The 114723-nt window shown below is 71.9% G+C and carries 102 protein-coding genes and 1 pseudogene (1 of these 103 running past the window's edge); 67 read left to right on the plus strand and 36 right to left on the minus strand.

Translation table 11 applies throughout. The features are described 5' to 3' along the window. Positions 1-87: 87 nt before the first annotated feature. The 3 genes from FB157_RS04390 to FB157_RS04400 all read right to left on the minus strand — a co-directional run bounded on the left by FB157_RS04390 (position 88) and on the right by FB157_RS04400 (position 2496). Complete coding sequence (locus FB157_RS04390) at positions 88-1080, minus strand: aldo/keto reductase (RefSeq protein WP_145876128.1); 993 nt, start codon at positions 1078-1080, stop codon at positions 88-90. Positions 1081-1130: 50 nt separating this feature from the next. Then, the gene (locus FB157_RS04395) at positions 1131-1724 is read right to left on the minus strand and encodes a Uma2 family endonuclease (protein ID WP_145876130.1); all 594 of its coding nucleotides are present in this window, start codon (positions 1722-1724) and stop codon (positions 1131-1133) included. 88 nt (positions 1725-1812) lie between these two features. After that, positions 1813-2496 carry an SGNH/GDSL hydrolase family protein gene (locus tag FB157_RS04400; protein ID WP_145876132.1) on the minus strand — a complete coding sequence of 228 codons (684 nt, stop codon included), beginning with the start codon at positions 2494-2496 and terminating at the stop codon, positions 1813-1815. A gap of 89 nt (positions 2497-2585) precedes the next feature. Here FB157_RS04400 and FB157_RS04405 point away from each other — a divergent pair, with 89 nt between their 5' ends. The 3 genes and pseudogenes from FB157_RS04405 to FB157_RS49590 form a co-directional block, all read left to right on the plus strand. Then, on the plus strand, positions 2586-3575 hold the full coding sequence (locus FB157_RS04405) for a WD40 repeat domain-containing protein (protein WP_145876134.1): 990 nt from the start codon (positions 2586-2588) through the stop codon (positions 3573-3575). A 149-nt stretch (positions 3576-3724) separates the two neighbouring features. After that, complete coding sequence (locus FB157_RS04410) at positions 3725-3904, plus strand: hypothetical protein (protein ID WP_145876135.1); 180 nt, start codon at positions 3725-3727, stop codon at positions 3902-3904. Between the two features lie 1120 nt (positions 3905-5024). Beyond that, positions 5025-5862 (plus strand): annotated as a pseudogene (locus FB157_RS49590) (sensor histidine kinase); the annotation flags it as partial. 219 nt (positions 5863-6081) lie between these two features. Here the strand turns inward: FB157_RS49590 and serC are convergent. After that, positions 6082-7200 carry a phosphoserine transaminase gene (gene serC, locus FB157_RS04420; protein WP_145876137.1) on the minus strand — a complete coding sequence of 373 codons (1119 nt, stop codon included), beginning with the start codon at positions 7198-7200 and terminating at the stop codon, positions 6082-6084. A gap of 156 nt (positions 7201-7356) precedes the next feature. Between serC and FB157_RS04425 the strand changes: the two genes are divergently transcribed. The 6 genes from FB157_RS04425 to FB157_RS04445 all read left to right on the plus strand — a co-directional run bounded on the left by FB157_RS04425 (position 7357) and on the right by FB157_RS04445 (position 15512). After that, the gene (locus tag FB157_RS04425) at positions 7357-10185 is read left to right on the plus strand and encodes an FAD-binding and (Fe-S)-binding domain-containing protein (protein ID WP_145876139.1); all 2829 of its coding nucleotides are present in this window, start codon (positions 7357-7359) and stop codon (positions 10183-10185) included. Then, positions 10182-10958 carry a metallophosphoesterase gene (locus FB157_RS04430; RefSeq protein WP_145876141.1) on the plus strand — a complete coding sequence of 259 codons (777 nt, stop codon included), beginning with the start codon at positions 10182-10184 and terminating at the stop codon, positions 10956-10958. The genes FB157_RS04425 and FB157_RS04430 overlap by 4 nt, the downstream gene beginning before the upstream one ends. 53 nt (positions 10959-11011) lie before the next feature. Beyond that, positions 11012-12136 carry a peptidoglycan bridge formation glycyltransferase FemA/FemB family protein gene (locus FB157_RS04435; RefSeq protein WP_145876143.1) on the plus strand — a complete coding sequence of 375 codons (1125 nt, stop codon included), beginning with the start codon at positions 11012-11014 and terminating at the stop codon, positions 12134-12136. A gap of 123 nt (positions 12137-12259) precedes the next feature. Further along, positions 12260-12391, plus strand: a complete 132-nt coding sequence (locus FB157_RS48210) for a hypothetical protein (protein ID WP_261386163.1) — start codon at positions 12260-12262, stop codon at positions 12389-12391. A gap of 97 nt (positions 12392-12488) precedes the next feature. Next, positions 12489-14444, plus strand: a complete 1956-nt coding sequence (locus tag FB157_RS04440; RefSeq protein WP_261386164.1) for an ABC transporter ATP-binding protein — start codon at positions 12489-12491, stop codon at positions 14442-14444. A gap of 129 nt (positions 14445-14573) precedes the next feature. Beyond that, the gene (locus FB157_RS04445) at positions 14574-15512 is read left to right on the plus strand and encodes a DMT family transporter (protein WP_145876145.1); all 939 of its coding nucleotides are present in this window, start codon (positions 14574-14576) and stop codon (positions 15510-15512) included. A 103-nt stretch (positions 15513-15615) separates the two neighbouring features. Here FB157_RS04445 and FB157_RS04450 read toward each other — a convergent pair whose 3' ends face one another. After that, complete coding sequence (locus tag FB157_RS04450) at positions 15616-16359, minus strand: class I SAM-dependent methyltransferase (RefSeq protein ID WP_145876146.1); 744 nt, start codon at positions 16357-16359, stop codon at positions 15616-15618. Between the two features lie 919 nt (positions 16360-17278). Between FB157_RS04450 and FB157_RS04455 the strand changes: the two genes are divergently transcribed. The 9 genes from FB157_RS04455 to FB157_RS04495 all read left to right on the plus strand — a co-directional run bounded on the left by FB157_RS04455 (position 17279) and on the right by FB157_RS04495 (position 28573). Further along, entirely contained in the window at positions 17279-18073 is a 795-nt protein-coding gene (locus tag FB157_RS04455) for a TIGR03084 family metal-binding protein (protein WP_145876781.1), read from the plus strand. After that, the gene (locus FB157_RS04460; protein WP_145876148.1) at positions 18070-19746 is read left to right on the plus strand and encodes an acyclic terpene utilization AtuA family protein; all 1677 of its coding nucleotides are present in this window, start codon (positions 18070-18072) and stop codon (positions 19744-19746) included. The genes FB157_RS04455 and FB157_RS04460 overlap by 4 nt, the downstream gene beginning before the upstream one ends. After that, complete coding sequence (locus FB157_RS04465) at positions 19743-21341, plus strand: acyl-CoA carboxylase subunit beta (protein WP_145876150.1); 1599 nt, start codon at positions 19743-19745, stop codon at positions 21339-21341. The genes FB157_RS04460 and FB157_RS04465 overlap by 4 nt, the downstream gene beginning before the upstream one ends. A gap of 5 nt (positions 21342-21346) precedes the next feature. Next, the gene (locus FB157_RS04470; protein WP_145876152.1) at positions 21347-23194 is read left to right on the plus strand and encodes a biotin carboxylase N-terminal domain-containing protein; all 1848 of its coding nucleotides are present in this window, start codon (positions 21347-21349) and stop codon (positions 23192-23194) included. Between the two features lie 7 nt (positions 23195-23201). After that, positions 23202-24392 (plus strand): acyl-CoA dehydrogenase family protein, encoded by a 1191-nt coding sequence (locus FB157_RS04475; protein WP_145876154.1) that lies wholly within the window; start codon positions 23202-23204, stop codon positions 24390-24392. Positions 24393-24423: 31 nt separating this feature from the next. Next, positions 24424-25992: a 4-coumarate--CoA ligase family protein gene (locus FB157_RS04480; RefSeq protein WP_145876156.1), complete on the plus strand. Its 1569-nt coding sequence runs from the start codon at positions 24424-24426 to the stop codon at positions 25990-25992. Further along, positions 25989-26726 (plus strand): enoyl-CoA hydratase family protein, encoded by a 738-nt coding sequence (locus tag FB157_RS04485; RefSeq protein WP_145876158.1) that lies wholly within the window; start codon positions 25989-25991, stop codon positions 26724-26726. Before FB157_RS04480 ends, FB157_RS04485 begins: the two co-directional genes overlap by 4 nt. After that, a complete protein-coding gene (locus tag FB157_RS04490; protein WP_145876160.1) occupies positions 26714-27319 on the plus strand; it encodes a TetR/AcrR family transcriptional regulator in 606 nt (201 codons plus the stop codon). The genes FB157_RS04485 and FB157_RS04490 overlap by 13 nt, the downstream gene beginning before the upstream one ends. A 222-nt stretch (positions 27320-27541) precedes the next feature. Next, positions 27542-28573 (plus strand): isopenicillin N synthase family oxygenase, encoded by a 1032-nt coding sequence (locus FB157_RS04495; RefSeq protein WP_145876161.1) that lies wholly within the window; start codon positions 27542-27544, stop codon positions 28571-28573. A gap of 106 nt (positions 28574-28679) precedes the next feature. On the opposite strand, the gene FB157_RS04500 is transcribed toward FB157_RS04495, so the two are convergent. Continuing rightward, positions 28680-29780, minus strand: coding sequence for a citrate synthase 2 (locus FB157_RS04500; RefSeq protein WP_145876164.1), 1101 nt, complete (start codon positions 29778-29780; stop codon positions 28680-28682). A gap of 168 nt (positions 29781-29948) precedes the next feature. Between FB157_RS04500 and pdxH the strand changes: the two genes are divergently transcribed. Continuing rightward, the gene (gene pdxH / locus FB157_RS04505; RefSeq protein ID WP_145876165.1) at positions 29949-30635 is read left to right on the plus strand and encodes a pyridoxamine 5'-phosphate oxidase; all 687 of its coding nucleotides are present in this window, start codon (positions 29949-29951) and stop codon (positions 30633-30635) included. A 274-nt stretch (positions 30636-30909) separates the two neighbouring features. Here pdxH and iscB read toward each other — a convergent pair whose 3' ends face one another. Further along, positions 30910-32541, minus strand: coding sequence for an RNA-guided endonuclease IscB (gene iscB, locus FB157_RS04515; protein WP_145876167.1), 1632 nt, complete (start codon positions 32539-32541; stop codon positions 30910-30912). Between the two features lie 270 nt (positions 32542-32811). On the opposite strand from iscB, the gene FB157_RS04520 reads away from it, so the two are divergent. Both FB157_RS04520 and FB157_RS04525 read left to right on the plus strand, forming a co-directional pair. Next, positions 32812-33273: a GNAT family N-acetyltransferase gene (locus FB157_RS04520; protein ID WP_261386165.1), complete on the plus strand. Its 462-nt coding sequence runs from the start codon at positions 32812-32814 to the stop codon at positions 33271-33273. Between the two features lie 112 nt (positions 33274-33385). Next, complete coding sequence (locus FB157_RS04525) at positions 33386-34840, plus strand: PAS domain-containing protein (RefSeq protein WP_145876171.1); 1455 nt, start codon at positions 33386-33388, stop codon at positions 34838-34840. A gap of 33 nt (positions 34841-34873) precedes the next feature. Here FB157_RS04525 and FB157_RS04530 read toward each other — a convergent pair whose 3' ends face one another. After that, positions 34874-35629 carry an SIS domain-containing protein gene (locus FB157_RS04530; protein WP_145876173.1) on the minus strand — a complete coding sequence of 252 codons (756 nt, stop codon included), beginning with the start codon at positions 35627-35629 and terminating at the stop codon, positions 34874-34876. Between the two features lie 224 nt (positions 35630-35853). On the opposite strand from FB157_RS04530, the gene FB157_RS04535 reads away from it, so the two are divergent. Both FB157_RS04535 and FB157_RS04540 read left to right on the plus strand, forming a co-directional pair. Continuing rightward, on the plus strand, positions 35854-36546 hold the full coding sequence (locus tag FB157_RS04535) for a metal-dependent transcriptional regulator (protein ID WP_145876175.1): 693 nt from the start codon (positions 35854-35856) through the stop codon (positions 36544-36546). A 310-nt stretch (positions 36547-36856) separates the two neighbouring features. Continuing rightward, complete coding sequence (locus FB157_RS04540) at positions 36857-37717, plus strand: alpha/beta fold hydrolase (protein ID WP_145876177.1); 861 nt, start codon at positions 36857-36859, stop codon at positions 37715-37717. A gap of 138 nt (positions 37718-37855) precedes the next feature. On the opposite strand, the gene FB157_RS04545 is transcribed toward FB157_RS04540, so the two are convergent. The 3 genes from FB157_RS04545 to FB157_RS04555 form a co-directional block, all read right to left on the minus strand. After that, positions 37856-39484: a transporter gene (locus FB157_RS04545; protein ID WP_145876179.1), complete on the minus strand. Its 1629-nt coding sequence runs from the start codon at positions 39482-39484 to the stop codon at positions 37856-37858. Then, positions 39481-40257, minus strand: coding sequence for an ABC transporter ATP-binding protein (locus FB157_RS04550; RefSeq protein ID WP_145876181.1), 777 nt, complete (start codon positions 40255-40257; stop codon positions 39481-39483). The genes FB157_RS04545 and FB157_RS04550 overlap by 4 nt, the downstream gene beginning before the upstream one ends. Before the next feature lie 79 nt (positions 40258-40336). Next, complete coding sequence (locus tag FB157_RS04555) at positions 40337-40990, minus strand: bifunctional DNA primase/polymerase (protein WP_145876183.1); 654 nt, start codon at positions 40988-40990, stop codon at positions 40337-40339. A 276-nt stretch (positions 40991-41266) separates the two neighbouring features. Between FB157_RS04555 and FB157_RS04560 the strand changes: the two genes are divergently transcribed. Further along, positions 41267-42652 (plus strand): transcriptional regulator, encoded by a 1386-nt coding sequence (locus FB157_RS04560; protein WP_145876185.1) that lies wholly within the window; start codon positions 41267-41269, stop codon positions 42650-42652. A 201-nt stretch (positions 42653-42853) separates the two neighbouring features. After that, complete coding sequence (locus FB157_RS04565; protein ID WP_145876186.1) at positions 42854-44566, plus strand: hypothetical protein; 1713 nt, start codon at positions 42854-42856, stop codon at positions 44564-44566. 36 nt (positions 44567-44602) lie between these two features. Here FB157_RS04565 and FB157_RS04570 read toward each other — a convergent pair whose 3' ends face one another. Further along, positions 44603-45931 carry an ABC transporter substrate-binding protein gene (locus FB157_RS04570; protein ID WP_145876188.1) on the minus strand — a complete coding sequence of 443 codons (1329 nt, stop codon included), beginning with the start codon at positions 45929-45931 and terminating at the stop codon, positions 44603-44605. A 117-nt stretch (positions 45932-46048) separates the two neighbouring features. Here FB157_RS04570 and FB157_RS04575 point away from each other — a divergent pair, with 117 nt between their 5' ends. The 3 genes from FB157_RS04575 (at position 46049) to FB157_RS04590 (ending at position 48657) form a co-directional block, all read left to right on the plus strand. After that, positions 46049-46549, plus strand: a complete 501-nt coding sequence (locus tag FB157_RS04575) for an SCO4402 family protein (RefSeq protein WP_145876190.1) — start codon at positions 46049-46051, stop codon at positions 46547-46549. Positions 46550-46657: 108 nt separating this feature from the next. Further along, positions 46658-47539, plus strand: coding sequence for a formyltetrahydrofolate deformylase (gene purU, locus FB157_RS04580; protein WP_145876192.1), 882 nt, complete (start codon positions 46658-46660; stop codon positions 47537-47539). Positions 47540-47877: 338 nt separating this feature from the next. Then, the gene (locus FB157_RS04590; RefSeq protein ID WP_145876194.1) at positions 47878-48657 is read left to right on the plus strand and encodes an SDR family NAD(P)-dependent oxidoreductase; all 780 of its coding nucleotides are present in this window, start codon (positions 47878-47880) and stop codon (positions 48655-48657) included. A gap of 146 nt (positions 48658-48803) precedes the next feature. Here FB157_RS04590 and FB157_RS04595 read toward each other — a convergent pair whose 3' ends face one another. Further along, a complete protein-coding gene (locus FB157_RS04595; RefSeq protein WP_398946167.1) occupies positions 48804-50216 on the minus strand; it encodes a zf-HC2 domain-containing protein in 1413 nt (470 codons plus the stop codon). Continuing rightward, the gene (locus tag FB157_RS04600) at positions 50213-50794 is read right to left on the minus strand and encodes an RNA polymerase sigma factor (RefSeq protein WP_145876197.1); all 582 of its coding nucleotides are present in this window, start codon (positions 50792-50794) and stop codon (positions 50213-50215) included. The genes FB157_RS04595 and FB157_RS04600 overlap by 4 nt, the downstream gene beginning before the upstream one ends. A 334-nt stretch (positions 50795-51128) precedes the next feature. On the opposite strand from FB157_RS04600, the gene FB157_RS04605 reads away from it, so the two are divergent. After that, positions 51129-51509, plus strand: coding sequence for an STAS domain-containing protein (locus FB157_RS04605; protein ID WP_145876200.1), 381 nt, complete (start codon positions 51129-51131; stop codon positions 51507-51509). Positions 51510-51655: 146 nt separating this feature from the next. Continuing rightward, positions 51656-52168, plus strand: a complete 513-nt coding sequence (locus FB157_RS04610; protein ID WP_145876202.1) for an EF-hand domain-containing protein — start codon at positions 51656-51658, stop codon at positions 52166-52168. Here the strand turns inward: FB157_RS04610 and FB157_RS04615 are convergent. Next, entirely contained in the window at positions 52152-53675 is a 1524-nt protein-coding gene (locus FB157_RS04615) for a class I adenylate-forming enzyme family protein (RefSeq protein ID WP_145876204.1), read from the minus strand. The two genes, FB157_RS04610 and FB157_RS04615, sit on opposite strands and share 17 nt — an antisense overlap. A 37-nt stretch (positions 53676-53712) precedes the next feature. Here FB157_RS04615 and FB157_RS04620 point away from each other — a divergent pair, with 37 nt between their 5' ends. The 4 genes from FB157_RS04620 to FB157_RS04635 all read left to right on the plus strand — a co-directional run bounded on the left by FB157_RS04620 (position 53713) and on the right by FB157_RS04635 (position 57914). Then, positions 53713-54957: an amidohydrolase family protein gene (locus FB157_RS04620; RefSeq protein WP_398946170.1), complete on the plus strand. Its 1245-nt coding sequence runs from the start codon at positions 53713-53715 to the stop codon at positions 54955-54957. Then, on the plus strand, positions 54957-56090 hold the full coding sequence (locus tag FB157_RS04625) for an acyl-CoA dehydrogenase family protein (protein ID WP_145876206.1): 1134 nt from the start codon (positions 54957-54959) through the stop codon (positions 56088-56090). The genes FB157_RS04620 and FB157_RS04625 overlap by 1 nt, the downstream gene beginning before the upstream one ends. 2 nt (positions 56091-56092) lie before the next feature. After that, positions 56093-56965, plus strand: coding sequence for an acyl-CoA dehydrogenase family protein (locus FB157_RS04630; RefSeq protein ID WP_145876208.1), 873 nt, complete (start codon positions 56093-56095; stop codon positions 56963-56965). Positions 56966-57449: 484 nt separating this feature from the next. Continuing rightward, positions 57450-57914 carry an ATP-binding protein gene (locus FB157_RS04635; RefSeq protein ID WP_145876785.1) on the plus strand — a complete coding sequence of 155 codons (465 nt, stop codon included), beginning with the start codon at positions 57450-57452 and terminating at the stop codon, positions 57912-57914. 234 nt (positions 57915-58148) lie between these two features. Here the strand turns inward: FB157_RS04635 and FB157_RS04640 are convergent, their stop codons facing one another. Continuing rightward, a complete protein-coding gene (locus tag FB157_RS04640; protein WP_145876210.1) occupies positions 58149-59075 on the minus strand; it encodes a cyclase family protein in 927 nt (308 codons plus the stop codon). Between the two features lie 86 nt (positions 59076-59161). Here FB157_RS04640 and FB157_RS04645 point away from each other — a divergent pair, with 86 nt between their 5' ends. The 4 genes from FB157_RS04645 (at position 59162) to FB157_RS04660 (ending at position 63651) form a co-directional block, all read left to right on the plus strand. Next, entirely contained in the window at positions 59162-60076 is a 915-nt protein-coding gene (locus FB157_RS04645) for an SDR family oxidoreductase (protein ID WP_145876212.1), read from the plus strand. 42 nt (positions 60077-60118) lie between these two features. Further along, positions 60119-61267, plus strand: coding sequence for an acyl-CoA dehydrogenase family protein (locus FB157_RS04650; RefSeq protein WP_145876214.1), 1149 nt, complete (start codon positions 60119-60121; stop codon positions 61265-61267). Continuing rightward, positions 61267-62316: a Zn-dependent alcohol dehydrogenase gene (locus FB157_RS04655; RefSeq protein WP_145876216.1), complete on the plus strand. Its 1050-nt coding sequence runs from the start codon at positions 61267-61269 to the stop codon at positions 62314-62316. The genes FB157_RS04650 and FB157_RS04655 overlap by 1 nt, the downstream gene beginning before the upstream one ends. A gap of 111 nt (positions 62317-62427) precedes the next feature. Further along, a complete protein-coding gene (locus FB157_RS04660) occupies positions 62428-63651 on the plus strand; it encodes an MFS transporter (protein WP_145876218.1) in 1224 nt (407 codons plus the stop codon). 40 nt (positions 63652-63691) lie between these two features. Here FB157_RS04660 and FB157_RS04665 read toward each other — a convergent pair whose 3' ends face one another. Continuing rightward, a complete protein-coding gene (locus tag FB157_RS04665; RefSeq protein ID WP_261386167.1) occupies positions 63692-64777 on the minus strand; it encodes a GlxA family transcriptional regulator in 1086 nt (361 codons plus the stop codon). Positions 64778-64848: 71 nt separating this feature from the next. Here FB157_RS04665 and FB157_RS04670 point away from each other — a divergent pair, with 71 nt between their 5' ends. Next, a complete protein-coding gene (locus FB157_RS04670; RefSeq protein ID WP_145876220.1) occupies positions 64849-66150 on the plus strand; it encodes an MFS transporter in 1302 nt (433 codons plus the stop codon). Positions 66151-66185: 35 nt separating this feature from the next. Beyond that, positions 66186-66419 (plus strand): hypothetical protein, encoded by a 234-nt coding sequence (locus FB157_RS04675; protein ID WP_145876221.1) that lies wholly within the window; start codon positions 66186-66188, stop codon positions 66417-66419. Positions 66420-66425: 6 nt separating this feature from the next. Here FB157_RS04675 and FB157_RS04680 read toward each other — a convergent pair whose 3' ends face one another. Next, positions 66426-67040, minus strand: a complete 615-nt coding sequence (locus FB157_RS04680) for a flavin reductase family protein (RefSeq protein ID WP_145876789.1) — start codon at positions 67038-67040, stop codon at positions 66426-66428. A gap of 80 nt (positions 67041-67120) precedes the next feature. On the opposite strand from FB157_RS04680, the gene FB157_RS04685 reads away from it, so the two are divergent. Further along, complete coding sequence (locus FB157_RS04685) at positions 67121-68047, plus strand: hypothetical protein (protein WP_145876223.1); 927 nt, start codon at positions 67121-67123, stop codon at positions 68045-68047. A 3-nt stretch (positions 68048-68050) separates the two neighbouring features. On the opposite strand, the gene FB157_RS04690 is transcribed toward FB157_RS04685, so the two are convergent. The 4 genes from FB157_RS04690 to FB157_RS04705 all read right to left on the minus strand — a co-directional run bounded on the left by FB157_RS04690 (position 68051) and on the right by FB157_RS04705 (position 72676). Then, a complete protein-coding gene (locus FB157_RS04690; RefSeq protein WP_145876225.1) occupies positions 68051-68845 on the minus strand; it encodes an enoyl-CoA hydratase/isomerase family protein in 795 nt (264 codons plus the stop codon). After that, the gene (locus FB157_RS04695) at positions 68836-71055 is read right to left on the minus strand and encodes an acetate--CoA ligase family protein (RefSeq protein WP_145876227.1); all 2220 of its coding nucleotides are present in this window, start codon (positions 71053-71055) and stop codon (positions 68836-68838) included. Before FB157_RS04695 ends, FB157_RS04690 begins: the two co-directional genes overlap by 10 nt. Positions 71056-71150: 95 nt before the next feature. Then, positions 71151-72338, minus strand: coding sequence for an NAD(P)/FAD-dependent oxidoreductase (locus tag FB157_RS04700; protein ID WP_145876230.1), 1188 nt, complete (start codon positions 72336-72338; stop codon positions 71151-71153). 149 nt (positions 72339-72487) lie between these two features. Beyond that, entirely contained in the window at positions 72488-72676 is a 189-nt protein-coding gene (locus tag FB157_RS04705) for a hypothetical protein (protein ID WP_145876232.1), read from the minus strand. Here FB157_RS04705 and FB157_RS04710 point away from each other — a divergent pair. The 3 genes from FB157_RS04710 to FB157_RS04720 are packed head-to-tail and all read left to right on the plus strand — an operon-like array spanning position 72675 to position 74420. Continuing rightward, entirely contained in the window at positions 72675-73121 is a 447-nt protein-coding gene (locus FB157_RS04710; RefSeq protein WP_145876234.1) for a DoxX family membrane protein, read from the plus strand. The genes FB157_RS04705 and FB157_RS04710 overlap by 2 nt on opposite strands. Then, positions 73121-73510, plus strand: coding sequence for a Zn-ribbon domain-containing OB-fold protein (locus FB157_RS04715; RefSeq protein ID WP_145876237.1), 390 nt, complete (start codon positions 73121-73123; stop codon positions 73508-73510). The genes FB157_RS04710 and FB157_RS04715 overlap by 1 nt, the downstream gene beginning before the upstream one ends. A gap of 16 nt (positions 73511-73526) precedes the next feature. Next, positions 73527-74420 (plus strand): GNAT family N-acetyltransferase, encoded by an 894-nt coding sequence (locus FB157_RS04720; protein ID WP_145876239.1) that lies wholly within the window; start codon positions 73527-73529, stop codon positions 74418-74420. Between the two features lie 97 nt (positions 74421-74517). Here FB157_RS04720 and FB157_RS04725 read toward each other — a convergent pair whose 3' ends face one another. Next, positions 74518-75195, minus strand: a complete 678-nt coding sequence (locus FB157_RS04725; RefSeq protein ID WP_145876241.1) for a pyridoxal 5'-phosphate synthase — start codon at positions 75193-75195, stop codon at positions 74518-74520. A 121-nt stretch (positions 75196-75316) separates the two neighbouring features. On the opposite strand from FB157_RS04725, the gene FB157_RS04730 reads away from it, so the two are divergent. Then, positions 75317-76315, plus strand: a complete 999-nt coding sequence (locus FB157_RS04730) for a CorA family divalent cation transporter (RefSeq protein WP_261386169.1) — start codon at positions 75317-75319, stop codon at positions 76313-76315. 9 nt (positions 76316-76324) lie between these two features. Here FB157_RS04730 and FB157_RS04735 read toward each other — a convergent pair whose 3' ends face one another. Beyond that, positions 76325-77491 carry a thiolase C-terminal domain-containing protein gene (locus tag FB157_RS04735; RefSeq protein ID WP_145876243.1) on the minus strand — a complete coding sequence of 389 codons (1167 nt, stop codon included), beginning with the start codon at positions 77489-77491 and terminating at the stop codon, positions 76325-76327. A gap of 118 nt (positions 77492-77609) precedes the next feature. Here FB157_RS04735 and FB157_RS04740 point away from each other — a divergent pair, with 118 nt between their 5' ends. Continuing rightward, the gene (locus FB157_RS04740) at positions 77610-78794 is read left to right on the plus strand and encodes an acyl-CoA dehydrogenase family protein (RefSeq protein ID WP_145876245.1); all 1185 of its coding nucleotides are present in this window, start codon (positions 77610-77612) and stop codon (positions 78792-78794) included. Further along, positions 78794-79270: a nitroreductase family deazaflavin-dependent oxidoreductase gene (locus FB157_RS04745; RefSeq protein WP_145876246.1), complete on the plus strand. Its 477-nt coding sequence runs from the start codon at positions 78794-78796 to the stop codon at positions 79268-79270. Before FB157_RS04740 ends, FB157_RS04745 begins: the two co-directional genes overlap by 1 nt. Positions 79271-79273: 3 nt before the next feature. On the opposite strand, the gene FB157_RS04750 is transcribed toward FB157_RS04745, so the two are convergent. Continuing rightward, positions 79274-79894, minus strand: coding sequence for a LysE family translocator (locus FB157_RS04750; protein WP_145876248.1), 621 nt, complete (start codon positions 79892-79894; stop codon positions 79274-79276). Between the two features lie 82 nt (positions 79895-79976). Between FB157_RS04750 and FB157_RS04755 the strand changes: the two genes are divergently transcribed. Both FB157_RS04755 and FB157_RS04760 read left to right on the plus strand, forming a co-directional pair. Next, positions 79977-80438 (plus strand): Lrp/AsnC family transcriptional regulator, encoded by a 462-nt coding sequence (locus FB157_RS04755; RefSeq protein ID WP_145876249.1) that lies wholly within the window; start codon positions 79977-79979, stop codon positions 80436-80438. A gap of 315 nt (positions 80439-80753) precedes the next feature. Next, positions 80754-83249, plus strand: a complete 2496-nt coding sequence (locus FB157_RS04760; protein WP_145876251.1) for a hypothetical protein — start codon at positions 80754-80756, stop codon at positions 83247-83249. A gap of 47 nt (positions 83250-83296) precedes the next feature. Here FB157_RS04760 and FB157_RS04765 read toward each other — a convergent pair whose 3' ends face one another. After that, positions 83297-83932 (minus strand): TetR family transcriptional regulator, encoded by a 636-nt coding sequence (locus FB157_RS04765; protein ID WP_145876793.1) that lies wholly within the window; start codon positions 83930-83932, stop codon positions 83297-83299. A 134-nt stretch (positions 83933-84066) separates the two neighbouring features. Here FB157_RS04765 and FB157_RS04770 point away from each other — a divergent pair, with 134 nt between their 5' ends. The 3 genes from FB157_RS04770 to FB157_RS04785 all read left to right on the plus strand — a co-directional run bounded on the left by FB157_RS04770 (position 84067) and on the right by FB157_RS04785 (position 87963). Next, positions 84067-84789, plus strand: coding sequence for a VOC family protein (locus FB157_RS04770; protein ID WP_186581344.1), 723 nt, complete (start codon positions 84067-84069; stop codon positions 84787-84789). A gap of 190 nt (positions 84790-84979) precedes the next feature. Beyond that, positions 84980-87322 carry a serine/threonine-protein kinase gene (locus FB157_RS04780; protein WP_145876253.1) on the plus strand — a complete coding sequence of 781 codons (2343 nt, stop codon included), beginning with the start codon at positions 84980-84982 and terminating at the stop codon, positions 87320-87322. Between the two features lie 131 nt (positions 87323-87453). Beyond that, positions 87454-87963, plus strand: coding sequence for a hypothetical protein (locus FB157_RS04785; RefSeq protein ID WP_145876255.1), 510 nt, complete (start codon positions 87454-87456; stop codon positions 87961-87963). A gap of 4 nt (positions 87964-87967) precedes the next feature. Here FB157_RS04785 and FB157_RS04790 read toward each other — a convergent pair whose 3' ends face one another. From FB157_RS04790 to FB157_RS04800, 3 genes are read right to left on the minus strand one after another with little or no spacing between them, the layout of a single operon-like run. Then, positions 87968-88744 (minus strand): enoyl-CoA hydratase/isomerase family protein, encoded by a 777-nt coding sequence (locus FB157_RS04790; RefSeq protein WP_145876257.1) that lies wholly within the window; start codon positions 88742-88744, stop codon positions 87968-87970. Further along, positions 88741-89148, minus strand: a complete 408-nt coding sequence (locus tag FB157_RS04795; protein WP_145876259.1) for a Zn-ribbon domain-containing OB-fold protein — start codon at positions 89146-89148, stop codon at positions 88741-88743. Before FB157_RS04795 ends, FB157_RS04790 begins: the two co-directional genes overlap by 4 nt. Positions 89149-89155: 7 nt before the next feature. Beyond that, a complete protein-coding gene (locus tag FB157_RS04800; RefSeq protein WP_145876261.1) occupies positions 89156-90310 on the minus strand; it encodes a lipid-transfer protein in 1155 nt (384 codons plus the stop codon). A gap of 87 nt (positions 90311-90397) precedes the next feature. Between FB157_RS04800 and FB157_RS04805 the strand changes: the two genes are divergently transcribed. Next, a complete protein-coding gene (locus tag FB157_RS04805; protein WP_145876263.1) occupies positions 90398-91990 on the plus strand; it encodes a FadD3 family acyl-CoA ligase in 1593 nt (530 codons plus the stop codon). An 89-nt stretch (positions 91991-92079) separates the two neighbouring features. On the opposite strand, the gene FB157_RS47120 is transcribed toward FB157_RS04805, so the two are convergent. Continuing rightward, positions 92080-92247 carry a hypothetical protein gene (locus tag FB157_RS47120; protein ID WP_186581345.1) on the minus strand — a complete coding sequence of 56 codons (168 nt, stop codon included), beginning with the start codon at positions 92245-92247 and terminating at the stop codon, positions 92080-92082. A gap of 203 nt (positions 92248-92450) precedes the next feature. Then, positions 92451-95417 carry a BTAD domain-containing putative transcriptional regulator gene (locus FB157_RS04810; RefSeq protein WP_145876265.1) on the minus strand — a complete coding sequence of 989 codons (2967 nt, stop codon included), beginning with the start codon at positions 95415-95417 and terminating at the stop codon, positions 92451-92453. Between the two features lie 189 nt (positions 95418-95606). Here FB157_RS04810 and FB157_RS04815 point away from each other — a divergent pair, with 189 nt between their 5' ends. The 6 genes from FB157_RS04815 to FB157_RS04840 all read left to right on the plus strand — a co-directional run bounded on the left by FB157_RS04815 (position 95607) and on the right by FB157_RS04840 (position 102954). Next, positions 95607-96857, plus strand: a complete 1251-nt coding sequence (locus FB157_RS04815) for an amidohydrolase family protein (protein WP_145876267.1) — start codon at positions 95607-95609, stop codon at positions 96855-96857. Then, positions 96854-97777 carry an LLM class F420-dependent oxidoreductase gene (locus FB157_RS04820; protein WP_145876269.1) on the plus strand — a complete coding sequence of 308 codons (924 nt, stop codon included), beginning with the start codon at positions 96854-96856 and terminating at the stop codon, positions 97775-97777. The genes FB157_RS04815 and FB157_RS04820 overlap by 4 nt, the downstream gene beginning before the upstream one ends. A gap of 9 nt (positions 97778-97786) precedes the next feature. Continuing rightward, entirely contained in the window at positions 97787-98557 is a 771-nt protein-coding gene (locus FB157_RS04825; protein ID WP_145876271.1) for an SDR family NAD(P)-dependent oxidoreductase, read from the plus strand. Positions 98558-98643: 86 nt separating this feature from the next. After that, on the plus strand, positions 98644-99762 hold the full coding sequence (locus tag FB157_RS04830; protein WP_145876273.1) for an LLM class flavin-dependent oxidoreductase: 1119 nt from the start codon (positions 98644-98646) through the stop codon (positions 99760-99762). Positions 99763-99775: 13 nt separating this feature from the next. Continuing rightward, positions 99776-101506 carry an amidohydrolase family protein gene (locus tag FB157_RS04835; protein WP_145876275.1) on the plus strand — a complete coding sequence of 577 codons (1731 nt, stop codon included), beginning with the start codon at positions 99776-99778 and terminating at the stop codon, positions 101504-101506. Continuing rightward, positions 101503-102954: an aldehyde dehydrogenase family protein gene (locus FB157_RS04840; RefSeq protein WP_145876276.1), complete on the plus strand. Its 1452-nt coding sequence runs from the start codon at positions 101503-101505 to the stop codon at positions 102952-102954. Before FB157_RS04835 ends, FB157_RS04840 begins: the two co-directional genes overlap by 4 nt. A gap of 6 nt (positions 102955-102960) precedes the next feature. On the opposite strand, the gene FB157_RS04845 is transcribed toward FB157_RS04840, so the two are convergent. After that, entirely contained in the window at positions 102961-103359 is a 399-nt protein-coding gene (locus FB157_RS04845) for a nitroreductase family deazaflavin-dependent oxidoreductase (protein WP_145876278.1), read from the minus strand. A gap of 168 nt (positions 103360-103527) precedes the next feature. Between FB157_RS04845 and FB157_RS04850 the strand changes: the two genes are divergently transcribed. The 4 genes from FB157_RS04850 to FB157_RS04865 are packed head-to-tail and all read left to right on the plus strand — an operon-like array spanning position 103528 to position 106423. Further along, entirely contained in the window at positions 103528-103902 is a 375-nt protein-coding gene (locus FB157_RS04850) for a hypothetical protein (protein WP_145876280.1), read from the plus strand. Positions 103903-103912: 10 nt separating this feature from the next. Then, positions 103913-105490 carry a peptidoglycan-binding protein gene (locus FB157_RS04855; protein WP_145876282.1) on the plus strand — a complete coding sequence of 526 codons (1578 nt, stop codon included), beginning with the start codon at positions 103913-103915 and terminating at the stop codon, positions 105488-105490. An 11-nt stretch (positions 105491-105501) separates the two neighbouring features. Beyond that, the gene (locus FB157_RS04860) at positions 105502-105993 is read left to right on the plus strand and encodes a protease inhibitor I42 family protein (protein WP_145876284.1); all 492 of its coding nucleotides are present in this window, start codon (positions 105502-105504) and stop codon (positions 105991-105993) included. Positions 105994-106024: 31 nt separating this feature from the next. Further along, positions 106025-106423, plus strand: a complete 399-nt coding sequence (locus FB157_RS04865; protein ID WP_145876286.1) for a hypothetical protein — start codon at positions 106025-106027, stop codon at positions 106421-106423. Here FB157_RS04865 and FB157_RS04870 read toward each other — a convergent pair. Together FB157_RS04870 and FB157_RS04875 are read right to left on the minus strand one after the other, a co-directional pair. Then, entirely contained in the window at positions 106420-107724 is a 1305-nt protein-coding gene (locus FB157_RS04870; protein WP_145876288.1) for a carotenoid oxygenase family protein, read from the minus strand. The two genes, FB157_RS04865 and FB157_RS04870, sit on opposite strands and share 4 nt — an antisense overlap. Further along, positions 107721-108281, minus strand: coding sequence for a hypothetical protein (locus FB157_RS04875; RefSeq protein ID WP_145876290.1), 561 nt, complete (start codon positions 108279-108281; stop codon positions 107721-107723). Before FB157_RS04875 ends, FB157_RS04870 begins: the two co-directional genes overlap by 4 nt. Positions 108282-108400: 119 nt before the next feature. Here FB157_RS04875 and FB157_RS04880 point away from each other — a divergent pair, with 119 nt between their 5' ends. Beyond that, the gene (locus FB157_RS04880; RefSeq protein ID WP_145876291.1) at positions 108401-108913 is read left to right on the plus strand and encodes a PadR family transcriptional regulator; all 513 of its coding nucleotides are present in this window, start codon (positions 108401-108403) and stop codon (positions 108911-108913) included. Here the strand turns inward: FB157_RS04880 and FB157_RS04885 are convergent. Then, on the minus strand, positions 108906-110294 hold the full coding sequence (locus FB157_RS04885) for a CehA/McbA family metallohydrolase (RefSeq protein ID WP_145876293.1): 1389 nt from the start codon (positions 110292-110294) through the stop codon (positions 108906-108908). The two genes, FB157_RS04880 and FB157_RS04885, sit on opposite strands and share 8 nt — an antisense overlap. A gap of 182 nt (positions 110295-110476) precedes the next feature. Here FB157_RS04885 and FB157_RS04890 point away from each other — a divergent pair, with 182 nt between their 5' ends. The 3 genes from FB157_RS04890 to FB157_RS04900 are packed head-to-tail and all read left to right on the plus strand — an operon-like array spanning position 110477 to position 114587. After that, entirely contained in the window at positions 110477-111331 is an 855-nt protein-coding gene (locus FB157_RS04890; protein ID WP_145876295.1) for an LLM class F420-dependent oxidoreductase, read from the plus strand. A gap of 40 nt (positions 111332-111371) precedes the next feature. Further along, complete coding sequence (locus FB157_RS04895; RefSeq protein ID WP_145876297.1) at positions 111372-113957, plus strand: bifunctional FO biosynthesis protein CofGH; 2586 nt, start codon at positions 111372-111374, stop codon at positions 113955-113957. Between the two features lie 60 nt (positions 113958-114017). Then, positions 114018-114587, plus strand: coding sequence for a hypothetical protein (locus FB157_RS04900; protein ID WP_145876299.1), 570 nt, complete (start codon positions 114018-114020; stop codon positions 114585-114587). Between the two features lie 19 nt (positions 114588-114606). Here the strand turns inward: FB157_RS04900 and FB157_RS04905 are convergent, their stop codons facing one another. Then, positions 114607-114723, minus strand: partial view of a DUF2165 domain-containing protein gene (locus FB157_RS04905; protein ID WP_145876301.1) — the end only. 393 nt of this gene lie beyond the right edge of the window; the window shows 117 of its 510 coding nt (coding positions 394-510); its start codon lies beyond the right edge, outside the window; it ends in the stop codon at positions 114607-114609.

The following is a 114723-nucleotide window of genomic DNA, read 5'->3' on the forward strand; positions in this document are numbered from 1 at the left end:
TGTTCGTGGTGGTTGCCGTGTCGGCGGCGGTCGGAAAGTAGACCGCCGCCGCTCTGCCGTACCGCCGGCTGCGGCGTACGGCCACGGCTACCAGGCGAAGGCCTCCGGGGACGGACCCGGACCCGGGAAGATCTCGTCCAGGCCCGTCAGCAGTTCCTCGCTCAGCTCCAGCTCCACGGCCCTCAGGGCCGACTCCAGCTGCTGCGGCGTGCGCGGGCCGACGATCGGTCCGGTCACACCGGGGCGGGTGAGCAGCCAGGCCAGGGCGGCCTCGCCGGGCTCCGCACCGTGCTTCTCGAGCAGGTCCTCGTACGACTGGATCTGCGCGCGGATGGCAGTGTTGGCGAGCGCGTCGGCCGCCCGGCCGGAGGCACGGCGTCCGCCCTGCGCCTCCTTCTTGATCACACCGCCGAGCAGACCGCCGTGCAGCGGCGACCACGGGATGACCCCGAGCCCGTACTCCTGCGCGGCCGGGATGACCTCCATCTCGGCGCGCCGCTCGGCGAGGTTGTACAGGCACTGCTCGCTGACCAGCCCGATGGTGCCGCCGCGCCGGGCGGCGATCTCGTTGGCCTGGGCGATCTTGTAGCCGGGGAAGTTGGAGGAGCCGACGTACAGGATCTTGCCCTGCTGCACGAGCACGTCGATCGCCTGCCAGATCTCCTCGAAGGGGGTCCGGCGGTCGATGTGGTGGAACTGGTAGACGTCGATGTGGTCGGTCTGCAGCCGCTTCAGACTGGCGTCCACGGCCCGTCGGATGTTGAGCGCGGACAGTTTGTCGTGGTTCGGCCAGGAGTCCCCGTCGGCGGCCATTTTGCCGTACACCTTGGTGGCCAGCACGACCTTGTCACGCCGGTCCCCGCCCTTGGCGAACCAGTTGCCGATGATCTCCTCGGTACGGCCCTTGTTCTCGCCCCAGCCGTACACGTTGGCGGTGTCGAAGAAGTTGATGCCCGCGTCCAGCGCCGCGTCCATGATCGCGTGACTGTCGGCTTCGTCGGTCTGCGGGCCGAAGTTCATGGTGCCGAGGACGAGTCGGCTGACCTTGAGTCCCGTGCGTCCTAGCTGCGTGTACTTCATGGACAACCAGCCAACGGCTTGGAGTGCGCTCTATGCAAGCGACTTGGGGGCTAGTCGCGGGGGAAGTCGTCGGTCTTGAGGACGAGGTCGACCTCCGTGCCGGTCAGGTCGATGTCGGTGCCGAAGTCCACCCACGTCCTCATGGCGTAGTCGCCGTCCTTGGGGTGGGTGTATGCGTAGCACCGCCCTTGGTAGGGATCGGCGATGACGTAGACGGGAACCTCGGCCATTGCATAGGCAATCTTCTTCGGGCCGTAGTCGTTGGCGGCCGTGCCTTCTGAGATGACCTCGGCGACGAACTCGACGTCCTGGTACCGCCAGCGGCCTTCTTCGTCCTTCTTCGCCGAGTCCCTGAGCATGGCGATGTCCGGGCAGAAGCCGTTCTCGTGGCCAGGGAAGTCGATGCGGACGTCCGAGAAGACCCTTGCCTCCCTCCCGAACCTGACCCTGATGGCCTGTGCGATCTCGAAGATGATCTCCCAATGGGTGCTGCGCTGCGGCGTCATATGGACGTTGCCCCCGACGATCTCGACCCTGAATCCTTCGGGGACGGGCATCCGCTCAAGGCGCTCGAACAACTCGTCCAAACGCTTGGTGTTGGCGTCGGCGTCGGCCATCTCGATCCTGTCCTCCAGGACGGTCATCGTGGCGCTCCTCCCCTGCCGCCCCACGGACAGGTGCAGCCGCGCACTTCAACGATACGCACGGTGACCAGGAGACGCCGGAACTCGGTCAATCCGTTCCGGCCGCGTACGCCTGTCCGATTCCCCACGCCTCCCACATCGCCGCGGCGAACGCCCCCGCGATCCGGTGCTCCCCGCTCGCGTTGGGATGCGTCCCGTCGTAGGTGTCGGCCTGGATGTCGTACGACTCCGGAGGCGAGGCCAGCAGGATCGGCGAGCGGGGCTCGTCCAGGTCGGCGACCGCCTTGGCGAGCAGCACGTTGAACCGGTCCACCTGCTCGGCGAAGGGCGCGTCCGCCGCGGCCCGGATGTTCGGGATCACCGGCAGCAGCACCATGCGGATGCGCGGGCGGGCCGCACGGGCGCCCGCGACGAAGGCCCGTACGTTCTCCGCCGTCTGCTCGGCGTTCGTGTAGAAGCCCAGGTCGATCAGTCCGAGGGAGACCAGCAGCACGTCGGGCCGGTGCTCCCGCACCGTCTCCCCGATCAGCGGGGCCATGTGCATCCAGCCCTCGCCCCAGCCGGCCAGATGGGTGCGGGGGAAGTCGGGTTCGGCGTAGGCGTGCGACGTCGGCGCGTCGGCCCTCTTGTCGTACAGCTCCTCGCGCGGGCCGACGAAGGTGAACGGTCCGCCGTACGACTCGCACAGGTGTCGCCACAGCCGGTAGCGCCACGTGTGCTCGCCCGCGCTCCCGATCGTCATGGAGTCGCCCACGGGCATGAACCTAAGCATCCGCTCATAATGGACGATCACGGCAGCGTGTGGGGTGTGAGGCCCACCACGCCCCCTGAACCCCCGGAGGGGATGGCAGGCTTGGTGTCATGCGCCGACCGTTCGCCCTGCTCGCCGGGGTCCTGCTCGCGGGTGCCTGCGCGCTGCCCGCCTCCGCCGCCGAAGGTGACAGTACCGGTGATCAGGGGTTCACCATCAAGGACCCACGGATCACCGAGTCCAGCGGCCTGGCCGCCTCTCACCTGCACCCCGGCATCTACTGGACGCACAACGACAGCGACGACGGGCCGTACATCTACGCCGTCGACAGCGCGACCGGGAAGACCGTCGCCACGGTGACCCTGCGCGGCATCGGCTCCCCGCGCGATGTCGAGGCCATCTCCATCGGGCCGGACAACCAGATCTACGTCGGCGACATCGGCGACAACCTCGACGGCAAGTGGCCGTACGTCTGGATCTACCGGCTGCCCGAGCCGAAGGTGCTCAAGGACCAGACGGTCCGGGCCACGCAGTACGTCGTGAAGTACTCCGACGGGGCGAGGAACGCCGAGTCGCTGATCGTGCACCCCAGGACCGGGCGGGTCTACATCATCGACAAGAAGGAGGACGGCGGGCATCTCTACGAAGGGCCCGCGCAGCTCTCCACCACCGGCGCGAACATCTTCAAGCCCGTCGCCGCGATCGACCTGTGGGCCACCGATGCCGCCTTCTCCCCGAACGGCCGACAGCTCGCGGTCCGGGGATACTTCGGCGGCATCTACTACGACTGGAACGGCGGGAAGATCGAGCGGGGGGGACGGCTGGACGTCCCCCTGCAGGGGCAGGGGGAGTCCGTCTCGTACTCCGCCGACGGCACCAGGCTGATGTACGGCAGCGAGGGGGCCGACAGTTCGGTGGAGGCGCAGGACGCGCCGGCCGGCGCGGCGAGCAAGAAGCCGTCCGGCAACGGGAGTTCCGCCTCCGACGGAGCGGGCGGGACCGGCGCGGGCAACAGCGGGAGCGTCAAGGTCGGCGCCGTCGTCGTGGTCGTGGGCGCGGCCGCCCTGTTCGGGCTGCGGCGGCTGCGGCGCAGGCGCTGAACCCTCGATATGCGTTCCCACCTGCACGGGAACACCCTGTTCCCGGCAGGGAACACCCTCCCGCCTCGGCACACTGAGAGGGCCGTACGCCGGCTCCGGTGCTCTCGTTCGTCGCGATACGGAGTGCCGCCGTATCCAGGAGGGCTCAAGTGAATCGATCACTGCTGACCATGCGCTCGGCGCTGATTCTGTTGCTGGGTGTTCTCGTCGGCGTGGGAGCGGGGGTGCTGACCGCCTGCGCCGACGGTCACGGCGGAGCGAAACCGGTCATGGTGGGCGCGACCGCTTTCGCGGCCGCCGTCGCGTTCTTCAACTCCATCATCGATTAGGCGTATTGGCCGGTCAGGCGCACTGACCGAGACCGGTTGCCGTCGTTGACATGACGTGAGGGCCAGGTGGCCCGTCGCTTTCCTGGGGATACATCCCGGATGCATCCGGGGAGAGGAGACGTTGGTGGGGGACGATGACCGCGATGAAGGGGCCTTCGACGACGCGGCCTTCGGCGATGCGGCCTTCGGTGACACGGAGGGCTTCAAGCCGCTGTCGGGAGAGCTGCGTCCTGAAGTGCGTGAGCTGGCCGAGGCGTTGCGCCGCCTGCTGAAGGGTTCGGGGAAGTCGCAGCGGCAGTTCGCGGTCTATCACCACATCGGCGTCTCCACGGTCTCGCGTTATCTGAGCGGGGAGCGCATCCCGGACAAGCACTTTCTCGACGGGTTGATGAAGTCGGCCTGCAAGGCTCACGGCAAGGAGATCAGCGAGGGGCTGCAGGGCCTGATGTACCGGCTGCACCGGGACGCGTTGCTGGCCGAGGACCCGGCCCGGTACCGGGAGCAGATGGCCAGCGACCGGCTGGAGGACGCCGTGCTGCGCGAGGAGGAGGCGCAGCTGGAGATCCGGGAGCTGAGGAAGTCCGCGAAGGGGCAGAAGCAGCAGCTGTGGGCACTGGAGTCCCAGCTCCGTCAGCTGGAGGCGGCGGAGCGGCAGGAGCGGGGATCCTTACGGGCGGACCTGGAACGGCACCGGATGCGCAAGGAGGAGCTGGAGGAGGCGTGCGCACGGCTGCGGGACAAGGTCGCTCGTCTGGAGAGGGCGCTCGAGGAGGCGGAACGGGAACGGGACGCCGCGCGGACACGTTGCCGGGAGCTGGAAGCCGAACTGGCCGTGGCACAGGAGGCCGCCGAGCGGGCGGAGCTGGAGCGGCAGGCGAGGGAGGAGCGGCTGCGCCTGGCCAAGGCCGCCGAGGTGGCCGAGCACCGTCTGGCGGACCTGGAGCGCGTCCATCTGGAAGCCGAGCAGGTACGCCTGGCGGCCGCCCGGGAGGCCGCGACCCAGTTGGAGGTGGCCAAGACCCAGGCCGACGAGCTGCTTCAGGAGGCGACGCTCAGAGCCACGAAGGTCCGGCCTTCGGTGCTCAGGAGATCAGCGGCGCTGCGCCAGTTGAGAGAAGCCGCGCAGCGGATGGCCGAGGTCCGGCTGCCCGAGCTGGCCGAGCAGCTGTCGCAGGAGCACCCGCAGGATGTGGACATCGTGGTGCGGCCCATCGGCATCCACAGCCTGGACGACATCGGGCAGACGGCCCAGGCACTCGACACCGTCCACCGCGCCTACGTACAACTGGCCGTCGACCAGGCCCTCCTGCGGAGCAACGTCAGCGCGATGTTCGTCAACCTCTCGCGTCGCTCCCAGGGGCTGATCCTGCGCCAGTTGTCCCTGATCTCCGACCTGGAGGAGTCCGAGACGGACCCGGACCGGCTGTCGTCGTTGTTCAGCCTGGACCACCTCGCCACCCGGATGCGCCGCAACTGCGAGAACCTCCTCGTTCTCGCCGGTGAGGAGCCGGGGCGCAGCTGGACCCGGCCGGTCCCGGTGGTCGACGTGCTCCGCGCCGCCGCGTCCGAGGTGGAGCAGTACGAGCGCATCGAGCTGACCGCCGTGCCCGCCGTCGAGATCCCCGGCCGTCTGGTGACCGACCTCGTTCACCTGCTCGCCGAGCTGCTGGAGAACGCGACGTCCTTCTCCGCGCCGCAGGCCAGGGTCAAGGTCACCGGTCACGCGCTGCCCGACGGCCGGCTGCTCATCGAGATCCACGACACCGGTATCGGTCTCTCCCACGAGGAACTCGCCGAGGTCAACGAGCTGCTCGCCTCGCCGCCCACCCTGGACGTGTCGGTCGCCCGTCGCATGGGTCTGTTCGTGGTCGGACGGCTGTCCCAGCGCCACGGTGTCCGTGTCCAGCTGCGCCCGTCCGGCACCGGTGGTACGACCGCGCTGGTCATGCTGCCCCTCGGTGCCATCGAGAACGGCGGCGAGTCCGTCAGCTCCCAGTGGGAGCCCAGCTACCTCGACAACGGAGTCGCCCTGCCGCCCACGGCCCACCTGTTCACCATCTGCGACTCCGGCCGTCTGTCCATCGAGCGTCCGCACGCGTAGGCGGCGGTGCCCGGCATACGGCGAGGGGCGCCCCGGCAGACCCGGGGCGCCCCTCGTGACGTACGCAGGAGGAAGGTCAGAGCTTCTCGATCACGTAGTCGATGCACTTCGTCAGCGCCTCGACGTCCGCCGGGTCGATCGCCGGGAACATCGCGATGCGCAGCTGGTTGCGGCCGAGCTTGCGGTACGGCTCGGTGTCCACGATGCCGTTGGCGCGCAGCACCTTGGCGACGGCGGCCGCGTCGATCTCGTCGGAGAAGTCGATCGTGCCGATGACCTGCGAGCGCTTGGCCGGGTCCGTGACGAACGGAGTGGCGTACTTGGACTCCTCGGCCCAGGTGTAGAGGCGGGTCGAGGAGTCCTTCGTACGGGCCGTGGAGAAGGCCAGACCGCCCTGGCCGTTGAGCCACTCCAGCTGCTGGCCCAGCAGGAACAGGGTGGCGAGGGCCGGGGTGTTGTACGTCTGGTTCTTGCGGGAGTTGTCGATCGCCGTGGGGAGCGAGAAGAACTCCGGGACGTGGCGGCCGGAGGCGTGGACGCGCTCGGCGCGCTCGATCGCGGCCGGGGAGAAGACGCCGATCCACAGCCCGCCGTCGGAGGCGAAGGACTTCTGCGGGGCGAAGTAGTAGACGTCCGTCTCGGTGATGTCGACCGGGAGGCCGCCGGCGCCGGAGGTGGCGTCCACGAGGACGAGCGCGCCCTCGTCGGCGCCGGCCACGCGCTTGATCGGCATGGCGACACCGGTGGAGGTCTCGTTGTGGGTGAAGGCGTACACGTCGACACCCGCCTCGGCCTGCGCCTCGGGGTGGGTGCCCGGGTCGGCGGCGATGACGGTGGGCTCGGCCAGCCAGGGGGCGAGCTTGGCGGCCTTGGCGAACTTCGAGGAGAACTCACCGAAGTTGAGGTGCTGGGACTTGTTCTCGATCAGTCCGTGGGTGGCGATGTCCCAGAAGGCGGTGGACCCGCCGTTGCCGAGGACGACCTCGTACCCCTCGGGGAGGGAGAACAGGGAGCTGATGCCTTCGCGGACCTGGCCCACCAGGTTCTTGACCGGGGCCTGGCGGTGGGAGGTGCCGAGCAGAGAGCTTCCGGTGGCGGCGAGTGCCTCGAGGGCCTCGGTACGCACCTTGGAGGGGCCCGCGCCGAATCGTCCGTCGGCGGGCTTGATGTCAGCGGGAATCTGGATGTCGGCCACGAGTCGGAGGGTATCGCCCAGACGAAACGGGACGGAACCGTGTCCGTCCGATGAGACAAGATCGCTGAACTGTGGACTTGTGAGGTTGTACGACGAAACCTGCGGGGCTGTGGAAAAGTTACGGTGACTGTGCGTGATCGGATGCATCCTGGACGCATGACGGATCTTTCGGGCCTGGAGGCGGAACTGCGCGGGGTCGTCCGGGGCGAGGTCGGCTTCGATGTCACCGCCCGGGCGCTCATGACCATGGACGCGTCCAACTACCGGCGGGTCCCGGCGGGGGTGGTGGCCCCGCGGGACGCCGAGGACGTGGCGGCGGTGCTGGAGGTGTGCCGGGTACGCGGAGTGCCGGTGGTGGCGCGCGGCGGGGGCACCTCGATCGCGGGGCAGGCGACCGGTACGGGCGTGGTGCTGGACTTCACCCGGCACATGAACGGCCTGCTGGAGCTGGACCCGGCCACCCGCACGGCCGTCGTCCAGCCGGGTCTGGTCCTCGACCGCCTCCAGGAGGCCGCGGCCCCGCACGGCCTGCGCTTCGGCCCCGACCCGTCCACCCACGGCCGCTGCACGCTCGGCGGAATGATCGGCAACAACTCCTGCGGCTCCCACTCGGTCGCCTGGGGGACGACGGCGGACAGCGTCCGGGAGCTGTCCGTCATCACCGCGCGCGGCGAGCGGCTGCGGCCGGGCCAGGACTGGGCCGGAGCGCCGGACGGACTGCGCGCCCTGGTGGAGGGCGACCTGGCCCGTCTGCGCACCGGCTTCCCCGACCTGCCCCGCCGTATCTCCGGATACGCCCTGGACGCCCTGCTCCCCGAGAAGGGCGCCGACGTCGCCCGCTCCTTCTGCGGCTCCGAGGGCACCCTCGGCATCCTCACCGAGGCGGTCGTATCTCTGGTGGAGGCCCCACGGGCACGGGCCCTCGCGGTGCTGGCGTACGGCGACGAGTCCGGCGCCGCAGAGGCCGCCGCCGGACTCCTGCCTCTCGGACCGCTCACGGTGGAGGGCATGGCGGCCGACCTGGTCCGCTCGCCGGCCGGGCTGCCCGGGGGCGGCGCCTGGCTCTTCGTGGAGACCGGCGGGCGGACACCGGCCGAGGCGCGTGTGCGTGCGGAGGCGATCGTCCGCGCGGCCGACGTCGTCGACTCCCTGGTGGTCACGGACCCGGCGGCCCAGCGCACCCTGTGGCGCATCCGCGAGGACGCTTCGGGCACGGCGACCCGCATGCCCGACGGCAGCGAGGCCTGGCCCGGCTGGGAGGACTGCGCGGTGCCCCCCGCCCGGCTCGGCCCCTACCTCAGGGACTTCCGGGCCCTGCTCACCGACCACGGCCTGCGCGGCACTCCCTACGGCCACTTCGGCGACGGCTGCATCCACGTCCGCATCGACTTCGACCTGCTCACCGAGGCGGGCGTCGGCCGCTTCCGGCGCTTCTCCGAGGAACTGGCCGACCTGGTCGTCGCCCACGGCGGCTCGCTGTCCGGGGAGCACGGCGACGGCCAGGCCCGCGCGGAGCTGCTGCCGCGGATGTACGGCGAGGAGACGGTGCGGCTCTTCGAGCGGGCCAAGGCGGTCTGGGACCCCGACGACCTCCTCAACCCCGGCATGCTGGTCCGCCCGGCCCCGCTCGACACCAACCTCCGCTTCTCCGTCCTGCCCCGCCGCCCGGTGGACGTGGCCTTCGGCTACCCGGCCGACGGCGGCGACTTCGGCGCGGCCGTCCGCCGCTGCGTCGGCGTCGCCAAGTGCCGTACGACCACGGCCGCCGGGCCCGCCGTGATGTGCCCCTCCTTCCGGGCGACCGGCGAGGAGGAGCACTCCACCCGCGGGCGGGCCCGGCTGCTGCACGAGATGCTCGCGGGTGAAGTGGTCACGACGGGCTGGCGCTCCACAGAGGTCCGGGACGCCCTGGACCTGTGCCTGTCCTGCAAGGGCTGCCGCTCGGACTGCCCGGTGGGCGTCGACATGGCCACCTACAAGGCCGAGTTCCTGCACCACCACTACGAGGGCCGCCGCCGCCCCGCCGCCCACCACACGATGGGACGGCTGCCGCTGTGGCTGCGCTGGGTGGCACGGACGCGCACGGCCCCACTGCTCAACACACTCGCGTCCGTACGTCTGCCGGCCCGGGCAGGCAAACGCCTGGGCGGAATCGCACCGGAACGGCAGATCCCGAGGATCGCCCGGGAGCCGTTCACCCGCTGGTGGCGACGGCGGAAGCGGCGCACCACGGGGGACCTGGTCGTCCTGTGGCCGGACACCTTCACCGAGCACCTCTCGCCCTCGGTCGGCCAGGCGGCCGTCCGGGTGCTGGAGGCCGCCGGCCTCAGGGTGGTCCTGCCGCCGTCGCGCCCGCTCGGCGGCGCGGTCTGCTGCGGCCTGACCTACCTCTCCACCGGCCAGCTCGACCGGGCCCGCGCGGTGCTGCGCCGCACCCTGGACCTGATGGAACCGGTGCTGCGCCGGGGCACCCCGGTCGTCGTCCTCGAACCGAGCTGCGCGGCCGCCCTCCGCGGCGACCTGCCGGAACTCCTGCACGACGACCCGCGAGCGCCCCGGCTGGCCTCGTCGGTCCTCACCTTCGCCGAGGCACTCGAACGGCACGCCCCCGACTGGACCCCGCCCGCCGTCGACCGCCCGGTCGCCGGCCAGACCCACTGCCACCAGCACGCGGTCCTCGGCGACACCGCCGACCGCGGCCTGCGCGCGTCCGCCGGCCTGACCGGCGAGCTGAGCGGCGGCTGCTGCGGACTCGCGGGCAACTTCGGCTTCGAGAAAGGACACTTCGAAGTGTCGAAGGCGTGCGCGGAGGAGCAGCTGCTGCCCTCGGTACGGGAGGCGCCGCAGGGCGCGGTGATCCTGGCGGACGGCTTCTCGTGCCGCACCCAGCTGGAGCAGCTGGCGGGGGTGCGGGGGCGGCACATGGCGGAGGTGCTGGCGGAGGGCCTGGAGAAGAAGGAGAAGGAAACGGGGGCCGGGAAGTGACCGGGGAATACGACCGGCTGGCGGTCCTCTCGGACATCCACGGGGTACTCCCCGCCCTGGAGGCGGTCCTGGCAGAGCCCGAAGTGGCCGCCGCCGACCGCATCGTCCTCACCGGGGACATCACGGCGGGCCCCCAGCCGGCCGAGGTGCTGGACCTGCTGCGGTCGCTGGGTGAGCGGGTGCTGTGGGTCGGCGGGAACGCGGACCGGGAGCTGGTGGAGTACCGGCGGGGCGAGCGCACGGAGATTCCGGACCCCATCGGCCCCTTCGCGGCGCGGGCGCTGCGTGAGGACCAGGTGGACTTCCTGGCCGCGCTGCCCGGAACCCTCACCCTGCGCGTCCGCGGTCTGGGCAAGGTGCTGTTCTGCCATGCCACCCCGCGCGACGACGAGGAGGTGGTGCTGGTGGACTCCCGCCTCGAGCGCTGGGCCGAGGTCTTCTTGGGCCTCGACCCGGGCATCGGCACGGTCGTCTGCGGTCACACCCACATGCCGTACGTCCGCCTGGCCCACGGTCGTCTGGTGGTCAACCCGGGCAGCATCGGCATGCCGTACGGCCGTCCGGGCGCCCACTGGTGCCTCCTGGGCCCCGGCGCCGATCTGCGCATGACGCCGTACGACATACCGGGGGCGGTGGCCAGGCTCACCGCCGAATGTGCGTACCCGGGGATCGCCGGCTGGGCCGACTTCTACCTGAACTCCCGGGTGACGGACTCGGAGGCGCTGACCGCGTTCGGGCCGAGGGACGGCAGGGAAGCCTCCGGGATTTCGTAGCGGCGGATTCGTAGGCTGGCGGAACCGAGCGACCCCGAAGGAGCCGAGTCCGCATGACATCCCTCCGCCTTCAGGCCATCAGCCGCGCCGAGCACCTGTCCTTCGTGGCCTCCCTGCCGTCGGTCAGCCACATGCAGCTCCCGTCCTGGGCCGATGTGAAGCCCGACTGGCAGGCGGAGAGCCTGGGGTGGTTCGACGGGGACGGGCGGCTGGTGGGTGCCGGGCTGGTGCTGTTGCGGCCGTTGCCGAAGGTGAAGCGGTATCTGGCGTACCTGCCCGAAGGGCCTGTCATCGACTGGCACGTGCCCGACCTGGAGCGCTGGCTGGAGCCGATGCTGGCCCACCTCAAGAGGCGCGGCGCCTTCTCCGTGAAGATGGGGCCGCCCGTGGTCGTGCGGCGGTGGAGTCCCGAGGCGGTCAAGGCCGCGATCGCCGACCCGGGCGCGCACCGGCTGCGGGACACGGAGCCGACGTCGACCGAGCCGCGTGCCGAGGAGCTGGCGGAGCGGCTGCGGCGTATGGGCTGGCGGCAGGCCGAGGCGGGCGGCGAGGACGGGTTCGCCGCCGGGCAGCCCCGGTACGTGTGCCAAGTGCCCTACGCCGGACGCTCGTTGGAGGACGTCCGGAGCGGGCTCAACCAGCAGTGGCGGCGCAACATCAAGAAGGCCGAGAAGGCCGGCGTGCAGGTCGTGCGCGGGGGATACGAGGACCTGCCGGTCTTCTACGGCCTCTACACGGAGACCGCCGAGCGCGACCGGTTCATCCCACGCCCGTTGCCGTACTTCCAGCGCATGTGGACGGCGCTCGCCGCCGAACACCCCGACCGGATGCGGCTGTACCTCGCGCGCCACGAGGGTGAGGTGCTCGCCGCGGCCACCATGCTGATCGTCGGCGGCCACGTCTGGTACTCCTACGGTGCCTCCACCAGCCGCAGGCGCGAGGTCCAGCCCAACAACGCCATGCAGTGGCGGATGATGGCCGACGCCCACGAACTCGGTGCCCACGTATACGACTTCAGGGGCATCACCGACACCCTGGAGGAGTCCGACCACCTGCTCGGACTGCTCCGCTTCAAGGTGGGCGCGGGCGGCGAGGCGGTGGAGTACGTGGGGGAGTGGGACTTCCCCCTCAACCGGCTGCTGCACAAGGCGCTCGGCGTCTACCTGTCCCGGCGCTGAAGCCCCCTAAGCAACTCCCAGGTATTCCAAGGGGAATCACAGAGCACCTGTGTAGCTTCTTCGGTGTCGGGAGCCGGACGCGGAATTCCCGGACCACCGAACTGCGAAACACTAGGAGTCGAAATGAGCTTCAAGAAGCTTGCCCCGCTGCCCCCGAAGCCCAAGTCGAAGCAGCTCCCGCCGCCGCCGAAGCCGAAGCCCAGGAAGCACGCGCACAAGCCGCTGCCCAAGCCGCTGCCCGGCCAGGACCACTGATCCTCCTCGTCCGGCGCTGAAACGAAAGGGGCCGATGGTGCACCGTCGGCCCCTTTCGTCTGTTCATTCGGGAAGGTGATCCAGAAGGGAATTCGTGATGGATGACGAGGGTGAGGAATTCGAGTACGGCACCCCGGCCATTCCCGCTCGCACAGCGTTCCGCCGTTTCTGGCCGCTGACCGAGGGACTCAGGAAATGGCTGCTGCTCGTCTGGGTGTGCACGGTGCTCGCCGCGCTCGCCGAGACCGAGGCCATCCTGCTCTTCGGCGACCTCACCGACCACGCCCTGCAGAAGGGCTCGCTGGCCGCGTTCTGGAGTCCGGCCGTCAAGTGGCTGGGCGTCGCCGTGGTCGGCGCACTGATCGCCTACACGGGCAACTCCCTTGCCGCGTGGGCGACCGAGCGCTTCGTGATGCGGCTGCGCGAGCACGTCTTCGACCATGTCCAGCAGCTGCCCCCGCACTTCTTCCAGCGCCACCGCCAGGGCGATCTGCTCTCCCGCCTGACCAGTGACGTCGAGGCCATCGAGACGATGGTCGTGTCCGGCCTGGTCGGCGCCGCCTCGGCCGCCTTCTCCGCCCTCTTCTACGCGGCCGCCGCGTTCTGGCTGCGCTGGGACCTGGCCGCCGCCACCTTCGTCCTCGCGCCCCTGTTCTGGCTGGCCGCCCGCCGCTTCTCCGGCTCCATCAAGGACGTCTCCCGCGAGGGCCGGGTCGCCGACGGCGCGATCACCTCGGTCGTCGAGGAGTCCCTCGGCAACATCGTGCTCACCCAGGCCTACGACCGCCGGGACGCCGAACGCCGGCGGCTGGGCGAGGAGGCGAACGCCTGGTTCCGTGCCTCGGTCCGTTCGACCCGGCTGGGCGAGGCCTACGAGCAGCTCGTCCAGGTCATCGAGACGGTCTGTGTGCTGGCCGTGATCGGCATCGGCGCCTGGGAGATCTCCACCGGCCGGATGACCCTCGGCCAGCTCCTCGCCTTCGCCGCGTTCCTCGGCTACCTGTACCCGCCCGTACGGGGCCTGGCCCAGCTCGGGCTCACGGTCACCGCGGCCACGGCGGGCGCCGAGCGGCTGATCGAGATCCTGGACGTGCGGCCCTCGGTCACCGACCCCCGGCGGGGCACGGAGACCGGACGCCCGGACGGCACGATCGAGGTCCGCGACGTCTCCTTCCGCTACCCGGGCGCCGACCGCACGGCCCTCGAAGGCCTGTCCTTCACGGCCGGCCCCGGCGAACTGGTGATCGTCACCGGCCCGAGCGGCGCCGGAAAGTCCACGGTCTCCAAGCTCCTGCTCCGCTTCTACGACCCGGACGCCGGCGAGGTCCTGCTGGACGGCGTCCCCCTGCGCGACTTCCCGCTGGCCCGCCTGCGCGAGTACGTCACCCTCCTCCCGCAGGAGACCCTGGTGCTGCACGACACGGTCCGAGCCAACATCGCCTGCGGTCGGCCCGGCGCCAGTGACCAGGCCATCGAGGAGGCGGCGCGGGCGGCCGACGCACACGACTTCATCGTCCGGCTCCCCGACGGCTACGACACCAGGGTCGACCCCAACTCGGCCCGGCTGTCCGGCGGCCAGCTCCAGCGCCTGGCCATCGCCCGCGCGATCCTGCGCGACGCCCCGGTCCTGGTCCTGGACGAGCCGACCACCGGTCTGGACGCGATGGCCGCCCGCCGGGTGGTCAAGCCGCTGCGCCGCCTGATGGCCGGCCGCACGACGATCATGATCACCCACGACCTCAACCTCGCCCCCGACGCCGACCGCATCCTCGTCGTGGACCGCGGCCGCATCGTCGAGACGGGCCGCCACGAGGAACTGCTCGCACGGGGCGGGGCCTACGCGCGGCTGCACCGCTCGCAGAACAACGCGGTGACGGACACGGCCGAGCTGCGACTGCCGCTGTTCGAGGAGGCACAGCCGCCCGCTTCGGCGCCGGTGCACGAGTATGCGCCGGTCCAGCAGTACGGCTACGGCTACGGCTACGACCCGTACCCCGCCCAAGCCGCACCATGGCCCCAGCCTGCGCATGAGGACCCCTGGTCCGGCATCTGACCCCCACGCATCTCAGCATCCAGGACAGCTACATAAAGGGTTCACACTCCTGACGAGGTCTATTACCCTGGACTCGGTAGTACATCGAGATGAACAAGATCTGATCCGAGCCAGCCCCCAGGACCGCCCGTGAGCACCCCCAGCGCCACCGCACCCTCGACGCAGCACGCGCCCGCACCCTCAGGTGGCGCCCCGGGCCGTCTCGGCTCGCTCGGACCCGTCGGGCTGGTGCTGGCCGGCGGGATCTCGGTCCAGTTCGGCGGTGCGCTCGCGGTGACCCTGATGCCGAGGGCCGGCGCACTCGGCGTCGTCACCCTGCGGCTTCTCGCGGCGGCCGTGGTCCTCCTGGTGGTCTGCCGGCCCCGGCTGCGCGGCCACTCGCGCACCGACTGGGGCACGGTGGTCGTCTTCGGCATCACCATGGGCGCGATGAACGGCCTCTTCTACGAGGCGGTCGCCCGCATCCCGCTGGGCCCCGCGGTCACCCTCGAAGTCCTCGGCCCGCTGGCCCTGTCCGTCCTCGCGTCCCGCCGTGCGATCAACGCGGTGTGGGCGGGCCTCGCCCTGGCCGGCGTCTTCCTGCTCGGCGGCGGAGGCTTCAGCGACCTCGACCCCACCGGTGTCGCCTTCGCCCTGGGCGCCGGCGCCATGTGGGCGGCGTACATCGTCTTCAGCGCCCGTACGGGCCGCCGCTTCCCGCAGGCGGACGGACTGGCCCTCGCGATGGCCGTGGCGGCCGTGCTCTTCCTGCCCCTGGGCATCGCCGAGGCGGGCACCCGCCTCCTCGACCCCACCACCGTCGCTCTCGGCTCGGCGGTCGCGCTGCTCTCCTCGGTGCTGCCCTACACCCTCGAACTCCTGGCCCTGCGCCGCCTGCCCGCCTCCACCTTCGCCATCCTGATGAGCCTGGAACCGGCCATCGCGGCGACGGCCGGCTTCCTGATCCTCGGCCAGGCCCTGTCCGCCGCGGAGGCCGCCGCGATCGCCCTGGTCATCGCGGCGAGCATCGGCGCGGTGCGGACTCAGGTGGGCCGGGGGAAGGTCCGGGCACAGACGCCGGAGGCCTGACGCACACTCCGCGGCCGGGGTCGTCCGCCCGGCCGCTCCCGGGTCGGGGTCAGTCGCGCGCTCCCGCGCCGGGCTCGGTCACCCGGCTTGTGCGGCACCGCGCTCAGTCGTCCGCCTTCTCCCACACCGACACGTGCTGCCGGCTCTCGCTCGTGAACGGCTCCCTGCTCCAGCCGTCCCAGCGCTCGCGCAGCCGCAGCCCCGCGAGCCGGGCCATCAGATCCAGCTCCGCCGGCCACACGTACCGGAACGGGACGGACAGGTACGTGGCGTCGCCGTCCACCACCCGCACATGGTGCGAGCTCATCGACTGCGTCGCCACGTCGTACAGGTCGAAGCCCAGCCGCCCGTCCTCCACCCGGAACGGCACCGCGTTCTGCCCGGGCGGCAGCCGGCGCAGATCGGGCACCATGACCTCGACGACGAAGCGGCCGCCGGGCCCGAGATGGTGCGCGGCATTGCGGAAGCAGTCCACCTGGGCGTCCTGTGTCGTCAGGTTCATGATCGTGTTGAAGACCAGGTAGGCGACGGAGAAGTCACCGTCCACCCGCGTCGTCGCGAAGTCCCCGATCGTCACCCCGATCGCTTCACCGCCCGGCTTGCCCCGCAGCCGCTCCACCATCGCCCGGGACAGGTCGATGCCGTGCACCTCGACCCCGCGCCGCGCCAGCGGCAGCGCGATGCGTCCGGTGCCGATGCCGAGTTCCAGGGCCCGGCCGCCCCCACCCGTCAGCTCCGCCAGGAAGTCGACGGCCGGGTCCACGACCTCCGGCTCGAACATCTCCCCCGACGACTCGTCGTACCGCGCCGCGACTGCTTCTCCGAAGTAACCGTCTTCATCAAGCACCGGCCGACGGTACTGCGGCAACGGCCCGCCGTGCCCGTGGTTTTTCCGGGGCGGCCGGAAGGCCATGGAACTGAGCACACCTGATCATCCGTCAAGGGACGCGCACAAAGGGTTCAATCTCCAAGCCGACTTCGAGAACCCCGACCACGCCGCACAGCGAAACCCACGCAGACTGGGTATCGAATGACCTCCTCCATCGACGACCCCATCCGACTCTGCCCGCCGCCGACTTCGCCCCCCTCCGTCGACTGGGCGGCGGTAGAGGCCCGACTCGGCATGCCGCTCCCCGCGGACTACAAGCGACGACCCCCGGCTGGTCCGGTACGGCGAGTGGGCCGAGTCGTCCGAGCAGCTGCCTCGGGACCGTTGCCGCGGCGGGCCCCGGGCCCTCCTCGACCTCGACACCGACCGGGAGGTGGCCGCGCACGAGGCCGCCCGGCGATGGGACGACTGGGCGAGCTACGCGGTCGGCCACCCCCCGGCGCTGCCCCCCGGCCCCTACCTCGACCGGGCCTACCTCGATCCGCTCGGCTACCCAGAGCGGCGTGCCCGGGCCGAGTACGCCTCCCAGCCGCTGATCCGGGCCATCCTCGAGGACCCGGAGCTGGCGGATCGCTTCCCGTACGACCCGATCCGCCACTTCGGCCCCGACCGGGAGGTGTACTCGGCTGACGGCGGAGCGGACGTGCTGCCCACCCCCGCCCTGCTCACGCTGGACGGCCGGTGGGTCGAGTGCGGCGGACCGGACTACCGCCGGGAGTTCAACGCCTACCCCGACGCCCGAGACGATGGTGGTCAGGGTGCTGTACCGCTCGTAACCACCCGGAGGCACCCCGCGCGAGTTGACGGGCCGAGCCGCGGAAGCAAATTAATGCAAGCACGCTTGATTGTTTCTCGTGCCGCTGCCATGCTCCCTGCCATGGCCGACCCGACGCCCGTCATCGACGACCTGCGTGCCGAAAGCGACGAACTCGACTTGCTGGTAGCTGAGTTGAGTACCGAGCAGTGGGGGCTTCCGACTCCCGCGCCCGGCTGGACCGTCGCCCACCAGATCGCTCACCTCGCCTGGACCGACCGCTCGGCGCTGCTGGCCGTCACCGACGCCGACGCCTTCCAGGCGCTGGTCGAGAAGGCGCTCACCCGTCCCGGTTCGTTCGTCGACGAGGGAGCGGAGGAGGGCGCCCGGCTCCCGGTCGCGGAGCTGCTGTCGACGTGGCGCGCGGGACGCACCGCCCTGGACACGGCTCTCCGCGAGGCGCCGGCCGGCGGCCGTTTCCCCTGGTACGGCCCACCCATGTCGGCCGCCTCCATGGCCACCGCCCGGCTCATGGAGACCTGGGCCCACGCACTGGACGTCGCCGACGCCCTGGGTGTGGTGCGCCACCCCTCCGACCGGCTCCGGCATGTGGCCCGGCTCGGGGTGCGGACCCGCGACTTCGCCTTCGGGGTGCACGGACTGACTCCGCCGGCCGAGGAGTTCCGTGTCGAACTGACCGCGCCCTCCGGCGCCCTGTGGACGTACGGCCCCGAAGGCGCCCCGCAACGCGTCACCGGCCCCGTCCTCGACTTCTGCCTCCTGGTCACCCAGCGCGCGAACCGCGCCGACCTCGCTCTCCACGCAGAGGGTCCGGACGCCGACCGCTGGCTCGGCATCGCGCAGGCCTTCGCGGGCCCGCCCGGCACCGGCCGCCCGCCCAAGGAGGACGGCCGGTGAACCCGTTGCGCATCGGCAACTTCTCCGGCTTCTACGGCGACCGCGCGGACGCCCTGCGCGAGATGCTCACCGGCGGCGAGGTCGACGTCCTCACCGGCGACTATCTCGCCGAGCTGACCATGCTGATCCTCGGCCGGCACCGGCTGAAGGACCCGGCCGCCGGATACGCACGCACCTTCCTGCGGCAACTGGAGGACTGCCTCGGCCTCGCCCACGAGCGCGGGGTGCGGATCGTCACCAACGCGGGCGGTCTGAATCCGGCCGGACTCGCTGCCGCCGTGACGCAGTTGGCGGACCGGCTCGGCATTCCGGTGCGGGTCGCCCACGTCGAGGGTGACGACCTGACCGCCGGGTATCCGGGCGCCCTCGCCGCCCATGCCTACCTCGGCGGGTTCGGGATCGCCGAGTGCCTGCGGGCCGGTGCCGACGTCGTGATCACCGGCCGGGTGACCGACGCGGCGCTCGTCACCGGGCCCGCCGCCGCCCACTTCGGCTGGCAGCCCACGGAGTACGACCGCCTCGCCGGGGCCGTCGTCGCCGGGCATGTGCTGGAGTGCGGGACACAGGCGACCGGCGGGAACTACTCCTTCTTCCGCGAGGGTGACGTACGCCGTCCCGGCTTCCCGCTCGCCGAGATCCACGCGGACGGCAGCAGTGTCATCACCAAGCACCCCGGCACCGGCGGCTTCGTCGACGTCGGCACGGTCACCGCGCAGCTGCTCTACGAGACCGGTGGCGCCCGGTACCTCGGCCCCGACGTCACCGCCCGGCTGGACACCGTACGGCTCAGCCAGGAGGGACCGGACCGGGTACGGATCGAGGGCGTGCACGGGGAGGCGCCCCCGCCGACGCTCAAGGCCGGGCTCAACCGGCTCGGCGGCTTCCGCAACGAGGTCGTCTTCGTACTCACCGGGCTCGACATCGAGGCCAAGGCGGATCTCGTGCGGGAGCAGCTGGGCGACGCGCTCGCCAAGTCGCCGCCCACGGAGGTTCGTTGGGATCTCGTCCGCACCGACCGGGCCGACGCGGACACCGAGGAGACGGCCAGCGCACTGCTGCGGCTCGTCGTACGGGACCCGGACCAGCAGGTCGTCGGGCGTGCGCTGAGCGGAGCCGCCATCGAGCTGGCACTGGCCAGCTACCCCGGGTTCCATGTGCTGGCGCCACCCGGAAAGGGCGCACCTTATGGGGTCTTCGAGGATGTGTACGTCCCCCATGAGGCCGTCGATCATGTGGCGGTTCTCCATGACGGGCGCCGGGTGAGTGTGGCACCGGCCCAGGACACCCTCGTACCCGGCGAAGCCCCCCAGCCACCGCTGCCCGAGCCCCTTCCACCGGGTCCTGTCCGCCGCGCTCCTCTCGGCCTCGTCGCCGGTGCCCGCAGCGGGGACAAGGGCGGGAACGCCAACGTGGGGGTGTGGGCAAGGTCGGGGGAGGCCTGGCGGTGGCTCGTCCACGAGCTGACCGTGGACAGGTTCCGGCAGCTGATCCCCGAGAGCCGGGAGCTGCCCGTCACCCGGCACGTGCTCCCGAACCTGCGCGCCCTCAACTTCGTCGTGACCGGCATCCTCGGTGCCGGCGTCGCCGCCCAGCACCGCTTCGACCCGCAGGCCAAGGCCCTCGGCGAATGGCTGCGCTCCCGCCACCTGGACATCCCGGAGGCCCTGTTGTGACCGTTCTCGAGACGGCCCTGGACACCCAGCACCCCGACTACCGGGCCAACCGCGAGGCCATGCTCGAAAGGCTCGCCGGCCTGGAGGCCGAGCACGCCAAGGCGCTCGCGGGCGGCGGTGAGAAGTACGTCCAGCGGCACCGGAAGCGGGGCAAGCTGCTCGCCCGCGAACGCATCGAGCTGCTCCTCGACCCGGACACCCCGTTCCTGGAACTGTCCCCGCTGGCCGCCTGGGGCAGCGACTACACGGTCGGCGCCTCCCTGGTCACCGGAATCGGCGTGGTCGAGGGCGTGGAGTGCCTGATCACCGCCAACGACCCGACCGTGCGCGGCGGTGCCAGCAACCCGTGGAGCCTGAAGAAGGCCCTGCGCGCCAACGACATCGCGCTCGCCAACCGGCTGCCCTGCATCAGCCTGGTGGAGTCCGGGGGAGCCGATCTGCCGTCCCAGAAGGAGATCTTCATTCCGGGCGGCGCCGTCTTCCGGGACCTCACCCGGCTGTCCGCCGCCGGCATCCCGACCGTTGCCGTCGTCTTCGGCAACTCCACCGCCGGCGGGGCGTACGTGCCCGGCATGTCCGACCACGTGATCATGGTCAAGGAGCGCGCGAAGGTGTTCCTCGGCGGGCCCCCGCTGGTGAAGATGGCGACCGGCGAGGAGAGCGACGACGAGTCGCTCGGCGGTGCCGAGATGCACGCGCGCGTGTCGGGCCTCGCCGACTACTTCGCCGTGGACGAGCAGGACGCCCTGCGCCAGGCCCGCCGGGTCGTCGCCCGCCTCAACCACCGCAAGGCGCACGGCGATCCGGGCCCGGCGGCCCCGCCCAAGTACGACGAGGACGAACTGCTCGGCATCGTCCCCGGCGACCTGAAGGTCCCCTTCGACCCGCGCGAGGTCATCGCCCGTCTGGTCGACGCCTCCGACTTCGACGAGTTCAAGCCGCTGTACGGGACGAGCCTCGCGACCGGCTGGGCAAGCCTGCACGGCTATCCGGTCGGCATCCTGGCGAACGCCCAGGGCGTCCTGTTCAGCGCGGAGTCGCAGAAGGCCGCCCAGTTCATCCAGCTCGCCAATCAGCGCGACATCCCGCTCCTGTTCCTCCACAACACCACCGGCTACATGGTCGGCAGGGAGTACGAACAGGGCGGGATCATCAAGCACGGCGCGATGATGATCAACGCGGTCAGCAACAGCAGGGTCCCGCATCTGTCGGTGCTGATGGGCGCGTCGTACGGCGCCGGCCACTACGGCATGTGCGGGCGGGCCTACGACCCCCGCTTCCTGTTCGCCTGGCCCAGCGCCAAGTCGGCCGTCATGGGCCCGCAACAGCTCGCGGGCGTGCTCTCGATCGTCGCCCGGCAGTCGGCGGCGGCGAAGGGGCAGCCGTACGACGAGGACGCGGACGCGGCCCTGCGCTCCATGGTGGAGCAGCAGATCGAGTCCGAGTCGCTGCCGATGTTCCTGTCCGGGCGGTTGTACGACGACGGCGTCATCGACCCGCGCGACACCCGCACCGTCCTCGGCCTGTGCCTGTCCGCGATCCACACCGCCCCCTACGAGGGCGCGCGCGGCGGCTTCGGCGTCTTCCGGATGTGAGGCTCATGATTTCGACTCTGCTGGTCGCCAACCGGGGCGAGATCGCCTGCCGGATCTTCCGCACCTGCGGTGAGCTGGGAATCCGGACGGTCGCCGTGCACTCGGACGCCGACGAGAACGCGCTCCACGCGCGCGTGGCCGACACGGCGGTACGGCTGCCGGGGGCGACGCCCGCCGAGACGTATCTGCGCGGCGACCTGATCGTGAAGGCGGCGCTCGCCGCCGGCGCGGACGCCGTGCACCCCGGGTACGGCTTCCTCTCCGAGAACCCCGAGTTCGCCCGCGCCGTCCTCGACGCCGGCCTGGTCTGGATCGGGCCGCCGCCGGAGGCGATCGAGGCGATGGCGTCCAAGACGCGCGCCAAGGAGCTGATGGGGATCGCGCCCCTGGGCGAGGTCACCGAGGCCGACCTGCCGGTGCTCGTGAAGGCGGCCGCCGGTGGCGGCGGGCGCGGGATGCGGATCGTGCGCCGCCTGGAGGAGCTGCCGTCCGCGCTGGAGGGCGCGCGCGCCGAGGCCGCGAGCGCCTTCGGCGACGGCGAGGTCTTCGTCGAGCCGTACATCGAGGACGGCCGCCACGTCGAGGTGCAGATCCTCGCCGACACCCACGGCACCGTCTGGACGCTCGGCACCCGTGACTGCTCCCTGCAGCGCCGCCACCAGAAGGTGATCGAGGAGGCTCCGGCACCGGACCTGACCTCCCGGCTCACCGAGGAGCTGTACGCGCTGGCCGTGCGCGCCGCCCGGTCCGTGTCCTACACGGGCGCCGGCACGGTCGAGTTCCTGGTCGCCGACGGCAGGGCCCACTTCCTGGAGATGAACACCCGCCTCCAGGTCGAACACCCCGTCACGGAAGCGGTCTTCGGCATCGACCTGGTCGCCGAACAGCTCCGCGTCGCCGAGGGCCACCCGCTCCCCGCCGAACCGCCCCGCGCACAGGGCCACGCCGTCGAAGCCCGCCTGTACGCCGAGGACCCCGCCCGCGACTGGGCCCCGCAGACCGGCACCCTGCACCGCCTCGCCGTACCCGCAGGCGTCCGCCTCGACACGGGCTACACCGACGGCGACACCATCGGCGTCCACTACGACCCGATGCTCGCCAAGGTCGTCGCGCACGCCCCCACGCGCGCGGAGGCGATCCGCAGGCTCGCGGGCGCGCTGGAGCGGGCGGAGCTCCACGGCCCGGTCACCAACAGGGACCTGCTGGTGCGTTCCCTGCGCCACCCCGAGTTCGTGAACGCCCGTATGGACACCGGCTTCTACGACCGCCACCTCACCGGCCTGACCGAGCCCGCACCCGCCCCGTACGCCCCCCTGGCCGCCGCCCTCGCCGACGCCCACGGCCGCTCCCGCTTCGGCGGCTGGCGCAACGTGGCGTCCCAGCCGCAGATCAAGCGGTACGAGATGGCGGGCGAGGAGCACGAGGTCCGCTACCGGCACACCAGGGACGGCCTCGCGGCCGAAGGGGTGCGGGTCGTGCACGCCGACGCGCGCAGAGTCGTACTCGAAGCGGACGGCGTGCGGCGCAAGTTCGACGTCACACGCTACGGCGACCAGGTGTACGTCAACGGATCCCGCCTCACCGCCCTGCCCCGCTTCCCCGATCCCACCGCCCAGCTCGCCCCCGGCTCCCTGCTGGCTCCGATGCCCGGCACGGTCGTGCGCATCGCCGAGGGCCTGGCGCAGGGCGCGGCCGTGCAGGCGGGCCGGCCCCTGATCTGGCTGGAGGCGATGAAGATGCAGCACCAGATCGCCGCGCCCGTCACCGGAACGCTCAGCGCCCTGCACGTCAGGGCCGGCCAGCAGGTGGAGCCGGGCATGTTGCTCGCCGTCGTACAGGAAACCTCTTCTTAGGAGCCCCATGACTCCCGTCATCGAGTCCGAAGAGCACAAGGCCCTCCGGTCCGCCGTCGCCGCCCTCGGCAGGCGTTACGGCCGCGACTACCTCACCCGCACCGTCGCCGAGGGCAAGCCCCTCACCGAACTCTGGTCCGAGGCCGGCAAGCTCGGCTACCTCGGCGTCAACCTCCCGGAGGAGCACGGCGGCGGGGGCGGCGGCATCACGGAACTCTCCATCGTCCTGGAAGAGCTTGGCGCTGCGGGTTCCCCGCTGCTCATGCTCGTGGTCTCACCCGCCATCTGCGGCACGGTGATCTCCCGCTTCGGCACGGAGGAACAGAAGCGCACCTGGCTGCCCGGACTCGCCGACGGCACCCGCCTCATGGCCTTCGGCATCACCGAGCCCGACGCCGGCTCGAACAGCCACCGCATCACGACCACGGCCCGCCGGGACGGCACCGACTGGCTCCTCAGCGGCCGCAAGGTCTTCATCTCCGGTGTCGACATGGCGGACGCCGTCCTGATCGTCGGCCGCACCGAGGACGCCCGCACCGGAAGCCTCAAGCCCTGCCTGTTCATCGTCCCGACGGACGCCGAGGGCTTCCAGAAGCACCCCATCGACATGGAGCTCGCCGCCGCCGAGAAGCAGTTCGAGCTGGTCCTGGACGACGTAAGGCTCCCCGCCGACGCGCTCGTCGGTGGGGGCACCTCCCACGCTTTCGGCAGTGGGGGAGAGGACGCCGGCCTGCTGCAGCTGTTCGCCGGACTCAACCCCGAGCGCATCATGACCGCCGCCTTCGCGATCGGCATGGGCCGCTACGCCCTCTCCAAGGCGATCGAGTACGCCCGCGACCGTACGGTCTGGAAGGCCCCCATCGGCGCCCACCAGGCGATCGCCCACCCCCTGGCGCAGGCGCACATCGACCTGGAACTGGCCCGGCTGATGATGCAGAAGGCGGCCCATCTGTACGACGCCGGCGACGACATCGGCGCGGGTGAGGCCGCCAACATGGCCAAGTACGCGGCCGGGGAGGCCTGCGTGAAGGCCGTCGACCAGGCCGTGCACACCCTCGGCGGCAACGGCCTCACGCGCGAATTCGGACTCGCCTCGTTGATAACTGCCGCACGCGTGGCTCGTATTGCTCCGGTGAGCCGGGAGATGATTCTCAACTACGTCTCCCACCAGACCCTGGGCCTGCCCAAGTCGTACTAGGCCGCAGCCGCAGCAGCCGCTTGGAGGAACCGTGTTCCGCAGCGAGTACGCAGACGTTCCGCCCGTAGAACTCCCCATCCACGAGGCCGTCCTGGGCCGCGCCGCCGAATTCGGCGACCAGCCGGCCCTCATCGACGGCACGGACGGCACCACCCTCACGTACGAGCAAGTGGACCGGTTCCACCGGCGGCTGGCCGCCGCGCTCGCCGACGCCGGCGTACGCAAGGGCGACGTCCTCGCCCTGCACAGCCCCAACACGATCGCCTTCCCGACCGCCTTCTACGGGGCCACCCGCGCGGGCGCCTCCGTCACCACCGTGCACCCGCTGGCCACACCCGAGGAGTTCGCCAAACAGCTCGACGACAGCGGCGCCCGGTGGATCGTCACCGTCTCCCCGCTGCTGGAGTCCGCCCGCCGGGCCGCCGAACTCGCGGGCGGCGTACGGGAGATATTCGTGTGCGACAACGCACCCGGACACCGCTCGCTGATCGACATGCTCGCCTCCACCGCACCCGAACCGGAGATCGACTTCGACCCGGCCGAGGACGTCGCCGCGCTGCCGTACTCCTCCGGCACCACCGGCGTCCCCAAGGGCGTCATGCTCACCCACCGGCAGATCGCCACCAACCTCGCCCAGCTGGAACCCCCCGTCCCGGCCGGACCCGGCGACCGCATCCTCGCCGTGCTGCCGTTCTTCCACATCTACGGCCTCACCGCCCTGATGAACGCCCCCCTGCGCAAGGGCGCCACGGTCGTCGTCCTGCCCCGCTTCGACCTCGAGACCTTCCTCGCCGCCATCGAGAACCACCGCATCACCGGCCTGTACGTGGCCCCGCCGATCGTCCTCGCCCTCGCCAAGCACCCGGCGGTCGCCCGCTACGACCTCTCGTCCCTGAAGTACGTCATCAGCGCCGCCGCCCCGCTGGACGCCGCCCTCGCCGCCGCCTGCGCCGAACGCCTCGGCCTGCCCCCGATCGGCCAGGCCTACGGCATGACCGAGCTGTCGCCCGGCACCCACGTCGTCCCGCTCGACGCCCTGCACCACGCGCCCCCCGGCACGGTCGGCAAGCTCATCGCCGGCACCGGGATGCGGATCGTCTCCCTGGACGACCCCGCCAAGGACCTCGCCGCCGGCGAGCCCGGCGAGATCCTCATCCGCGGCCCCCAGGTGATGAAGGGCTACCTCGGCCGCCCCGACGCCACCGCCGACATGATCGACGCCGACGGCTGGCTGCACACCGGGGACATCGGGCACGTCGACGACGACGGCTGGCTCTTCGTCGTCGACCGCGTCAAGGAACTCATCAAGTACAAGGGCTTCCAGGTGGCCCCGGCCGAACTGGAGGCCCTCCTGCTCACCCACCCCGGCATCGCCGACGCCGCCGTCGTCGGCGGCCACAACGAGGACGGCAACGAGATCCCGCACGCCTTCGTCGTCCGCCAGCCCACCGCCGCCGACCTCAGCGAGAACGACATCATGCTCTACGTCGCCGAACGCGTCGCCCCCTACAAACGCGTCCGCCGCATCACCTTCGTCGACACCGTCCCCCGCGCGGCCACCGGGAAGATCCTGCGCCGCCAGCTCAGGGAGCACACGTGAGCGCACTCGTCGGACGCACACGCGCGCGCGGCGTCGAAACCCTCAGCCTGGACTCCACCGGCACCCGCAACGCCCTCTCGGCCGCCCTCGTCGGCGAACTCGCCGAGGCCCTGACCGGCTGCGGCAAGGACCCGGACGTCCGCGCGGTCGTCCTCACCCACACCGGCACCACCTTCTGCGCCGGCGCCGACCTGCGCGACCCACCCGACCCGGACGCCTTCGTGGGCCTGCTCCGGCAGATCGTGGAACTGCCCAGACCCGTGCTCGCCCGGATCACCGGACACGTCCGCGCGGGCGGCCTCGGCCTCCTCGCCGCCTGCGACATCGCCGCCGCCTCCACCGCGGCCACCTTCGCCTTCACCGAGGTCCGCATCGGCGTCGCCCCCGCGGTGATCTCCCTCCCGGTGATCCCACGGACCGACCCCCGCGCCCTCGCCCGCTACTACCTCACCGGCGAACGCTTCGCCCCCGCCGAGGCCGTACGCCTGGGCCTGCTCACCACCGCAGCCGACGACGTCGACGAAGCCCTGGCCCCCGTCCTCGACGGCCTGCGCCGCTCCTCCCCGCAGGCACTGGCCGAGACGAAACAGCTGCTCACGGCTAGGGTGCTGGAGACGTTCGACCGGGACGCGGCCCAGCTGACCGCGCTCTCGGCCCGGCTGTTCTCCACCCCCCACGCCCGGGAGGGGATGACGGCCTTCCTGGAAAGACGGGATGCGGCATGGGTGGTGTGAGTACGGCGGAACGCGACCGCGTACCCAAGCAGGACCGCAGCCGGGCCACCCGGCAGCGGCTCCTGGAGGCCGCCGTGGCCTGCCTGGCCGAGCACGGCTGGGCAGGCTCCACCGTCTCCGTCGTAGCCGAACGCGCCGGCGTCTCGCGGGGCGCCGCCCAGCACCACTTCCCGACCCGCGAGGACCTGTTCACGGCCGCCGTCGAGTACGTGGCCGAAGAACGCTCCACCGCCCTGCGCGCGCTCTTCCCGGACGGCGCCGCAGACCGCCGCGCCGTCGTCTTCGCCCTCGTCGACCTCTACACCGGCCCCCTCTTCCGCGCCGCCCTCCACCTGTGGGTCGCCGCCTCCGACGAGGAGCAGCTGCGCCCGCGCGTGACCGAACTCGAGGCCCGCGTGGGCCGCGAGACCCACCGCATCGCCGTCGACCTGCTCGGCGCCGACGAGTCCCGCCCCGGCGTCCGGGAGACCGTCCAGGGCCTGCTCGACATGGCCCGCGGCCTGGGCCTCGCCAACCTCCTCACCGACGACACCGCCCGCCGCGAGCGCGTGCTTGCCCAGTGGGCGCTGCTGCTGGAGGAATCACTGGGCTGAGGCGACACCGGGCCGGCGGGGTAGTTGCGGGAGCGCGTTACCCTTGGGCCCATGCCTCCGATGCTCGTTCGCCGCCGCCACGTGGACTACGTGCGCGTCACGAGCATGGGCTGTCGGCCTTCCGCCTGACCCAGCCCCCTTATTTCTTTCTTTTGCGGCATTCCGGGCGCCGCCCCATCCTCGGTGGCCTGCCCGTGGCCCACACACCCTGTGGACGCTCCCATGACGACGCACTCCGCGACGACCCCGTCGTACGACCAGCTCCCGATCATCGACCTGTCCGCCGCCGACCGCGGCCCCCAGGCCCGTGCCCTGCTCCACGCCCAGCTGCACAGCGCCGCCCACGACGTCGGCTTCTTCCAGCTCGTCGGACACGGTGTGACCCCGGCCGAGACCGACGCCCTGCTCGCCGCCATGCGCGCCTTCTTCGACCTCCCCGAGGCCGACCGGCTCGCCCTCGACAACGTCAACTCCCCGCACTTCCGCGGCTACACCCGCACCGGCGACGAGCGCACCGGCGGCGCCCGCGACTGGCGCGACCAGCTCGACATAGGCGCCGAACGCCCCGCCCACGTCCCCGGACCCGGCGAGCCCCCCTACTGGTGGCTGCAGGGCCCCAACCAGTGGCCGGCCGCCCTCCCCGCACTGCGCACGGCGGCCCTGCACTGGATCGACAAGCTGAGCGCAGTGGCCCAGCGCCTCCTGCACGAGCTCCTCACCGCCATCGGCGCCCCCGCCGACTTCTACGACCCGATCTTCGGCGACCACGCCCACCCGCACCTCAAGCTCGTCCGCTACCCCGGCAGCGCGGGCGACGGCACCGACCAGGGCGTCGGCGCCCACAAGGACTACGGCTTCCTCACCCTGCTCCTGCAGGACACGGTCGGCGGCCTCCAGGTCCACCGCGAGGACGGGCTCTTCCACGACGTGCCCCCGCTCGAGGGCGCCTTCGTCGTCAACCTCGGCGAACTCCTGGAGGTGGCCACCAACGGCTACCTGATCGCCACCAACCACCGGGTGATCAGCCCGCCCGGAGCGACGGAACGCTTCTCGGTCCCGTTCTTCTACAACCCCCGCCTGGACGCCAGGGTCGAGCCCCTGCCCTTCCCGCACGCGTCGACGGCCCCCGGCATCACCACCGACCCGGCCAACCCCCTGTTCGCCGAGTACGGCTACAACGAACTGAAGGGCAAACTCCGGGCCCACCCACTGGTGGCGGAACGGCACCACGGGGACTTGCTGACACCCGCGTGATCAACTCCGCAGGGGTGCGGGGCTGTAGTCGATATGCGGCTCCGCCGCGTGGGCGCGGCAAGCCACAGCGGACCTGCAGCCGCCCACGCGACCCCGAACACCTCTCTCAGTGGGCGATGTCCGCGTACCCCTCGATCTCCTGCGGGCTGCGCGCCGCGGGGCCGACGTACCGGGCGGACGGCCGTACGAGCCGGCCGGTCCGCTTCTGCTCCAGGATGTGCGCCGACCAGCCGGCGGTCCGCGCGCACGTGAACATCGACGTGAACATGTGCGCCGGCACCTCCGCGAAGTCCAGCATGATCGCGGCCCAGAACTCGACGTTGGTGGCCAGCACCCGGTCCGGCCTGCGGTTGTGCAGCTCCTCCAGGGCCGCCTTCTCCAGCGCCTCCGCGATCTCGAAGCGCGGCGCGCCCAGCTCCTTGGCGGTACGGCGCAGCACGCGCGCGCGGGGGTCCTCGGCCCGGTACACCCGGTGGCCGAAGCCCATCAGCCGCTCTCCGCGGTCCAGGGCCTGCTTGACGTACGCCTCGGCGTCACCCGTCCGCTCGATCTCCTCGATCATGCCGAGCACTCGGGAGGGGGCGCCGCCGTGCAGCGGTCCGGACATGGCGCCGACCGCCCCCGAGAGGGCCGCGGCGACGTCCGCGCCGGTCGAGGCGATGACGCGCGCGGTGAAGGTGGAGGCGTTCATGCCGTGTTCGGCGGCGGACGTCCAGTAGGCGTCGACGGCCGCGACGTGCTTGGGGTCCGGCTCACCGCGCCAGCGGATCATGAAGCGCTCCACGACCGAGTGAGCCTTGTCGATCTCTCGCTGCGGCACCATCGGCAGGCCCTGCCCGCGCGCGGACTGGGCGACGTACGACAGCGCCATGACGGCGGCGCGCGCGAGGTCGTCGCGGGCCCGGTCGGCGTCGATGTCGAGGAGGGGTTTCAGGCCCCAGACCGGGGCGAGCATGGCCAGCGCGGACTGGACGTCCACCCGGATGTCACCGGAGTGGACCGGGATCGGGAACGGTTCGGCGGGCGGCAGCCCCGGATTGAAGGCGCCGTCGACCAGCAGCCCCCACACGTTCCCGAAGGAGACGTGCCCGACCAGGTCCTCGATGTCGACGCCGCGGTAGCGCAGGGCGCCGCCCTCCTTGTCGGGTTCGGCGATCTCCGTCTCGAACGCGACGACTCCTTCGAGCCCGGGTACGAAATCGGACATCAGGCGGCTCCTCGTGAAAGTGTCGGCGGCGGTCACCCCGGTGATGCCCCGATCAGCCGGTGGTCACCCAAACCGCAAGGGGAACAAGCACGATAACCCCGAGTGCCATAGTTGGGGAGGCCACGCGACACTGAGTGCCACGCGCGTTCGATACGGCAGGATGACCGCGTGACCGACAGCGACTTCAGCCCCGACCCCCTCGTCGATCCCGCCGCCATGCGCAAGCAGTACCAGGCCGCCGGCCTCGACGAGAAGGATCTCGCCGCGCACCCCATGGACCAGTTCTCCCGCTGGTTCGAGGACGCCGCCCGGGCCGCCCTGCACGGGACGCTGTACGAGCCCAACGCGATGGTCGTCTCCACCGCGGACGCGGCGGGCCGGCCCAGCTCCCGCACGGTCCTGATGAAGCACTACGACACCGACGGCTTCGTCTTCTACACGAACTACGACTCCCGCAAGGCCCGGGAGCTGGCCGGCAACCCGTACATCTCGTTGCTCTTTCCGTGGCATGCGATCGCCCGCCAGGTGATCGTCACGGGTGTCGCGCGCCGCACGGGCCGGGACGAGACCGCGGCGTACTTCCGCTCCCGCCCGCACGGCTCGCAGCTGGGTGCCTGGGCCAGTGCGCAGTCCTCGGTGCTCTCGTCCCGGGACGAGCTGGATGCCACGTACGAGGAGCTGGACGCGCGCTACCCGGAGGGGGAGCAGGTGCCGGTTCCGCCGCACTGGGGCGGGTTCCGGATCGCGCCGGAGACGGTCGAGTTCTGGCAGGGGCGCGAGAGCCGGCTGCACGACCGGCTGCGGTATGTGGCCCAGCCGGACGGGGCGTGGGACGTGGAGCGGCTCAGCCCCTGAAGGCGCTGGCCCTCCCTGAAAGGCAGACGACCCGCGAGCTCGGTCCCTCCGCCTGATCGGCGGGGGAGCCGGCCGGACGTACCGGCGAGCTCGCGGGTCGGGTGACTGCGTTGGATTAGGCCGGCTGCGTGTTTCTCACACGCTGGTCCGGCACCGCACATCGTGTGGGGGCGGGCCGCTAGCCCGCAGCCACCTCGCGCGTCCGGGTTTCACTCATTTACCCGATCACCTCCTCTCTGCTTGCTTGGCAGCCTAAGCAGTAGCCAAGAAGGGCTCAACTGTTTTTCGGAGATGCTGATGGAACGGCTTCCGGACGGAAGCTGTAGCCGTACCCGTCGCCCCGCTGCAGCAGCCGTAGATTCCAGTGAGAGAGGTTGATCCGGCCGATCGAGGTAGTGAGGCTGTGCTGGCCTCTGGCTCGGACGGAGATACGGCCGGTCCAAGTACCTGCCCACTTGCCGGAGGGCATGACAGCGCGTACCAGGTCACCGGTGACGTACCCGAAGTGCTGCTTCTTACGGGCCCGCCGCAGCCGGGGGAATCCATACCGATCCGGCGTGGTGCGGGCGTATGAGCCGCGACCAGTGGCTTTGACGATCAGTACCCGATCAGGGAAACGAGCGATCGCGTCCCCGCTCTCGTGATCAATGTGGCCGACGGACAGGGCGTCCAGGGTGTGCGTCTTGGCGAGGCCCATGGCGTCGCGGTTGGTCTTGGTGAGAAGGCCTGGCCAGGCGTGTACGGGCCTCTCGAGCGTCTCCAGCGCCTCCGTGAGCTGCCACTGGATCGCATTCATGGCAGCGGCGTCGCGGAGCGGGGCTTTGGTCTGTTCGAGGATCCGGGCCAGGAGGTCGGGCCGGTGGGCGAGGAAGGACTCGATGGACCGGCTGCCCTTGGCTTTGTTGCACGGGATGCAGGAGAGGACGAGGTTCGAGATGCGGCTGGATCCTTGTCGGCTGCGAGGACGTACGTGCTCGATGTTCAGGGGTACGCCAGTAGCCCCGCAGTAGGCGCAGGCACCGCCCCACCTGGCGTGCAGGTAGGAGCGTGTAGTGGTTCCTGCCAGGAGGCCTTGCGCGTACTCCGCACCGTAGAGCGGTTTGCCCGCACTCATGGAGTGGGTGTCGAAGGCCGTGCGTTCCAGATGGATGTCGGTGACGGGCGCGTAGCGGCACAGGCGGTTGGCGAGGGAGAAGGTGGTGTCGACGCGGTGGCGTAGCGAGGGTGGGAGCCATCCTTCGGGGCGGACTCTGTTCTGCGAGCGTGGGGTTCGGTAACGGCAGTTGGCCGAACGTCGCCTGTTCCGGTAGCCCGCGCGCTGTCGCATGCAGCTCTGGATCTGCGCGCCTCGGTGGTGGAGTTCGACCGAGATGAGTCCGCGTCGGACGGTGACGGTGGTGCCGTCTTCGGTGGTCTCCTTCTTTTCGTCGGTGAGGACGAGTCCGGTGCCCTTGGAGCCGGGGTCGATGCGTAGTTGGACGCCGTCGACTTCCGAGTCGGCCAGCGTTCGGTCCTTCAGGCGGATGGTGAAGGGCACCTGGCGTGCGACTGCGGCTCGCCCCTTGCTGAGGAGTTCTCGGGCTCGTGCGGGATGACAGGGCATGAGTGGGTGCCCGTCCTTGGAGAGGACGAAGACCCTGCTTGCTCCGGTGGGAGCGTCACCGCTCCCGTTCTCTTCCGCCTGCGCTGCCTGGGCAGCGCGCTTGGCGTGACGCCGACGGGTTCTGGTGCCGTGCCCGTCGGTCTCCCCTCGCCCATGTTCCCTGCCGGTGCCCCGCGCGGTGGCGGGGTGTCCGTGAGCCGTTTCGTCCCTGCTCCCGGGGGTGTCTGCTCTCACGGATTCCAGAGCAGGCTGCTGAGGAAGCACAGCCTGGTGGGTCTGCTCGCCTGCAGGAAACGTAGTCATCGGGGTCACCTCCCTGATCCGTTGATCGTGATGACTAGGGCTGGTCACATGACAGCGTTGCGGCTGGGGAGCCGGTGACCTCCTTTCCGAATTGCGACTGACGCTAGTGAACGGGGATCGAGCGGCTGAGATGATCAGCCGTACGTCGCTCGGATTTGCGAATCTGTCGGATTTCCCGAACGCGTAAGCGGTGACAGTGGTACTGGCTCGCCCGGCCGGCGTTCTCTTATGCAGTTGACCCGGTGCGGGTACGGCCGGTTGGCTGACCGTGTGACCGATCTTCGAATCGAAGCCGTGGACAGCGACGCCCAGCTCGAACAATGGCGCCACGTCCACAACGTCATCGTGCCGCCCGCCGCGATGTCCCTGGAGGACGCCCGGGTGCGCCGTGAGCGGTACCGGCTGGAGAACGCGTATCTGGGTGACGTGCTCGTGGGGTGTTCCACGGTGCGGCCGCCGGCCGGGGAGGAGGGCGTCGCGACGGTCATCGCGCGCGTGCTGCCCGAGTTCCGGCGGCGTGGTTTCGGCACGGCGCTGTACGAGAGCGGGCTCGCCCGCGCGCGTGTGCTGGGTGCGGGGGCGGTCGAGACATGCGTGCTGGCCGTGAACGCGGACGGGCTGCGGTTCGCCGAGCGGTGCGGGTTCGTGGAGATCGACCGGTACGTGCTGGACGGGGAGACCGACGAGTGGGTCGATCTGCGGCTGGAGCCGCAGTCCGGTGCCGGGCATTGATTCCGTCAATCTGCGGGAACAGGATGTGGGCTGTGTCACGTTCCAGTTGAATGAAGGCCAGTGAGCGAACCGAGCGCCGCAGATGCGCCGACGCAGCCTCCAGGGGGTCCAGGTGAGTGCTTCCCGGCGGAGTGGGACCACCGACGAGCTGGGGCCGGACGAGCCCGAGCGGGACGGTCCACACAGCCATGACGGGCCGGGCGGGCCCGACGGGCCGGAGGACACCGGGGGTTCCGATCTGCTCGCCGCGCTGCTGGACGGCATGGACGCGGCGCTGTGCGCCTTCGACGCGGACGGGGTCGTCACGCACTGGAACCGGGAGGCCGAGCGGATTCTGGGCTGGACCGCGGCGGAGGCGGTCGGGCGGCACGGGTTCGCCGGATGGGCGGTGCGCAGCGCGGACGCCGAGGACGTGCAGGCGCGGCTGATGTCGGCCATGCACGCGCCCGGCCGGCAGGTTCATGAGTTCGCTCTGGTCACGAAGGACGGCGGGCGGGTTCTCGTGCGGACCCAGTCCGCTGCGGTGCGGGGGCCGGACGGGAAGCCGGCGGGTCTGTACTGCGCGTTCAGCGAGGTGCACGCGCAGATCGATCTGGAGCGGTCCATCGCGTTGAGCGAGGCGCTGTTCGAGGACGCGTCCTGGGGTGTTGTGCTCGTCGACGCCGATCTGCGTCCCGCTGTCGTCAACGCGCACGCGGCTCGCGCGCTCGGCACCGGGCGTACGTCCGCGCTCGGGCGGCCGCTCGGCGAGTTGCTGGCGCAGGGCGTGGAGGAGCTGGAGAGTGCGCTGACCCATGTGCTGGCCGAAGGCGCGCCGCCCGCGCCCGCCGAGATGTGGGTGACCGTGCGGGTGCCCGAGGGCGAGAAGCGGCGCTGCTGGCGCAGTGGGTTCCTGCGGTTGGCCTCGCCGCTCGCGGAGGAGCCCGTGCCGCTCGGGGTCGGCTGGCTGTTCCAGGACGTGACGGAGGCCAAGCAGGGCGAGCAGGAGGGGGCCCTGCTGCGGTTCCGTACCAACCAGCTGCACCGGGCGGCCCGGGCCGCCGCCGAGTGCGAGGACCCGGCGGAGGCGGCCACCGTCCATCTCGATTTCGCGCTCGCCGGTTTCGCCGACCATGCCCTGCTCGACCGTGTGGCGGGCGCTCCGCGGGCGGAGGGGGACGAGGCGGTTCCGGTCCGGCTGGTGCGGCTCGCCGCCACGCCCGCGGGTGCGCCGGGGCCGAGTCTGCTCTCGGGGGCGGCCGGGCTGCCACTGCGGTACGAGGAGGGGCATCCGGCGCTGACCTGTGTCGAGCGGGCCGGGTCCGTGCGTGCGGATGCCGGGTCGATTCCGGCCGAGCGGGCGCGTGAGTGGGCGCTGGCCCGGCAGTGGCCCGAGGACGCGGTGCACGCGCTGTGCGTGGTGCTGCGCAGCCGGGGGCGGACGCTGGGTGTGGTCACGTTCCTGCGCGGGGCCGGCCGCAGCCGATTCGAGCGTGCGGACGCGGCCTACGCGGAGGACGTGGCCGTACGGGTCGCGGCGGCGCTGGACCTGGCGGAGGCGGTGCGGGAGAAACCGGCGGAGCAGTAGCCGGTGCCCGGTGCCGACGCGGGCGGCCCGTGCTCAGTGCCGGTAGAAGATCCGGTCGCCGTACTCGGTCATGACGCGCCGGTTCCAGTCGTGGCCGCCGTCGACGTTGCCGGAGCGCAGCAGCGGGGGTTCGATGCCGCGGTCGGCGAGGGTGGCGGCCGTGGTGGCCATCGTGGCCTGCATGAGGGCGGCGGTGACCACGGTGGAGGCCGGGGCGAACGGGGCCGGGATGGTGTCGAGGGTCAGTTCGGCGTCGCCGACGGCGATCTTCGAGTCGAGGACGATGTCGCAGTGGTCCTTCAGGAAAGTGCCGGAGCTGTGCCGGGACTCGGTCTGCGCGGCGTAGGCCACGGAGGTGACGCCGATGACCCGTACGCCGAGGGCGCGGGCGCCCTGCGCCATCTCGACGGGCAGGGCGTTGCGGCCGGACAGGGAGATGATCACGAGGGCGTCGCCGGCGCGGAGCGGGGAGGAGTCCAGGACGGCACTCGCGAGTCCGTCGACGCGTTCCAGGGCGGAGCCGAGGGTGGCCGGGGTGACGTCGACGCCGACGACTCCGGGGACGGCGAGCAGGTTCATCAGGGCGAGTCCGCCGGCACGGTATACGACGTCCTGGGCGGCCAGCGAGGAGTGTCCGGCGCCGAAGGCGAACAGGCGGCCGCCGGCGGCGACGGTGTCGGCGAGCAGGGTGCCGGCCGCGGTGATCGCCTCGGCCTCCTCCTCCCGGACCCGTTGCAGCAGGCCGATGGCGGCGTCGAAGAACAGGTCGGCAGGTGTGCCGTCGCTCATGCGGTGCCCCTTCGCAAGCGTCTGTGTCGCGGATCACCGTGCGGTCTGGACCAGTGCGGTGTCAATACGGGGGTGCTCGGACGGGCCATGCGCCGGGGCAGTCTTCACCGGGCGGTTTCCGCGGTGCGGCACGGTTGTCGGTGGTATCCGGCAGAATTGAATCCAGGGCCAGCGCACGCGCCGGAGAGCGGCGAGCTTCCGGCAGAGGTAATCGAGGGGCACGTATGTCCGGACTGATCGACACCACGGAGATGTATCTCCGCACCATCCTCGAACTCGAAGAGGAAGGCGTCGTCCCCATGCGCGCCCGCATCGCGGAGCGGCTGGACCAGAGCGGGCCGACGGTGAGCCAGACGGTGGCGCGAATGGAGCGCGACGGCCTGGTCTCGGTGGCCAGCGACCGGCACCTGGAGCTGACCGACGAGGGCCGCAGACTGGCCACGCGTGTGATGCGCAAGCACCGCCTCGCGGAGTGTCTGCTGGTCGATGTCATCGGCCTGGAGTGGGAGCAGGTGCACGCGGAGGCCTGTCGCTGGGAGCACGTGATGAGCGAGGCCGTGGAGCGCCGGGTGCTGGAGCTGCTGCGGCACCCGACCGAGTCGCCGTACGGCAACCCGATCCCGGGCCTGGAGGAGCTGGGCGAGAAGGACGGGGCCGACCCGTTCCTGGACGAGGGCATGGTGTCGCTGGCCGATCTGGACCCGGGCGGCGACGGCAAGACGGTCGTCGTGCGCCGTATCGGCGAGCCGATCCAGACCGACGCCCAGCTGATGTACACGCTGCGCCGTGCGGGCGTGCAGCCCGGTTCGGTGGTGAGCGTGACGGAGTCGCCCGGCGGTGTGCTGGTGGGCAGCGGCGGTGAGGCGGCCGAGCTGGAGGCGGACGTCGCCTCGCATGTGTTCGTGGCCAAGCGCTGAGCATGAGAGGGCCCCGGCGCCGTGTGGCGCCGGGGCCTGTCCTCCCCTGTGCTGACCCGGAGCCCCGAGCTCTCAGGGTCAACCCCCTCGGACCGTTTTTCCCCGAGCGGTCCGCCTCCCGCCAGAAAGATCCCCTCGGCGGCGGCGATCATTCACCGAAGGGTGTCACTCGAATGAGGGGTGTTGTCCGCAGAGGCAGTATTTTCGAATAGGCATTCGATAGTCTGCGGCGGCAGTACGAGCGACAGTACGACTGCGACAACGGCAGTACACCGGTACGAGGCAGGCGGAGCTGGGGGGTGCCAGGCCGATGGCACGGCGTATCGATGTGGCGGGTGCGGGCGGGGTGCGCCTGGCCGCGTGGGAGTTCGCGGACCCGCCCAAACCGGGGGCGGAGCCCGGGGCTCCGGGGGTGCTGTTACTCCACGGCCTGATGGGCCGTGCCTCGCACTGGGCGTCCACCGCCCGCTGGCTCGCCGAGCGCCACCGCGCCGTCGCGCTCGACCAGCGCGGCCACGGCCGGAGCGACAAGCTCCCGCAGGCCGCGTACACCCGGGACGCCTACGTCGAGGACGCCGAGGCCGCCCTCGAACAGCTCGGTCTCGCCCCCGCCGTCCTCATCGGCCACGCCATGGGCGCCCTGACCGCGTGGCAGCTCGCCGCGAAACGCCCCGACCTGGTGTGCGGCCTGATCATCTGCGACATGCGGGCCTCCGCGCTCGGCTCGGCCTCACAGCGCGAATGGGCCGACTGGTTCCGGTCCTGGCCCGTCCCCTTCGCCACGCTCGCCGACGTCCGCAAGTGGTTCGGCGAGGACGATCCCTGGGTGGAGCGCCCCCAGCCCGCCCGCGGCGCCTTCTACGCCGAGGTCATGCACGAGTCCGCCGACGGCTGGCGGCCCGTCTTCGAGCCGGAGCAGATGCTCGCGACCCGGGAGAGCTGGGTGTACGACGCGCACTGGGAGGAGCTGGCCCAGGTCGAGTGTCCCGCGCTGGTCGTCCGTGGCCTGGACGGTGAGTTGGGGCGGGCCGAGGCGCAGGAGATGGTGCGGGTTCTTCCGCGCGGGGAGTATGCGGAGGTGGCCGACGCCGGGCACCTCGTCCACTATGACCAGCCGGTGGCTTGGCGGTTGGCTGTCGAGCCGTTTCTCGAGGCTGTGCTGGCGGGTTGAGCGCCTTCGCGTCCGCGTGGTTCTGCGCGGTGGCGGGTGCGGGTCCGATGTGGCTTGCCGCGCCCCGCGGCGGAGCCGCACATCGGCACGGTCCCGCGCCCCTCAGGGGGGTGCAGGGGCCCCTCGTCGCAAGTTCCGTCAGCCTCTGCTCACCGCGGCCAGGATCTCCGGTAGGCGGGTCGCGGTTCGGGGGGCCGCCAGGCGTAGGCCCAGCAGGGTCAGCAGTGCACCGTAGCCCGCCCCCGCCGGCAGCAGCACCCAGCTCCACGCCTCCCCGCCGGCGCTCACGTTCAGCCAGATCGTCAGGGTGATCACGGGGGAGCAGAGCAGGGCCGCTGCGACCATGCCGCCGAAGATCGAGATCCAGGCCAGGCCGGCCTGGCCCGGGGCCACGTTCTTGTGGCCCTCCTGGGGGATGGAGTACGGGAAGCGGGCCGAGGTCCAGGCGCCGGTCGCCAGCATCGCGCCGAGCAGCGCGAGGGAGAGTCCCAGCGTCTCGGGGAGCCGGTCCCAGGCGTCCAGCAGAGCAGTGGTCAGGACGGTCACGAGGGTGGCGTACGGCAGGGTGACCACCAGCAGGGCCAGCGCCCGCCCGCGCAGCTCGGCGTGCGCGTCCTTCGTCGAGGAGATGGTCAGGGCCACCATCCAGAACGCGGAGGTGTCCTGCCCGAACTGGTTGTACATCTGGATGCCGAGCATTCCGGCGGCGAAGCACGCGAAGTAGACCGACCCGGTGCCCTGCACCGCGTTGAACACCGGCACGATCAGCCCGATGGCCAGCGAGGTCACCCATGCGGCCTTGGTCTTCGGGTCGCGCCAGATGTAGCGCAGGGCGCGCTCCATGACCGTGCCCGTGCGTCCGTCGGGCAGCAGCCGCCGAAGCCCCGCCGAGGAGGCGCGGTCCGGCGCCCCGGCGTCGGGAGCCTGCAGGGTGGACCCTCCCCCAGGCTTCCGGCTTCGCTCAAGCAGGGGGGACCCCCATGGCGAGGTCATCAGCCGGGTCAGACTTCGCGCCCAGACGGCGACCAGCAGAACCAGCCCGGCGACCGACAGAGCGAGTTGGGCGAGGGCCGTGCCGTACGATCCCTCGCTCGCCGACCGCACCGCCCCGACGGCCGAGGCGGGCGGCACCCAGGACAGCACGTCCGCCGCCGGCTGCAGCTGTCCGAGACCTGCCGAACCGAGCTGCTGCGCACCGAAGTTGACCAGCTGTGCCCCGACGGCGATCACCAGACCGCTCAGCACGGCCAGATCGCGCCCTTTCCTGCTGGTCAGCAGCCGTACGTTGGCTGAGGCGACGGCGCGCGCGAGCGCCACGCAGACCAGCAGCGCGAGAACCACGGCGACGACAGAGACGGCGTACCCCGCTGCCCCGTGCGCCACCGACAGCACGCATCCCACCAGCACCAGCAGCGTGAACAGCGGCCCGACACCGACCAGCGAGGCGGCCAGCAGGGCCCGGACCAGCGGCCGGGGGCGCAGCGGCAGCATCACCAGCCGGGTGGGATCCAGCGTCTCGTCACCGCTGGGGAAGAACAGCGGCATCACCGCCCAGCCGAGCGCCAGCACGGCCGTACCGGGGACGGCGACCGCCTCGGCGTGCGCATGCCCGCGCAGCGCGACCAGGCCGAGCAGTTGCAGCAGTGCGAACAGCAGGGCGACGACGGCCGAGGCGACGAACGCGGCCCGCCGGCCCGCCGACTGCCTCAGTCCGCCTCGCAGCAGCGACAGCTTCAGTTGTACGACGGTGGAGGTCAGGCTCGTCATCGGGCCGCCCCGCCGCCCAGCCAGTCCAGATCGGTGGCGGTGTCCCGGCCGTGCGCCCCCACCAGCTCCAGGAAGGCCGCCTGCAGGGTGGGATGCTCCCCGCGGACCTCGGCCGGCGTGCCGGTCGCCCGGATGCGGCCCGCCGCCATGACGGCCACCCAGTCGCACAGCGACTCGACCAGCTCCATCACGTGCGAGGAGAACACGACGGTGGCGCCGGAGGCGGTGTAGCGCTCCAGCACGCCCCGGATCGTCTGTGCGGACACCGGGTCGACGCCCTCGAAGGGTTCGTCGAGGAACAGCACGTCGGGGTTGTGGAGGAGCGCGGCCGCGAGCCCGATCTTCTTGCGCATGCCGGTCGAGTAGTCCACGACGAGCTTGTGCTGCGCACCGGCCAGGTCGAGCACGTCCAGCAGCTGTGCGGCCCGTTTGTCGACCTCGGCGCCGGGCAGCCCCCGCAGCCGCCCGGAGTACCCCAGCAGCTCCCGTCCCGACAGCCGCTCGAACAACCGCAGCCCCTCGGGCAGCACCCCGATCCGTGCCTTCACGGCCACCGGGTCCCGCCACACGTCGCGCCCGACGACCTCGACGGACCCGTGGTCGGGCCGGAGCAGCCCGGTCACCATCGACAACGTGGTGGTCTTCCCGGCCCCGTTGGGACCGACCAGTCCGATGAACTTCCCGGAGGGAAGATCGAGGTCGATCCCGCCCACGGCGACCTGCTGCCCGAACCGCTTCCAGAGCCCTCGCACACGAACCGCAGCCTCTGCCATGCCAGAACCCTACGGTGGGCAATTGCCTTCAGGGGCGCCGGACCGTGCCCGGTATGCGGCTCCGCCGCGTGGGCGCACGTCAGCGATCCCGGCCGCACGCGTAGGCCAGCGGCGAGATCAGCTCCTCCGCGTCCGGCAGCCATCGGTTCGCCGGCGTGGGCCGGCAAACCCACTGCACGGCGCCACGCGAGCCGAAACGGGTCGGCGGAGCGGCCACGTAACTCCCCTCGCCGAGCGGCATGAGGTCCAGCGAGGCCAGCGACCACCCCAGCTTCCGCACCAGGTCGGGAATCTTCACCGAGCCCCCCGGCAGCACGAAGAACTGAACGCGGCGGTCGGGGGTGAGCGTCACCGGGCCCAGGGTCAGCTCCATCCGCTCCATGCGGGCCAGCGCCAGGAACCCCGCGCTCTCCGGCACGGACAACGCGTCGAACGTACGCCCCGTGGGCAGCAGGATCGACGCCGTCGGCAGCTTCTGCCACATCCGGCGCGCGACGGTCGCACTGCCGGTCGCCTGCGTCGCCCAGTCGGGGCGCGTGGGGTGCGCACCCGGCGCGGGGCAGGAAGCATCGCCGCACGAGCAGCGCTGCGCCCCGTCGACGGCTTCCAGCCAGGCGCCCGGGAACAGGTCCCAGTGGCGTTCCTCGGCGTAGCGTACGGCGGTTTCCAGCAGCGATTCCCCGCGCTGCTGCGGAATCTGAGCGGCTTGCGTGCCGGCGATCGTCTCTTCCACGTTTCACTCAACTCCCGCACTCACCTGGAGTTACGGCCGACGCGTGGGCAGGGGAGGAGCATCGACGCCGCGGCCGGGGCGCACGGGTGCACGAATGGGGGCGCGCGGGAGGAAGCGGGGCGTGGGATGGGTAGCCAGGGGTGGGGTTGGCACCAGCCTTTACCCCGGCAAACCGCACATGTCACGCATTGACGGTATGTCAGCTGGGCAGTGATCTTCAGGACCGGATCCTTCCGGCCGGATCTTCACGCTCCAGGGGTTCGCAGGGGGTAGCACATGGCCGCAAGGCCTCTCGTTGCGAGGCAGCCGAACGAACGGCTGCAGGCACTCATCCAGGAAGCGGGGTGCTCGAACGCCGGGCTGGCCCGGCGGGTCAACATGTGCGGCGCCGAGCACGGTCTCGACCTGCGCTACGACAAGACGTCCGTGGCCCGCTGGCTGCGTGGCCAGCAGCCGCGCGGCCGGGCCCCGGCGATCATCGCGGAGGCGCTCGGGCGCAAGCTCGGCCGTACGGTCACGATCGACGAGATCGGCATGGCCAACGGCAAGAACCTCGCCTCGGGGGTCGGCCTCCAGTTCTCGCCGACGGTACTGGGGGCCATCGAGCAGGTCTGCGAGCTGTGGCGCAGCGACGTGGGGCGGCGGGACTTCCTGTCCGGCTCCTCCGTCGCCGCCTCCGCGCTGGTCGAGCCCAGCCGCGACTGGCTGATCTCCATGCCGGACGCCCAGGTGGCCCGGCAGGCGGGCCCGCGGGTGGGCCAGGCCGACGTGGCCGCCGTACGGTCCATGACCCAGGCACTGGTGGACCTCGACCACCAGTACGGCAGCGGTCATGTGCGTCCGGTGGTCGTGCACTACCTCAACAGCGTCGTCTCCGGGCTGCTCGCGGGGTCGTACCGCGAGGCGGTCGGCCGCGACCTCTTCGCGACCGTCGCCCGGCTGACCGAGCTGGCGGGGTACATGGCGGTGGACACCGGGCAGCCGGGCCTGGCCCAGCGGTACTACATCCAGTCGCTGCGTCTGGCGCAGGCGGCCGGCGACCGCGGCTACGGCGGTTACATCCTGGCCGCCTCCATGAGCCACCTCGCCGCGCAGCTCGGCAACCCGCGCGAGATCGCCCAGCTGGCGCGGGCCGCGCAGGAAGGGGCGCGCGGACGGGTCACCCCGCGCGCGGAGGCGATGTTCCACGCGGCCGAGGCCCGCGGGCACGCCCTGCTCGGTGACGTCCGGGCCGCGCAGGCCGCCTCCGGGCGGGCGGTCTCGGCGATGGAACAGGCGGACGCGGCCTCCGGGGACGACCCGGTGTGGATCGCGCACTTCGACGAGGCCTATCTGGCCGACGAGCTGGCGCACTGCCACCGCGACCTGGGACAGGCCGAGGCGGCGGCGCGATACGCCGAGCGGTCGCTGGCCGGACACCCCGAGACCCGGGCCCGGCGCCGCGCCATCGGCTATGTGCTCCTCGCCACGGCCCAGGTGCAGCAGCGCGAGATCGAGCAGGCCTGCAGCACCGGTATGAAGGCGGTGGAACTGCTGGAGACACTCCGGTCAAACCGGGGCGCCGAGTATCTGGAGGACCTCCAGCAGCGCCTGGAGCCCTTCCGGGACGAAGCGGTCGTGCGGGAGTTCGGGGCCCGTCTCGACCTCCAGCAGGCCGCCTGAACAGCGGCCCCGCGGTGGTGTGAACGCACGGGAAACGGCATCAGGGCCCAGAACGGTTGCCATATGCAGCGCACCGCGGGGCTGTTCTGTTACTGGTGTCACAAGGAAGAAGATCGCTCCCTGAGCTGCGTGGCACCCGGCTCGGGGGACCCGGTAGCGTGAGCCGACGATTCCGAAGGTCCCCCATTCGTAGGAGTCCCGGTGACGCAGAGTGGACAGGGCGAGGAGCCCTCGGCGCGACCCGCGCACGAAGGCATCGTGCTGCCCTCCGACGGAGGCGAGCCCCTGCTACCGGGCATGGCAAGCGCCCCCACCCCCGCCCCCGCGGCCCCGACCGGCGGCCAGGCCTGGGGCGGTGCGTGGGGCCCCGGCGCCCAGCAGGCACCCCAGCCGGACCAGGGCTGGCCCCCGGCGGCCGCCCAGCAGTGGGGCACTCCGGACCAGCAGCAGCCCGCGGGCAACGGCCCCGGCCCGCTGCCTCCCGAGGGCGCACCGGCTCCGTCGTACGGCGACCAGGCCTACGGCTCCGTCGGCCAGGCCCCGGCCTATGGCTCCGCGGGGCAGGCGCAGGCCTACGGCGGTGACCAGCAGCCCCGGTACGGCGGCGGTCAGCAGCAGTACGGCGCCGGGCAGCAGCCCCAGTACGGCGGCCCGCAGTCCCAGGGCGCGGGCCGGCCTGCCGCCTACGGCACCGCGGACCCGTACCAGCAGCAGTACCCGGCCTCGGCGCCCCTGCCGCCCGCCGACGCGTACGCGGCGCACGGTGCGGCGGGCCAGGGCGCGGCCCTGCCGCCCGCCGTACCGGAGGCATACCCGGCCGCGTCCCTGCCGCCGGCGGCCGACGGCGCGACCCAGTACATACCGCCGGTCCCGGCGGCCCCGGTCGACGAGGGCGCGACCCAGCTCATACCGCCGGTCCCGGCGGCCCCGGTCGACGAGGGCGCCACTCAGCTCATACCGCCGGTGGCGGCCGGCGCGCTGCCGCCCGAGTCCACCGGTGAGGAGACGCGGTACCTGGGGCGCGTGCCCCAGTCGGCCGCCCCCTCCGACGCCGCCGCCACCCAGTACATCCCGCCGTTCACCGGCCGGGCGCCGGGCGGGGAGCGGCAGCCGCCCGCCGAGTTCGACAACCTCTTCCGCTCCGGGCCGGGGGGCGGGGAGAGCCCGGCCGGCTCCACGCAGCAGATGCCCCGCGTCCAGCCGAACGGCTACCCGGGCCCGGCGCAGCCGTCGTACATCCAGCCCATCGACATGAACGAGGACGACGGCGGGCGCCGGGACGGCCGTACCGGCTCGCGGGTGCCGCTGTTCGCCGCCATCGGCATCGGCATCGTCATCGTCGGCTTCGGTGTCGGCGCGATGTTCAGCGGTGGCGGCGGGGACAAGGGCAACGACAAGAAGACCGTCGCCGCCGCCTCCCCGGCCACCCAGAACTCCGCTTCGTCCGGCGCCGACCCCGCCCAGCAGCAGGCGGCCGCCCTGGACAAGCTGCTCGCCGACAGCGGCAGCAGCCGCGCCTCGGTGATCCAGGCGGTGGCGAACGTCCGGCAGTGCAACAACACCGGCCAGTCCGCCTCCAACCTGCGCGACGCGGCCAAGCAGCGCACCGACCTGGTCACCCGGCTCGGCAAGCTGTCCGTGGACAAGCTGCCGAACAACACCGAGCTGACCGCCGCCCTCACCAAGGCCTGGCAGGCGTCCGCGGCCGCCGACAACCACTACGCGGCCTGGGCCGACCAGGTGGGCGGTGGCCGGAAGGGCTGCCACAAGGGCCAGGCCCGCGGCACCGGCCAGACCCTGGCCGGCAACCGGGAGAGCACCACCGCCAGCGCGGAGAAGGTGAAGGCGGCGGCGCTGTGGAACACCATCGCGCAGAAGTACGGCCTGACCCAGCGCCAGCCGACCCAGCTGTGAGCCGGGCGGCCGCCGGGGCCTGCCCCGGCGGCCGGGTCAGTCCAGTTCGGCGTTCTCCAGCGTGCCCGTCATGTCGGTGATCCCGTCGAAGCCCGAGCCCGCGGTCTTCTTCGCCGCGACCAGCCGGCCGCCCTTGACGACCTGGAGGGTCACGTCGGCGTTGACGAGCCGCGGGAAGCCGACTCCGGCGAGCTTGCTCTCGTAGGGCCAGTGCAGGGTCGGGGTGAGGCCGCCCGTGGACACCTTCAGGCCGTCGTCGAGGGTGTGCCGCACGGTGTCGGAGCTCACCTCGCCGCCGCCGATCTTCTCCAGGACGGCCTTCAGCACGGTGTAGGCGATCCAGGTGGTCTGCACTCCGGCGTCCGCGGGGTCGATGCGGTTGTCGCCGAAGGCCTCCTCGTTGATCACCTTCTTCATCTGGTCCCAGCGCGGGTCGGACGACACCGGGTACCAGCCGGTGATGTACGACCCCTCGTAGGGCCCCGACGCGCCGCCCGTCGAGTTGATCACCGTCTGGTCGACGCTGCCCAGTACGGTCGCGGTCCGCACCGAGGGGTAGCCCTCGCGGGCCCGCCGGAAGGAGTCCATGAAGGTGTCGGTGCGGTCCCCGAGCGCGGGCACCACGCACCCCTTGCGGAGCGTGTCCTTCGTCGCGTACTTCAGTGCGTCGTCGACCTTGCCGTCGTACTCGGTGGCGTTCTCCGCGGCGAGCTGGTCGCCGGCCGGGGCGTGCCCGCCCTCCTTCAGACCGGAGTTGAGCAGCGCGGGCAGCTGGTCGCCGGCGATGCTGTCGGGACGGACCAGGGAGACCGGGCCGCAGGAGGCGGCGAGCGCCCTGCCGAGACCGGCCAGGAGGGCGGGCTGGCCCCCGTTGACCGGGTACACCATGGGGCCGGTGAACTCCTCGCTGGTGACGCCGTAGCCGCCTATGTAGGGGATGCCCGAGCTCTCCAGCGGGGCGAGGAAGGAGTCGCCGAACTGGCTGTACGAGCCGACCACCGCGACCACGTCCTCGGCCGCCGCGCGCCGGGCACACTTCGCCGCGCCCACGCTGTCGTTGTGGTCGTTGCAGGTCAGGACCTCGAGCTTGCGGCCGTTGATGCCGCCGTGGGCGTTGATCCACTTGCCGTAGGCGTGGGCCATCGCGGGCATGCCGGGCTTGTTGGTGGAGTCGGTCTTCTGGGGCGCCCAGGTCATGACCTTGATCGGGCCATCCCCGGAGCCCCCCGTGGCACCGGGGATGGCCCCGCAGCCGGCGGTGAGCGACGCACACGCGGCCAGTGCACCCGCCGACAGGGCGGTGGCTCTGACGGGCCGGGAGAGGAAGGGGAGGAAGGTGCTGCGGATGCGTGGCCTGCCGGTCATGGACAAGCACGATTCCGTCACATCACTAACCTGGGAGTGACCCATGGTCAACGAAAGGTGACACTGAGGTGAATTGCAGGGGCCTGTGAGACTGGTGTGGCGAGGAACGTACGATCGATGACCGTGCAAGGTTCGGAGAACTCTTCCCGTCGCGGCCGTCGCTCCTCCACCATGGGCGGCATGCCACTGAACGACATGCCGTGGTGGCGCTGGCGCAGCAATGTGCGCTCCGCGCTGCACATGCTCTCCGACCAGGAGTTCCAACGCGACGTCTGGCTGGCCGGCGTCGACGGGTACGGCGACGTCACCGACGCCGTGTACCGCCTGGTGGAGGACACCTGGCTGGACAACTGGTCCGCCGAGAAGTACGTCGGCACGATATTCCGCGACTCGCAGGAGGCGGCGCTCGTCGACACCGCCGTCCTGCGGGTGCTGAGGATCATGCACCAGGTCGGCCCGGACGCGCCGGTCTCCGCCTACGTCGACCACCACGGGTGGCCGGAGGCGGTGCGGGCGGCCCGGGACGCGCACCTGCGCCTCGCGGCGAGCGACGGCGACGATCCGGACGCGCCTCCGCGGAGCCTGGAGGTACTGCGGATCATGACGAGGGCCGCGTAGACGCGGGCCGGAGCCTTTCGGGACGGCGCCGCGCGGCGGGCCGTCCCGGCCGTCCCGACCCGCGGGACGATTGCCCACGGCGCGTGGCCGTATGGGACCCTGTGGTGCATGAACGAGCAGTCCGCCCCGGCCGCCGCCCCGGCCGACCAGTACGTCCTCACTCTCTCCTGCCCGGACAAGAAGGGCATCGTGCACGCCGTGTCGAGCTACTTGTTCATGACCGGCTGCAACATCGAGGACAGCCAGCAGTTCGGCGACCACGACACGGGACTGTTCTTCATGCGCGTCCACTTCTCCGCCGACGCGCCGCTGACCGTGGAGAAGCTGCGGGCGAGCTTCGCAGCGATCGGTGACAGCTTCCACATGGACTGGCAGCTCAACCAGGCCGACGAGAAGATGCGCATCGTCCTGATGGTCAGCAAGTTCGGCCACTGCCTCAACGACCTGCTCTTCCGCGCCAGCATCGGCGCCCTGCCGGTGGAGATCTCGGCCGTGGTCTCCAACCACACCGATTTCCAGGAGCTGGCGGGCTCGTACAACATCCCCTTCCACCACATCCCGGTGACGAAGGAGAACAAGGCGCAGGCCGAGGCGCGGCTGCTGGAGATCGTGCGCGAGCAGAACGTCGAACTGGTCGTCCTCGCCCGCTACATGCAGGTCCTCTCGGACGACCTGTGCAAGCAGCTCAGCGGCCGGATCATCAACATCCACCACTCCTTCCTGCCGAGCTTCAAGGGCGCCAAGCCGTACCACCAGGCGCACGCGCGGGGCGTCAAGCTGATCGGCGCCACCGCCCACTACGTGACCGCGGACCTCGACGAGGGCCCGATCATCGAGCAGGAGGTCGAGCGGGTGGGCCACGGCGTGACGCCGGACCAGCTCGTCGCCATCGGGCGGGACGTGGAGTGCCAGGCGCTGGCGCGCGCGGTGAAGTGGCACGCCGAGCGCAGGATCCTGCTCAACGGGCGCCGCACGGTGATCTTCGCCTGAGGCGCCCCCTTGGGCTCATGTGTTCCCTTTCGGATCCGTGCACGCCCCGCGCCCAGGCGACGCAGGGCACCCTCCCCCGCCGGCCCCTCGGGGCCGGCGGGAAAGCGTCCGGAGGGACACGCTCACACGGGCCGGAGGATGCTGCCCCGCGCAGCCCGTCGGCACCAGGGCGTGACGACGATCAGCACACCCACCACCCGCCGACACCGGCCACGAGGGGCAGAACGGGGCGCGGGCTTCCACCTCCACGCACACGCCACCCCTCCACGGTGGGCAGAACCCACGCCGGACACCATGTCCTGCATAGGATCACTTGGATGATCAGAGACGCTTCGGGCATGACCTCACGGGCTTACCTCTCCGAACTCTTCTCGCTGGACGGGCGTGTCGCCGTGGTCACCGGCGGCAGCTCCGGTATCGGCCGGGCCATCACCGGGGCACTGGCGCGGGCCGGGGCGAGCGTGGTGGTCGTGGCGCGCAAGGAGGCACAGCTGGCCGCCACGGTCGACGAGCTGACCGCCGACGGCTGCCGGGCCGCCTGGGTCAGTGCCGACCTGAGCACCCGCGAGGGCGTGCGCGCGGGGGCCGAGGAGGCGGCCGGGAAGTTCGGGGAGCCCGACATCCTCGTCAACTGCGCCGGGATCAACCTGCGGCCGCCGATGGGGGAGCTGGGCGAGGAGGTGTGGGACACCACCATGGCCGTGAACCTGGAGGCGCCCTACCTGCTGGGGCAGCGGTTCGGGCCCGGCATGGCCGAGCGGGGTTACGGCCGGATCATCCACATCACCTCCCAGCAGGCGCACCGGGCCTTCGTGCAGAGCGGTGCCTACGGCGTCTCCAAGGGCGCGCTGGAGTCACTGGCCCGCTCCCAGGCCGAGGCGTGGTCCCCGCACGGCGTCACCGCCAACACCCTCGTCCCGGGCTTCGTGATGACCCCGCTGAATACGCGGCTGTCCTCCGACCCGGAGCGGGTGGCGGCACTGGCCGCGCGCACGATGGTCGGGCGCAACGGGGTGGCCGAGGACTTCGCGGGGGCGGTGGTGTTCCTGGCGAGCGGCGCGTCTGCCTATGTCACCGGGCAGTCGATCTTTGTGGACGGCGGGTTCTCGGTGCACTGAGCCGCCGGCAGTCGGGTCGGCTGCGGGTCGGCGGTGGCTGGTCGCGCCCACGCGGCGGAGCCGCACATCGATACAGCCCCGCGCCCCCGGGGGAGTTGCAGCACCGCCGCCCGGCCACAGCACCGGCACGCCGATGCTCAGCCGGGTCACATCCGGCTGAGCCCCGCGGCGGCGAACAGCACATCCCTGATTGCCTCCCGGTCGCCCACCTGCCCCGCCGCAGCCTCCTCCGGAGGCACGTGACCTGCCGCCAGCCGACAGAACTCCACGCCGTCCAGGGCGACATGGGCCACCTCGAACTCCGCGGAGCCGACCGCGCCGGGCGAGTCGAGCGGGATCAGCCACTCGCCGCCGGCCGCCCCCTCGATCTCCAGCCGCAGGCTCCGCCCCGGCGCCCCCGCAGGAACGAGATGCGGGGTCCGCCCCGGCGCGGACAACCCCGCCCGACGCCGCGCGGCCAGCGCCACCGGCAGCATCCGCGCCGCGAGGTCGATCATCTTGTTCAGGTGACGCGGCGCGGGCGGCTCGTACGGATAGTCCACCGCCTCCGCGATGTCCTCCGCGTGCACCCAGCACTCGAAGGCGCGGTCCAGCATGGCGTCGTGCAAGGGCAGTTCGAAGGGGCCGTAGGGCACCGCCAGCCCGCCGGCGGTGCTGCCCGTGAAGGACACCGTCCGTACGAGGTTGTGGCTCTGTTCCCGCCACGGCCCCCGCACGGACCGCGTCGGCGGGAAGTGGGACGCCCGCCAGAACGTCTCGGTACGCTCGGCCGGCCCCGCGGCGCCCTGCGCGCCGGTCTCGCCCGTCTCGGTCTTCTCACCCTTCGCGAGGGCCTCCGCCAGCGGATCCTCCAGACCGAGCGCCGTCGCGACCAGCCCGTCCACCGACAGCAGATGCGCGATCACCCCGGCCACGGTGGTACGACGACTCGTCGGCGCGTCACCCTCGAACCACCGCAGCCGCACGGGCGCATGCCACTCCGCGTCGCCGAAGTCCTGCAGCAGTGCGTCCAGCCGCGCGCTCTCGGCGTCGTAGGGAGCCGCCCACCCGGGCACCGGGATGCGCGGCGGCCGGCGGTCCAGGCAGCTCTCCAGGACGCGGGTGCGCAGGGCGGGGTCGAGGTCGAGGCTCTCGGGCTGGTGCAGCAGACCGACCGCCCCACGCAGCCGCAGCGCCTCCTCGGCGCAGGGCCCGCAGCTGCCGAGGTGTTCCTCCACGGCCGCCGTCTCGGCCGCCGAGCAGGCGGCCAGGGCCCAGGCGCCGAGGAGCGACTTCAGGACGTCGTGCGACAGGTCGAGCGGCACGGGCGGAAGGTCCCCCAGGTCGGCGAGGTCGGGCAGCGGCATCCCGCTGTCCTCGACAGAGGCGCGGGGCAGCGGTATCCGGGGCGAGCGACCGGTTCCCGGTCCACCGGCACCCGGCGGCCCGTCACCGGAACCGGAACCGGAACCGATACCGGCACCGGAGTCGTGACCCGAACCGTCACCGGGGACCGCTCCCGCAGCGCCCTCGTACGCGTCGTCCCCGTCGTGCGCCTCGAACCCTCCCGGCCCGTTCACACCGCACCCCCGTAGCCCGGCGGTGTGCCGACGTCATGGGCGGTGGACAGCAGTTGCAGGCCGAGGCGGAGCCGGCGGCGGGCCTCGTCCTCGGTGACGCCGAGGTCGGTGGCGGTCTGGCGGTAGTCGCGGCGCTGGAAATAGGCCAGTTCGAGCGCGGCGCGCAGCGGGGCGGGCATGGAGTGGACGATGTAGTCGGCGCGGGCGGCGACCGAGGCGCGGTGCACCTTGCTCTCCAGGCTCTCCAGTTCCTCCGCGGAGCCGCTCCCGCCGCCGGTGAGCGCGGCGGTCTCGGTGGCGCGCAGCCGCTGCACGGCCAGCCGGTGGGTCACCGCGGCGACCCAGGAGCGCAGCGGACCCTCCTTGGGGTCGTAGCTGTCGGGGTGTTCCCAGACGTGGGCGAACACCTCGCGGGTGACGCCGTCGGCGGCCCGTTCGTCGCCGAGGACCCGGTGGGCGAGGCTGTGCACGAGGGAGGCGAACCGGTCGTAGAGCTCGCCGAGCGCGGCGGCCTCACCGCGCGCGAGCCGCTGCTGCATCTTGCGGTCCCAGCGGGGCGGTACGTCCTTCTGCGCCATGCTGCCCCTCCCCTCGCGTCGTCCGGCCCGTCCAGCGTCTCTGCACCCTCATCTCGAATGTAGTCGGCACTCCTGACTACGCACGCCCCTTTGTGTCAATGTGCGCCCCCCGAGGCGTCGCAGGTGATAGCGCCCTCTTCACATAATCTTCACTCAAAGCGTGTCCGACTCTGATCGAACAGGATCGGTAGTGACTGAAACAAGCCCTCTGTCGACCGCCCGCGGTTTCCTCCGCGAAGTTTCAGGGAACGGCCGCTGGGCAGCCGCGCGGAGAGAAACGTAGGAACTGCTTCCGTTTCCGGGCGGTTCCGGGAGATCCGGCGAGCGGAGGGGCGTGGCCGTGGCATTCAAGGTGACCGGCGTCGAACAGGGCGAGTGGGCCGTGCTCCGGGTGTCCGGGGAACTGGACCTGATGACCTCGCCGGTGCTGCGCCAACGGGTCCATGACGTGGTGGCCGAGGGCCATCACAGTCTGATCCTGGACCTCTCCGAGGTCTTCTTCTGTGACTCCAGCGGGGTGGGCGTGCTGATCGCCGCGCGCCGCCTGATCCGCTCCTGCCAGGGCCGGCTGCGGCTGATCCTGCCGGACCGGGGCGCCGACGAGGGCTCGCACGTCAACCGGGTCCTCGGCGCGCTCGGTGTCCGCCGCCTCTTCGACGTCCGCCCCGACGTCGTGTCCGCCGTCACCGACGAGGCGGGCCCCCTCTCGGCCTGAGCCGCACCACGCCGACACCACAAGCTTGTCGCAGAATTCCCCCGGTCTTGGCACAGCCCCCGCTTTTCCGTCACCTCACCGCCTCCCGCGACGTACGCTCCCTGCCAGATCAACCCCCACGTCAACGTAAGGCGGCCCGAACAGACATGGTCAGCACCGAGTACGAGCGCAGGATCGCCGCCCGGTTCGCCACCTTCGACCAGGACGGCAACGGCTACATCGACCGCGCGGACTTCAACGCGGCGGCCAAGGCGCTGCTCGCCGAGTTCGACGTCACCGCCCGCTCCGACAAGGGCCAGGCGCTGTACGCCGGCGCGGAGGCCTTCTGGCAGGGCATGGCGGGCATCGCCGACCGCGACGGCGACCAGCGCATCACCCGCGAGGAGTTCGTCACCGGCGCGGTCAAGCGCCTGCGCGACAACCCCGACCGCTTCGCCGAGATCGCCCGCCCGTTCCTGCACGCGGCCCTGGCCGTGGCCGACCCGGACTCGGACGGCCACGCCACCGTCACCGACACGGCCCGTGTCCTGCGCGTCTTCCACGTACCGGCCGACGTCGCCCGCGCCACCGCCACCGCCCTCGACGCGGACGGCGACGGCAGGATCGGCGAGGCGGAGATCATCCCGGCGTTCGCGCGCTACTTCACCGTTCCGGAGTAGCGGCCGGCCGCTGCGAGAAGCGTTCCCGCAGCCGGTACTTCAGTACCTTCCGCAGTGTCTCGTTGCGTGGAAGGGCGTCCACCACCTCCAGCCGCTCCGGCAGCTTGTGCACGGACAGCCCTTCCGAGCGCAGGTACGAGACGACCGCGGACAGCGTCAACTTCTCGGCACCGGAAGGTTGTTCGATCACCGCGCAGACCAGTTCCCCCCGCTCCGTGTCCGGCAGGCCGATGACCGCCACGTCCCCCACCGCCGGATGTGCGGCCAGCAGGTCCTCGATCTCCTTGGCCGAGATGTTCTCGCCCTTGCGGATGATCACGTCCTTCAGCCGGCCGGTGAGCACGAGGTGGCCCGAGTCGGTGACGCGGCCGAGGTCGCCGGTGCGCAGGAAGCCCTCCGGGTCGAAGGCCGCGGCCGTCTGGGCGGGGTCGAGGTAGCCCTGGCAGACAGCCTCGCCGCGCAGCCGGACCTCGCCGTCGACGATCCGTATCTCCATGCCCTGCGGTGGGCGGCCCTCGGTCGTCGCGAGGTTCTCGGCGGTGTCCTCGGGATCGCCCATGGTGATCATCGGGACCTCGGTCATGCCGTAGCCGTGGGTGAGCTGGACGCCCATCTCGCGGACGACGCAGTGGTAGACCTCCGGGGGCTTGGGGGCGCCGCCGCCCGCGAGGAGGCGGAGGGAGGGGATCACCTTCGTGTCCGGCTGTCTGCGCTGCTCGTTCAGGAACATCGAGTAGAACGCCGTCGAGCCGCCGGCCACCGTGACCCCGTGCCGCCGGTACTCCTCCAGCGCTTCCGGCAGGGCGAACTGCTCGAACATCACCGCCGGGAAGCCGTACAGCAGCAGCATGACCGTGTAGTCCGGGCCGGCTATGTGCGCGTACGGGAACGCCATCGAGCCCACGTCGTTCGGGGTGAGGCGCAGCGCGTGGGCCAGGCAGGAGCCGCCCGCGATGAGGGAACGGTCCGTGTGCAGGACGCCCTTGGGGTCGGAGGTCGTGCCCGACGTCCAGTAGATCCAGCGGACCGAAGTGCCCTCGGCGGGGGGTGCGGGGAGGACGGACGGGTCGGCCTCGGGCAGGGTGTCGTACGCCTCGAAGACGCCCTTCGCACCGAGCCGGCGAGCCATCTCCGTGTGGTCGTGGCCGCGCCAGACGCCCGGTACGGCGAAGAACTCGGACCTGGACTCGCGCAGGGCGAAGCCGACCTCGCGGTCCCGGTAGAAGGGGATGACCGGGGACTGGACGGCGCCCAGGCGGGCCAGGGCGAAGGAGAGCACGGCCGTCTCGATGCGCGTGGGCAGCTGCCAGGCGACCACCGTGCCGGGGCGGACGCCCATGCCGTACAGACCCGCCGCCACCCGCTCGGCCCGCTCGCGCAGCCCGCCGAAGGTCAGCCGGCGGTCCTCCTGGAGGAGGACGGGGCGGTCGGGGGTGAGATCGGCGCGGCGCGCGACCAGGTCCCACAGCGTGCGGGAGGAACTCAGGGAGTGCGGGGTCTCGTTCACGTATGCCCCCTGCTTGGCTGACGACTCGTCAGGTGACATGCTATCTGACGGACCATCAGATAAGTACTGTCCGGCGGAGGGGACCATCGTGACCGAACTGCCCCGCATCATCAGCGTCGACGACCACGTGATCGAGCCCGCCCACCTCTTCGAGACCTGGCTGCCGGCGAAGTACCGGGACCGGGGTCCCAAGCCGCTGACCGCCGGCATCGGGGAGCTGGCGTACGTCGGTGGGAAGTACCAGATCACCATGGACCCGGAGGGCCAGCCGACGGACTGGTGGATCTACGAGGACCTGAAGTTCCCGTACAAGCGCAACATCGCCGCCGTCGGCTTCGACCGGGACGAGATGACCCTGGAGGGCATCACCCGGGAGCAGATGCGGCGTGGCTGCTGGGACCCCAAGGCGCGGCTCGAGGACATGGACCTCAACCATGTCGAGGCCAGCCTCTGCTTCCCGACCTTCCCGCGCTTCTGCGGGCAGACCTTCGCCGAGGCGCACGACAAGGAGGTCGCGCTCGCGTGCGTCCGCGCCTACAACGACTGGATGGTGGAGGAGTGGTGCGGGGACAGCGCGGGACGGCTGATCCCGCTGTGCCTCATTCCGCTGTGGGACGTGGAGCTGGCCGTCGCGGAGATCCGGCGCAACGCCGCGCGGGGGGTGCGGGCGGTGACCTTCTCCGAGATCCCCACCTACCTCGGGCTGCCGTCCATCCACTCCGGCTACTGGGACCCGTTCTTCGCGGTGTGCCAGGAGACCGGGACCGTCGTCAACATGCACATCGGCAGCAGCTCGCAGATGCCCGCCGCCTCCCCGGACGCGCCGCCCGCCGTCCAGGCCTCGCTCAGCTTCAACAACGCGATGGCCTCGATGATGGACTACCTCTTCAGCGGGGTGCTGGTGAAGTTCCCGACCCTCAAACTCGCCTACTCCGAAGGACAGATGGGCTGGATCCCGTACGCCCTGGAACGCGCCGACGACGTGTGGGAGGAGCACCGCGCCTGGGGCGGGGTGCGCGATCTGATCCCGGAGCCGCCGTCGACGTACTACTACCGGCAGATGTTCTGCTGCTTCTTCCGCGACAAGCACGGGGTCGCGTCCCTGGACGTCGTCGGCCGCGACAACGCCACCTTCGAGACCGACTACCCGCACGTCGACTCGACCTTCCCGCACACCAAGGAGGTCGCCCTCGACCATGTGAAGGGCCTCGACGACGAGACCGTCCACAAGCTGATGCGGGGCAACGCCATCCGCATGCTGGGCCTGGACCTCGACAACTGATGGACGTCTCGTACACGCCCGAGGAGGAGGAGTTCCGGGCCCGCCTGCGCGAGTGGCTCGCCAAGGTGCTGCCCACCCTGCCCGCCAAGCCGTCCCCGGACGACTGGCCCGGCCGCCGCGCCTACGACCTCGGCTGGCAGCGGACGCTGTACGACGCCGGGTACGCCGACGTCCACTGGGACTCCTCCCCGACCATGCGGCTGATCTTCCTGGAGGAGACGGAGAAGGCGGGCGCGCCCTATGTGGGCGCGAACTTCGTCGGGTTGCTCCACGCCGGGCCGACGATCGCCGCCGAGGGCACGCCCGGGCAGCGGGACCGCTGGCTGCCGCCGATCCTGCGCGGGGACGAGGTGTGGTGCCAGGGGTTCAGCGAACCGGACGCCGGCTCCGACCTCGCCGCGCTGCGCACACGCGCGCGCAGGGACGGCGACGACTACGTGGTGAGCGGGTCCAAGATCTGGACCTCGCACGCCGAGGTGGCCGACTGGTGCGAACTGCTGGTCCGCACGGACCCGGAGGCACCCAGGCACAGGGGCATCACCTGGCTGGCCATGCCGATGGACGCCGAGGGCGTCACCGTACGGCCGCTGCGCACGCTCGCCGGGTCGGCCGAGTTCGCCGAGGTGTTCCTGGACGAGGTCCGGGTGCCGGTCGGCAACCGGGTGGGGGCGGAGAACGACGGCTGGCGCGTGACCATGGTGACGCTCTCCTTCGAGCGCGGCACGGCCTTCGTGGGCGAGGTCGTCGCCTGCCGCCGGGTGCTCGGCGAACTCGCCCGCACAGCGCGGGAGAACGGCCGCTGGGACGACCCCGTGCTGCGCCGGCGGCTCGGCCGGCTCCATGCCGAGTTCCGGGCGCTGTGGCGGCTGACCCAGTGGAACGTGAGCGAGGCGGAGGCCGGCGGCGGCGTGCCGGGCGTCGGGGGTTCGGTATTCAAACTGAGGTACTCGCACGCCCGTCAGGAGCTGTACGACACCGCCGCCGAGGTGCTCGGCCCGGACTGTCTCGACCTGGACCGGCCCTGGGTCCTCGACCGGCTCTCCTCACTGTCGTACACCATCGCCGCCGGCACCTCGCAGATCCAGCGCAACATCGTCGCCGAGCGCATCCTCGGCCTGCCGAAGGGGCGGTGACCGTGCGTTTCCGACTCACCGAGGAGCAGCGGGCGTTGCGGGCCGGGGTGCGGCAGCTGCTGGAGCGCCGGTTCGGCGCGGACGCGCTGCGGGCGGCGGTGGCCCGGCCCGGGCACCTGGACCGGGACCTGTGGCGTGAGCTGGGCGCCGCGGGCCTGTTCGCGCTGCGGGTGCCGGAGGCCCGGGGCGGGGTCGGCCTCGGGCTGCCGGAGGCGGTGCTGGTCCTCGAGGAGACCGGCCGCGCACTGCTGCCGGGGCCGGTACTGGCCACCCACCTCGCCGCCGGGACCGTACCCGGGGCGGCCACCGGGGAGACCGTGGTCGCCCGCGTGGACGGCTCCCTGGTGGAGTGGCTGGACGCGGCGGACACCGTGACCGGGGACGCCTCGGGTGCCGTACCCCTGCGGTCGGTGGACCCGTTGACGCCGCTGCACCGCGTCCCCGGGGGCCGCGTCGGCGTGCCGGACCCGGAGGCCGTGCTCCTCACCGCCGCGGAGCAGCTCGGCACGGCCGCGCGCGCGTGCGAGCTGGCCGTGCAACACGCCCGGGCGCGGGAGCAGTTCGGGCAGCCGATCGGGGCCTTCCAGGCCGTCAAACACCTGTGCGCCGACCTGCTGGTGCGCGCCGAGACGGCCCGGGTGGCGGTCTACGCGGCCGCCGTGACCGCCGACCCGGCCGACATCGCCGCCGCCCGGCTGCTCGCCGACGAGGCCGCCGTGCGCGGGGCCCGCGACTGCCTCCAGGTGCACGGCGGTATGGGCTTCACCTGGGAAGCGGAGGTCCATCTGCATCTCAAACGGGCCTGGGCGCGGGCCCATCGTGGCGGGGGGAGCACGGAGAGTGAGGAAGTGTTGGCCGCCGATCTGGTGGCCTGACGGTACGGCGACGCGCTGGGCTGGGCCGTGCGCAAAGTCATGGCCCAAGTTGTCGCGGATCGTGGCGTATCGAAATCACAGAGCGTCGATACCGGGTTGTGTCCATCGTGTGACCCGTCACGTCCTGGAGTCGGCGCCTCACTCCGGTACCTTCTGTGGGATGCGAGTGGCTGCGAGTGCGAGCCGTGCCGGTGACGCCCCCGGGGTGACGCCGGAACAGGCCTGTTCGACTCCCCGCTGCGAGCGTCGCACAGTGTGCCGCACGGGTAATCCTTCGCGCTGGAATATGCCCGAAGCGCTTGTTGGGGTGACTGTACGTCAACCATGCTGTCTCGCAAGGGAGTCACGTTCCGTGACCCTTGCGCTGGCCTTTGTCCTGGCCATGCAGAGAATGGCTACGATCGTGGCCCTCGTCGCGGCGTGTGCGCGGCGCGGGGTCATGTGTCCGCCGGTTCGGATGGTGTGAGCGGTGCAGGTGCTTCAGGTGCAGCTGGAAGTCCGGCCCGACCCCACGGAGGTCGGGCGAGCCCGGAGGTGGGCCCGTTCGCGCCTGGCCGGGTCCGGTATAGAGGCCGACGAGCAGCTCGCCGAGACGCTGATCCTGCTCGTCTCCGAACTCGTCACCAACGCCGTGGTGCACACCGGCCGTCCGGCCGTGCTGCGGCTGTCCCTGCCCCCGGGCACGGTCGAATCCGCCACCGTACGCCTCGAGGTGGCCGACACCAGCCCCCGCGCGCCTGTCCCGCGCTGCGCCGGCAGCAACGCCACCGGCGGCCGTGGCCTGGCGCTCGTCGACTGCCTCGCCGACCGCTGGGGCTGGAGCCCCGAGGGTGCCGGCAAGAGCATCTGGTGCGAGCTGGACCGCTGCGCGCAGCCCCGGGAGGGCGCAGCCGTGGCGTACGGGGGCGGGCTGTCCGCGTACGGGGACCTCGCGTTCGAAGCGGTGTAGGTCCCGGCGCGGCGTGCGCCGGGGGTGCATCCGTGCGCGGTCACCGTGAATCGGGCGTATCCCATGAATCGCCCCATCGGTGTTGACGGCTTGTGACCGTCTGAACACCCTTGTGGGCAACGATTCGCCGCGAGGGGACGGCGAGGGCCCGGATGACGGCGGTCCTCGTCGAGTGTGGGTCGCGCCGGGTGGCGGCGCGTGGTCGACGCAGGGGGGCGCGCCGCCAACCGGGCTTCAGAGAACAGCGATCGGTGCCACGGGTGTCCCCGTCGCGCCGACGAACGGCTCCGGCATCGCCGACAGCAGGAACGCGTACCGGTTCGTTTGTCCACAGGCTGTGGACAACTCTTCGAGATTCCAGTTCTGGCCCTGGAGCATCCCCATCTCCACCAGGTCCAGCGCGTGGACCGGCAACCACAGATTCTCGATCTCGGGCGGAAAGATCTCAAAAGTGAGCGTGTCGTTCGCGACCGCGGCCGCGTCGCGCGCGTGGAACCACTCCGGGCAGCGCACCGAGAGCCCGGGTGACGGGTACCCGTACCCGTGCTTGTCCCCGGCCAGATACACCTGCACCTGCCCGGTCCGTACCAGGACCACGTCCCCGGCCCGTACCCGCACCCCGCCGAACTCCTCGGCCGCCTCCAGGTCTTCCGGCGTGACCGGGTGCCCGCCCGCCAGCCGGTCCACGCCGCGCGCGCGTGCCACGTCCAGCAGCACCCCGCGCGAGACGACGTGCCGCGCCTTGTCGATGCCGCTGAACTGTGCGCCGGCGTGCGGGGTGACCGTGTGTGCCGGGCGGCCGTTGTAGAGCTTCCCCGAGTGCGAGACATGGGTCAGCGCGTCCCAGTGGGTGCCCGCCTGCAGCCCCATGGTCACCGCGTCGTCGCTGCAGGCCACCGTGCCCGGCCCGAACAGCTCCTGGTTGATCTGCACCATCGCGTGCAGCGGATTGACCCGCCCCGGGATCATCCCGGTCTGCACGCCGTCCTGCTGGAGCGGGAGGGCGAGGGGGACGCGCCGGCCCGTGCGGACACAGGCGGCGGCCTCGCGGACGACCTCGTCGGTGATCAGGTTCAGGGTGCCGATCTCGTCGTCGGCTCCCCAGCGACCCCAGTTGTTCACGCGCTTGGCGATCTCGTGGAACTCGGCGGGCAGTGACATCCGATGCCTCCCCGGGGCTTGTGTCCGCACATCTGACGCGCCATAAAATCTAACGGTCCGTCAGAAATCGCGGGAAGGGGCCGGACGTGGGGAACTTCTTGGCAGGCAAGGCGGTCGCCGTGACGGGCGCCGGACGGGGCATCGGGCGCGCGGTCGCACGCGCGGCCGCCGCCGAGGGCGCGAAGGTCGTCGTCAACGACTACGGCGTCTCCATGGACGGGACCTCGCCGACCAGCGAGGTCGCCGAGGCCGTCGTCAAGGAGATCGAGGCGGCCGGGGGCGAGGCCATCGCCGTGGCCGACGACATCTCCACGATGGCGGGCGGGCAGCGGGTCGTGGACGCGGCGCTGACGTCGTACGGCCGCATCGACGGGGTCGTGTGTGTGGCCGGGATCCTGCGTGAGCGGATGCTGTTCAACATGTCCGAGGAGGAGTGGGACCCGGTGGTCGCCACCCACCTCAAGGGCACGTTCACGCTGTTCCGGGCCGCCTCCGCCGTGATGCGCAAGCAGCGGGCGGGGACCTTGATCGGGTTCACCAGCGGCAACCACCAGGGCTCCGTCTCCCAGGCCAACTACAGCGCGGCCAAGGGCGGCATCATCTCGCTCGTCCGCAGCGCGGCTCTGGGGCTGCACAAGTACGGGGTGACGGCGAACGCGGTGGCCCCCGTGGCGCGTACGCGGATGTCGGCGAACGTTCCGATGGAGCTGAAGGAGATCGGGGAGCCGGAGGACGTGGCCGCGCTGGTGGTGTACCTGCTGTCCGACGCGGCCAGGGAGCAGGGGGTCACCGGGCAGGTGTACACGATCGCCGGGCCGAAGATCGCGGTGTGGGCGCAGCCGCGGGAACTCCGTTCGGCCTACGGGGAGGGGACCTGGACGCCGGAGCGGATCGCGGAGTTCCTGCCGGGGTCGGTGGGGGTGGATCCGATGCCGATGCTGGCCCAGCTCCAGGCGATGGAAGAAGCGGCGCGGGGTGGGGATCGGCCCAACGCCCGGTAGCCCGGGCGGATGTTGCAGCGACCGGCGTCATGAGGAGGCCCCATGGACTTCGAATTCACCTCCGAGGATGAGGCGTTCCGTACCGAGGCCCGCGACTGGCTTGCGGCGCATGCCGACAGCGCGCGGGACCGTCGTACCTGGGAACGTACTCTCGGGAAAGCCGGCTGGATCGGGATCGGCTGGCCCGAGGGCGGGTACGGCAACCGGACCGCCACCCTCACCCAGCAGGTCGCCTGGGCCGAGGAGTACGCCCGGTCGGGTGCGCCCCCGCGGTCGGGGCACATCGGGGAGAACCTGCTCGCCCCCACCCTGATCATCCACGGCTCCGAGGAGCAGAAGACCCGTTTCCTGCCGCCGGTCGCCGCCGGGGAGGAGCTGTGGTGCCAGGGGTACAGCGAACCGGGCGCGGGGTCGGACCTGGCCGGGGTGCGGACCTCGGCGGTGCGTGAGGGGGCGTCCTACCGGATCACCGGCCAGAAGATCTGGACCTCTCTCGCCCACGAGGCCGACTGGTGCTTCGTGCTGGCCAGGACCGATGCCGGCTCCCGTCGGCACCAGGGCCTCAGCTTCCTGCTCGTCCCCATGGACCAGCCGGGGCGCATCGAGGTGCGGCCGATACGCCAGATGACCGGCACGAGCGAGTTCAACGAGGTCTTCTTCGACGGGGCGCACGCGCGTGCGGAGCACGTCGTCGGGGGAGAGGGTCAGGGCTGGCGGGTGGCGATGAGCCTGCTGGGCTTCGAGCGCGGGGTGTCGACGCTGGCCCAGCAGATCGGATTCGCCCAGGAGCTGGGCCGGGTCGTGCGGGCTGCCGTGCGTACCGGAGCCGTCGACGACCCGGTCGTACGGGCCCGGCTCGTACGGCAGTGGGCCGAGCTGCGGGCCATGCGCTGGAACGCCCTGCGCACCCTCGGCGGCTCCGGTGACGCGGGCGCGCCCAGTGCGGCCAAGCTGCTGTGGGCGAACTGGCACCAGCGGCTGGGGGAGCTGGCGGTGCAGGTGCGCGGTGCGGAGGCTTCCGCGGGGCCCGCGGACTGGGTGCCGGCGGCGCCGTACGAACTCGACCCCGACCAGCATCTGTTCCTCTTCTCCCGGGCCGACACCATCTACGGCGGCTCGGACCAGGTCCAGCGCACGATCATCGCCGAGCGGGTGCTCGGTCTGCCGAGAGAGCCGAAGGGGGCCGTGTGATGCGCGGTGTGGTGTTCGACGGCGAGCAGGTGCAGGTGGTGGACGATCTGGCGGTACGGGAGCCGGGGCCGGGCGAGGTGCTGGTGGCGATCTCGGCGGCCGGGCTGTGCCACAGCGACCTCTCGGTGGTGGACGGCACCATCCCCTTCCCGGTGCCGGTGGTGCTGGGCCATGAGGGCGCGGGCGTGGTGGAGTCGGTCGGCGCGGGCGTCTCGCACGTCGCGCCCGGTGACCATGTGGCCCTGTCCACGCTGGCCAACTGCGGCACGTGCCCGGAGTGCGACCGGGGGCGCCCGACGATGTGCCGCCAGGCGATCGGCCGCCCGGGCCGCCCCTTCAGCCGCGGGGACCGGCCGGTCCACCAGTTCGCCTGCAACTCGGCCTTCGCGGAACGGACGGTCGTCAAAGCCGTGCAGGCGGTCCGCATCCCGAAGGACATCCCGCTGTCGTCGGCCGCGCTGATCGGCTGCGGGGTGCTGACCGGGGTCGGCGCGGTCCTGAACCGGGCCCGGGTGGACCGCGGGGACACCGTGGTCGTCATCGGCACCGGCGGTATCGGCCTGAACGTCCTGCAGGGCGCGCGTCTGGCCGGGGCCGTGCGGATCGTGGCCGTGGACGCCAACCCGGCGAAGGAGGCGGCGGCCCGGCAGTTCGGCGCGACCGACTTCCTGACCTCGGCCGAGGGCGTGCGGGACCTCCTGCCGACGGGCGCCGACCACGTCTTCGAGTGCGTGGGCCGGGTGGAGCTGATCCGCCAGGCGATCGACCTCCTCGACCGCCACGGCCAGGCCGTCCTGCTCGGCATGCCCCGGGCGACCGCGGAGGCGTCCTTCGTCGTCTCCTCGATGTTCCTCGACAAGGCCATCCTGGGCTGCCGTTACGGCTCCTCGCGCCCCCAGCGGGACATCCCCCTGTACGCCGAGCTGTACCGCCAAGGACGGCTGCTGCTGGACGAGCTGGTGACGGCGACCTATCCGGTGGAGGACTTCGAGAAGGCGCGGGCGGACGCGGAGGCGGGGCGGGTGGCGCGTGGGGTGCTGACGTTCTGAGCGCTCCTGTCCGGGCTCCGTGAGTGCTGCGTGTGCTGCGCCCGCGCGAGTTGTCCACAGGCGGCGGGAAATGCCGGGGCGATTGTCCGTGCCGCCCCCTACCGTCGTCGCATGAGCTACCGCGATGTCGTCTCCCGACCGGTCCTGACCTGGGCCTCGGTGGCCGTCGGCGCCCGTATGCCGGTGGCCATGGCGCCGCTCGCCCTGGTCTTCCTGGTCCGCGAACGCCCGGGCGGCTACCCGCTGGGCGCCGCGCTCGCCGCGGTCTACGTCCTCGGCGAGATCCTCGGCGCTCCCGTCCTCGGCATGCGTCTGAACCCGCGGCGGGCCCGCCCCCAACTGGCCGTGGGCCTCGCCCTGGGCGCCGTCGGGTTCGCCGGGCCCGGCGCGCTGCCGGGCGCGCACCCCGTGATACTCGGGATGTTCGCGTTCCTCGCCGGTGCCGCCCCGGCGGCGTCCTCCGGGGGCCTGCGGGCCCTGCTGACCTCGCTGGTGCCCGGGCACGCGGCCGCGCAGGCGCTCTCGGTGGAGTCGATGCTGACGTCCGGCATCTGGGCGCTGTCCCCGGCCGCGGTCACCGGACTCGCGCTCGGCGTCGCCCCCGGCGTGCCGCTGCTGCTGGCGGCCGCTCTGATGGGGGCCTCGGTGGCGGGCCTGTGGCTGCTGCCCGAGGGCTGGCAGGCGCAGGAGCGGGCCGGGGGGCCGTCGAAGCTCCGCGTCCTGGCCGGGGCCTGGCCGGCCTACGTCACCGGCGCCGCCGGCCTGTCCCTGCTCGCCCTCGCCGAACTCGTCCTGCCGGCCCTGCTCGAACAGCGCGGTATCGCCGTCGGCTGGGCCGGCCCGCTGCTCCTCGGCATGTCGGCGGCCGCGGGGGTGGGCGCGTTCCTGTACGGGCTGCGGTCCTGGCCGGGGCGCCTGGCCACCCGCAGTGCGGTGCTGCTGTGCGCGATGTCGGCGGCGGTGACCGGGGTCGCGTTGATACCGGGCGCAGCCGGCATGGCGGCCGCCCTGGCCGTGGCGGGGCTGCTCCAGTCCGCGGCGATGCTCACCCGGAACCTGTCCCTGCGGGAGGCACTCCCGCCGGATGCGCTGGCCGCGGGCTACTCGGTCATGTACGCGGCCGTGGGCGCGGGATACGCGGCCACGGGTTCCCTGGCGGGTGTTCTGCTGCAGCTGGCGGCCCCCTCCACGGCGGCCCTGGCCGGCGTGGGGCTGACGCTGGTCCTCACCGGGATCGGCTGGTGGGGCGAGAGACACAGGGAGCGGTCCCGGGGTCGGAGTGAGGCCGAGGCGGCCGACGGAAGCACCCGCAGCAGGATGCCCACGGCCCCGTGAGAGCGGTACTCCGCTCTGCTCCGGTCTCCGTTCCGGTCCGTCATCGCGGGTTCTCCGCCCCGTCGTCGACCCCCGCCCGGAACGTCCGCCGATAGGCCGTCGGGGTCACCCCGAGGGCCTGTTGCAGGTGCTGGCGCATCGACTGGGCCGTGCCGAAGCCCGCGTCGCGGGCCACCTGGTCGACCGAGAGGACGGTGGACTCCAGGAGGTGGCGGGCGCGTTCGACGCGCTGCTGGGTGAGCCACTGGCCGGGGCTGATGCCGACCTCCTCGCGGAAGCGGCGGGTGAAGGTGCGGACCGACATGGCCTCCTGCTCGGCCATGTCCCGCAGCTGGATCGGCTCCTGCAGACGGCCGAGGGCCCAGGCGCGGGCCGCGGTGGTGGTGGCGAGCTGGGGGTCGGGGACGGGGCGGTGGATGTACTGGGCCTGGCCGCCGTCGCGGTGGGGCGGGACGACCGTGCGGCGGGCCACTTCGTTGGCGACGGCCGTGCCGTGGTCGCGGCGCACCATGTGCAGGCACAGGTCGATCCCGGCGGCCACACCGGCCGAGGTCAGCACGTCCCCGTCGTCGATGAACAGGACGTCCGCGTCCACCCTGATCCGCGGGAACATGCGCTGGAAGCGTTCGGCGTCCGCCCAGTGGGTCGTCGCCGGGCGGCCGTCCAGACGGCCGGCGGCGGCGAGGACGTAGACGCCGGTGCAGATGGAGGCGAGGCGGGTGCCGGGTCGGATGCGGGCGAAGGCGGCGGTCAGCTCCTCGGTCAGCCTGCCCTCGTCGTAGACCGGGCCGAGTTCGTAGGACGCCGGGACGATCACCGTGTCGGCCGTCTCCAGTGCCTCCGGGCCGTGCGGGACGTGCACCGTGAAGTCGGCGTCCGTCTCGACCGGGCCGGGCGGCCGGACCGAGCAGGTCACGACCTCGTACAGGTACCGGCCCTCGGCGTCCCGCGGGCGGCCGAAGATCCGGTGCGGGATGCCCAGTTCGAAGGGGAGCAGGCCGTCCAGCGCGAGGACGGCGATCCGGTGCGGACGGAACTCCTGGCCGGCCGCGACCTGTTCCTTCGCGACCGGTTCCGTCGCGGCCCGTTCTTCCGCGGCCCGGTCCGCCACGATCCGATTCTCCATGGCCCGATCCTAACGAATACTGTCTTTCGGGCCACTCGATGTGCGGGGTCCGAAACAGGACCCTCTATGACGTGACTCAGACAACCGAAGCCGCAGCTCCCGTCCAGGCCCCGCCCGCCCGGCGCCACCGTGTGCACCGGGCCTGGTTCGTCGCCGCCGTCACGTTCGTCACGATCATCGGCGCGGCCGCCTTCCGTTCCCTGCCCGGTCTGCTCATCGACCCCCTGCACCAGGACTTCGGCTGGTCGCGCGGCACGATCGGCGCGGCCGTCTCGATCAACCTCGCCCTGTACGGGCTCACCGCGCCCTTCGCAGCCGCGCTGATGGACCGCTTCGGCATCCGCAAGGTGGTCGCCGTGGCGCTGACGGTGATCGCGCTCGGCTCGGGCCTCACCGTGTGGATGACGGCGGCCTGGCAGCTGCTGCTGTGCTGGGGACTGCTCGTGGGCCTCGGCTCCGGTTCGATGGCCCTGGCCTTCGCCGCGACGGTCACCAACCGCTGGTTCACCGAGCGGCGCGGTCTTGTCAGCGGCATCCTCACCGCAGCCTCCGCGTCCGGCCAGCTGATCTTCCTGCCGCTGCTGTCGTGGATGGTCGAGTCCTACGACTGGCGTCCGGCCGCCGTCACGGTCGCGCTCGCGGCGCTCGCCGTCGTCCCGTTCGTATGGCTCCTGCTGCGCGACCACCCGGCCGACGTGGGTCTGAAGCCTTACGGCGCCCAGGAGTTCGTGCCGAAGCCTGCGCCGGTCACCGGGGCCGCCCGCCGCACGCTGGGGATCCTCGGCTCGGCCGTGCGCACCGGTCCGTTCTGGCTGCTCGCCGGCACCTTCGCGATCTGCGGCGCCTCCACCAACGGCCTGATCCAGACCCACTTCGTGCCCGCCGCCCACGACCACGGCATGCCCGTCACGGCTGCGGCCTCGCTGCTCGCGGTCATCGGTGTGTTCGACGTCGTCGGCACGATCGCCTCCGGCTGGTTCACCGACCGCTTCGAACCGCGCCGCCTGCTGGCCGTCTACTACGCCCTGCGGGGCATCTCGCTCCTCTTCCTCCCCATGCTGCTGGGGCCGTCCGTCCACCCCCCGATGGTCTTCTTCATCATCTTCTACGGCCTCGACTGGGTGGCCACCGTCCCGCCCACCCTGGCCCTGTGCCGGGAGCACTACGGCGAGGACAGCGCCATCGTCTTCGGCTGGGTGCTCGCCTCCCACCAGGTGGGCGCGGCCCTCATAGCCTTCCTCGGCGGCGTCGCCCGCGACGTCTTCGGCACCTACGACATGGTCTGGTACGCCTCTGGCACCCTGTGTGCGGCGGCGGCCCTGATGGCCCTGGTGATCAGGCGCACGTCGGCTCCCGTGCCCGCGCTGTCCTGAACGGGTCCAGGAAAAGACTTCGAGGGTGAGTGGTAGTGGCCGCGCTGGTCTACTTCAAGAAGGAGTCCGAGGAGTCGGGGTGCATTCGCTACTCCTTCGGCGCCGACCCGGCGGAGATGGATCGCCGGCTCTCCCTGAACACGGCCACTCGTTCGTCGGAACCGGCCGACGGTGAGGTCGACCACCTGTTCCTCAAAGCCTCACGGAAGATCAACTCGCTGTACGAGGAGAGGGGTAGCTGGCCGGAACGCGGAATGAGCGCCAGCTGACCCGACTCATGAGGAGCCGCCGTCCAGCCGCCCGAACCGCCCCCGGTGGAAGAGCAGCGGATCCCCCGGCTCGGCGGCCCCGAGGGCGTTCACCCGGCCCACGACGATGAGGTGGTCGCCTCCGGTGTGCACGGCGTGGATCGTGCAGTCGATCCAGGCGGCGGCGCCGGCGAGGCGCGGAGAGCCGGAGACGGGCGCGGCGTCGTACGCCACCCCCGCGAACTTGTCGGCGCCGCTGACCGCGAAGGCGCGGCACAGTTCGCCCTGCCCGGAGCCGAGGACGTTCACGCAGAAGACGCCCGCGCGGGCGATGCGCGGCCAGGTCGCGGACGTACGGCCGACCATGAAGCAGACCAGGGGCGGATCCAGGGAGAGGGCGGAGAAGGACTGGCAGGCGAAGCCCGCGCAGGAGGCCGAACCGTCGGCCGGCGGTGCCGTGATCACGGTCACCCCGGTCGCGAAGTTCCCCAGCACGCGCCGGAACTCCGCCTGGTCCACCGGTGCCCGCTCGTCCTCGCGGACGCACCGCAACTCCGGGCGCGGCAGCGCCTCCACGGGCCCCGGCGCCGGAGCCGACCTGAGGTAACGGACGGCGGCGGCCGCCGCCCCTGCGTGTCCCATCACCCTCCCATTGAAGCTGACGGTGCGTCAGATGGGAAGGGGTTGGTGAGTGGCCGAAAGCGTGCCCGTACGCTGCGCCCATGGGGTGGGAAACGACGCGTGCGACGCGGCCGAGTGCCGGGCTGACCTGGGCGCCCGATGATCTGAGCGCGGCGGCGGCCTTCGGGGGCGCCCAGCTGCCGGCGGCCGGACTGCTGTGGTGGATCTACGAGACCACCACCCAGGACAGCTACGGTGCCGGGCTGGGCGGGGCCCTCGGCGCGCTGTGCTTCCTCCTCTTCGCGCCGCTGCTGCTGCCGATCCTCGGTGTGCTGTCGGCGTTCGCGCTGACCCTGCCGTCGGTGGTGCTCGCGCGGCTCGCGGGCCGGTACTTCCCCGGCCCGGCGTGGGTCTGGCATGTGGTGGCCCCGGTCGCCCCCGCCCTCTTCTGGGGCGTACCGGCCGGCGTGCTCTTCGGGTGGCCGCTCGGCACCACGGTCGCCGCCCTGGCCGCCCTGGGGCTCCTGCCCACCCTCTGGGTCGGCCTCGCCCGCAGGCGGGCCTGGCGTCCGGCGGGTGTGTGGTGGCGGGCTGCGATCGGCTCCGTCGTCCTCTTCGTGCTGGCCTTCGGCGGCGCGGTGCTCGCCACCGAGACCGGTCTGATCCAGGAGTACGAGCCGCCGAAGCTGACCCCCGCCCAGCTGGCCGGGGTCTGGCGGGGCGACAGCGGGGCCGAGCTGCGGCTGCGCCCCGACGGCAGCGCCGAGGCCGTCAAGCTGCCCACGCAGCCCCCGTTCGACGACGACCACTTCCGGGACTACGTCCGGTGCCGGGGATCCGGCACCTGGGAGCCCGACGACGACTCGGACAACACCGACCGCGACGGCGTGCTGCTCAAGCTCGACGGCGACTGCGGCGAGGACACCCACTGGTCGATCAGCGGCAGCGAGGACGCCCCCGAGCTGTTCGTGCTCTTCGGCGACCCGGACGGGGGCGAACTGCGGATTCTCAAGCCCGCCGGGGACTGAGCCTCACCGCCCCCGGAACTCCGCGCTCCGCCGTTCCACGAACGCCCGCAGACCCTCCCCGGCGTCCTCGGTCGTCATGTTGATCTCCTGCGCGGCCGCCTCGGCGGCGAAGGCGGTGGCCCGGTCGACGTCCAGGGAGGCGTTCACCAGCTGTTTGGTCAGGGCGAGGGAGCGGGTCGGGCCGGCCGCCAGGCGGGTGGCCCACTCGCGGGCGGTCTTCTCCAGCTCGCCGTCCGGGACGACCCGGTTGACCAGACCCAGCCGTTCGGCGTCCGCCGCCGACAGGGTGTCCCCGAAGAACATCAGCTCCTTGGCCCGGTGTGGACCGACCAGCCGGGGCAGGAGATAGGCGCCACCGCCGTCGGGTACGAGTCCGCGCCGGACGAACACCTCGATGAAACGGGCCGATTCGGCCGCCAGGACCAGGTCGCAGGCCAGGGCCAGGTGCGCGCCGAGCCCGGCCGCGGTGCCGTTCACGGCGGCGATCACCGGCTTCTCGCAGTCCAGTACGGCCGAGACGAGCCGCTGGGCGCCCAGGCGCAGGACTCGGGACACGTCACCGGGGATGCGCGGCCCGGCGCCCCCCGAGCCGCCCCGCAGGTCCGCTCCCGCACAGAATCCCCGGCCGGTGCCGGTGAGGACGACGGCTCGTACACCGGGGTCCGCCGAGGCCTCCTCCAGCAGTCCGATCAGGCGGTCCCGCATGGCGGGTGTGAGCGCGTTGAGGGCCTCGGGGCGGTCGAGGGTGATGTGCGCGACCTGCTCCCGGACGTCGTGCCCGAGGTCGCTCACCGGCACACCACCAGTGCGTCCAGCGCCACCGCGCCCTGTCCGCGGGGCAGCACCATCAGTGGGTTGATGTCCAGCTCGGCCAGCTGCTCGCCGAGTTCGAGGGCCATGCGCTGGACCCGCATGACCACCTCCACCAGCGCGTCGAGGTCGGCCGGCGGGCGGCCCCGGACCCCGTCCAGCAGAGCCCGTCCGCGCAGTTCGGCGAGCATGTGCCGGGCCTGCTCCTCGCCGAACGGCGGCACCCGTACGGCGGCGTCGCGCAGCACCTCGACCAGCACCCCGCCGAGCCCCACGGTCACGGTCGGCCCGAACAGCTCGTCGTGGGTCACGCCGACGACCATCTCGACGCCCTGCTCGACCATCTGGCACACCAGGACACCGTCCAGTGCGACGCCCTCGTAGCGGGCGATGTCGGTCAGTTCGCGGTAGGCGTCCCGGACCTGGCTGGCCGAGGTGAGGCCGATCTTCACCAGGCCCAGTTCGGTCTTGTGCGCGATCTGCCCGCCGGACGCCTTCATCACCACCGGGTAGCCGACCTGCCCGGCCGCGCGGACGGCGGCCGCCGCGCTGGTCACCAGCTGTTCGCGCGGCACCCTGATGCCGTAGGCGCGCAGCAGCTGCTTGGCCGCGTGCTCGCTGAGCTGCTGCCCGGGCCGCAGCAGGGCTTCGGTCTTGCGGAAGGAGGGGGAGGGGACGCGCGGAGCCTCGTCGAAGGGGGAGCGGTAGTCGCTGACGAAGCGGTGGTGGTCGAGCCAGGCGCGGACGGCGGTGAGGCAGTTGCCGACCGTGCGGAAGGTGGCCACACGGGAGGAGCCGAGCAGGACCTCCCGGTACGCCGGCTCCGTGCCGACCGGCGACCCCCACACCACGCACACCAGCTTGTCCGTCTCCTCCGCGGCCTCGACCAGGTCGCGTACGAGCTTGTCGCTGAGGGGCGGGAAGGGGCCGGTGACCGGGCAGATCAGGACCCCGACCTCCGGGTCGGCGAGGATCGCGTCGATGATCTTCCGGCCGCGCCAGTCGCCCACCGGATGCCCGCCGTTGTCCACCGGGTTGGCCACGCTCAGGTACTCCGGGATCCACTGGTGCAGCTCGGCCTGCCGCTCCTGCGACAGCCCCGGCAGCCGCAGCCCGATCCCGGCGGCCAGGTCGGCGACGTGCGCACCCGTGCCACCGGAGATGGAGTAGACGACGACCCCGTCGGCCCTCGGGGCCCGCGCCCGGGCCAGCAGGGCGGCCGTGTCCTGGAGTTCGTCGAGGCCGTCGACGCGGATGACGCCGTACTGCCGCATGGCCGCGTCCACCACGTCGTCCGCGCCGGTGAGCTTGCCGGTGTGCGAGGCGGCCGTACGGGCCCCCGCTTCCGTGCGGCCCACCTTCACCGCGACCACCGGCACCCGGCGGCGGGCGGCGCGGTCGGCGGCAAGCAGGAAGGCGCGGCCGTCCTTGAGGCCCTCGACGTAGCAGGCGATGGCGCCGACCTCGGGCTGCTCGGCGAAGTAGGAGATGAAGTCGGCGCTCTCCAGGTCGGCCTCGTTGCCGGTCGGCGCCCAGTGGGAGAGCCGGACGCCCAGCTCCTGCAGGGCGAAGACGGGCCGGCCCTGATGCCCGGACTGGGTGATCAGCGCGATGGCCGGCCCCTCCAGGTCGTCCCGGAAGCGCTCGAAGGCGTTCAGGTTGGTGTTCGGTCCGAGCAGCCGCAGCCCCGAGTGCCGTACTGCCTCCGCGAGCCGCTCCTGCGCCTCGGCCCCCGCCTCGCCGGTCTCCGCGAACCCGGAGGCGAAGGCGACCGCGAACTTCACCTTCGTCTCGGCGAGTTCCTCGATCACCGGCAGCGGGTCGGCCACCAGCAGCACCGCCAGGTCGACCTGTTCCGGCAGGTCGGCGACGGAGGCGGAGCACGGGATGCCGAACACGGACGGCCGGGTCGGATGCACCGGATGCACCCGGGCTCCCACCCGCTCGGCCCAGCTCAGCAGTTGCCGGGTGATCCCGGTGTTCGGCCGCCCCTCGGCGTCCGAGGCGCCGATGACGGCGACCGACCCGGGCCGGAAGAACCGCGCGAGATCCGGTACGTCCGCGTACAGCGGCCGCCCGCCGACGTCGAGGTCGTCGACCTGATCGTGGACGACGGGTCCGGGCCGCTGCTCACCGCAGGCGATGACCCGGGCCCGGCGGGAGTCGGTGGTGAGGGTGCCGTGGGTTGATCCAAGCATCGTTCCGCCCGCTCCTGTGAGACAACCACATCAACTGACGCTCTGTCAGATTACTTGAACTGACGGAGTGTCAGGAATGGGTCGGAGCGGCAAAGTTACCGCCGGGTGCGGAACTCCTTGGTCACACCCTTCGCGATCTTCTCGGCGTCCAGCGCCAGTTCGCGGAACATCCCGCTGATCGGGTTGGTGAACCCGGTGAAGTACAGCCCGGGCGCCTGGGCGGGCGCACGTCCGCCGTGCACCGTCGGTCTGCCCCGGTCGTCCAGTACCCCGAGATGTCCGACCAGCCCCTCCAGTGCCCGCCGGTAGCCGGTCGCGGCGATCACGGCGTCCGGCTCGACGCGGGTGCCGTCGGCGAGGACCACCTTCCCGTCCTCGAAGGACTCGACGGCGGCCACGATCTCCACCTTCCCCTTCCGCACCGCGTCGATCAGGCCGACGTCCTGGACCGGGACGGCGCCCTGCCTGACCCTGCTGTAGAGGCCGGTGTCCGGGCGGGGCAGGCCGTGGGCGGACAGGTCCGGGACGCCGACCCTGGCCTGGATCCGGCACAGCTGGTCCACGAACCGCACCGGAAGCCGCCGTACCAGCACACCCGAGTACTGCGCGGGCCAGCCGAGGGTGGTGCGGCGCACGATGTGCGGAACGGTCCGCACCGCCAGCCGCACCCGCCCGGCCCCGCCCTCCAGCAGGTCCACGGCGATCTCGGCACCGGTGTTGCCGACGCCGACGACCAGCACGTCCCGGCCCGCGTACGGTTCGGCGTTCCGGTACCGGCCGGCGTGCAGGAACTCCCCGCCGTAACCCTCAAGGCCCGGCCACTCGGGCACGCGCGGGGTGTGGTTGTAGCCGGTGGCGACGACCACCGCGCTGCCGGTCAGCTCCCGTCCGCCGGAGGCGTGCAGCAGCCAGCCCGTCCCGTCGGCGGACCGCTCGACGCGGAACACCTCCACACCGGTGACGATCTCCAGCTCGTGGTGCTCGGCGTACTTCTCCAGGTACCGCACCACGTTGTCCCGGGACACCCAGCGGCCGAACCTCCGCGGTATCGCGAGCCCGGGCAGGGCGGACAGCCGGCGGGTGGTGTGCAGATGGAGCCGGTCGTAGTGGCGCCGCCAGGAGGCGCCCACCTCGTCGGCCTTCTCCAGCACCACGGCCCGTATGCCCCGGGCCCGCAGTGCGTACGCGGCGGCGAGTCCGCCGGGACCGGCGCCGATGACGTACACGGGACGGTCGGCGGGGGTCGCCGAGAGGTGCGCGCGGGAGGGACGGGAGACGGCCATGAGCGGGAGCGTAATCACCCACCCCGTTGATGGGTCTCGGTCAAGACCGGAATTGGTTGCGGATTGATCACATCGGTGGGAGATGTGGGTGGGACAGGTGTCGTAGGCATTCCGGATGGGTGGAAGTGGTGCGCGGACACCGCGGTCCGCTACCGGGCCGGCGAGTCGGCCGGTGCCGAGGACGCCGGGCCGCTCGACGCCTGCGTGCCCAGGGCGATACCGCCCACCGCGGCGACACCGGTGGTGGCGCCGATGCCCATGACCACGGTCCTGCGCCACGGCGAATCGACTGCAACCCCCTCGGCATTCCCGGCTATCTGACGTACCGTCAGATCCATGGACTCGATCTGGCTCGACGGCGCGGAGTGGCTCGCGGTGCTGCGCATAGGCCTCGGCCTGTGGTGGCTGGAGAGCTGGCGGCACAAGGACAAGAAGACGTGGTTCGAGGGCGGCGGTATCGCCTGGGCGGCAGGCGTCGCGGAGAAGCACCGCTGGGCCCCGGTGCGGGCGGGCTTCGAGACGGTGGTGACACCCCGGCCGAAGCAGATGGCCTACGTCGTGGCCTACGCCGAACTCGCCCTGGGACTCGGCCTGATCCTGGGCTTCCTGACCCCGGTGGCCCTGCTGGGCGGCCTGGCCCTGAACGTCCTCTACTTCGTCCTCATGATCCACGACTGGGCGGAACAGGGACAGAACTCGATGATGGCGCTGATCTCGCTGGTCGGTTTCTTCGGCATGGCGGGACAGACGTGGTCGGTGGACGCGGCGCTGGGGTGGTTCTGATGAGCGCGGCGCGTTTCGACGAGCCGGAGATCGACTCCTTCACGCGCCCCTACTGGGCGGCGGCGGAGGAGGGACGGCTGCTGATCCGCCGCTGCGCCACCTGCGGCCGGGCCCACCACTACCCCCGCGAGTTCTGCCCGCACTGCTGGAGCGAGGACGTCGGCTGGGAGGAGGCGAGCGGCCGGGCGACCCTCTACACCTGGTCCACGGTCCACCGCAACGACCTCCCGCCCTTCGGTGACCGCACCCCGTACGTCGCCGCCGTGGTGGACCTGGCGGAGGGCCCGCGGATGATGACGGAGCTGGTGGAGAGCGGGGACATGGCCGCCGGGATGTCCCTGCGGGTGACGTTCAGGGAGGGAAAACCGGTGTTCGGGCCGGCCGGCTGAGCGCAACCATGCAGGGATGCATTCGGACGCCTGGCACCTGACCCACGACCTGGACGACTTCCTGACCCGCGCCGACGGCTTCCTGCGCTCCCGGCCGGCCCTGCACACCGTGCAGCTGACGGTCACGGACGCGCTGCGCAGCCGGGGGCCGGGGACCTTCGGAAAGGAGGCGCCGCTCTTCGGGACGCTCGGCGACGGGAGCGGCGGGGTCCGGGCAACCCTCCTGCACACCCCGCCCTACCCGGTCAACGCCACCCTGCTCGGCGCGGCGGAGGCCGATGCGCTGGCGGCCCGGCTGCTGGACCTCGGCCGCCCGGTCGCCGGCATCTCCGCCGAACGCGACACGGCGGCCGCCTTCGCGGCGGCCTGGCAGCGGCGCACCGGCACGGAGGGTGAGATCCACCAGCGCCAACGGCTCTACCGGCTGGCGGAGTTGCGTCCACCGGAGCGGCTGCCCGAGGGGCGCCCCAGGGTGGCCGGCCCGGCCGACCGGGACCTGTTGATGCGCTGGTACGGCGAGTTCACGGCAGCGGCCGGCCTGCACGCCGGGCAGGCCGCGGGCGAGTGGGCCGACGCGCGTCTCGCTCACGACGGCCTCACCCTCTGGGAAACCCCCGACGCCACGCCCGTCGCCATGGCCGGGGTGACACGGGCGACGGCGGGCCAGGTGCGGGTGCAGACGGTGTACACACCGGCGCACCTGCGCGGCCGTGGTTACGCGAGCGCGGTGACCGCCGAGGTCAGCCGGGCGGCCCTGGAGTCAGGGGCGCGGGAGATCCTCCTCTTCACGGACCTCGCGAACCCCACCAGCAACGCGCTGTACCAGCGGATCGGGTACCGGGCAGTGGCGGACTTCGCGGTGTGGGAGCTCGCGGACCTCAGGCCCGGCCGCCCGCCGGGCGCACACTGATCGACCACGGCCCGTCCGATCGGGCGTACAGCAGGCAGGGGCCGGGCGGGGGGACCTCCCTGCTCCACGGGCCCACGTGGTTCGCCACCTCAGCCCCTTACGGCCACAACAGGTGCCTCGACCAGCCCGAGGCGTCCGAGGCCTTGGTGCGACGGTAAGTCAGACGCACGTGTCTGCGGGCCGCGTCTCCCTGGAAGAACTCCACCTCCTCCGCCCGGAGGCGGTACAGCGTCCAGGTCCCGGACGGCTCCGTCGGGTTGTGCCGGGCCCGCTCCCAGGCGGCCTCCGAAGCCTGCCGCAGCTCGTCCAGCGAGGACAGCTCCTCGCTCTGCCGCCCGGTGAGCGCCGCCGCCAGGGCCCCGGTCGAGCGGGCGTGCAGGTCTGCCTGGCTCTCCTGCGACGGCGCCGACGTCACCGGGCCCCGCACCCGCACCTGCCGCCCCAGCACCGGCCAGTAGAAGGCCAGCGCCGCGTACGGGTGGGCGCTCAGGGCCCGGCCCTTGCGGCTCGTGACGTGCGTCGCGAAGGACCAGCCCTCCGCGTCCGCCCCGTGCAGCATCACGATCCGTACGTCCGGAAGACCGTCCTCGTCCGTCGTCGCCAGCGCCATGGTGTGCGGCTCCGGCTGACCCGCCTCCACCGCCTCCGCGAACCACGTCGTGAACAGCTGCAGCGGTGTCGAAGGCGCCTCGTCCGGGTCGAAGGGCCGTAGCTCGGTCTCCTCGGGTGACCACACCCGCAGGGACCGCAGCAGCCCGTGAAGATCCGTTTCCATGGCCACGAGTATGGCGCCGGGCCCTCGTCCCTGTACGCCGTCCGGACTGCCCCCGCATGCGGGGGAACCGGTGTGTGCGCAGGCTGGGACCTGCGGGCTCCGGGACCGGCGGTGAGAGGCGATGATCGTAACGGTGGTGTCGATGCCGGAGGGAGGCGTCACGCGTACGGGCGTGGCGGAGGCACGGGAGCGGCTCGCCACGGCCGGTTTCCTGCTCGTCGACGTCGAGCTGACCGAGGAGCCGCAGGCCGTGGTGCCGCCGGTCTCGCACCAGTTCGGCCTGGAGGCGGAGAACCTCACCTGGCTGGGCAGGGTGGGCGAACCCGCGCGGGCCGAGTTCCTCGGGGACCGGGCCGCTTTCGTCGTGCCCGTGGTCAAGGGGAGCGAGGTCGCCCAGGTCCATGCCCTGGTGACCGAGCGGTATCTCCTCACGGTGCACCGAGGGCAGGCCGGCCTGCGGGAGAGCCTCATCGGGCAGCTGCGGAGCGAACACCCTTCCGACGCCGTGGCCGCGCTCTTCCTGCTGCTCGAGGAGGCCCTGGCGACCTACCGCCGGTCCGCCGTGCAGGACCTGCTGCTGGTGGAGGACCTGGAGGACGAGATGTTCATGGGGCGTCGCCCCGACCAGATCTACCGGCTGGCACAGCTGCGACGGCACTCCGCCCTCCTGCACCGCACGCTCCTGCCCTACCTCCAGGTGATGGACGAGATGTTCACCCGGAGGATGATGAGTCGCGACTTGCCCGAGGAGCGCCAGCGGCTCGCCCAGGAGTTCCAGCGCACGGCGACGCTGGTGCACACGGACATCGAGTCCCTGCAGGACGCCTCCCGGCGCGCCTTCTCCAGCTACTCCACCCTCGTCTCCGGTGAGCAGAACGCCGTGATCAACCGGCTGGCCATCGTGTCGGTGATCTTTCTGCCGCTGTCGTTCCTGACGGGGTTCTTCGGCATGAACTTCACCTATCTGACCGACGAGCTGGAGAGCGGGGCCGTCTTCTGGCTGCTCGCCATCGGGTTGCAGGTCGTCGTCGTGTTCGTCGCGCTCTACGTCCTGCACCGCACCCGCATCTGGCGCAGACTGCGCGACGAGGAGGGTGAGGGGGGTGCGGACGACCGCTGAGCCGGCCCGTCACCGGCCCAGCACCACCGTCCCCGAGGAGCAGAACCAGCCCCCCGTGCCGGACGCGACACCGAGGTACGGCAACTCTCCGTCCGGCCGCCGCACTTGGCGCTCGCCCGCCTCCCCGCGCAGCTGCCGTACCGCCTCCACCAGCAGGAACAGCCCGCGCATACCGGGGTGCTGGGCCGACAGGCCGCCCCCGTCCGTGTTCACCGGGAGTTCCCCGGAGACCAGCAGCCGGCCCTTCTCCACGAAGGCCCCGCCGTCGCCCTTCGCGCAGAAGCCCAGGTCCTCCAGGGTCACCAGGGTCATGTAGGTGAAGGCGTCGTAGATCTCGGCGAAGTCGATCTCGGCGGGGCGCACCCCGGCCCGCTCGAAGGCGAGCCTGCCGCTCACCGCCGCCGGGGAGACCGTGAAGTCCGGCCACTCGGACATCGTGGCGTGGGAGAGGTGCTCGCCGGTGCCGAGGATCCAGACGGGGGCCGTACGGCAGTCCCGCAGGTACTCCTCGGCCACCAGCAGGACCGCCGCCCCGCCGTCCGAGCGGATGCAGCAGTGCAGCTTGGTGAAGGGGTCGGCGACCATCGGGCCGGACAGGACGTCGTCGACCGTGATCGGGTCCCGGAACATCGCCTCGGGGTTCAGGGCGGCGTTGGCGCGGGCCTGGACCGCCACCTGGGCCAGCTGCTCGATCGTCGTGCCGTGCTCGATCATGTGCCGGCGGGCCGCCATCGCGTACTTGGCGATCAGCGTGTGGCCGTAGGGGACCTCGAACTGGAGCGGGCCACGCGCGCCGAACGACAGGTTTCCCGTCCTGCGGCCCGCCCTGATGTCCGCGCGCGCCGTCGAGCCGTAGACCAGCAGGACGGCGTTCGCGTGGCCCGCCGCTATCGCGTCCGCCGCGTGGGCCGCCATGACCTCCCAGGTCGAGCCGCCGACGGAGGTGGAGTCCACCCAGGTGGGGCGCAGGCCCAGATACTCGGCCACCTCCACCGGGGCCAGCGTGCCGAGGCCCGCCGAGGCGAAGCCGTCCACCAGGGTGCGGTCCAGGCCCGCGTCCGCGAGGGCGCGGCGGGCCGCCTGGGCGTGCAGGGCGTACGGGGTCGTGTCGTCCACGCGGCCGCAGTCGGAGAGGGCAACCCCGGCCACGGCGACTTTCCGGTTCCCGGGTCTCATAGATCTGACGGTACATCAGATCTGCTGGCTCGCGGCAGGTGTCGCGCCTCTGGGCTTCGCCTCTCGCCCGCCCTAATATGACGCACCGTCAGATCAGGTCGGAGGGATCGGATCAGCCATGGACACGCGTCTCACCGCCGAGCAGGACGAGATCCGCCGGGCCCTGCGTGAACTGCTCCACAAGCACGGTGGCGCCGAGGCGCTGCGGGCCGCCGTCGACAGTCCGGCCGGGTACGACCCCGCTCTGTGGTCCGCCCTCGCCGGCCGGCTCGGTCTGCCCGGGCTCGCCCTCCCCGAGGCCTACGGCGGCGTCGGCTGCTCGGCCACCGAACTCGCCCTCGCCTGCGAGGAGACGGGGCGGACGCTCGCCCCCTCCCCGCTGCTGGCCACCTCCGTCCTCGCGGCCCCGCTGATCCTCGCCCTCGGCACCGAGGAGCAGCGCACCGCTCTGCTGCCCCGCCTCGCCGCCGGCACCCTCACCGCCGCCCTCGCCGTCCCCGGCCCCGCCCTCACCGCCGCCCTGGCCCTGACCGGCGGCAACGACGGCCAGTGGGCCGGCGGCGGCCGGGCGGGCGGCGTGCAGGCCCGGCAGGGCGACGAGGGGTGGCGGCTGTACGGACAGGCCGACCAGGTGCTGGACGGGCACAGCGCCGGGCTGCTCGTCGTCGCCGCGCACACCGGCGGGTACACACGGTCCCGGACCCTGCTGTTCCTGGTCGCGGGAGACGCCGTGGGGGTCGTGCGGGCGCGGCAGACCGCGCTCGACGCCACCCGGCCGCAGGGGCGGATCCAGCTTCGGGACGTGCCGGCCGAGGTGCTGGGGCAGGCAGGCCAGGACGTGCTCCCCGCCCTCGCCGGACTCGGGGACACCGTCGCCGCCGTGCTCGCCGCCGAGGCGGTGGGCGCCGCCGACCGGGCGCTGGAGCGGACCGTGGAGTACGTGGGGCAGCGGGAGCAGTTCGGGCGGGCCATCGGCTCCTTCCAGGCGGTCAAGCACCGGCTGGCGGATGTGTACGTGGGCGTGCAGGCCGCCCGCTCGGCCGCGTACTACGCCGCCTGGGCGACGGCGAACGGGGAACACCTGGGCGGGCTCGCGCTCGCGCAGGCACTGGAAGCGCTGCGGAGTGCGGCCGGGGAGGCGATCCAGCTGCACGGCGGGATCGGGTTCACCTGGGAGCACGAGGCCCACCTGTACTTCAAACGGGCGGCCGGGGACGAGCTGCTGTTCGGGCCCGTGCACCGGCTGCGGGACCGGGCCGCCGAGGAGGCCGGGCTGTTCGTGCGCGGGGCGGTGGCGGTCTGATGGCCGCCGTCGGCGTGCGGTTCGTGCAGAAGGTGTCCGCCACCCGGGCCTTCGCGAAGGTCGCCCCGCACGTGGTGCCGGCCCTCGACCGGGCCGTGCACCGGCTCACCCGGGGGAGGGTGCTGCTCAGTGCGCAGCTGCTGCCGGGCGTGATCCTCACCTCCACGGGGGCGAGGAGCGGGCTGCCGCGCCGGACCCCGCTGGCCTGCATGCCGGAGGAGGACGGGCACGGCTGGCTCCTCGTCGGCTCCAACTTCGGCCGGACCGGCCATCCCGCCTGGACCCACAACCTGCTCGCCCGTCCGGACGTCTCGATCAGCTGGAAGGGCCGGGACATCCCGGTCACGGCCCGGCTGCTGGCGGGGGAGGAGCGGGCGGCCGCCTGGAAGGCGCTGCTGGCGTTCTGGCCGCCGTACGCCACCTACCAGGCGCGGGTGGAGCGGGAGATCAGGATCTTCCGGCTCCTGAGAAAGTGACCGTCAGAGCGTGGCCAGGCGTTCCACCAGCAGGAACGCGCCGATTCCGAGCATGGCCGCGCCCGATGTGCGGGTGACCGCGCGGGCCGCGGCCGGCCGGGCCGCCAGCAGGACGCGGGCCAGGGCGCCGACGCTGAGGTACACGGCCGCGCAGCACGCCATGTGCAACAGCCCGAGCGACGCGGTCTGGGCGGGTATGGGCAGGTGGGCGCCGCGGAGGGTGAGGAACTGGGGGAGCACGGAGAGGTAGAGCAGCAGGCCCTTGGGGTTCAGGCCGCTGATCGTGGCACCCCGCAGGAACAGGCGCCGGTCGGGGCCGGGGGTCTCGTCCGCCGCGCCAGGGACGGCCGGGCGGCGCAGCACTCCCCAGCCCAGCCACAGGAGATATCCGGCGCCCGCCACCGTCAGTGCCGTGAGCAGCCGGGGCGAGCCCGCGACCAGGACCGCGAGCCCCGCCGTCGCCAGGACCGTGTGCAGGGCGTAGCCGGAGACCAGGCCCGCCACCGCGCGCGGCACCGAGCGGCCGCGCAGGGCGGTCGCGATGACGAACGCCCAGTCCGCGCCCGGTACACACACCAGCAGCAGGTCCACGGCGAGGAAGGAGAAGAGCAGTCCCGAGTCCATGCTGGGGACATTAGGCGTGAATGGCCCGAAAGTGTTCCTGAAATTTGCCCGTGATCGTGAGTTCTGAGCAATTATCTTCTTCATGGACGACGTAGACCGGAAAATCCTTGCCGAACTGCAGCAGGACGGGCGGCTGACCGTGACCGAGCTGGCCGCCCGGGTGCGCCTGAGCGTCTCGCCCTGCCATCGGCGGCTGCGCGAGCTGGAGCGCTCCGGTGCCATCCAGGGCTACCGGGCGGTGGTGGACGCGGCCGCGCTCGGGCTCACCTTCGAGGCGCTGGTCTTCGTCTCCATGCGGCAGGAGGACCGGGAGACGGTCGTCGAGTTCGAGCGGGCGGTCAGCGAGCTGGAGCACGTCCTGGACGCCCAGCGGCTGTTCGGCGAGCCCGACTATCTGCTCCGGGTGGCCACCGCCGACCTCGCCGCCTTCCAGCGGCTGTACGACGAGCGGCTCGCGACCCTGCCCGGGGTGCAGCGGCTGACCTCGACGCTGGTGATGAAGCACGTGGTGCAGGACCGGCCGCTGCCCGCGACGCGGGGGTAGTCCGGCGGGCGCCCGATGTCTCAAATACGTGGTGCGGGCAGGGCGTTGCCCCCTGCGGGGCGGGAGCGGCCTGTGGTACACCGGGGACGCGATCAGCGGTTGCGCGAGACGGGGGCGCGGACATGAACGGCATGTACATTCCGGTCGAAGTGGGCGGTGTGCGAAGCGGGCCATTCCCGGCCACGCGTGTCCCTGCTGGCCTCCGCAGTGGCTCTGCTGGCCTGCCCGCAGGACCGTTCCCCGGCCGTGGAGGCAGCGGTGGACCGGGCGCTCGACCAGCGCGGCGACAAGGAGTTCGCCCTCTAGGGCTGCGACGTGGTTGCCAAACTGCTCCGGGAAGGCTGGCTGGTCGGCAGCGGTGACCGGCTCGAGCTGGTCCACGACATCGTGGCGGACGGCCTGCTCGACGCCACCCTGATCCCGGACGGGGACACCGTCCAGAGCCGCACCGCCGAGGAGCTGTTCGACGCCCTGCTCGACCACGGTCCGGTCTTCACCCAGGCCGTCCGGCACCTGTCGCGCTGGACCACCGATCAGAAGGAGTACCGGCAGTCCGAGATCGAGACGGCCTGCGCCCGCTGGCTCGCCGCCAGAGTGGGCAGGATCGGAGAGCTGCTCGCCGAAGACGCCCTCGGCCAGACGGCTTTCGACCTGATGGCCCGTACGCCCTGGCAGGCAGGGATGCTCCGGCTCTGGGACGAGCTGGTGGACCCCTGGCTGGCACGGATCGAGCGCGAGCGGCCCGGCGCCATGCCCGGCGTGCTCGCCCAGGCAGTGGACAGGATCACCGATCCGCCGCCGCAGCTGCTCGCCAGGGCCATGGCCTGCCTGGAAGCCCGGACCGACGCCAAGGAGACGGGCGTCCTGCTGCAGGCCCTGCTGTTCGCGGACGGCCTGGGGCCGGACCGGCTGGAGGCAGTGACCGGCCGTACGCTGTCCTGGGTGGGACGGTACGGCGGCGATCGGCGTGCCGTGCAGCTCCTGAGCGCTGCCCTGGCCCGCGCCGATCTGCCGCCCGTGACCGCCCGGCAGATCGTGGCAGCGGCCCGGGACTGGATACGGCGCAACCCGAGGCACCCTGCCGGCTCGATGCTGCTGGTCTCGCTGCTCGAGCGCGAGGACCTCGGGCACCAGGCCAAGGCCGCGCTGGACACTGCCCTGACCTGGACCGTCCGGAACAACGGCCACCCCGGCATCTCGTTCGTCCTGGCCCGTGCCCTGCGCCGCGAGGATCTCGGGGTGCACCGGGGCCGGGCGGTCGGCCTCGCCCTGGCGTGGCTGCGCGGCCACGCGACCGACAGGCAGGCCACCTACGTACTCCGGCCCCTGCTACGCGCCGATCTCACCGACGCCGAGGCCGATCAGGCCATTGCCTACGCGCGCCGGTGGCTGGCACGGCACGACGACGCACCGCACGGCTTCGTCCTGTGCGCCCTGCTGCACCGCGACGGCTCGGTCGCCGAACGGGCCCTGGAGCTGCTCGGACAGCAGCCCGTGACCGAGGAGCAGCAGTACCTCCTGCGCGCTCTCCTCGGCCGTGAGGACCTGCCGAAGGCGCACTTCCGGCAGGCCGTCAAGGTGGCCCTCGACTGGCTGCGGATCCCCGGGCACACGCCGAACGCCTCACTGCTCCACCTGCTGCTCCGTCGCCTGGGCCCCGGCAGTACGACCTGGACCGAGGTGTCCGCCGCCGCCGTGCGGTGGATGGAGCGGCACGCGACCGGCGCCGAGGCGAGCCTCGTCCTGCCCGACCTGCTCACCGCGGATCCGGGCCGCGCAGACACCACACGGTTTGCCCTGGAGTGGCTGGCACTGCCCGACGCGGATCCGTATGCCACGTACGTCCTCAAGCCTCTGCTGCGCCATTACGACCGCCTCCCCGAGGACGCGCTCCAGCAGACGGTCGCTCACGCACTGCGCTGGCTGGAGTCACGCGCCGACCAGCCCGAGGCGCGGTTCGTCATCGCACCGTTGCTCGCGCTGCCGTCTCTCGGCCCCGACGAGGCCGGTGCCGCGGTCCGGGCCGCCACCACCTGGCTCGCGGTCCATGCGGCGACGCGCCACGCCGACCGGGTGCTGAGCCCGCTGCTGGTCTGTGCCGGTCTGCCGCCCGGCCTGCGGGTGCAGGTCAAAGCGCTGGCGGTGGAGTGGCTGGACCGCTACCCGGAGGAGGAGAGCCGCATCGGCCTGCTGCTGCCCCTGCTGGCAGAGCCCGGTCCCGGACGTGCCGCCGGACTTCTGCCCCGGGAGCTGCTGAGGGCGGTCGCCAGTGGCAGTGCGGTGCCCGTCCTCATCGGACTGCTGGACGCGGTGCCGAGCGGGACGGAACAGTGGGAGCGGCTGATAGATCACACGCTCGACTGGCTGGCCCGGCGCAGAACCCTCGGCAACGGCCCCGACGATCTGTTCCCGCGTCTGCTGGCCCATCGCGGCCTGGCCGGGGAGCAGCTGGCGCACGCTGCCGAGCTGTTCCTGGCCTGGCTGGAACCTCGGGCGGCCCGCCCCACGACGGGACGCCCGCTCGCCGAACTGCTCAGCCATACCGCACCTGCCCCATGGCGTGCAGCGGCCGTCACCCAAGCGCTCGCCTGGCTGTCCCAGAACGCCGCGCAACCCCAGGCGGGTGAGGTGCTCGACGCCCTGATGAACGCCCCGGACCTGCCCGCCGACCGCCGGGCCGAGGTGGACGAGTGGGCGAAGGCATGGCGGGAGACGTACGCCCCCGGACCTGGGGGTCAGCCCGACATCGCCGGGGCCGCAGACGGCCCACCCGGCCCCGAAGAGAAAGCAGGCGGCGGTCCACTCGGGTGAACCACCGCCTGCCAGACAGGACTTGGGACCTGCAAAAAGGCCGAGTGCTACTTCGTCGGCTTCTTGCCTGTCACGCCGAGGTGTACCAACAGCGCCAGGTTCGGCTTGAGTTCGGCCTGCTTGACGCCCCAGGTCTGGAAGCCCTTCTGGTGCGCGGCCACCGCCGCGAGCATCGCGACCAGCGAGCCGGCCACCGCGGCCGGGTTCACGTCCTTGTCGATCCTGCCCTTGGACTGGAGTTCCGTGATGGAGTCCACCAGGGAGTTGTTCACCGAGTTCAGGATCTTCATCCGGATCTTGTAGAACCGTTTGTCCCCTTCGGCGGCGCCGAGGTCGACCACGCGCAGGATCGCGTCGTTCTTCCGCCAGAACTCGAGGAACCCGTCCACGAGTTCCTGCGCGGTCTGCCACCCCGCCTTGCCGGCCCAGCTCCGGCCCTCCAGCAGCTCGGTCAACCCGACGCCCTCGGCGGCCATTTGGTCCGCGATCTCCAGGACGGCACCTTCGACGTCCGGGAAGTACTGGTAGAAGGTCGCGGGCGAAGTGCCCGCCTTCCGGGCGACATCGATGACCTTGACGTCCCGGTAGGGGGAGGAGCTGAGCATCTCGCTGAGGCAGTCGAGCAGCTTCTGCCGGGTCGCCTGCCCACGCCGGCCGGCCACGCGGCCGTCGACGGTACGCACTTGTCCTGTCATGCCGTCAGCTTACCGAGGGGTGATCGGAGCGCTATTCGGCCGACTGCAAATGGGGTGCACGGGTGCATCGGGGGTGGTGTGGCTGGTCTGCGAGGTGCGCGCGGCACGGTTACTTTGGCGACATGGCCGAAAACAGGGCATCGGTGTACGGAGAGGGCGTCCCCTGCTGGGTGGACGCCCAGCTTTCCGACGTCGAGGCGGGCAAGCGGTTCTACGGTGAGCTTTTCGGGTGGACCTTCGAGGACGCTCTCGGCTCCTCCGTGTGGGCCCTGCTGGGCGGCGAGCCCGTCGCCTCGCTCGCCCCCAAGATGGACGGGCGGATGCCCACCGTCTGGACGGTGTCCTTCGCCACTCCGGACGCCCAGGCCCTCGGCCGGCGGATCGTCGCGGCGGGCGGCCAGGTGGTCATGGCCCCCTTCCCGGTGGGCGACCTGGGCATCGCCGCCCTCGCCGCCGACCCCCAGGGCGCCGTGTTCGGCCTGTGGCAGTCCGCCAGCCACCCCGGCTTCGGGCGGCGGCACGAGCCGAACACCTTCGTCTGGGTCGAGCTCTACACCCGCGACACCGCCGCCGCGAACACCTTCTACGGCGGCCTCTTCCACGACGCCCTGTTCGGCGCCGACGCCGAGCCCGACTTCGGCCGCGCCGACGTCGCCGACGTCTTCCCGGCCGAGATGCCGTCGCACTTCGTCACCCACTTCCGGGTCACGGACCTGGAGGACGCCGTCGGGGCCGTACAGCGGCTCGGCGGGCGGGTGCAGGCTCCACCCTTCGAGACGTCGTACGGACGAGTGGCCGTCGTCACCGACAATCAGGGGGCGTCGTTCGCGGTACTGCAGCGGTGAGGCAGGCACCATGGCGATGAAATGACCGTATTCGGCATGAGACACCCCGATTCGTCACCGGGTTCGCAACCAGCCTCCCGGCCAGGAAGAATCAGGGTGCGTGCCGCCATGGCGGTGCGGTGGTGAGACGCTGCACTTCGGTCGCGTACATATGTGGGTGGCGCGGCTCGTACGGGGAGGTGGCAGGCAAGTGGTGGATCAGCTGACACAGCACGATCCGCGGCGGATCGGGCCGTTCGAGGTGCTGGGCCGGCTGGGTGCCGGCGGCATGGGGCTGGTCTATCTGGCACGCTCGGCGTCCGGCCGGCGCGTGGCGATCAAGACGGTCCGCACCGAGCTGGCCGAGGACCAGCTCTTCCGGGTCCGCTTCACCCGTGAGGTGGAGGCGGCCCGGGCGGTCTCCGGCTTCTACACGGCTGCCGTGGTCGACGCCGACCCGCGGGCCGCCGTGCCCTGGCTCGCCACGGCCTACGTCCCCGCGCCCTCCCTCGAGGAGATAGTGAACGACTGCGGGCCGCTCCCGGCCCAGGCGGTGCGCTGGCTCGCGGCGGGCGTCGCGGAGGCCCTGCAGTCCATCCACGGTGCCGGCCTGGTCCACCGCGACCTGAAGCCGTCCAATGTCCTGGTGGTCGAGGACGGCCCCCGGGTGATCGACTTCGGCATCGCCTCCGGCGTCTCGAACACCCGTTTGACGATGACGAACGTCGCCGTCGGCACCCCCGCCTACATGTCCCCCGAGCAGGCCAAGGACTCGCGCAGCGTCACCGGCGCCAGCGACGTCTTCTCGCTCGGCTCCATGCTGGTCTTCGCGGCCACCGGTCACCCGCCCTTCCACGGGGCCAACCCGGTCGAGACCGTCTTCATGCTGCTGCGCGAGGGCCCGGACCTCACCGGCCTGCCCGACGAGCTGCGCCCCCTCATCGAGCTCTGTATGCAGATGGAGGCAGCCGGCCGCCCCTCCCCGGCCGACCTCCAGGCCCAGCTCGCCCCGCACCTGTTCGGCTCCGGCTCCGACGACAGCGGCACCGCCTCCGCCTGGCTGCCGGAGAAGGCCGTCGCCCTCATCGAGACCCGCCGCGGCGGCCGCCCCGCCGCCAAGCCCGCCCCCACCTCGCCCGGCCCGCGCAGCGGCGGCCGGGGGGCCGTACCCCCGCCGCCGTCCTACGACCCCGCCGTCCGGGCCCCCGCGCCGGTCGGCCCGGCGGCCGCGCCCGACACCGGCCCGGTCCGGCTGGCCGGCGCCCCGGTGCCCATCGGCCCCGGCCCCCGGGTCGCCGACGCCCGCGCCGCCGCCGTCAAGGCGCCCCCGCCGGAGGCCGGCCTGGTCGCCAGCTGGTCCCGCCCCCGCCCCGGCGTCAACGGCGCAGACCCTGCCGTACCGCCCGCGCCCCCGGAGACCGCGTCCGGCTGGCGCCCCTGGCGGTTCCGCATGTCCAACGACGTCTGGGGCACCCCCACCGTCGACGGCGACCTCGTCTACGTCACCTCCTTCGAGGTGCACGCCCTGGACGTGGGCACCGGCCGCCGCCGCTTCAAGACGCGGGACGTCGCCTGGTCGATGGCTGTCGCGGACGGCCGTATCCACGCCTCCGACGGCCCCACCCTGTTCGCCCTGGACGCCCGCGAGGGCGCCGACCTGTGGCGGCTGTCCACGGACGCCTGGGTGTACTCCCTGCACGCCGACCGGGGCACGCTCGTCACCGGCACCCGCGGCGGCGGCGTCCAGGCCTGGGAGGCATCCGGCGGCCAGAAGCTGTGGGAGATCTCCGGCTGCCAGACCGACTTCGAGTCGCCCGAGGCCGGCCCCGCCGTCCACGACGGCACCGTCTACGTCTGGCAGGACGCCCGGCTGCGCGCCCTGGAGGCCCGCACCGGCGAGGAGCGCTGGTCGTACCCCGTCGGCGACGCGGCCTCCTGCGGCGGCGTCCCGGTCCGCATCACCCCGGCCCCCGACGGCTACGTCTACGTCTCCGCCGGCACCCGTGTCCTCGCCATCGACGTGGCGAGCGGCATGGTGCGCTGGCACTTCGAGGCCCCGGCGGTCTTCCTCTGCCCGCCCGCCTTCGCCCCGGGCCCGGCCGTCACCGGCGGCGGCATCTACCTCGCCGACTACCTGGGCACGGTCTACGCCCTGGACGCCACCGACGGCCGCGACCGCTGGCGCATCGCCACCGAGGCCCGCTCCTCCGTCGAACCGGTCCTGGTCGCCGCCGGCCATGTCCACGTCGGCAGCGGCAAGGGCCTGTACACCCTGGACGCGGTCACCGGCACCCCCAAGTGGCGCTTCCAGGCCGGCGGCGACGTCGTGGGCGCCCCCTCCGTCGCGGAGGGCCGCATCCACTTCGGCTCCACCGACCATCTGCTGTACACGCTGAAGGCCGACGACGGCCGGCTCCGCTGGAAGCTCGCCACCGGCGGCGAGATCACCGGCTCGCCCGTGGTCAAGGACGGGGTGGTGTACGCGTGCAGCAAGGACCGCTGCGTGTACGCGCTCGACGCGGAGAAGGGGACGGGGACCGCGCGCACCAGCTGAATCGGGCCGGGGTGACGGCCGTCGCACCGGCTGCACGGAAGGGCTCCGGACGGCGGCCGTCTCACGAGAGACGCTACCCCGGGTGCGGAAGCACTGCCACGCGGTGATCGCTCCGCCGTTAGGGTGACCGCATGAAAACGCGGGGGCGCACCATCAGGTTCACGGCCGTGCTCATGTTCGTGGTCCTCGCCCTGACGGGGTTCTCGTCGGGGCACGGCCGCAGCCGCGGCCATCACTACAAGAGCGGCCACAGCAGTGGCGGGGGCGGCTGCAGCAGCTCGCACCAGGACCACGACGACGAGGACAACGACTCGTACGACAGCTCGTACAGCGACTCGGACGACACCTCGGACGGCGGTGGCGGCAGCTATCTGCAGGACGCCACGGTCAAGCTCGTGAGCTGCGCGACCAGGAAGAAGCCGTACGCGACGGTCGAGCTCACCAACCCGAACGGCACGGGTGCCACCTTCTCGGTGACGGTCTACTACAAGGACCGGCGCTCCAAGTTCATCGACTACGACGACCTGGACGTCACCGTCCCCGCCCACGGCATGCAGACCGCCCGGATCCCGTTCAACAAGGCCTACTTCGCACGCCTCGACCACTGCGAGCCCCAGGCGAACGCCACCGTCGTGAGCTGACGGCTCACCGCGTCCGGAACCCTCCCCGGCGCCGCCCCTCGAACAGCGCGGCCTGCCGTTCGGCCGGCAGATTGCCGAGGGCGATGAGGTGCGGCGCCTGCGCGAACGCCTGCGCACGGCCCGCCTCCCCGGCCGCCCACAGAGCCCGTACCGTCCCCTGCACGCCCTCCGCCGGGTACCCGGCGATGACGGTGGCGCAGCGTACGGCCGCCTCCAACGCCCCGCCCGGCTCGCTCAGTTCGGACACGAGCCCGATCTCGTGGGCCCGCCGCGCGGAGATCCGCTCGGCGGTCCCCATGAGCATCATCCGGGCCACCTCGCCGTACGGCATCCGCGCGGCCATCAGCACGGACTCGTAGGCGCTGACCATCCCGTAGGTCGTGTGCGGATCGAAGAAGGCCGCCGTCGTGTCCGCGACCACGAACTCGCTCTCGCCCAGCAGATAGAAAGCCCCGCCGCAGGCCATGCCCCGCACCGCGGCCACCACCGGCTTCCACAGGTCGTTCGTCTTCGGCCCGATCCGCAGCAGCGGATCGTCCTGCATGTACGGCGACGAGGGCTGCGGCACGACGAAGTCCCGGTCGATGCCCGTGCAGAAGGCCCGGTCCCCGGCCCCGGTCAGGACGACGGCACGCACGGCGTCGTCGAACCGCAACTCCCGCCACAGGGCGACGAGTTCCGCCACCATCTCCGCGTCGACGGCGTTGAGCCGCTCGGGCCGGTTCAGCGTGACGACGGCGACGCCGGTGTCCTTGTCCGCGGAGAAGCGGAGGGTGTTCACGCCGGCACCCACTGCGGGAACCCGTCACAGAACACGACCTGGACCCGGCCGCCGATCCGTATGCGCCGAGGGTCGAGGGAGTTGAGGGGAGCGCCGGCACGGCTCACCAGATTCCCCACGAGCCGTATCCGGGGCGCGTCCTCCAGCTCCACGACGACCACGTTGTACGGCGCCTGCTCCGCGTACTCGGGCAGCAGCGGCGGATGCGGCAGGACGTACGACCACACGCGCCCGCGCCCCGACACCGCCCGCCACTCGCTCGCGAAGGACTGGCAGTGCGGGCAGCACGGCCGGGGCGGGAACCGGAACTCGCCGCACTCGCCGCACGCCTGGACACGCAGCTCGCCACGGGCGGCGTACTCCCAGAAGGGGGCGCCGTCGGTGTCGGTGACGGGGGTCAGCATGGCTGTCTCAACTCCTCAGCAGAAGGGCGGAGGTGGGGACACCCTCGCCGGCGGTGACCAGACAGGTGGCGGCCCCGGGAACCTGCGCGGTGCTGGTGCCGCGCAGCTGCTTCACCCCTTCGTTGATGAGGTTGAAGCCGTGCACGTAGGCCTCGGAGAGCCCGCCGCCGCCGGTGTTGAGGGGCAGCCGCCCCCCGATCTCCAGGGCGCCCTGCTCGGTGAAGGCGCCGCCCTCGCCCCGCCCGCAGAAGCCGTACCCCTCCAGGGAGAGCGGTATCAGGGCCGTGAAGGCGTCGTAGATCTGCGCCACGTCCACGTCCTCGGGCGTGAAGTCGGCGTGCTTCCACAGATGCCGGGCGGCGGTCCAGGCCGGGCCGGTGAGCGGGTCGTCGTTCCAGTAGTTGACCATTCCGTGGTGCTGGGCGGGCAGTCCCTGGGCGGCGGAGTGGACGTAGACGGGCTTCTTGGCGCAGTCCCGGGCGCGCTCCCTGCTGACGACGACACAGGCCAGTGCGCCGTCCGTCTCCAGGCAGTTGTCGAAGAGGCACAGGGGCTCACTGATCCAGCGGGAGGTCATGTACATCTCGCGGGTGAGCGGCCGTTCGTACATCACCGCCGCCGGGTTCTGGTTGGCCCGGTTCCGGCAGGCGAGGGCGACGTTGAAGAGATGATCCCGGGTCGCGCCGAACTCGTGCATGTAGCGGCGCGCGAGCATGGCGATCTCGTCGGCGGGCCGGAGCAGCCCGAAGGGCCGGGTCCACTGGGCGGGCGTGGGCAGCTGGACGGCGGTGTTGGTCCAGGGCCGGGGCCCGCTGCCCCGCTTCCGCGACCGCCAGGCGACCCCGACCGTGGCCTGCCCGGAAGCGATGGCGGACGCCAGGTGGGCCACGGTCGCACAGGACCCCCCACCCCCGTACCCGACCTTGCTGAAGAAGGTGAGGTCCCCGAAGCCGACCGCCTTGGCCAGCTCCACCTCGTCCGTCTCCTCCATGGTGTAGGAGGCGAGGGCGTCGACCTCGCCGGGTGCGATCCCGGCGTCCTCCAGGGCGGCGAGCACGGCCCGGCAGGCGAGCGTCTTCTCGTCCTCCGGAAGGTGTTTGGCGAAGGCGGTCTGCCCGATCCCGACGATGGCGGTGACGTCCTTCAGCCCCGTTACTGCCATGGTGCATACACCCACCCTTCCTTTGCTGACAGCCCGTCAGGTTACAGCTAATCTGACGGTCAGTCAGCTAGAGCGCAGGGGGCTGCTATGAGTGACTGGGGCACCATCCCGGGTCTGGTGCGATGGTCGGCCGAGCGGTACGCGGACACCGAGGCGGTGGTCGAGGGCCGTACGAGGATCACGTACGCGCAACTCGGCGCCCGTGTGGAGCGTGCGGCGGCGGCCTGTCTGGCGAGCGGGGTGCGGGTCGGCGACCGGGTGGCGGTCTGGGCCCCCAACTCCCTCGACTGGATCGTCTCGGCCCTGGGCGCGGTGTCGGCGGGCGCGGTCCTGGTCCCGCTCAACACCCGCTTCAAGGGCACGGAGGCGGCGGACGTGCTGCGCCGCAGCGGGGCCCGCCTGCTGTTCGTGACGGGCACGTTCCTGGGCACGTCGTACGTGGCGTCGCTGAGGCGGGCGGCGGGGACGTCCGAGGGCCTGGGGCATCCGCTCCCGGGGTTGCCGGCACTGGAACAGGTGGTGGTCCTCGCGGACGACGCCCCCCAGGACTTCCGCACCTGGAAGGACTTCCTGGCGACGGGCGAGGGCGTGGGCGAGTCCGACGTGCAGGCTCGCGCCGCCTCGTTGGACGGCACTCACCTCTCGGACATCATCTTCACCTCGGGGACGACGGGCCGCCCCAAGGGCGCGATGATCACCCATGGGCAGACGCTGACGGCGTACGAGATCTGGGCGGACCTGGCCGGCCTGCGCGCCACCGACCGCTATCTGATCGTCAACCCCTTCTTCCACACCTTCGGCTACAAGGCCGGGGTGATCGCCTGCCTGATGCGCGGGGCGACGATGATCCCGCAGCCGGTGTTCAACGTCGACACGGCGCTGGCGAACATCGCCGCGGAACGGGTGTCGGTCCTCCCGGGGCCGCCCACCCTCCACCAGTCCCTCCTGGACCACCCGTCCCGGGACACCCACGACCTCTCGGCACTGAGGCTCGTGGTGACCGGGGCGGCGGTGGTACCGCTGCGCCTGGTGGAACGCCTGCGCGGCGAACTGGGCGTGGGGACCGTCCTGACGGCGTACGGACTCTCGGAGGCGAGCGGCATCGTCACGATGTGCCGCCGCGGCGACGACCCGTCGGTGATCGCGTCCACCTCGGGCCGCGCGATCCCCGGTACGGAAGTGCACGTGGTCGACGCGGGAGGCTCACCGGTACCGCCCGGCACACCCGGAGAGGTCCGGGTCCGGGGCTTCAACGTCATGCGGGGTTACTACGAGGACCCGGCGGCGACGGCGGAGACGATCTCCCCGGACGGCTGGCTGAGCACAGGCGACATCGGCGTCCTCGACCCCTCCGGCAACCTCCGCATCACGGACCGCCTCAAGGACATGTTCATAGTCGGCGGCTTCAACGCGTACCCGGCGGAGATAGAGCAACTCCTGGGCCTCCACCCGGACGTGGCCGACGTGGCGGTCATCGGCGTACCGGACGCGCGCCTGGGCGAGGTCGGCAAGGCGTACGTGGTGCGCAGGCCGGGGTCAGTACTGACCTCCGACGACCTGATCGCCTGGTCCCGCAGGGAGATGGCCAACTACAAGGTGCCGAGGGCGGTGGAGTTCGTGGGGGCGCTGCCCAGGAATGCGAGCGGGAAAGTGGTGAAGGGGGAGCTGCGCGGGCGGTGAAGCCACCGCCACGCGTCCGGACACACCTCGGCCGCGGCGGCTCCCCCTCCGCGCCGCCGCGGCCGTTCCCCGTCCGGTGAAAGGTCTGATCAGGCCTTCTCGTCGGTGGCGTGGGTGTTGTCCGGAGTCGCCACGCCGGTGTCCTCGCCCGCCGCCAGAGTGACCGGCTTCAGCGGCTCGCTGGTGGCGTGCGTGTTCAGCGTGGTCACCTCGGGGGCCGAGGTCTCCGGCTGCGTCGTCTTCTTGGCGTCGCTCATGACTGCTCCCCTGATGCTCTGTGCGGTGGGTCGGAAAGGCCCGCTCGGCTGCTCCCCCTGGTGCGGCCGAGCGGGCACTTATGGGCCGGTACACCTTAAGGTGCGCCCATATGACGTCCCGTCTGCCCCCCGACGCGACGGATCGACACGACTGAGAGTGCCGTGCGGCGATAAACGAACGATGAACGTGCAGGACCCTGCTCTCAGAGCACTGCGCGTGCCTCGAGCAGAGCCCTCACCTCATCGGCCTCCGGTGCGCCCAGCGCCTCGAAGATGCTCAGGGCCTCCTGCAGACAGACCTGCGCACGACCGCTCTGCCCGATGCCGCTCAGCGCCCGGCCGAGTGCCGTGAGCACGTTGCCGCGCCGCCACTCCCCGCCGATTCCGCGGAGGAGGGTCAGCGCCGACTCCGCGTTGGTGGCGGCCTGTGCGAGTCGCCGGGCGGCGAGGTCGACCTCCGCGAGACGGAAGAGGGTCATGCCCTCCCACAGCCGCTGCCGGCTGTCGCGGAACACGGCACGGGCCTCCTCCAGGCGCTCGGCGGCCAGATCGAGCTGGCCGCTCTGGGTGAGCGCGAGCCCCAGCGCGTAGCGGCCGTTGGCGCCCTTGAACGCGTGGCCCATGTCGTCGTACATGTCCGTCCCCTGCTGGGCCAGGGACACCGCACTCGCGGTACGGCCCGTCGCCAGGTGTATCCGCGAGAGGTTGCACAGGGCGCTGGCCTCACCGGGCCGGTCACCGGCGGAACGGAAGCTCTCGATGGCCCGCGTCAGATGACTCTCGCCGACGTCGTACCGGCTCTGGTACAGGGCGATGACCCCGAGCATGTTGGACGCCCAGCACTGGGGAAGGGGGTCACCCGCCACCTCGGCCAGTCGCACGGCCTCGGCGGCCTCCTGGTCTGCCAGTTCGAAGCGGCCGGACATGTGGTGGCCGTTGGCCAGGGTGACCAGGGCGCGGGCCTCCGCACGCTCGTCACGGCAGCTCCGTGCGGCGGCACGGACCGCGGTTCCGGTTGCCTCGTACTCCTTGGAGTTGGCCCCCGATTCGGCGAGGTCGATGGCTGCCCACAACAGGTCCACGGCCCGCCTCAGCTGATCGGGCCGGGTCGACTGACGTACGCACGCGAGCAGGCAGATCGCCTCGCAGTACAGCCAGTCCTGGGCCTCGTGCCGCTCCTCGAACACCAGCCCCGCATACTCGGTCGGCTCCAGGTGGTCCACCAGCCGGTCTCCCGGGCGCTCGATCGCGTAGACCCCTGCCGCCGTGGCCAGGTAGAAGTCCAGCAGGCGCGACATCGCAGCCTCCCGCTCGCTCGGCGGCTGCTCGTCCCGCTCCGCGCAGGCTCGCGCGTAGAGCCGTACCAGGTCGTGGAAGCGGTAGCGGCCCGGTGCCGCGGACTCCAGCAGGGAGGTGTCCACCAGGGACTCCAGCAGGTCCTCGGTGTCCTCCGGGGGGAGGTCGAGGATCGCTGCCGCGGCGGCGAGGGACATGTCCGGGCCGTCGGCCAGGCCCAGCAGGCGGAACGCGCGGGCCTGGGCCGGCTCCAGCTGGCCGTACCCCAGCTCGAAGGTGGCCTTGACCGCCAGGTCCCCGGCCTGCAGCTCGTCGAGCCGGCGGCGCTCGTCCGCGAGCTTGACCGCCAGGACCGAGACCGTCCAGGTGCGGCGGGCCGCGAGCCGGGAGGCGGCGATGCGGATCGCGAGGGGGAGGAAGCCGCAGGCGGCCACCACGTCCAGTGCGGCCTCGCGCTCGGCCGCCACGCGCTCCTCGCCCACGATCTTCGTGAACAGGGCCAGCGCCTCGTCGGGGGACATGACGTCGAGGTCCACCAGGTGGGCGCCCGCCAGGTCCAGCATCCGCACCCGGGAGGTCACCAGCGCCGCGCAGCCCTCCGTGCCGGGCAGCAGTGGCCGTACCTGGGCCGCGTCCTTCGCGTTGTCCAGCAGGACCAGCACCCGGCGGCCGTCCAGGACCGAGCGGTACAGGGCCGCGCGCTCCTCCAGGGAGTCCGGGATCGCCGAGTCCGCCGTGCCCAGGGCCCTCAAGAACGACCCCAGCACCGTCTCCGGTTCCGCGGGCCGCGGCCCAGCCCCCTGCAGGTCCACGTACAGCTGTCCGTCGGGGAAGGCGGGCCGCGCCCTGTGGGCGACATGCACAGCCAGCGTGGTCTTCCCCACGCCCCCGATCCCGGCGAGCGCCGAGACCGCCATCACGCTGCCCTCCGCCTCGGACGCGGACGCCAGTACCTCGCTCAGCTCGGACACGAAGGCCGAGCGGCCCGTGAAGTCCGGGACGGAGGCCGGGAGCTGGGCCGGGCGGACCGGGACCACGGCGGGTTCGGTGGCCGGGGTGGAGGGTTCCGCGAGGGCCTCGTCGGCCTGGAGGATGCGCTGTTGCAGTTCGCGCAGGCCGGGCCGCGGGTCCACGCCCAGCTCCTCCGCGAGGAGGCGCCGCGTGTCCGCGTAGACCGCGAGGGCCTCCGCCTGGCGGCCGCTGCGGTAGAGGGCCAGCATCAGCAGTTCGCGCAGGCGCTCACGGAGCGGGTGGGCCGCCGTCAGGGCCGTCAGTTCCGAGACCGCCTCCGCGTGGCAGCCCTGCTCCAGGTCCATGTCCAGGCGGGACTCCAGGAGCTGCAGGCGCCATTCCTCCAGGCGGACCCGCTGGGCGTCGGCGTAGGGGCCCGGCACGCCGGCCAGTGGCTCGCCGTCCCACAGGGCCAGGGCCCGGTTCAGCACCTCGCGCGCCTGACGCAGATCCCCGGCGCTGCGCGCCTTCTCCGCCTCCGTCGCGAGGTCCTGCGCCACCGCCACGTCCAGGGCGCCCTCGCCGAGGCCCCGTACCGCGTAGCCGCCGGACTCGCTCGCCAGGACCCCGGGGTCCAGGATCTTGCGCAGCCGGGAGGCGTACGTCCGCAGCGCCGCCAGCGCCTGCGACGGTGGCTCGGCGCCCCAGAGCGCGTCGATCAGCTCCGCCGCCGTCGCCGTACGGCCCTCGCGCAGCAGCAGGGCGGCCAGCAGGGCGCGCTGCTGAGGGGAACCGGTGTTCAGCGTCTCCTCGCCGAGCCAGGCCCGCACCGGACCGAGCACGCTGAAGCGCAACGCCGCCGGCGCCGCGATGGCCGCGGAGCCGGGACGTCGCTGCTCAGGCACTCGCGGCCGACCGTCCATGCGTTCGCCCCCCTAGGCATCACGAACAACCCCGTCAGTTTGCCTTGTTCGGGGCGGTTCCGTCAGCCGGGGGAGACGCCGATCACAGGCCGGTACGCCGCAGTACACAAGGCCCTCACAAGGTCTTCGCACACAGTGGGCCGGACTCAGCAGCTGACGGACCGTCAGATCGGCGCTACCGTGAGCGCCATGGACACCCAGGACGCCCAGAACATCCCGAGTGACTTTCCGCGGATCATCTCCGTCGACGACCACACCGTGGAGCCTGCCCATGTCTGGCAGGACCGGCTGCCGAAGAAGTACCTGGACACCGGGCCACGGACGGTCCGCGCCCCACTGAGGGAAATGACCTTCCTGGGCGGGCGGTTCAAGCCCGTCATGGGTGAGCCGGGCGACGACGGCCCCGTCGGCGACTGGTGGGTCTACGAGGATCTGCACCGGCCGCTGACCCGGCTGGACACCGCCGTCGGGTACGACCGGGACGAGATCAAGCTCGAAGTCATCACCTACGAGCAGATGCGGCCCGGGTCGTACGACGTCACGCAGCGGCTCGCCGACATGGACGTCAACCACGTCCAGTCCGCCCTGTGCTTCCCGACCTTCCCGCGCTTCTGCGGCCAGACCTTCACCGAGGCCCGGGACCGCGACCTCGCCCTGCTCTGCGTCCGCGCCTACAACGACTGGATGGTGGAGGAGTGGTGCGGGCCGGCCGCGCGGGGGCGGCTCATACCGCTCACCCTCATCCCCCTCTGGGACCCGCACCTGGCCGCCGAGGAGGTCCGGCGCAACGCCGCCCGCGGCGTCCGGGCCGTCGCCTTCTCCGAGATACCCCCGTACCTGGGCCTGCCGTCGGTCCACGGCGACGAGTGGGATCCGTTCCTCGCGGCCTGCGACGAGACCGGCACGGTCGTCTCGATGCACATCGGCTCCAGCAGCCGGATGCCGTCCACCTCCGAGGACGCCCCGCCCGCCGTCGGCTCCACCATCACCTTCGCCAACTGCTGCTTCTCGATGGTGGACTGGCTGATGAGCGGCAAGTTCGAACGCTTCCCGAACCTGAAGGTGATGTACGCGGAGGGCCAGATCGGCTGGATCCCGTACATCCTGGAGCGCGCCGACGTGGTGTGGGAGGAGAACCGCGGCTGGGGCGGCGTCGCCGACAGGGTCCACCGGCCCCCGTCCGAGTCCTTCGCCGGCCACGTCTACGGCTGCTTCTTCGACGACGCCTTCGGGCTGCGCAACCTCGACTCCATAGGTGTCGGAAACGTCCTGTACGAGACCGACTACCCCCACTCCGACTCCACCTGGCCCAAGTCCCGCGAGGTCGGCGAGGCCCAGATGGGGCATCTGCCGGCGGACGTCGTCGAGCGGATCGTCCGGGGGAACGCGATCGAGCTGCTGGGGCTGACGGCGGACGGGCTGTGGGAGGGGTCCGCGTGAGTCTCGCCTACGGCATCCAGCTGCCCGTCCAGTCCCAGAGCACCCTCTACACGGAGGGCTGGGAGGCCGCCGCCGGGCCCGCCGATCTGGTCGAGATCGCGCGGGCCGTGGACCGGGCCGGGTTCGACTACCTCGCCTGCTGCGACCACGTGGCGATCCCGCGCCGGCTGGCCACGGCGATGAGCACGGTCTGGTACGACCCGGTCGCCACCCTCGCCCATCTGGCCGCGGTGACCGAGCGGGTCCGGCTGCTCAGTCATGTGGCCGTCGTGGGCCTTCGGCACCCGCTGCTCAGTGCCAAGCAGTACGCGACCCTCGACCATCTCTCCGGCGGGCGGCTGATCCTCGGTGTGGGCGCCGGGCATGTGCGCGAGGAGTTCGAGGCTCTCCAGGTGGACTTCGAGCGGCGCGGAGCCGTGCTGGACGAGGCGATCGACGCGCTGCGCGCCGCCCTCGGGCCCGAGGAGTTCCCCGAGCACCACGGCAAGCTGTACGACTTCGCCGACCTGGGCCAGCGGCCCCGGCCCGCGCAGGAGCACGTCCCGGTCTGGATCGGGGGCTCCTCGACCGCCGCCGTCCGCCGGGCCGCGCTGAAGGGCGACGGCTGGCTGCCGCAGGGGGACCCACGCGACCGGCTGCCCGCGCAGATCGAGCGGCTGCGGCGGCTGCGCGAGGAGCACGGCGTCGAGGCGCCCTGCACCATCGGCGCCATCGCCGAGCCGCTGTACATCGGCCGGGCCGACTGGCACGTCGGGCGGCGCACCCTCACCGGGTCGCCGGAGGAGATCGCCGAGTCGCTGCGGGCGTACCGCGCGCTGGGCGTGCACCAGATCCAGGTGCGGTTCCGCAGCCGGAGCCGCAGCGAACTCATCGACCAGATCGGCGTGTTCGGGGCGGAGGTCGCGCCCCGGCTGGACTGAGGAGCGGACATGGGCAAGCTGGACGGGCGGGTCGTCATCATCACCGGGGCGGCGCGCGGACAGGGCGAACAGGAGGCGCGGCTCTTCCGGGCGGAGGGTGCGCGGGTGGTCGTCGCGGATGTGCTGGACGACCAGGGGGAGGCCCTGGCCAAGGAGATAGGGGCCCTCTACGTCCATCTCGACGTGGGCGCGGAGGAGGGCTGGCGGGAGGCCGTCGCCGCCGTCAAGCAGGCGTACGGGCGCATCGACGGGCTGGTCAACAACGCGGGCATCCTGCGCTTCAACGCGCTGGTGGACACCCCGCTGGACGAGTTCATGCAGGTCGTGCAGGTCAACCAGGTCGGCTGCTTCCTGGGCATGAAGGCCGTCGCGCCCGAGATGACGGACGGCGGGACCATCGTCAACACCGCCTCGTACACCGCGCTCACCGGGATGGCGGCCGTGGGGACGTACGCGGCCACCAAGCATGCCGTGCTCGGGCTGACCCGGGTGGCCGCGCTGGAGCTGGCGGGCCGGCGCATCCGGGTCAACGCCGTCTGCCCGGGTGCCATCGACACCGCGATGTCGAACCCGGCCCGGCTGGACCCGGACGCGGACCCGGCGGAGATGAGCCGGGCCCTGGACGAGCTGTACCGCAAGCTCGTGCCGCTCGGGCGGGTCGGGCAGCCGGAGGAGGTGGCCCGGCTGGCCCTCTTCCTCACCTCGGACGACTCGTCCTACATCACCGGGCAGCCGTTCGTGATCGACGGGGGCTGGCTGGCCGGGGTCCATGTCATCTGACAGTCCGTCACCTATTGACGAATCTGACGCTACGTCAGAAAGTTCGTAGCACTCGTGAGGACCTGAACCGGGGAAGGTGAACCGCCGTGGAATTCGGGCTCTTTGTACAGGGATACGTCGGCAAGCGCGCCGAGACCGACCCGCTGGCCGAGCACAAGGCACTGATGGAGGAGACCGAGTACGTCATCCAGGCGGACAAGTCCGGCTTCAAGTACGCCTGGGCCTCGGAGCACCACTTCCTGGAGGAGTACTCGCATCTCTCCGCCAACGACGTCTTCCTCGGCTACCTCGCCCACGCGACCGAGCGCATCCACCTGGGCTCCGGGATCTTCAACCCGCTCGCCCAGGTCAACCATCCGGTGAAGGTGGCCGAGAAGGTCGCCATGCTGGACCACCTCAGCGAGGGCCGCTTCGAGTTCGGCAGCGGGCGGGGCGCCGGCAGCCACGAGATCCTCGGCTTCCTGCCCGGCATCACCGACATGAACTACACGAAGGAGATCTGGGAGGAGACCATCGCCGAGTTCCCGAAGATGTGGCTCCAGGACGAGTACGCGGGCTTCCAGGGCAAGCACTGGCAGCTGCCCCCGCGGAAGGTGCTCCCCAAGCCGTACGGGAAGTCGCATCCGGCGATGTGGTACGCGGCCGGGTCGCCGCCCTCGTACGCCATGGCCGCGAAGAAGGGGCTCGGCGTGCTGGGCTTCAGCATCCAGAAGGTCTCCGACATGGAGTGGGTGCTGGAGCAGTACAAGACGGCGGTCGTGAACGCGGAGCCCGTCGGGGACTTCGTCAACGACAACGTGATGGTGACGACCACGGCGATCTGTGCGCCCACGCACGCCGAGGCGATCGACATCGCGGTGAACGGCGGGCTGCACTATCTGCCCTCGCTGGTCTTCCGCTACCACGACACGTTCCCGCGGCCCGAGGGCTTCCCGGTGTGGCCGGAGACGCTGCCCCAGTACACGCCGGAGTTCGTGGAACTGCTCATCGAGGAGGAGCTGCTGATCTGCGGGGACCCGGACGAGGTGCTGCGGCAGTGCAAGCGGTGGGAGCAGGCGGGGGCGGACCAGCTGAGCTTCGGGTTGCCGGTGGGGGTGCCGAAGGAGGAGACGCTGCAGACGATCCGGCTGATCGGCGAGCACGTGATTCCGAAGATCGACACGGATCCGGTGCACCGGACGTCGCGGTTCCGTCAGGCCGTGTGAGGGGGCTCCTGGCATGCTGGACCACCTCATCAGGGCGGTGACCGTCGTCGACGGCACGGGTGCCCCCGCATACACCGCCGACGTCGGCATACGCGGCGGCCGGATCGCCGCCGTCGGCCGGATCGCCGAAGGCGCGCGCACCACCGAGGACGCGCACGGTCTCGTCCTCGCCCCCGGGTTCGTGGATCCCCACACCCACTACGACGCCCAGCTCTTCTGGGACCCGTACGCCACGCCCTCGCTCAACCACGGAGTGACGACCGTGGCCGCGGGGAACTGCGGGTTCACGCTCGCGCCGCTGCATCCCGATCGCCCCGAGGACGCCGACTACACCCGGCGGATGATGTCCAAGGTGGAGGGGATGTCCCTGGTGGCGCTGGAGGAGGGCGCGCCGTGGAGCTGGAGCGGCTTCGGGGAGTATCTGGACGCCCTGGAGGGGCGGATCGCGGTCAACGCCGGGTTCATGGTGGGGCATTGCGCGCTCCGGCGGTATGTGATGGGGCCGGAGGCGGTCGGCGGGCAGCCGAGCGCGGAGCAGCTGGAGCAGATGCTGCGGCTGTTCCACGAGGCCATGGACGCGGGAGCCTGGGGGCTGTCCACCAGCCAGTCCAGTACGCACTCCGACGGTGACGGGCAGCCCGTGGCCTCCCGGCACGCGCGGCCGGCGGAGCTGCTGGCGCTGGCCCGGGCCGTCGGGGAGCACGAGGGCACCCAGATCGAGGCGATCGTCGCCGGCTGTCTGGACCAGTTCAGCGATGCCGAGATCGATCTGTTCGTCGAGATGAGCGCGGTGGCCGGACGGCCACTGAACTGGAACGTCCTGACCATCGACGCGGCCGTCCCGGAGCGGGTGCCCCGGCAGCTCAGTGCCAGTGAGCGGGCACGGAAGGCCGGTGGGCGGGTCGTCGCGCTCACCATGCCGATCCTGACCCCGATGAACATGTCCCTGGGCACCTTCTGCGCCCTGAACCTCATCCCGGGTTGGGGGCCGATCCTGGGCCTGCCGGTGCCGGAGAGGATCGCCAGGCTGCGGGACCCCGAGGTGAGGAAGGAGATGCTGCGGCGGGCCGAGTCGAAGGAGGCGGGTGTCTTCCGGCGGCTGGCGAACTTCGGGCGGTACGTCATCGGGGACACCTACAGCGAGGCCAACCGCGGGCTGACGGGGCGGGTGGTGCGGGACATCGCCGCCGAGCGCGGGCAGGACCCCTTCACCTGCCTGGTGGAGATCTGCGCCGCCGACGAACTCCGTACGGTCCTGTGGCCGATGCCCACCGACAACGACCCCGCCTCCTGGGCCCTGCGTGCGGAGACCTGGCAGCACGAGGACGTGCTGCTCGGCGGCTCGGACGCGGGCGCGCATCTGGACCGGATGTGCGGGGCGCCGTACACCACCCGGTTCCTCGGGGACTGTCTGCGCGGCCGGAAGCTGGTCGGTCTGGAGCAGGCGGTGAAGATGCTCACCGACGACCCGGCGCGGCTGTTCGGGCTGCGGGAGCGGGGCCGGGTCCGGGAGGGCTGGCATGCGGACCTGGTGCTGTTCGACCCGGAGCGGATCGACGCCGGGCAGGCCACCCTGGTGCACGACCTGCCGGGTGACAGCCCGCGGCTGGACGCCCGCGCGCTCGGGATACGGGCCGTGTGGGTCAACGGGGTCGAGGCGATCCGGGACGACGTGGTGAGCGGCGCCGTGCCGGGCCGGGTGCTGCGGTCCGGGCGGGACACCGGGACGGTGAGCACCAGGTGAGCGAGGGGCAGCGGCTGTTCGTCGGCGGGCAGTGGGTGGAGCCGGACGCCGGCTACTACCCGGTGGTCGACCCGGCCACCGAGGAGACGGTGGGGCAGGCACCGGAGGCCTCGGTGGAGCAGGTGCGGGAAGCCTGCGCCGCGGCCCGGGAGGCCTTCGGGGCCTGGTCGCGGACCGGCCCGGGGGAGCGGGCCGCGGTGCTCGGACGGGCCGCGGAGATCATCCGCGGCCGGCTCGGCCCGTACGCCGAGCTGGCGCGGGCCGAGACCGGGGCGACGACCGGGACGGCCCGGGCGATGCAGGTCGGGGTGGCAGCCGCCCGTTTCCGCCGGTACGCCACCGTGGAGCCGGCCGAGTGGGCGATCGCCCCGCAGATCAACGAGGCCGGGCCCATGGGCAGGGCGGGGGTGATGGGGGCGCTGGCGGTGCGCCAGCCCGTCGGCGTGGTCACCTGCATCACCTCGTACAACAACCCGTGGGCCAACCCGGCCGGCAAGGTCGCCCCGGCCCTGGCCATGGGCAACACGGTGGTCGTGAAGCCGGCCCCGCAGGACCCGCTGTCCGTCTACCGGATGGCCGAGGCGCTCGAGGAGGCGGGCGCACCGGCGGGTGTGGTGAACGTGGTCTCCGGGCGGGCCACGGACGTCGGTGCGGCCGCGGTCGCGTCGCCCGACGTCGACATGGTGAGCTTCACCGGCTCCACGGCCGTCGGCCGGCGCATCGCCGAGGTGTGCGGGCGGGACATGAGACGCCAGCTGATGGAGCTGGGCGGGAAGGGGGCGGCCCTCGTCTTCGACGACGCCGACCTCACGTCGGCGGTGGCCGGGATCGGGACGACGTTCTCCTTCTACAGCGGGCAGATCTGTACGGCGCCGACCCGGGTGCTGGCCCAGCGAGGGGTGTACGAGCGTCTGGTGGAGCAACTCGCCGCCTATGCCCGCCGGTTGAAGATCGGTGATCCGAGGGAGGCCGGCACGGTCGTGGGGCCGCTGATCTCCGCCGAGCACCGGGCGCGGGTGGAGTCGTACGTGGAGCTGGGCCGCAAGGAGGGTGCGACGGTGGTCGTCGGCGGCGAACGCCCCGCGCCGGAGCGGGGTTTCTATGTCGCCCCCGCTCTGCTGGCCGACTGCGCGAACGACATGCGGGTGGCGCGGGAGGAGATCTTCGGGCCCGTGGTGGCGGTCGTCCCGTTCGACGACGAGGACGAGGGCGTGGCCCTCGCCAACGACTCCGACTACGGCCTCGTCGACTACGTCTGGTCGGGCGACGTGGCCCGCGCCTTCCGCGTGGCCCGGCAGCTGCGGGCCGGCGGCGTCGGCATCAACACGGTCGGCCGCAACATGGAGGCGCCCTTCGGCGGCTTCAAGAAGAGCGGGGTCGGCCGGGACGTGGGCTCCTACGCCCTGCACGCCTACAGCGAGGTGCAGGCGATCGTGTGGCCGGGGTGAGCGGGCTCAGTCCGTGAGATCCACCCGCACCGTCAGCAGGTCGGTGCCGAACGCCCGTACGGCCGCGCTGTTGAAGCGGGGCAGGGCGCGCAGCCGGGCCACGGCGTCGTCCTCCGGCAGGAGGTGGGCGGTGCCGTGGTGCCAGCGGCCGCCGATGCGGACGCGGACCTTCGGGTCGGCCTGGATGTTGCGCACGTACTGCGACTTGAACCCGAACTCCGAGACGATCCAGAAGGAGTCGCCGACCCGGCGTCCGCCCACCGGCGTGGGCCGGGGCAGGCCGGAGACACGGCCGGTGGTCTCCAGAATCGTCTGGGCCGGGATGCGCCGGTTGAGCGGGTTGGCCACGTGACGCTGGAAGCGGGTGACGATCCGGTGCTTGAGACCGGCGGCCTTGCGTGACATCTCTCGGGCTCTCCTGCTCTTCTGCTCTCCTCCCGGAACGGTATCCGGATGCATGCCTCGCGCGGTGCCGCGGCAGCTCTGTGGAGGGCGTGTGATTCGTGGACAGGCCTGCGAATGGCGCGTGTTAGCCTCCCTCGCGATCGTGATCGATTGCAACGGGGGGCAGTGATGGGCACGTCTTCGGACGGCTACCAGGTCAAGTCCGGCATGAGCGACCAGGCCGGCGAACTGGACGGCGCGGGCACCGACACCGGGAAGATCGCCACGGCGATCGACCCCATGGCCTGCTACGCGCAGGACGCGCTCGGGGGTTCCGACTCCGGGCCGGCGTTCGACGCGTACGCCGCGGCCTGGGAGGCGGAGGCCAAGACGCTCACGGACGCACTGCACGAACTCGCGGACAAGATCCGTGCGTCCAAGGGCGCCTACGGCGGCAGCGACCACCTCGTCTCGACGCAGGCCGCCCACGTCCGTGCCGGTGACGGCACCGTCGGCACGGTGCCCGCGCACGCCGAGCGTCCCTCGGCTCTCTCGAGTTACTGAGGACCGCTCGATGACGGAATCCACCACCGACCGCCGCAAGCGGCTGGCCGGGCTGAGCGACGACATCGCCTCGGCCGACAGCAAGAACGACCTGATCGACGCGATCGACTCCGCGCTCGGCGTGTCCGCCCCGGTGGGCGACCCGGCCACCCTGGAGACACTGGGCAAGCGCTACCGGGGCCACGCCGACGACGCCCTCGGCGTCTCCGAGCGGGTCGACAAGGTGGCCCGCAAGGGCCTGCCGGAGGTGTGGGTCGGTGACACCAGCGTCCTCGCCTCCGACGCGGTCTCCGCCGCCTCGCGGTCCGCCGTGCAGATGTCCGAGGCGCTCCGGGGCGGCGGCAACGCCCTGCTGAACCTGGCCGACTGGCTCAAGGTCGCCCAGAAGGACGACGGCGACGGCCGCGCCAAGCTGCGCGAGGCGCGCGGCATGCTGGGCGGCAAGGACGGCTTCTTCGACGACTGGTACGAGGACGACGACGAGGAGTCGGCGCGGCTGAAGGCCCGCTCCGTGGCCTCCTCCGGCATCCAGCTGCTCCACCAGGCCGCCGTCACCGCCGACGACGCCGCGCGGCATGCCGCCCGCGACCTGAACAAGTGGGCCGCCGAGGCCCGCGCCGGCAAGCTGAACACCGACGAACTGTCCGCGGTCGACCGGCTGATGCTGGCCGACACCAGCAACGCGGGCGGCGATCCCGAGCTGAACGAGATCCTCACGGCGAACGACCTGGAGCGGTCCGGGCGCGCCATGGAGAAGCTGTCCCCGGCGGACCGGTCCCGGATGGAGCTCCTCCTGGCGGACGCGAAGACGCCGCAGGAGAAGGCGTACCTGATGAAGGCCCTCGCCGCGGGCAACTCCGTCGACGAGGTCGACACGTTCGCGAAGAAGATCCACGGCAAGGACCCGGTGTGGCTGCAGCAGCACCTGGCGCCGGTGACGACGGGCTACGAACCGTCGAACAAGGACCAGGAGCGCCAGGCCTTCAAGGGCAAGCTGTGGGACCAGGACGGCGAGACCTGCGTGCCCTCCTCCACGGTCACCGCGCGTGCCATCGTGGATCCCGTGTACGCGCTGGAGCTGACCGGCGGCCCCGACGGCACGGACGACGACCCGGATCACTTCCGTGAGCGCCTGACCGACGAACAGCTGCGCCTGCACGAGGAGGGCGACGGCGACAACTCCGGCTGGTGGTGGGACGAGCACCCGTCCGGCATGGACAAGGACGGGCAGGTGGAGATCTCCAACAAGGAGCTCAGCCCGCACACCGGCGATCACTACGAGGCCCAGAACATGGGTGGTGAGGACGACCGGCGCAACGTCCTGCCCGACATCGAGAAGTCCGTCGCCGAGGGCAAGCCCGTCCCCATCAACATCGAGCGGTACGACGAGAACAACGACCGGCACGGCCACAGCATGATGATCATCGGCCAGGAGGGGGACAAGCTCCAGATCTACAACCCCTGGGGCGTCACCACCTGGGTCAGCGAGGACGACTTCATCAAGGGAGACCTCAGCGCGGCCGCGGACGACCGCTACTCGCCCGCGCACAAGGGCAACGTCGACACCGTCTACATCCAGCAGGGCTGAGCAACGTGAACATGCGCACCGTAATGACCTCCCTGGCCACCGCCGCAGCCGCGGTCCTCGTGCTGTCCGGCTGCGGCGGCCAGGGGGGAGTCGACGAGTACGGCACCAAGGAGCGCGGGGCCGTCACGGTCGGCGCGGGGGACGAGTTCACCCTGAAGGTGCCGGCGAATCCCGCGCTCGGTCAGAACTGGTATCTGGCCGAGCCCCGGCCGGACAAGGACATCCTGAAGTACCGGGGCAAGCGGGAAGAGGAGAGCGGCGGCGGCTCCACCGGTTCCGGCGACGGCACCCAGTACTTCGACTTCACGGCGCTCAAGTCCGGCAAGGCCACGGTGAAGCTCCTGCACTGCCCCATGGCCGGCTGCCACAGCGGCACCGAGTCGGCGGCTCCGTTCCCGAACGCGACGGCCCCCGGCACGACCACGATGAGCCCGTTCCCGACGGCCACCGGCACCCCCGACGACCTGCCGGCGTTCTTCGTCTACACGATCACGGTCCGCTGACCCACCCACCCGAGAACCGGAAGCGTTCCCCATGCCCTCCGCATCCCGCACCGACGACGAGGTCCTCGCCACCACCGACGTGGCCGTGCTGCTCCGCTACGGCCTCACCCAGGACGCCTTCCGGACCGCCCTGTCCGGTGACGGCGCCGTCGCGGCCGCCGTCACCCTGGACCGGCTCGGTGTGGTGCCGCGCTCGGTGGCCTACGTCGCCAAGATCGTCCGCGCCGGCGGCCTGCGCTACGCCGCGCAGCTGCCCGAGCCGCTGCCCTCGCGTGAGGCGTCCGCGCTGCTGCTCGACTGGCTGGAGACCGCGGCGCAGGCCGCGGACACGCCGGACGGCGAGGCGCGCACCGCCCGCTGGCTGGACGCGGTCGCCGAGATCGTCGGCCTGCGCCGCGCCGCCCGCGCCCGCGGCGAGCACACCTCCTAGATCCGGTCGCCCAGCCAGTTGCCGTGGAAGCCGAACGGGACGCGAGCGGGCAGATGGACCGTGGCGACCGGGCCGGCGGCGAGGTCACCGGCATCCAGGACGACCAGGTCGCTGCGGTCGGTGGTGGCGTCGTGGACGTACGTCATGAGCCAGCCGGGGCCGCCGGGCCTGTCGTCGGCCGGGGCGAACGCAGCCTCGCCGGGGGTGCGGCCGGGGCCGAAGTCGTGCGTGGTCACGGAGCCGGTCGTCAGGTCGTAGCGGACCAGTGAGGTGCCACTGGTCATGTGCCCGTAGGGGGAGTCGAGGCCGGTGAGGCGGTCGTCGACGCGCGGGAACTCGCCCGGACGGTCGTCGACCTGCTCCTCGCGCACCGTCCCGCGGACCGGGTCGACGGTCCACTTCCACAGCACCGCCTGCTGCGACGCGGTGCTGCCGTCGGCGGTGCGGCGGTACATCTCCGGGTAGCGCATGACGTGCAGGACGACGGTGCCGTCCGGCGCGTCGTAGGCGTTGAGCGAGTGGAAGACGTAGCAGGGGTCCACGGTGAACCAGCGGACCTCGCCGTACGGGTCGTCGCGGCGCAGGAGGCCGAGCCGGGCGCCGTATCCGTCGTCCCACCGGTAGGGCATCGTCCCGCCGGTCAGGGCGAGTTCGATGTCGAAGACGACGGGCAGGTCCATGAAGACGACGTGCCCGGCGGTGAGCGCGAAGTCGTGCAGCATCGTCGGGCCCGGCACCTCGACGGGCCTGCTGACCACCAACTCGCCCGCGGCGTCGGCCCGGTGATAGGTGAGGTGGGTGGACTCCACCATGCCGTAGCCGAAGAAGTGCAGCTCCCCGGTGACCGGGCAGGTCTTCGGGTGGGCCGTCATCGCGGTGCCCAGCCGGCCGTCGAAGTCGTAGGGGCCCAAGGTGTCGAGGTCGCAGGTCAGCTCGTAGGGCAGGGCCGACTCGACCAGGGCGAGGGTGCGGCCGGCGTGCCGGACCACGTGGGTGTTGGCCGGGCCGGAGGTGAGGTCCCGGCGGCCCTGGTCGTCGTACATCCGCGCCCCGTCGGTGAACCGGGTCGTGCGCACCCACCGGTTGCGGTAGGAGACGGCCCGCCCGCCGTCGAGGCGGACGCCGTGCACCATGCCGTCGCCGAAGAACCAGTGCCCGGAGGCGGCGTCGGCCGGGTTCGGGCCGTTGCGCAGGTACCAGCCGGCCAGCTCGGGCGGGATCGTGCCGGTCACCGGCAGGTCGTGCGCGGTGAGTTCCTCGGTGACCGGGGCGTAGTTGCCGCTGAGGTGCTTCGGGTTCACCGGGCCACCTGCCCGGCCTTGGCCTGGACGTGGGCGACGTAGCGGACGGTGAAGACCATCGGGACGGCGAAGCCGGCGATCTGGATCACCGTGGCGGCGGTGGAGTGGGCGTGACCGGCGTGGGCCACCAGGGCGAGGGCGGCGGCGGTGGCCACGAAGGCGGCGGTCCAGACGGCGGTGATGACGACGTTGGTCCGGATGAACGGCTTCAGACCCCAGACCTCGGGAGGGGTGGTGCGCTTGGCGATGCCCAGGGTGAACGGCCGCCCGATGGCCAGCGAGATGCCGGCGATGAGGGCGAGGGTGCCGGAGGAGAGCGACGCGGAGTAGTCGTGCACGCCCGAGTGCGGGTCGGCGAAGGCGATGGCCGCGAGAGCGGCGAAGAAGACCGCCGAGCCGGATTCGATGATGAGTGCGTCAAATCCGGCGCCGGACTGCCTCTCCTTCGCGATGATCGCGACGGCGGCCAACAGTGCGGCCAGTGCGCCCCACTGCCAGTCCCCGGAGGGAAAGACGGCGAAGACGATCCACGGCAGGAACGTGCGCAGGTACGACATTGGTTTCCCCGTTTTTTCGATGTGGTCTTGGTCTGGTGCGGTCTTGCTTCCTGGCCTGACATGTCAAAAGTAGAAGGTCAGTACGTGACATGTCAAGAGTGGAATGTAAGCTGGGGGCCATGAGCCTCAAACACGCACTCCTCGGCCTGCTCTCGGAGCGCCCCGCCAGTGGGTACGACCTGCTGAAGCGGTTCGAGACCTCGCTGGCCAACGTCTGGCCGGCCACGCAGAGCCAGATCTACACCGAGCTGACCAAGCTGGCGGGCTCCGGACTGATCACGGTGGCCGCCGAGGGGCCGCGCGGCCGCAAGGAGTACACCCTGACCGACGAGGGCCTGGCCGAGCTGCGGCACTGGCTGACCGAGACCAGGCCCCAGCGCAACACCCGCAGCGATCTGCTCCTGCGCGTCTTCTTCCTGGGCGTGCTCAGCCCCGAGCAGGCCCGCACCTATCTGACCGAGCTGGTCGAGATGTCCGCGCGCGAGCACGAGCAGCTGAAACAGCTCGACGAGGCCATCGACTGGGACGACGACAACCTCTCGGTCTACGGCCGCATCGCCCTGGAGTACGGCCTGCGCTTCAACGCGATGCGCCGGGAGTGGGCCGAGTGGGCCGCCGACCAGATCAAGTAGTACCGAGGAAGACGGGGTTGGTGAAGGCGGCCATCGCCCCCGGCAGCGGACCGAGGGCCGTCTCGTGGCGCAACTCCGCCCGCACGTAGGCCGCTCGGGCCGGTGTCGTACGCCACTCGACCACGCCCTCCCCGGTCACCGGCAGCGGATCGCCGGTCAGCAGCGTGCCCTGGTCGGTGATGAAGCGGACGGAGCAGCGCGGGGCGCCGGAGACCTCCAGGCGGACGGTCACCGGCGTGTCGTCCGGCACTTCGAGCCGCTCGCCGATGCCCGCCTCCCGGCCGGCACCCGCGGCGGTGAAGGCGAGCGCGACGTGCTGAGACTCGGCCACGTACGATCGGCCCGCGCGCAGGCCCTGCTGGATCGCCGCACGCGTGAGGTCCTCGGCGAGGACGACCGTCTGGGGCATGCCGACCGCGTCCGGGTCGCGATGGGCGTCACTGTTGCCCATGGCCGGCAGCCACGCCCGCCCCTCCCGTACGCAGGCGACGAGCCGGGCGTCCCAGGCGGCCAGGGTCACCTCGTCGTCGGGCGTGTACGGCCCGTTCCACACCTCGACCGCGTCCGCCTCCCCGAACCCGAACCGCCAGCCGCACCCGACGCACGTGGCGTGCGGATGGGCCGGCACGACCAGCCCGCCGGCCTCCCGGACGCGCCGCGCGAAGTGCCCGAAGCGCCCGTCCCGGGCCCGGTACCGCCAGTCCACGAAGGTGCCCGGCTCGGTCCCGAGGGCCAGCACGTGCCCGTTCCGCGTGGTGACCTCCTCGCCCAGCATGACCAGCAGGTCGTCGCCCGCCACGTCGGCCCAATGGGCATGGGAGGACGTCGTGTTGTGCTCGGAGCTGTTGATGAAGTCCAGCCCCGCCGCCCGGGCCAGCGCCCCGATCTCGGCCGGGGTGCGGCGCCCGTCGGAGTGCCAGGAGTGGAGATGACAGTCGCCGCGGTACCAGGCCCGCCCCCGTCCCCGGGCGCGGGGCGGCGGGTGGACCGGCCGGGGCGTCTCGCCGGGCTCCCCTTCCGTGAGGGTGACCGTCACCTCGTACGACAGCCCCTGCGGCGCCACCGTGTACGGCCCGAGCGCGATGTACCAGGTCCCGGGATGCGGCGCCCCGGGAAGATACCCGGGCGTCGCCTCGTCCGCCCGCACGAAGAACTCCGTACGGGCCCCGCCCGACCACCCCCGAAACCCCCGCCCGCCCAGCTCGGTACCGCGCACGTCGAAGAGCCCGATGTCGAGGGCGTTGCCGGGGGTGCCGGATGGGACGGCCGGCTTGTCGTAGGTGTAGGAGACGCGCAACTCACGGATCCCGGGGCCCACTTCGAAGGGAAGGTAGACGTAATCCGGCGAGCCGGGAGCGATGGTGCCGCGCAACGTCGTCACACCCTCAACGTAGGCCAACTCCAGGGACACGGGCAGTATCAATTTGCGACTCCGCCGCGTGGGCGCGACAAGCCACATGGCACCCGCACTCGCCAGCGAAGATCAACCAGTCCCCACGACGGCGTCCCGAGCCCCGACCGGTTGGTATGGACATATGGGACAGCACCCGGTACAGATGCCCCATGCGCATCGCCGTCACGATCTTCCTCACGGACGAGACAGTCACCCCCACGCGCCTGGCCCGCGAACTGGAATCCCGGGGATTCAGCGGCCTGTACCTCCCCGAACACACCCACATCCCCGTCGAGCGGACCACCCCCTACCCCGTCGGCGGCGACCTGCCCCGCGAGTACGGACGCACCCTCGACCCCTTCGTCGCCCTGGGCCAGGCCGCGGCCGTCACCGAGCGGCTGGCGCTGGGCACGGGGATCACGCTGGTCGCCCAGCACGACCCGATCGCCCTGGCCAAGCAGATCGCCACCCTCGACCACCTCTCCGGCGGCCGCTTCACCCTCGGCCTCGGCTTCGGCTGGAACGTCGAGGAGGCGGCCGACCACGGTGTGGAGTGGCGCGGCCGCCGGGAGCTGGTCCGGGACCGGATGGGCCTGATGCGGGCGCTGTGGTCCGAGGAACCGGTGGGGTACGAGGGCGAGTCCGGCAGCGTGCGGCCGAGCTTCGCGTTCCCCAAGCCGGCGCAGAAGCCGCGCGGGCCGGTCGTCGGCCCCCGCACGCTCGTCGGCGGGGCCGCGGGGCCCAGGCTGTTCGCGCACATCGCCGAGTACGCGGACGGCTGGCTGCCGATCGGTGGCCGCGGGCTCGGCGAGTCGCTGCCCGTGCTGCGGTCCGTCTGGACGGACGCCGGCCGCGACCCGGCCGCCCTCCAGGTGGTCCCGTACGCCGTCCGTCCCACCCCCGGCAAGCTCGCCCACTACGCGGAGCTGGGAATCGAGGAGACGGTCGTCCAACTGCCCCCGGCGGGTGAGGCGGAGGTGCTTCGGGTGCTCGACGAGTACGCGGGTTTCCTGGAGCCTCGATGAGACCCCATTGGCGTGATCAGCCCGAACGTATGCTCAAGGAATGACGACTTCCGCGACCTCCGGGACCGGCCCGACCGAGAACTCCATGCGTCGCGCCCTCAAACGTGCCCGGGACGGCGTCGCCCTCGACGTCTCCGAGGCGGCGGTGCTCCTCCAGGCCCGCGGCGAGGCCCTCACCGACCTCGTCGCGTCCGCAGCCCGGGTGCGTGACGCGGGCCTTCAGGCGGCGGGCCGGCCCGGTGTCATCACCTACTCGAAGAGCGTCTTCATCCCCCTGACCCGGCTGTGCCGGGACAAGTGTCACTACTGCACCTTCGTCACCGTCCCGGGCAAGCTGCGCCGGGCGGGCCACGGGATGTTCATGTCCCCCGACGAGGTGCTCGACGTCGCCCGCAAGGGTGCCGCCCTCGGCTGCAAGGAAGCCCTGATCACCCTCGGCGACAAGCCGGAGGACCGCTGGCCGGAAGCGCGCGAGTGGCTGGACGCGCACGGCTACGACGACACCATCGCCTACGTCCGCGCCATCTCCGTCCGGATCCTGGAGGAGACGGGCCTGCTGCCCCATCTCAACCCGGGCGTGATGACGTGGACGGACTTCCAGCGGCTGAAGCCCGTGGCCCCCTCCATGGGCATGATGCTGGAGACGACGGCCACCCGGCTGTGGTCCGAGCCCGGCGGCCCGCACCACGGCTCCCCGGACAAGGAACCGGCCGTACGGCTGCGGGTGCTGGAGGACGCGGGCCGCTCCTCGGTGCCCTTCACCTCCGGCCTGCTGATCGGCATCGGCGAGACGTACGAGGAGCGTGCGGAGTCCCTGATCGCGCTGCGGAAGGTCTCGCGGGCCTACCACGGCATCCAGGAGCTGATCATCCAGAACTTCCGCGCCAAGCCGGACACGGCGATGCGCGGCATGCCGGACGCCGAACTGGACGACCTGGTCGCCACGGTGGCGGTGGCCCGGCACATCATGGGCCCGAGCGCCTGCCTCCAGGCCCCGCCGAACCTGGTGGACGCCGAGTACGAGCGGCTGATCGGCGCCGGTATCGACGACTGGGGCGGGGTGTCCCCGCTCACCATCGACCACGTCAACCCGGAACGCCCCTGGCCGTTGATCGAGGAACTCACCGAGCGTTCCCGTGCCGCCGGCTTCGAGCTGCGCGAACGCCTGTGCGTGTACCCCGAATTCGTCCGCCGCGGCGAGCCCTGGCTGGACCCGCGCCTGCGCCCGCACGTGGCCGCGCTCGCCGACCCGGAGACCGGCCTGGCGCTGCCGGACGCGGTGGTCGAGGGACGTCCGTGGCAGGAGCCGGAGGAGGCCTTCGTGCCCAGCGGCCGCACGGACCTGCACCGCACGATCGACACCGAGGGCCGGACGGCCGACCGGCGCGACGACTTCGACGAGGTGTACGGCGACTGGGAGGCGCTGCGTGAGGCGGCGGCTCCCGGCATGGCGCCGGAGCGCATCGACACGGACGTACGCCAGGCGCTGCGCACGGCCGCCGACGACCCGACCCGGCTGACCGACGCCGAGGCCCTGGCCCTGTTCCACGCGGACGGCCCGGCGCTGGACGCGCTGTGCCGGGTGGCGGACGACGTGCGCAGATCGGCGGTGGGCGACGACGTGACGTACATCGTCACCCGCAACATCAACTTCACCAACGTCTGTTACACCGGCTGCCGCTTCTGTGCCTTCGCGCAGCGCAGGACGGACGCGGACGCGTACACGCTGTCGCTGGAGCAGGTGGCGGACCGGGCCCAGCAGGCGTGGGACGTGGGCGCGGTCGAGGTGTGCATGCAGGGCGGGATCCACCCCGACCTGCCCGGCACGGCGTACTTCGACATCGCGAAGGCGGTGAAGGAGCGGGTCCCCGGCATGCATGTGCACGCCTTCTCGCCGATGGAGGTGGTGAACGGCGCGACCCGGACCGGCATGTCGATCCGGGAGTGGCTGTCCGCCGCCAAGGAGGCCGGTCTCGACTCCGTCCCCGGTACGGCGGCGGAGATCCTGGACGACGAGGTCCGCTGGGTCCTGACCAAGGGCAAACTGCCGGCGGCCACCTGGATCGAGGTGATCACGACGGCCCACGAGCTGGGCATCCGCTCCTCCTCGACGATGATGTACGGGCACGTGGACCAGCCCCGCCACTGGCTCGGCCACCTGCGCACACTGGCCGGGATCCAGCAGCGGACGGGCGGCTTCACCGAGTTCGTGACGCTCCCCTTCATCCACACCAACGCGCCGGTGTACCTGGCGGGCATCGCACGTCCCGGCCCGACCACGCGGGACAACCGGGCGGTGACGGCGATGGCCAGGCTCCTTCTCCACCCCTACATCCCCAACATCCAGACAAGCTGGGTCAAACTCGGTGCGGAGGGTGCGGCGGAGATGCTCCGCTCCGGGGCGAACGACCTGGGCGGCACGCTGATGGAGGAGACGATCTCCCGCATGGCGGGCTCGTCGTACGGCTCGTACAAGTCGATCCGCGACCTGGTGGCCGTGGCCGAGGCGGCCGGCCGGCCGGCGAAGCCCCGCACCACGCTCTACGGACAGGTCCCGGACGAGCGCCGGAGCGCGGCCGAGGCCTCCGACGGGCACCTGCCGGATCTGCTGCCCGTCCTGGACTGAGTACGATGATCCGACCCCTGTGCTGAGAGGGGGGACCCGTAGCGGAGGAGATGCGTACCCGTGGCTGCCCGACTGCCCTCGTGGGCCTGGGTCTCCGGTCTGACGGCGGGGGCGACCGCGGCCGTCGTCTTCCTGGCCGTGCAGGCGGAACACGGGCCGCATCCCACGGCCGCGAAGGCCAGGCCCAGCGCTTCGGCGTCGGCGTCGGCGGGCGCCCACGTGCCCGCGAAACCGAAGCCGTCGGGACCGCCCGCGCTGCCGGAGGGGTCCGGCACAGGCCGCCGGATCGTGTACTCGCTCGGCGAGAAGCGGGTGTGGCTCGTCGACGCGACCGGCAACGCCGGCCGCACCTTCACCGTGTGGCCGGGCACGGTGAGCCCGCAGCCCGGCCGCTACTCGGTCACTCTGCGCATCCAGTCCCTCAAGGGCTCGGACGGCGTCGAGATCGAGCACATCATGTACTTCACCAAGGTGTCGGGCGTGAACATAGCGTTCTCCAACGCCCTCGACGGCGCCTCACCGCCGCCCGCGAACGGCAAGAAGCTGGGCGGCATCCGTATGCACAAGGAAGACGGCGCCGCCCTGTGGGCCTACGGGGATCAGGGCACGAAGGTGACGGTCGTCAAATAGCGCCACATGGCGCCCCGCATCAGACGGCGTCCCGCTGCCCGCGGTCCGGCAGCAGGTTGACGATCAGGGCGACCCCGGTGAGCACGAGCACCCGGGTCGCCGCGTCCAGCCCGTTCCAGGTCTTCGACTGCCACAT

This window comes from Streptomyces sp. BK340 (assembly GCF_007827595.1).
Lineage (GTDB): Bacteria > Actinomycetota > Actinomycetes > Streptomycetales > Streptomycetaceae > Streptomyces.

Bases quoted from the DNA above. Each gene is read 5' to 3' on its own strand.
- FB157_RS04390 (WP_145876128.1), bottom strand. From the start codon at position 1,080: ATGAAGTACACGCAGCTAGGACGCACGGGACTCAAGGTCAGCCGACTC.
- FB157_RS04395 (WP_145876130.1), bottom strand. From the start codon at position 1,724: ATGACCGTCCTGGAGGACAGGATCGAGATGGCCGACGCCGACGCCAAC.
- FB157_RS04400 (WP_145876132.1), bottom strand. From the start codon at position 2,496: ATGCTTAGGTTCATGCCCGTGGGCGACTCCATGACGATCGGGAGCGCG.
- FB157_RS04405 (WP_145876134.1), top strand. From the start codon at position 2,586: ATGCGCCGACCGTTCGCCCTGCTCGCCGGGGTCCTGCTCGCGGGTGCC.
- FB157_RS04425 (WP_145876139.1), top strand. From the start codon at position 7,357: ATGACGGATCTTTCGGGCCTGGAGGCGGAACTGCGCGGGGTCGTCCGG.
- FB157_RS04435 (WP_145876143.1), top strand. From the start codon at position 11,012: ATGACATCCCTCCGCCTTCAGGCCATCAGCCGCGCCGAGCACCTGTCC.
- FB157_RS48210 (WP_261386163.1), top strand. From the start codon at position 12,260: ATGAGCTTCAAGAAGCTTGCCCCGCTGCCCCCGAAGCCCAAGTCGAAG.
- FB157_RS04440 (WP_261386164.1), top strand. From the start codon at position 12,489: ATGGATGACGAGGGTGAGGAATTCGAGTACGGCACCCCGGCCATTCCC.
- FB157_RS04455 (WP_145876781.1), top strand. From the start codon at position 17,279: ATGGCCGACCCGACGCCCGTCATCGACGACCTGCGTGCCGAAAGCGAC.
- FB157_RS04470 (WP_145876152.1), top strand. From the start codon at position 21,347: ATGATTTCGACTCTGCTGGTCGCCAACCGGGGCGAGATCGCCTGCCGG.
- FB157_RS04475 (WP_145876154.1), top strand. From the start codon at position 23,202: ATGACTCCCGTCATCGAGTCCGAAGAGCACAAGGCCCTCCGGTCCGCC.
- FB157_RS04490 (WP_145876160.1), top strand. From the start codon at position 26,714: ATGGGTGGTGTGAGTACGGCGGAACGCGACCGCGTACCCAAGCAGGAC.
- FB157_RS04495 (WP_145876161.1), top strand. From the start codon at position 27,542: ATGACGACGCACTCCGCGACGACCCCGTCGTACGACCAGCTCCCGATC.
- FB157_RS04500 (WP_145876164.1), bottom strand. From the start codon at position 29,780: ATGTCCGATTTCGTACCCGGGCTCGAAGGAGTCGTCGCGTTCGAGACG.
- iscB (WP_145876167.1), bottom strand. From the start codon at position 32,541: ATGACTACGTTTCCTGCAGGCGAGCAGACCCACCAGGCTGTGCTTCCT.
- FB157_RS04530 (WP_145876173.1), bottom strand. From the start codon at position 35,629: ATGAGCGACGGCACACCTGCCGACCTGTTCTTCGACGCCGCCATCGGC.
- FB157_RS04535 (WP_145876175.1), top strand. From the start codon at position 35,854: ATGTCCGGACTGATCGACACCACGGAGATGTATCTCCGCACCATCCTC.
- FB157_RS04540 (WP_145876177.1), top strand. From the start codon at position 36,857: ATGGCACGGCGTATCGATGTGGCGGGTGCGGGCGGGGTGCGCCTGGCC.
- FB157_RS04545 (WP_145876179.1), bottom strand. From the start codon at position 39,484: ATGACGAGCCTGACCTCCACCGTCGTACAACTGAAGCTGTCGCTGCTG.
- FB157_RS04550 (WP_145876181.1), bottom strand. From the start codon at position 40,257: ATGGCAGAGGCTGCGGTTCGTGTGCGAGGGCTCTGGAAGCGGTTCGGG.
- FB157_RS04560 (WP_145876185.1), top strand. From the start codon at position 41,267: ATGGCCGCAAGGCCTCTCGTTGCGAGGCAGCCGAACGAACGGCTGCAG.
- FB157_RS04570 (WP_145876188.1), bottom strand. From the start codon at position 45,931: ATGACCGGCAGGCCACGCATCCGCAGCACCTTCCTCCCCTTCCTCTCC.
- FB157_RS04575 (WP_145876190.1), top strand. From the start codon at position 46,049: ATGACCGTGCAAGGTTCGGAGAACTCTTCCCGTCGCGGCCGTCGCTCC.
- purU (WP_145876192.1), top strand. From the start codon at position 46,658: ATGAACGAGCAGTCCGCCCCGGCCGCCGCCCCGGCCGACCAGTACGTC.
- FB157_RS04590 (WP_145876194.1), top strand. From the start codon at position 47,878: ATGACCTCACGGGCTTACCTCTCCGAACTCTTCTCGCTGGACGGGCGT.
- FB157_RS04600 (WP_145876197.1), bottom strand. From the start codon at position 50,794: ATGGCGCAGAAGGACGTACCGCCCCGCTGGGACCGCAAGATGCAGCAG.
- FB157_RS04610 (WP_145876202.1), top strand. From the start codon at position 51,656: ATGGTCAGCACCGAGTACGAGCGCAGGATCGCCGCCCGGTTCGCCACC.
- FB157_RS04620 (WP_398946170.1), top strand. From the start codon at position 53,713: ATGCTATCTGACGGACCATCAGATAAGTACTGTCCGGCGGAGGGGACC.
- FB157_RS04625 (WP_145876206.1), top strand. From the start codon at position 54,957: ATGGACGTCTCGTACACGCCCGAGGAGGAGGAGTTCCGGGCCCGCCTG.
- FB157_RS04640 (WP_145876210.1), bottom strand. From the start codon at position 59,075: ATGTCACTGCCCGCCGAGTTCCACGAGATCGCCAAGCGCGTGAACAAC.
- FB157_RS04650 (WP_145876214.1), top strand. From the start codon at position 60,119: ATGGACTTCGAATTCACCTCCGAGGATGAGGCGTTCCGTACCGAGGCC.
- FB157_RS04655 (WP_145876216.1), top strand. From the start codon at position 61,267: ATGCGCGGTGTGGTGTTCGACGGCGAGCAGGTGCAGGTGGTGGACGAT.
- FB157_RS04660 (WP_145876218.1), top strand. From the start codon at position 62,428: ATGAGCTACCGCGATGTCGTCTCCCGACCGGTCCTGACCTGGGCCTCG.
- FB157_RS04665 (WP_261386167.1), bottom strand. From the start codon at position 64,777: ATGGAGAATCGGATCGTGGCGGACCGGGCCGCGGAAGAACGGGCCGCG.
- FB157_RS04680 (WP_145876789.1), bottom strand. From the start codon at position 67,040: ATGGGACACGCAGGGGCGGCGGCCGCCGCCGTCCGTTACCTCAGGTCG.
- FB157_RS04685 (WP_145876223.1), top strand. From the start codon at position 67,121: ATGGGGTGGGAAACGACGCGTGCGACGCGGCCGAGTGCCGGGCTGACC.
- FB157_RS04695 (WP_145876227.1), bottom strand. From the start codon at position 71,055: ATGCTTGGATCAACCCACGGCACCCTCACCACCGACTCCCGCCGGGCC.
- FB157_RS04700 (WP_145876230.1), bottom strand. From the start codon at position 72,338: ATGGCCGTCTCCCGTCCCTCCCGCGCGCACCTCTCGGCGACCCCCGCC.
- FB157_RS04710 (WP_145876234.1), top strand. From the start codon at position 72,675: ATGGACTCGATCTGGCTCGACGGCGCGGAGTGGCTCGCGGTGCTGCGC.
- FB157_RS04705 (WP_145876232.1), bottom strand. From the start codon at position 72,676: ATGGATCTGACGGTACGTCAGATAGCCGGGAATGCCGAGGGGGTTGCA.
- FB157_RS04715 (WP_145876237.1), top strand. From the start codon at position 73,121: ATGAGCGCGGCGCGTTTCGACGAGCCGGAGATCGACTCCTTCACGCGC.
- FB157_RS04720 (WP_145876239.1), top strand. From the start codon at position 73,527: ATGCATTCGGACGCCTGGCACCTGACCCACGACCTGGACGACTTCCTG.
- FB157_RS04725 (WP_145876241.1), bottom strand. From the start codon at position 75,195: ATGGAAACGGATCTTCACGGGCTGCTGCGGTCCCTGCGGGTGTGGTCA.
- FB157_RS04730 (WP_261386169.1), top strand. From the start codon at position 75,317: ATGATCGTAACGGTGGTGTCGATGCCGGAGGGAGGCGTCACGCGTACG.
- FB157_RS04735 (WP_145876243.1), bottom strand. From the start codon at position 77,491: ATGAGACCCGGGAACCGGAAAGTCGCCGTGGCCGGGGTTGCCCTCTCC.
- FB157_RS04740 (WP_145876245.1), top strand. From the start codon at position 77,610: ATGGACACGCGTCTCACCGCCGAGCAGGACGAGATCCGCCGGGCCCTG.
- FB157_RS04745 (WP_145876246.1), top strand. From the start codon at position 78,794: ATGGCCGCCGTCGGCGTGCGGTTCGTGCAGAAGGTGTCCGCCACCCGG.
- FB157_RS04750 (WP_145876248.1), bottom strand. From the start codon at position 79,894: ATGGACTCGGGACTGCTCTTCTCCTTCCTCGCCGTGGACCTGCTGCTG.
- FB157_RS04755 (WP_145876249.1), top strand. From the start codon at position 79,977: ATGGACGACGTAGACCGGAAAATCCTTGCCGAACTGCAGCAGGACGGG.
- FB157_RS04770 (WP_186581344.1), top strand. From the start codon at position 84,067: ATGGCCGAAAACAGGGCATCGGTGTACGGAGAGGGCGTCCCCTGCTGG.
- FB157_RS04785 (WP_145876255.1), top strand. From the start codon at position 87,454: ATGAAAACGCGGGGGCGCACCATCAGGTTCACGGCCGTGCTCATGTTC.
- FB157_RS04795 (WP_145876259.1), bottom strand. From the start codon at position 89,148: ATGCTGACCCCCGTCACCGACACCGACGGCGCCCCCTTCTGGGAGTAC.
- FB157_RS04800 (WP_145876261.1), bottom strand. From the start codon at position 90,310: ATGGCAGTAACGGGGCTGAAGGACGTCACCGCCATCGTCGGGATCGGG.
- FB157_RS04805 (WP_145876263.1), top strand. From the start codon at position 90,398: ATGAGTGACTGGGGCACCATCCCGGGTCTGGTGCGATGGTCGGCCGAG.
- FB157_RS47120 (WP_186581345.1), bottom strand. From the start codon at position 92,247: ATGAGCGACGCCAAGAAGACGACGCAGCCGGAGACCTCGGCCCCCGAG.
- FB157_RS04810 (WP_145876265.1), bottom strand. From the start codon at position 95,417: ATGGACGGTCGGCCGCGAGTGCCTGAGCAGCGACGTCCCGGCTCCGCG.
- FB157_RS04815 (WP_145876267.1), top strand. From the start codon at position 95,607: ATGGACACCCAGGACGCCCAGAACATCCCGAGTGACTTTCCGCGGATC.
- FB157_RS04825 (WP_145876271.1), top strand. From the start codon at position 97,787: ATGGGCAAGCTGGACGGGCGGGTCGTCATCATCACCGGGGCGGCGCGC.
- FB157_RS04835 (WP_145876275.1), top strand. From the start codon at position 99,776: ATGCTGGACCACCTCATCAGGGCGGTGACCGTCGTCGACGGCACGGGT.
- FB157_RS04845 (WP_145876278.1), bottom strand. From the start codon at position 103,359: ATGTCACGCAAGGCCGCCGGTCTCAAGCACCGGATCGTCACCCGCTTC.
- FB157_RS04850 (WP_145876280.1), top strand. From the start codon at position 103,528: ATGGGCACGTCTTCGGACGGCTACCAGGTCAAGTCCGGCATGAGCGAC.
- FB157_RS04855 (WP_145876282.1), top strand. From the start codon at position 103,913: ATGACGGAATCCACCACCGACCGCCGCAAGCGGCTGGCCGGGCTGAGC.
- FB157_RS04860 (WP_145876284.1), top strand. From the start codon at position 105,502: ATGCGCACCGTAATGACCTCCCTGGCCACCGCCGCAGCCGCGGTCCTC.
- FB157_RS04865 (WP_145876286.1), top strand. From the start codon at position 106,025: ATGCCCTCCGCATCCCGCACCGACGACGAGGTCCTCGCCACCACCGAC.
- FB157_RS04875 (WP_145876290.1), bottom strand. From the start codon at position 108,281: ATGTCGTACCTGCGCACGTTCCTGCCGTGGATCGTCTTCGCCGTCTTT.
- FB157_RS04880 (WP_145876291.1), top strand. From the start codon at position 108,401: ATGAGCCTCAAACACGCACTCCTCGGCCTGCTCTCGGAGCGCCCCGCC.
- FB157_RS04890 (WP_145876295.1), top strand. From the start codon at position 110,477: ATGCGCATCGCCGTCACGATCTTCCTCACGGACGAGACAGTCACCCCC.
- FB157_RS04895 (WP_145876297.1), top strand. From the start codon at position 111,372: ATGACGACTTCCGCGACCTCCGGGACCGGCCCGACCGAGAACTCCATG.